Annotated in this window: 100 protein-coding genes, 1 pseudogene and 2 riboswitches (1 of these 103 running past the window's edge); of the genes and pseudogenes, 76 read left to right on the forward strand and 25 right to left on the reverse strand. The window is 38.0% G+C overall.

Annotation, left to right across the window (positions count from 1 at the left end; all coding sequences use genetic code 11):
* The first annotated feature begins 663 nt into the window (after nt 1–663).
* From VZD24_RS11530 to VZD24_RS11560, 7 genes are all read left to right on the forward strand, one after another.
* A complete protein-coding gene (locus VZD24_RS11530; protein WP_279449026.1) occupies nt 664–1,437 on the forward strand; it encodes a DUF1206 domain-containing protein in 774 nt (257 codons plus the stop codon).
* A gap of 182 nt (nt 1,438–1,619) precedes the next feature.
* Nucleotides 1,620–2,396, forward strand: a complete 777-nt coding sequence (locus tag VZD24_RS11535) for a DUF1206 domain-containing protein (RefSeq protein ID WP_342687697.1) — start codon at nt 1,620–1,622, stop codon at nt 2,394–2,396.
* Between the two features lie 286 nt (nt 2,397–2,682).
* Nucleotides 2,683–4,761 carry a hypothetical protein gene (locus tag VZD24_RS11540; RefSeq protein ID WP_342687698.1) on the forward strand — a complete coding sequence of 693 codons (2,079 nt, stop codon included), beginning with the start codon at nt 2,683–2,685 and terminating at the stop codon, nt 4,759–4,761.
* A gap of 852 nt (nt 4,762–5,613) precedes the next feature.
* Nucleotides 5,614–6,126 (forward strand): inorganic diphosphatase, encoded by a 513-nt coding sequence (locus VZD24_RS11545; RefSeq protein ID WP_279449021.1) that lies wholly within the window; start codon nt 5,614–5,616, stop codon nt 6,124–6,126.
* 181 nt (nt 6,127–6,307) lie between these two features.
* Nucleotides 6,308–8,842 (forward strand): sodium-translocating pyrophosphatase, encoded by a 2,535-nt coding sequence (locus VZD24_RS11550; RefSeq protein ID WP_342687699.1) that lies wholly within the window; start codon nt 6,308–6,310, stop codon nt 8,840–8,842.
* Nucleotides 8,843–9,039: 197 nt separating this feature from the next.
* Nucleotides 9,040–10,305 (forward strand): MgtC/SapB family protein, encoded by a 1,266-nt coding sequence (locus tag VZD24_RS11555; RefSeq protein ID WP_279449019.1) that lies wholly within the window; start codon nt 9,040–9,042, stop codon nt 10,303–10,305.
* 58 nt (nt 10,306–10,363) lie between these two features.
* Nucleotides 10,364–11,374, forward strand: a complete 1,011-nt coding sequence (locus tag VZD24_RS11560; protein ID WP_342687700.1) for an App1 family protein phosphatidate phosphatase — start codon at nt 10,364–10,366, stop codon at nt 11,372–11,374.
* Nucleotides 11,375–11,404: 30 nt separating this feature from the next.
* Here VZD24_RS11560 and ppk1 read toward each other — a convergent pair whose 3' ends face one another.
* From ppk1 to VZD24_RS11580, 4 genes are all read right to left on the reverse strand, one after another.
* A complete protein-coding gene (gene ppk1, locus VZD24_RS11565) occupies nt 11,405–13,456 on the reverse strand; it encodes a polyphosphate kinase 1 (protein WP_279449017.1) in 2,052 nt (683 codons plus the stop codon).
* Nucleotides 13,457–13,588: 132 nt separating this feature from the next.
* Nucleotides 13,589–14,113, reverse strand: coding sequence for a lipocalin family protein (locus VZD24_RS11570; RefSeq protein ID WP_279449016.1), 525 nt, complete (start codon nt 14,111–14,113; stop codon nt 13,589–13,591).
* 83 nt (nt 14,114–14,196) lie between these two features.
* Entirely contained in the window at nt 14,197–14,811 is a 615-nt protein-coding gene (locus tag VZD24_RS11575) for a deoxynucleoside kinase (RefSeq protein ID WP_279449015.1), read from the reverse strand.
* Nucleotides 14,812–14,816: 5 nt separating this feature from the next.
* A complete protein-coding gene (locus VZD24_RS11580) occupies nt 14,817–15,614 on the reverse strand; it encodes a hypothetical protein (protein ID WP_279449014.1) in 798 nt (265 codons plus the stop codon).
* A 146-nt stretch (nt 15,615–15,760) separates the two neighbouring features.
* Here VZD24_RS11580 and VZD24_RS11585 point away from each other — a divergent pair, with 146 nt between their 5' ends.
* The 3 genes from VZD24_RS11585 to VZD24_RS11595 all read left to right on the forward strand — a co-directional run bounded on the left by VZD24_RS11585 (nt 15,761) and on the right by VZD24_RS11595 (nt 21,311).
* Nucleotides 15,761–17,266 carry a C1 family peptidase gene (locus VZD24_RS11585; protein WP_279449013.1) on the forward strand — a complete coding sequence of 502 codons (1,506 nt, stop codon included), beginning with the start codon at nt 15,761–15,763 and terminating at the stop codon, nt 17,264–17,266.
* 1 nt (nt 17,267) lies between these two features.
* Nucleotides 17,268–20,549 (forward strand): caspase family protein, encoded by a 3,282-nt coding sequence (locus tag VZD24_RS11590; RefSeq protein WP_342687701.1) that lies wholly within the window; start codon nt 17,268–17,270, stop codon nt 20,547–20,549.
* A 147-nt stretch (nt 20,550–20,696) separates the two neighbouring features.
* On the forward strand, nt 20,697–21,311 hold the full coding sequence (locus VZD24_RS11595) for a DUF4230 domain-containing protein (protein WP_342687702.1): 615 nt from the start codon (nt 20,697–20,699) through the stop codon (nt 21,309–21,311).
* Here the strand turns inward: VZD24_RS11595 and VZD24_RS11600 are convergent.
* The 3 genes from VZD24_RS11600 to VZD24_RS11610 form a co-directional block, all read right to left on the reverse strand.
* Nucleotides 21,306–21,632, reverse strand: a complete 327-nt coding sequence (locus VZD24_RS11600) for a thermonuclease family protein (protein ID WP_342687703.1) — start codon at nt 21,630–21,632, stop codon at nt 21,306–21,308. The genes VZD24_RS11595 and VZD24_RS11600 overlap by 6 nt on opposite strands.
* A 118-nt stretch (nt 21,633–21,750) precedes the next feature.
* Nucleotides 21,751–22,056, reverse strand: a complete 306-nt coding sequence (locus VZD24_RS11605; protein WP_342687704.1) for a rhodanese-like domain-containing protein — start codon at nt 22,054–22,056, stop codon at nt 21,751–21,753.
* 54 nt (nt 22,057–22,110) lie between these two features.
* A complete protein-coding gene (locus VZD24_RS11610) occupies nt 22,111–23,943 on the reverse strand; it encodes an aromatic amino acid hydroxylase (protein ID WP_279449008.1) in 1,833 nt (610 codons plus the stop codon).
* A gap of 113 nt (nt 23,944–24,056) precedes the next feature.
* Here VZD24_RS11610 and VZD24_RS11615 point away from each other — a divergent pair, with 113 nt between their 5' ends.
* From VZD24_RS11615 to VZD24_RS11720, 22 genes are all read left to right on the forward strand, one after another.
* On the forward strand, nt 24,057–25,130 hold the full coding sequence (locus VZD24_RS11615; protein ID WP_342687705.1) for a 2Fe-2S iron-sulfur cluster-binding protein: 1,074 nt from the start codon (nt 24,057–24,059) through the stop codon (nt 25,128–25,130).
* A gap of 41 nt (nt 25,131–25,171) precedes the next feature.
* Nucleotides 25,172–26,128, forward strand: coding sequence for a 1,2-phenylacetyl-CoA epoxidase subunit PaaA (gene paaA, locus VZD24_RS11620; protein WP_342687706.1), 957 nt, complete (start codon nt 25,172–25,174; stop codon nt 26,126–26,128).
* Nucleotides 26,129–26,206: 78 nt separating this feature from the next.
* Nucleotides 26,207–26,497, forward strand: coding sequence for a 1,2-phenylacetyl-CoA epoxidase subunit PaaB (paaB, locus tag VZD24_RS11625; RefSeq protein ID WP_279449005.1), 291 nt, complete (start codon nt 26,207–26,209; stop codon nt 26,495–26,497).
* Between the two features lie 32 nt (nt 26,498–26,529).
* The gene (locus VZD24_RS11630; RefSeq protein ID WP_279449004.1) at nt 26,530–26,874 is read left to right on the forward strand and encodes a four helix bundle protein; all 345 of its coding nucleotides are present in this window, start codon (nt 26,530–26,532) and stop codon (nt 26,872–26,874) included.
* Nucleotides 26,875–26,923: 49 nt separating this feature from the next.
* On the forward strand, nt 26,924–27,673 hold the full coding sequence (paaC, locus tag VZD24_RS11635) for a 1,2-phenylacetyl-CoA epoxidase subunit PaaC (protein WP_279449003.1): 750 nt from the start codon (nt 26,924–26,926) through the stop codon (nt 27,671–27,673).
* 84 nt (nt 27,674–27,757) lie between these two features.
* Nucleotides 27,758–28,261, forward strand: coding sequence for a 1,2-phenylacetyl-CoA epoxidase subunit PaaD (gene paaD, locus VZD24_RS11640; protein ID WP_279449002.1), 504 nt, complete (start codon nt 27,758–27,760; stop codon nt 28,259–28,261).
* A 53-nt stretch (nt 28,262–28,314) separates the two neighbouring features.
* Complete coding sequence (locus VZD24_RS11645; RefSeq protein ID WP_279449001.1) at nt 28,315–29,097, forward strand: enoyl-CoA hydratase-related protein; 783 nt, start codon at nt 28,315–28,317, stop codon at nt 29,095–29,097.
* Nucleotides 29,098–29,177: 80 nt separating this feature from the next.
* Nucleotides 29,178–29,543 (forward strand): four helix bundle protein, encoded by a 366-nt coding sequence (locus VZD24_RS11650; protein WP_279449000.1) that lies wholly within the window; start codon nt 29,178–29,180, stop codon nt 29,541–29,543.
* 76 nt (nt 29,544–29,619) lie between these two features.
* Complete coding sequence (locus tag VZD24_RS11655) at nt 29,620–30,753, forward strand: 3-hydroxyacyl-CoA dehydrogenase NAD-binding domain-containing protein (RefSeq protein WP_373693826.1); 1,134 nt, start codon at nt 29,620–29,622, stop codon at nt 30,751–30,753.
* 101 nt (nt 30,754–30,854) lie between these two features.
* Nucleotides 30,855–31,259, forward strand: a complete 405-nt coding sequence (locus tag VZD24_RS11660; RefSeq protein WP_342687709.1) for a PaaI family thioesterase — start codon at nt 30,855–30,857, stop codon at nt 31,257–31,259.
* 34 nt (nt 31,260–31,293) lie between these two features.
* Nucleotides 31,294–32,151, forward strand: a complete 858-nt coding sequence (ypfJ, locus tag VZD24_RS11665; protein WP_279448997.1) for a KPN_02809 family neutral zinc metallopeptidase — start codon at nt 31,294–31,296, stop codon at nt 32,149–32,151.
* Between the two features lie 85 nt (nt 32,152–32,236).
* Nucleotides 32,237–33,445 carry a 3-oxoadipyl-CoA thiolase gene (gene pcaF, locus VZD24_RS11670; protein WP_279448996.1) on the forward strand — a complete coding sequence of 403 codons (1,209 nt, stop codon included), beginning with the start codon at nt 32,237–32,239 and terminating at the stop codon, nt 33,443–33,445.
* Nucleotides 33,446–33,509: 64 nt separating this feature from the next.
* The gene (locus tag VZD24_RS11675) at nt 33,510–33,755 is read left to right on the forward strand and encodes a ribbon-helix-helix protein, CopG family (protein WP_279448995.1); all 246 of its coding nucleotides are present in this window, start codon (nt 33,510–33,512) and stop codon (nt 33,753–33,755) included.
* On the forward strand, nt 33,752–34,084 hold the full coding sequence (locus tag VZD24_RS11680) for a type II toxin-antitoxin system PemK/MazF family toxin (protein WP_342687710.1): 333 nt from the start codon (nt 33,752–33,754) through the stop codon (nt 34,082–34,084). The genes VZD24_RS11675 and VZD24_RS11680 overlap by 4 nt, the downstream gene beginning before the upstream one ends.
* An 11-nt stretch (nt 34,085–34,095) precedes the next feature.
* Nucleotides 34,096–36,594: a phenylacetic acid degradation bifunctional protein PaaZ gene (gene paaZ / locus VZD24_RS11685; protein WP_342687711.1), complete on the forward strand. Its 2,499-nt coding sequence runs from the start codon at nt 34,096–34,098 to the stop codon at nt 36,592–36,594.
* A 79-nt stretch (nt 36,595–36,673) separates the two neighbouring features.
* Complete coding sequence (locus VZD24_RS11690; RefSeq protein ID WP_342687712.1) at nt 36,674–37,435, forward strand: enoyl-CoA hydratase/isomerase family protein; 762 nt, start codon at nt 36,674–36,676, stop codon at nt 37,433–37,435.
* A 77-nt stretch (nt 37,436–37,512) separates the two neighbouring features.
* On the forward strand, nt 37,513–37,872 hold the full coding sequence (locus VZD24_RS11695) for a four helix bundle protein (protein WP_279448990.1): 360 nt from the start codon (nt 37,513–37,515) through the stop codon (nt 37,870–37,872).
* A 55-nt stretch (nt 37,873–37,927) separates the two neighbouring features.
* On the forward strand, nt 37,928–38,533 hold the full coding sequence (locus VZD24_RS11700) for an acyltransferase (RefSeq protein WP_279448989.1): 606 nt from the start codon (nt 37,928–37,930) through the stop codon (nt 38,531–38,533).
* Nucleotides 38,534–38,660: 127 nt separating this feature from the next.
* Entirely contained in the window at nt 38,661–39,971 is a 1,311-nt protein-coding gene (locus tag VZD24_RS11705) for a dihydrolipoamide acetyltransferase family protein (protein ID WP_342687713.1), read from the forward strand.
* Between the two features lie 92 nt (nt 39,972–40,063).
* A complete protein-coding gene (locus VZD24_RS11710) occupies nt 40,064–40,429 on the forward strand; it encodes a four helix bundle protein (protein WP_342687714.1) in 366 nt (121 codons plus the stop codon).
* Nucleotides 40,430–40,570: 141 nt separating this feature from the next.
* A complete protein-coding gene (locus VZD24_RS11715) occupies nt 40,571–42,631 on the forward strand; it encodes an alpha-ketoacid dehydrogenase subunit alpha/beta (protein WP_342687715.1) in 2,061 nt (686 codons plus the stop codon).
* Between the two features lie 85 nt (nt 42,632–42,716).
* Nucleotides 42,717–44,327, forward strand: a complete 1,611-nt coding sequence (locus VZD24_RS11720; RefSeq protein ID WP_342687716.1) for a T9SS type A sorting domain-containing protein — start codon at nt 42,717–42,719, stop codon at nt 44,325–44,327.
* 54 nt (nt 44,328–44,381) lie between these two features.
* Here the strand turns inward: VZD24_RS11720 and VZD24_RS11725 are convergent, their stop codons facing one another.
* From VZD24_RS11725 to VZD24_RS11745, 5 genes are all read right to left on the reverse strand, one after another.
* Entirely contained in the window at nt 44,382–44,927 is a 546-nt protein-coding gene (locus VZD24_RS11725) for a hypothetical protein (protein WP_279448984.1), read from the reverse strand.
* A 209-nt stretch (nt 44,928–45,136) separates the two neighbouring features.
* Nucleotides 45,137–45,676 carry a DUF4136 domain-containing protein gene (locus VZD24_RS11730; RefSeq protein WP_279448983.1) on the reverse strand — a complete coding sequence of 180 codons (540 nt, stop codon included), beginning with the start codon at nt 45,674–45,676 and terminating at the stop codon, nt 45,137–45,139.
* 55 nt (nt 45,677–45,731) lie between these two features.
* On the reverse strand, nt 45,732–47,741 hold the full coding sequence (gene hutU / locus VZD24_RS11735; RefSeq protein WP_342687717.1) for a urocanate hydratase: 2,010 nt from the start codon (nt 47,739–47,741) through the stop codon (nt 45,732–45,734).
* Between the two features lie 15 nt (nt 47,742–47,756).
* Nucleotides 47,757–47,927 (reverse strand): C1orf53 family protein, encoded by a 171-nt coding sequence (locus VZD24_RS11740; protein WP_157881732.1) that lies wholly within the window; start codon nt 47,925–47,927, stop codon nt 47,757–47,759.
* Nucleotides 47,928–48,178: 251 nt separating this feature from the next.
* Nucleotides 48,179–49,804 (reverse strand): phage tail-like protein, encoded by a 1,626-nt coding sequence (locus VZD24_RS11745; protein WP_342687718.1) that lies wholly within the window; start codon nt 49,802–49,804, stop codon nt 48,179–48,181.
* Nucleotides 49,805–50,056: 252 nt separating this feature from the next.
* On the opposite strand from VZD24_RS11745, the gene era reads away from it, so the two are divergent.
* Nucleotides 50,057–50,944: a GTPase Era gene (gene era, locus VZD24_RS11750; RefSeq protein WP_342687719.1), complete on the forward strand. Its 888-nt coding sequence runs from the start codon at nt 50,057–50,059 to the stop codon at nt 50,942–50,944.
* A 77-nt stretch (nt 50,945–51,021) separates the two neighbouring features.
* Here era and VZD24_RS11755 read toward each other — a convergent pair whose 3' ends face one another.
* Nucleotides 51,022–51,510, reverse strand: a complete 489-nt coding sequence (locus VZD24_RS11755; RefSeq protein ID WP_279448978.1) for a GTP-binding protein — start codon at nt 51,508–51,510, stop codon at nt 51,022–51,024.
* Between the two features lie 81 nt (nt 51,511–51,591).
* On the opposite strand from VZD24_RS11755, the gene der reads away from it, so the two are divergent.
* The 3 genes from der (at nt 51,592) to VZD24_RS11770 (ending at nt 56,555) form a co-directional block, all read left to right on the forward strand.
* Nucleotides 51,592–52,899, forward strand: coding sequence for a ribosome biogenesis GTPase Der (der, locus tag VZD24_RS11760; protein WP_279450214.1), 1,308 nt, complete (start codon nt 51,592–51,594; stop codon nt 52,897–52,899).
* 270 nt (nt 52,900–53,169) lie between these two features.
* Entirely contained in the window at nt 53,170–53,550 is a 381-nt protein-coding gene (locus VZD24_RS11765; RefSeq protein WP_279448977.1) for a hypothetical protein, read from the forward strand.
* A gap of 242 nt (nt 53,551–53,792) precedes the next feature.
* On the forward strand, nt 53,793–56,555 hold the full coding sequence (locus VZD24_RS11770; protein WP_342687720.1) for an outer membrane beta-barrel protein: 2,763 nt from the start codon (nt 53,793–53,795) through the stop codon (nt 56,553–56,555).
* Between the two features lie 106 nt (nt 56,556–56,661).
* Here the strand turns inward: VZD24_RS11770 and VZD24_RS11775 are convergent, their stop codons facing one another.
* A complete protein-coding gene (locus tag VZD24_RS11775) occupies nt 56,662–57,333 on the reverse strand; it encodes a YczE/YyaS/YitT family protein (RefSeq protein ID WP_342687721.1) in 672 nt (223 codons plus the stop codon).
* A gap of 280 nt (nt 57,334–57,613) precedes the next feature.
* On the opposite strand from VZD24_RS11775, the gene VZD24_RS11780 reads away from it, so the two are divergent.
* Nucleotides 57,614–58,576: a YheT family hydrolase gene (locus VZD24_RS11780; RefSeq protein WP_342687722.1), complete on the forward strand. Its 963-nt coding sequence runs from the start codon at nt 57,614–57,616 to the stop codon at nt 58,574–58,576.
* Between the two features lie 58 nt (nt 58,577–58,634).
* Here the strand turns inward: VZD24_RS11780 and VZD24_RS11785 are convergent, their stop codons facing one another.
* The 5 genes from VZD24_RS11785 to VZD24_RS11805 all read right to left on the reverse strand — a co-directional run bounded on the left by VZD24_RS11785 (nt 58,635) and on the right by VZD24_RS11805 (nt 61,992).
* The gene (locus VZD24_RS11785; protein ID WP_342687723.1) at nt 58,635–59,429 is read right to left on the reverse strand and encodes a TPM domain-containing protein; all 795 of its coding nucleotides are present in this window, start codon (nt 59,427–59,429) and stop codon (nt 58,635–58,637) included.
* A 66-nt stretch (nt 59,430–59,495) separates the two neighbouring features.
* The gene (locus VZD24_RS11790; protein ID WP_342687725.1) at nt 59,496–59,957 is read right to left on the reverse strand and encodes a TPM domain-containing protein; all 462 of its coding nucleotides are present in this window, start codon (nt 59,955–59,957) and stop codon (nt 59,496–59,498) included.
* Nucleotides 59,958–60,023: 66 nt separating this feature from the next.
* Nucleotides 60,024–60,632: a LemA family protein gene (locus tag VZD24_RS11795; RefSeq protein ID WP_279448971.1), complete on the reverse strand. Its 609-nt coding sequence runs from the start codon at nt 60,630–60,632 to the stop codon at nt 60,024–60,026.
* Between the two features lie 13 nt (nt 60,633–60,645).
* On the reverse strand, nt 60,646–60,975 hold the full coding sequence (locus VZD24_RS11800) for a MerR family transcriptional regulator (protein WP_279448970.1): 330 nt from the start codon (nt 60,973–60,975) through the stop codon (nt 60,646–60,648).
* Nucleotides 60,976–61,014: 39 nt separating this feature from the next.
* On the reverse strand, nt 61,015–61,992 hold the full coding sequence (locus tag VZD24_RS11805) for a M23 family metallopeptidase (protein ID WP_279448969.1): 978 nt from the start codon (nt 61,990–61,992) through the stop codon (nt 61,015–61,017).
* A gap of 122 nt (nt 61,993–62,114) precedes the next feature.
* On the opposite strand from VZD24_RS11805, the gene alaS reads away from it, so the two are divergent.
* The 10 genes from alaS (at nt 62,115) to VZD24_RS11855 (ending at nt 76,040) form a co-directional block, all read left to right on the forward strand.
* On the forward strand, nt 62,115–64,727 hold the full coding sequence (alaS, locus tag VZD24_RS11810; RefSeq protein ID WP_279448968.1) for an alanine--tRNA ligase: 2,613 nt from the start codon (nt 62,115–62,117) through the stop codon (nt 64,725–64,727).
* Between the two features lie 59 nt (nt 64,728–64,786).
* Complete coding sequence (locus VZD24_RS11815) at nt 64,787–65,740, forward strand: GSCFA domain-containing protein (RefSeq protein ID WP_342687726.1); 954 nt, start codon at nt 64,787–64,789, stop codon at nt 65,738–65,740.
* Between the two features lie 146 nt (nt 65,741–65,886).
* Nucleotides 65,887–66,414: a Riean_0653 family protein gene (locus VZD24_RS11820; protein WP_342687727.1), complete on the forward strand. Its 528-nt coding sequence runs from the start codon at nt 65,887–65,889 to the stop codon at nt 66,412–66,414.
* A gap of 228 nt (nt 66,415–66,642) precedes the next feature.
* Complete coding sequence (locus tag VZD24_RS11825) at nt 66,643–68,511, forward strand: outer membrane protein assembly factor BamB family protein (RefSeq protein ID WP_279448965.1); 1,869 nt, start codon at nt 66,643–66,645, stop codon at nt 68,509–68,511.
* 144 nt (nt 68,512–68,655) lie between these two features.
* Complete coding sequence (locus tag VZD24_RS11830) at nt 68,656–69,381, forward strand: DUF6498-containing protein (RefSeq protein WP_279448964.1); 726 nt, start codon at nt 68,656–68,658, stop codon at nt 69,379–69,381.
* Nucleotides 69,382–69,476: 95 nt separating this feature from the next.
* Nucleotides 69,477–71,456 (forward strand): tetratricopeptide repeat-containing sensor histidine kinase, encoded by a 1,980-nt coding sequence (locus tag VZD24_RS11835; RefSeq protein WP_279448963.1) that lies wholly within the window; start codon nt 69,477–69,479, stop codon nt 71,454–71,456.
* A 104-nt stretch (nt 71,457–71,560) separates the two neighbouring features.
* On the forward strand, nt 71,561–71,803 hold the full coding sequence (locus VZD24_RS11840; RefSeq protein ID WP_279448962.1) for a hypothetical protein: 243 nt from the start codon (nt 71,561–71,563) through the stop codon (nt 71,801–71,803).
* Between the two features lie 3 nt (nt 71,804–71,806).
* Complete coding sequence (locus VZD24_RS11845) at nt 71,807–73,579, forward strand: tetratricopeptide repeat-containing sensor histidine kinase (protein ID WP_342687729.1); 1,773 nt, start codon at nt 71,807–71,809, stop codon at nt 73,577–73,579.
* 94 nt (nt 73,580–73,673) lie between these two features.
* The gene (locus tag VZD24_RS11850) at nt 73,674–74,321 is read left to right on the forward strand and encodes a response regulator (RefSeq protein WP_279448960.1); all 648 of its coding nucleotides are present in this window, start codon (nt 73,674–73,676) and stop codon (nt 74,319–74,321) included.
* Between the two features lie 174 nt (nt 74,322–74,495).
* The gene (locus tag VZD24_RS11855) at nt 74,496–76,040 is read left to right on the forward strand and encodes a M20/M25/M40 family metallo-hydrolase (RefSeq protein WP_342687731.1); all 1,545 of its coding nucleotides are present in this window, start codon (nt 74,496–74,498) and stop codon (nt 76,038–76,040) included.
* A 111-nt stretch (nt 76,041–76,151) separates the two neighbouring features.
* On the opposite strand, the gene metK is transcribed toward VZD24_RS11855, so the two are convergent.
* Nucleotides 76,152–77,408 (reverse strand): methionine adenosyltransferase, encoded by a 1,257-nt coding sequence (gene metK / locus VZD24_RS11860; RefSeq protein WP_342687732.1) that lies wholly within the window; start codon nt 77,406–77,408, stop codon nt 76,152–76,154.
* 400 nt (nt 77,409–77,808) lie between these two features.
* Nucleotides 77,809–77,950, forward strand: a riboswitch (SAM riboswitch).
* A gap of 126 nt (nt 77,951–78,076) precedes the next feature.
* On the opposite strand from metK, the gene VZD24_RS11865 reads away from it, so the two are divergent.
* The 10 genes and pseudogenes from VZD24_RS11865 to VZD24_RS11910 all read left to right on the forward strand — a co-directional run bounded on the left by VZD24_RS11865 (nt 78,077) and on the right by VZD24_RS11910 (nt 90,503).
* Nucleotides 78,077–79,372 (forward strand): O-acetylhomoserine aminocarboxypropyltransferase/cysteine synthase family protein, encoded by a 1,296-nt coding sequence (locus tag VZD24_RS11865; RefSeq protein ID WP_342687733.1) that lies wholly within the window; start codon nt 78,077–78,079, stop codon nt 79,370–79,372.
* 28 nt (nt 79,373–79,400) lie between these two features.
* On the forward strand, nt 79,401–80,408 hold the full coding sequence (locus VZD24_RS11870) for an alpha/beta fold hydrolase (RefSeq protein ID WP_342687735.1): 1,008 nt from the start codon (nt 79,401–79,403) through the stop codon (nt 80,406–80,408).
* A 40-nt stretch (nt 80,409–80,448) separates the two neighbouring features.
* Nucleotides 80,449–81,531 (forward strand): annotated as a pseudogene (locus tag VZD24_RS11875) (homoserine dehydrogenase family protein); the annotation flags it as partial.
* 180 nt (nt 81,532–81,711) lie between these two features.
* Entirely contained in the window at nt 81,712–82,134 is a 423-nt protein-coding gene (locus tag VZD24_RS11880; protein WP_279448956.1) for an OsmC family protein, read from the forward strand.
* 189 nt (nt 82,135–82,323) lie between these two features.
* Nucleotides 82,324–82,433, forward strand: a riboswitch (SAM riboswitch).
* Nucleotides 82,434–82,678: 245 nt separating this feature from the next.
* A complete protein-coding gene (locus VZD24_RS11885; RefSeq protein ID WP_342687737.1) occupies nt 82,679–83,692 on the forward strand; it encodes a homocysteine S-methyltransferase family protein in 1,014 nt (337 codons plus the stop codon).
* Entirely contained in the window at nt 83,689–84,630 is a 942-nt protein-coding gene (locus VZD24_RS11890; RefSeq protein WP_342687738.1) for a pyridoxal-phosphate dependent enzyme, read from the forward strand. Before VZD24_RS11885 ends, VZD24_RS11890 begins: the two co-directional genes overlap by 4 nt.
* Nucleotides 84,631–84,705: 75 nt before the next feature.
* Nucleotides 84,706–87,480, forward strand: a complete 2,775-nt coding sequence (metH, locus tag VZD24_RS11895; protein ID WP_342687739.1) for a methionine synthase — start codon at nt 84,706–84,708, stop codon at nt 87,478–87,480.
* Nucleotides 87,481–87,588: 108 nt separating this feature from the next.
* Nucleotides 87,589–88,545, forward strand: coding sequence for a methylenetetrahydrofolate reductase [NAD(P)H] (gene metF, locus VZD24_RS11900; RefSeq protein WP_342687740.1), 957 nt, complete (start codon nt 87,589–87,591; stop codon nt 88,543–88,545).
* 70 nt (nt 88,546–88,615) lie between these two features.
* Nucleotides 88,616–89,725, forward strand: a complete 1,110-nt coding sequence (locus VZD24_RS11905; protein ID WP_342687741.1) for an acyloxyacyl hydrolase — start codon at nt 88,616–88,618, stop codon at nt 89,723–89,725.
* Nucleotides 89,726–89,753: 28 nt separating this feature from the next.
* Nucleotides 89,754–90,503 (forward strand): head GIN domain-containing protein, encoded by a 750-nt coding sequence (locus VZD24_RS11910; protein ID WP_342687742.1) that lies wholly within the window; start codon nt 89,754–89,756, stop codon nt 90,501–90,503.
* Here the strand turns inward: VZD24_RS11910 and gldA are convergent.
* Nucleotides 90,490–91,389: a gliding motility-associated ABC transporter ATP-binding subunit GldA gene (gene gldA / locus VZD24_RS11915; protein ID WP_279448949.1), complete on the reverse strand. Its 900-nt coding sequence runs from the start codon at nt 91,387–91,389 to the stop codon at nt 90,490–90,492. The two genes, VZD24_RS11910 and gldA, sit on opposite strands and share 14 nt — an antisense overlap.
* 245 nt (nt 91,390–91,634) lie before the next feature.
* Between gldA and VZD24_RS11920 the strand changes: the two genes are divergently transcribed.
* The 12 genes from VZD24_RS11920 (at nt 91,635) to rlmN (ending at nt 105,094) form a co-directional block, all read left to right on the forward strand.
* Complete coding sequence (locus VZD24_RS11920; RefSeq protein WP_279448948.1) at nt 91,635–92,507, forward strand: prephenate dehydratase; 873 nt, start codon at nt 91,635–91,637, stop codon at nt 92,505–92,507.
* Entirely contained in the window at nt 92,497–93,579 is a 1,083-nt protein-coding gene (locus tag VZD24_RS11925) for a chorismate mutase (protein ID WP_279448947.1), read from the forward strand. Before VZD24_RS11920 ends, VZD24_RS11925 begins: the two co-directional genes overlap by 11 nt.
* 21 nt (nt 93,580–93,600) lie before the next feature.
* Nucleotides 93,601–94,548, forward strand: coding sequence for a ribosome small subunit-dependent GTPase A (rsgA, locus tag VZD24_RS11930; protein WP_279448946.1), 948 nt, complete (start codon nt 93,601–93,603; stop codon nt 94,546–94,548).
* A gap of 98 nt (nt 94,549–94,646) precedes the next feature.
* A complete protein-coding gene (dtd, locus tag VZD24_RS11935; RefSeq protein ID WP_279448945.1) occupies nt 94,647–95,099 on the forward strand; it encodes a D-aminoacyl-tRNA deacylase in 453 nt (150 codons plus the stop codon).
* Between the two features lie 147 nt (nt 95,100–95,246).
* Nucleotides 95,247–97,148 carry a DUF3858 domain-containing protein gene (locus VZD24_RS11940; protein ID WP_342687743.1) on the forward strand — a complete coding sequence of 634 codons (1,902 nt, stop codon included), beginning with the start codon at nt 95,247–95,249 and terminating at the stop codon, nt 97,146–97,148.
* Between the two features lie 13 nt (nt 97,149–97,161).
* Nucleotides 97,162–99,183 (forward strand): DUF3858 domain-containing protein, encoded by a 2,022-nt coding sequence (locus VZD24_RS11945; RefSeq protein WP_342687744.1) that lies wholly within the window; start codon nt 97,162–97,164, stop codon nt 99,181–99,183.
* Nucleotides 99,183–99,509 carry a nucleotide pyrophosphohydrolase gene (locus VZD24_RS11950; protein ID WP_279448942.1) on the forward strand — a complete coding sequence of 109 codons (327 nt, stop codon included), beginning with the start codon at nt 99,183–99,185 and terminating at the stop codon, nt 99,507–99,509. The genes VZD24_RS11945 and VZD24_RS11950 overlap by 1 nt, the downstream gene beginning before the upstream one ends.
* A 1-nt stretch (nt 99,510) precedes the next feature.
* Nucleotides 99,511–99,753: a hypothetical protein gene (locus VZD24_RS11955; RefSeq protein ID WP_342687745.1), complete on the forward strand. Its 243-nt coding sequence runs from the start codon at nt 99,511–99,513 to the stop codon at nt 99,751–99,753.
* Nucleotides 99,750–100,994 carry a 3-phosphoshikimate 1-carboxyvinyltransferase gene (locus tag VZD24_RS11960; RefSeq protein ID WP_342687746.1) on the forward strand — a complete coding sequence of 415 codons (1,245 nt, stop codon included), beginning with the start codon at nt 99,750–99,752 and terminating at the stop codon, nt 100,992–100,994. The genes VZD24_RS11955 and VZD24_RS11960 overlap by 4 nt, the downstream gene beginning before the upstream one ends.
* A gap of 135 nt (nt 100,995–101,129) precedes the next feature.
* Nucleotides 101,130–102,179, forward strand: coding sequence for a tRNA preQ1(34) S-adenosylmethionine ribosyltransferase-isomerase QueA (gene queA, locus VZD24_RS11965; RefSeq protein WP_279448939.1), 1,050 nt, complete (start codon nt 101,130–101,132; stop codon nt 102,177–102,179).
* Nucleotides 102,180–102,312: 133 nt separating this feature from the next.
* The gene (locus VZD24_RS11970; protein WP_342687747.1) at nt 102,313–103,971 is read left to right on the forward strand and encodes a T9SS type A sorting domain-containing protein; all 1,659 of its coding nucleotides are present in this window, start codon (nt 102,313–102,315) and stop codon (nt 103,969–103,971) included.
* A gap of 82 nt (nt 103,972–104,053) precedes the next feature.
* A complete protein-coding gene (gene rlmN / locus VZD24_RS11975) occupies nt 104,054–105,094 on the forward strand; it encodes a dual-specificity RNA methyltransferase RlmN (protein WP_342687748.1) in 1,041 nt (346 codons plus the stop codon).
* Between the two features lie 54 nt (nt 105,095–105,148).
* Here rlmN and VZD24_RS11980 read toward each other — a convergent pair whose 3' ends face one another.
* Nucleotides 105,149–106,033: a T9SS-dependent choice-of-anchor J family protein gene (locus VZD24_RS11980; protein WP_342687749.1), complete on the reverse strand. Its 885-nt coding sequence runs from the start codon at nt 106,031–106,033 to the stop codon at nt 105,149–105,151.
* Nucleotides 106,034–106,355: 322 nt separating this feature from the next.
* Here VZD24_RS11980 and VZD24_RS11985 point away from each other — a divergent pair, with 322 nt between their 5' ends.
* The 5 genes from VZD24_RS11985 to dnaG all read left to right on the forward strand — a co-directional run bounded on the left by VZD24_RS11985 (nt 106,356) and on the right by dnaG (nt 112,071).
* A complete protein-coding gene (locus tag VZD24_RS11985) occupies nt 106,356–107,333 on the forward strand; it encodes a polyprenyl synthetase family protein (RefSeq protein ID WP_342687750.1) in 978 nt (325 codons plus the stop codon).
* Between the two features lie 133 nt (nt 107,334–107,466).
* Entirely contained in the window at nt 107,467–108,033 is a 567-nt protein-coding gene (locus VZD24_RS11990; protein ID WP_279448934.1) for an RNA polymerase sigma factor, read from the forward strand.
* Nucleotides 108,020–108,835 carry a hypothetical protein gene (locus tag VZD24_RS11995; RefSeq protein WP_342687751.1) on the forward strand — a complete coding sequence of 272 codons (816 nt, stop codon included), beginning with the start codon at nt 108,020–108,022 and terminating at the stop codon, nt 108,833–108,835. Before VZD24_RS11990 ends, VZD24_RS11995 begins: the two co-directional genes overlap by 14 nt.
* 91 nt (nt 108,836–108,926) lie before the next feature.
* A complete protein-coding gene (locus VZD24_RS12000; protein WP_342687752.1) occupies nt 108,927–109,991 on the forward strand; it encodes a coiled-coil domain-containing protein in 1,065 nt (354 codons plus the stop codon).
* 121 nt (nt 109,992–110,112) lie between these two features.
* A complete protein-coding gene (gene dnaG, locus VZD24_RS12005) occupies nt 110,113–112,071 on the forward strand; it encodes a DNA primase (protein WP_342687753.1) in 1,959 nt (652 codons plus the stop codon).
* Here the strand turns inward: dnaG and VZD24_RS12010 are convergent.
* Both VZD24_RS12010 and nadE read right to left on the reverse strand, forming a co-directional pair.
* A complete protein-coding gene (locus tag VZD24_RS12010) occupies nt 112,068–112,700 on the reverse strand; it encodes a response regulator (protein ID WP_279448930.1) in 633 nt (210 codons plus the stop codon). The two genes, dnaG and VZD24_RS12010, sit on opposite strands and share 4 nt — an antisense overlap.
* 151 nt (nt 112,701–112,851) lie before the next feature.
* A complete protein-coding gene (nadE, locus tag VZD24_RS12015) occupies nt 112,852–113,643 on the reverse strand; it encodes an NAD(+) synthase (protein WP_342687754.1) in 792 nt (263 codons plus the stop codon).
* Nucleotides 113,644–113,748: 105 nt separating this feature from the next.
* On the opposite strand from nadE, the gene gldB reads away from it, so the two are divergent.
* Both gldB and gldC read left to right on the forward strand, forming a co-directional pair.
* Nucleotides 113,749–114,708 carry a gliding motility lipoprotein GldB gene (gene gldB / locus VZD24_RS12020; RefSeq protein WP_342687755.1) on the forward strand — a complete coding sequence of 320 codons (960 nt, stop codon included), beginning with the start codon at nt 113,749–113,751 and terminating at the stop codon, nt 114,706–114,708.
* Nucleotides 114,708–115,049 (forward strand): gliding motility protein GldC, encoded by a 342-nt coding sequence (gene gldC, locus VZD24_RS12025; RefSeq protein ID WP_279448927.1) that lies wholly within the window; start codon nt 114,708–114,710, stop codon nt 115,047–115,049. Before gldB ends, gldC begins: the two co-directional genes overlap by 1 nt.
* A gap of 3 nt (nt 115,050–115,052) precedes the next feature.
* Here gldC and yihA read toward each other — a convergent pair whose 3' ends face one another.
* Nucleotides 115,053–115,343, reverse strand: partial view of a ribosome biogenesis GTP-binding protein YihA/YsxC gene (gene yihA / locus VZD24_RS12030; protein WP_279448926.1) — the 3' end only. The gene runs 321 nt beyond the window's last position; 291 of the gene's 612 nt are visible here — the last part of the coding sequence; its start codon lies beyond the right edge, outside the window; the stop codon is at nt 115,053–115,055.

Consider the following 115,343-nt stretch of genomic DNA (forward strand, 5'->3'; position numbering starts at 1 on the left):
AGTAAATGCACAGACTAGATGGAATGGAACTATGTTTGCATGGACATCCGTGAGAAGAGACCTCGTAGATTATTTTGATAACAGATTTTTAACCGATGACACACTTTAATGAACACTCCCCCTAGGGAAATTCTCTAGGCGGTTTTTTAATATTCATTACTGCCATAAAACACTATCTCAATCCCCCACTGGTGCGAGATTACATCGTGTTCTTTCCTTGCACAATTTTTAATTAAATTCTCTAATTTTCCCATTCAACCATAATACCGATATACTACAATATCATCTAACAATCCCTTTTCTATTACATAATCCGAAGCACCGCCACAATCATAATCTTGCGCTCTATAAACCAAACCAGCCTCAGCAGAATTTTGTGAACATAACTAATTTTCTCCCAAATAGGCTTATTGCTTCACAACTCGATAGACTTATTACCGTGTCTCCAAAATTGATTCACTTTCATATTAGTTGATTTTGAAACAGCGCTATAAATTTCTCCATTAAAATTTTTTAAAGCGTTAAAGAAATTAAGCAATGATAATTTTAACCGAATTCTCATAAATTTTAACCAAAGATTTTGATCTTTAATATTTTAATAAATCTCACATTGTAGTTGTAACTTTACAAGCTCAGTAATACTACAAATAAGAAAAAAATCTATTGAAAAATTCTTTTAAAACTGCTGCTATTATCGGTTTCATTTCCAAAGGAATTATATACCTAGTTATTGGCGCATTATCTCTATTGGCAGCTTTAAATATGGGCGGTGAAAGTTCGGGGACCAATCAAGCACTTAGGTTTTTAAGGAAACAGCCTTTTGGCCAAGTATTATTAATGTTGATGGGTGTTGGGCTGTTGTGTTATTCGTATTGGATGTTTATTCAAACGTTTAAAGATCCCGAAAATATAGGCAGTAAATTGAAAGCGAAATTGCGCCGATTTGGACTCTTTACTACAGGCTTGGTTTACGTAGTAGTTGCTATTTTGTGTTTTTATCATTTAATAACGTATCCCACCTCTGATAGTGACAATTCGCAGTATTTAGATTTTATTGGCCCAGTAACGCTATCGTATATATTTGGTGGAATTGCAGTTATTTTGGCCTTTCAAGCGGTGGTGTTAATTGTGGGTGTAATTAAAGGTGGCCTGTTAGATCAGTTTAATTTAGAAGGTCATAGAGGCTCGGGGGTTATCAGAAAAATCGGGCAATTTGGATTTTATGCCAGAGCCTTTGTGGTAATAATAATAGCATATTTCTTTTTGCATGCTGCAATTTATACGGGTAACCATGATATTAAAGGCATTCAAGATGCATTTTCTTTTTTAGATCAGTCTCCGGTTGGTAGGGTTTTAATGGCGATTACTGCCGTAGGGTTTATCTCATATGGCGCATTTTATATACTGCTTACAAGGTTTCGGAGTTTTGAAGAGTGAAGAGGATGAAATTTCAAGTATTTTAAATTACTACTATATTTTATAAATACAAACCCTTCAGTATTCTTGGATATCTGTAAGAATTTGTTTGCTGTTTACGCTGTAAACCTGTTAACATCATCAAAAAACACAAATAGGATGACATGACAAGTTGTACTTTTATAAAATTCAAATTATAACTTGTGAAAAAATCGTTTAAAACAATTGCCTATATAGGGTTTGTCTCAAAAGGGCTTATTTATCTTGTAATTGGTACACTTTCGCTCTTAGCTGCTTTAAATATGGGTGGCGAAAGTACAGGGACCAATTCGGCATTGTCTTTTTTAAAGAAACAGCCTTTTGGGCAAGTACTATTAATGTTATTGGGTGTAGGGCTTATTTGTTATTCGGCTTGGATGTATGTACAAAGCATTAAAGACCCCGAAAATATAGGTTCGGATACCAAAGGCAAGCTAAAACGATTCATCTATTTTTTTAATGGTTTGGTATACACGGTAATCGCTGGATTGGCTTTTTATCATTTATTTGGCAGCACCGGCAGTAAAAAATCTGATACTGCATATCTCGATTTTCTGGGTCCAACCACGCTAACCATCCTGTTTATTGTGGTAGGAGTAGTGCTAACCGTGCAAGCTGTTGCATTAATTATTGGCGTAATTAAAGGGCATCTGCTCGACAGGTTTAATTTGGAGGGTGCTACATATTCACATCTTATAAAAATTCTGGGCAAGTTTGGATATTACGCGCGTGCCTTTGTAGTAGCAATTCTTGCCTATTTCTTTTTAAGAGCAGGAATTTATACCGATAATAATGAAATTAAAGGCATACAAGATGCTTTTTCGTTTTTACACACTTCTGGAATAGGCGGTATTTTAATGGCCATTACTGCCGTAGGGTTTATATCGTACGGTACATTTTATATCTTGCTAACGCGATTTCGGACTTTTGAAGATGGGTAAGTGCTGTGCCTTAAAATGGTTGATTCTGTAATTAGGAATTAGAATACTTCTGCCATCGCGATTTCAATATAGGTATAACTTCACCAAGATTGAATAGGCAAGGAGGAGAGAAGCTACAACCGAAATCCAATAACCTTGTTTTAAAAATAACAAATGATGGAATTTACAATCATTAAATTCTAGAATAAGCAATTATGTAGCATATGTTCGTCAATATAGGGCAAATGCCTTATACCATTTGCAATCTATCCACGGTATTTTAGTCGTTAATTCTAAGACTATTACTATGAAATTTAAAATACGCTTCTCTATTAGCTGGATTTTTCTTATTTCAATAACTGTAAATGCACAGAAAATAGATTGGGTGAAAGCGCCGTTAAATCCCATGGCATTTGAATATAAATTAGAACATTTTAATCTGCCAAAAGGTGTTTTTGCTTTTCAGGATAAAACCTTCAATAAAGATGGAAGTGTAAATACGGCTTTAAATTTTGATAGAGGTGTAAAGTACTTTTATGAAAATGGTGTTTTAAAAACTAATTCACTGCAAGAAAAATTTGAGTTTAACTATCAAGGTTATATAACCAAATTTAGCAGACCTGGTGCGGGCAACAGTGGAATTTGGACTTATACCTATAACAACAAAGGTTTGTTGGTAGAGCAACAAAACCAAGAGTTTAAAACTACTTATGCCTATGATAACGAAGACCGCATTATAAGCCAGTCTTATAAAGATGGGAAATTCACCAAGGATTATTCCTATAAAAAAGTAGGTGATATACTAGAGGTTGCTATAGTAGAAAACAATAATGGTAAAAAAACATCTCGTGTGGAAGCCTATAAAGATGGTTTTAAAGTATATACGATCACCAGCAACGGCGATCGTTTTGAAACAACGCCGCTTACGGCAAACGATTACTTCACTTTTTCTGAAATTGAAAACAAACAGAATAACATTCAAATAGAAAATACGCAATATGTTTCCAACACCATGGCGATGCCTTTGGCAGCTAATGATATTAAAGTATATGTGAACGGCAAACGCGCTTCTTTTATCCCCATCAATCTAATTGATAGAAAGCAAGTGGTGCTGTGGGATTTTTCACAAAAAAAATACCTAACCAACGTAGATGTAACCCAAGAAAGAAATAAAAAATTAAATTTAATACTCTATAACGTTACAGATAATGCAGCCTACGCCCAAATAGAAAAAAGTTATTCGGGCCTTATTCACGAAGGTAATACCTATACTCAAAGTGTATATGCTAGCGGAGTAAAAGACACCTATATAAACGAGGGATTTTGCTTTTTCTATATTGAAGCGCTTAACACTTCATTCAGTATAAAAACTGACTATCCTGGCTATTATAAAGCAATACCAATGACTGCTAACCAGCATCTGTTTTTTGTAAAACATAGTAACGGGAAGGAATTTAGCGTAGTTTATAAAGCTGTTAAATTGAATGCGGAATCAAAAAAAATAGCGCAGTCTGCTAAAAACACTACCTATGTGAGTTTGTATCATAGCGGATTTCCTAATAATGAAATAAAAGTGGTGCTGCCAGATTTTAATACAGCCAAACCGAATGAACTTTACGCTGCATATACCTTGGAAGATTTTGAAAACAATCCGAAATTAAATAAACTAACCACAAACTTACCGGGCGGCAATAACCTTCCTACAACAAATATTATTGCAAATGAAGAAACTGACGCGTGCATTTCAGGCAATTGTAAAGATGGTTATGGTGTAAAAAAAGTTGAAAACAATATCCAAAAAGGACTTTATCTTAAGGGTAAATTCAGTTCGTACGGCGAGAGATCGTATGGTGCAGACTATTACAAAGGTGAATTCCTGAATGGCGCTAGAGACGGTTTTGGCGTATATTATTGGAAAGACAGCAACCAATACTACTATGGATATTGGAGCAACGGAAATGTACACGGTTTCGGTTTTTTTGTACAAGACGGAAAACTGCTCCAAGCTGGCGAATATGAAAATGGCAAACAAAAGTATAATTATCTTCTCGAAAGAAAACAAGGCAACATAGCCGGCTGCGAAGGCGATTGCGAAAACGGATTTGGTAAATTTACCTATAGCAACGGCGATACTTACGAAGGCTTTTGGACAGCCGGCAAACAACAAAGAGTAGGACATTACTATTTTAAAAGCGTCAATTCCCACTATTATGGCAGTTACACCAACAATATTATGCAAGGCCCCGGTATGTACACCATGCCAAGTTTCACCTATATTGGAGATTTTGAAGCCAATCAATTAACAGGAAAGGGCATTAAATTTTACAGCAATAAAACTGTGGAAGCCGGAAGATGGGAAAAAGGTAACTTAGTTATAAAATATTAAATAGAAGTGTTTTGGCTTTTTGAATGTAATCTTTTTGAGCGTTTTGTAAGTTGTTTTATTTTGAAATGCTCGATGTAATAACTTACATGGCAATCATTTTAATATACAGACTGAATTTAGTGTAAATATTATAAGATGAGATTGGGGGTTGTTTGGAACTACAAGTTGCAAACGGTAGCCAGCGTGGGTTTTATACATATTTTTAATAAAGCAATATAAGTGGGAAGACCGCCTCTTTAAGAATCGATATTTAGAGTTTGCAAAACTATTTTGATTTTGAAAAGAGTTAAATTGATTTGAAATTCTAATAGCACCATTTATAGCTTCGGCACTCTGGTGCATAAATGATGAAAAATTCTTTTTGTAATAGTAATTTAGCATTAATTGAAAAGATTAATTTTTTTCAAGAAACCAAAAATCATTTATTTTTTTAAGCTAAAATTTAAAGGCTTATAATATCTCAAAACCCTCAAAACCAACATTGCTCAATACCAACTTAAAATTCGTTTTCCCGTAAAATCCCTATAACTACCCCCAGCATTTTTAAATCCAAAAACGTATAATATCTTCTCCAAAAACCCTCGCCCACGGATACCCCATAGCAAAGCCCTACCAAAGCCATAGATACTGTATTAAATTGTAAGAAAATGGCTCTTTTTTCCTACAAATTAGAAAATAGTAGAAAATGCGCAGAAATGAGCAATCAAAATACCGATTAAATATGGAAAATAATAACGGTATATCTACTAAAAATTCTAACCTCAATAACCATTACTAACTACTCACTACTAAAAAATACCAATAAAAAAGACTACTTTTGCACCCACCAAAAAATAATTCACAGAAAAGATTATGAAAAAGACATTCGACGTACTGATAGAAATCCCCAAAGGAAGCCGCAACAAATATGAATACGATTTTGAACTAAAGAAAATTCGTTTTGACCGTATGCTCTTTAGCAGCATGATGTATCCTGCAGACTATGGTTTTATTCCCGAAACCTTAGCGCTGGATGGCGATCCGCTAGATGTACTGGTTTTAGGAGGCGAGCCAACTTTCCCTATGTGTGTTATGGAAGTGAAGCCAATTGGCGTTTTCCACATGGCAGACGAAAAAGGCCAAGATGAAAAAATTATCTGTGTTCCTATTTCAGATCCTATTTGGAGCACCTTAAATGATCTGTCAGATATAAACCCTCATTTGGTACGTGAAATTGAACATTTCTTTCAAGTTTATAAAGACCTAGAAAAGAAACGCGTAGATGTTGGTGGTTGGGGCGATGCCGCAGAAGCTACTGAAATTTACAATCAATGTATTAAGCGTTATGCCGATACTCCTGAAGTTCACGGACATTTTAGTATTTAAATAGTACAAATACCGGCATAAAACTTATTGTAGTCTTTCCAGCTATATAGCTATAACATAGAATGGTACAACGCTTTTTAAAAGGCCGTATTGTTCTATGTTATTTTACTGTTTCGTATCCCAATCCATTTCCCTATTTTTGCAATCGCATTTTTAACAACCAACTTTAATTTAAAATTATATGGAATCAATGATGATTTATGCGCCAATAGCGATGGCGATTGTAGGCTTGCTTTTTATGGCCGTTAAACGTTCTTGGGTATTAAAACAAAATTCAGGGGACGGTAAAATGAAAGAAATTAGCGACCACATCTACGAAGGTGCTTTAGCGTTTCTAAATGCCGAATACAGATTATTAGCGGTGTTTGTTCTTGTAGTGAGCGTTGCTTTGGCATTTGTATCATACGTGGTCCCCACAACACATATCTTAATTGTAATTGCTTTTATTTTCGGAGCATTTTTCTCGGCCTTAGCTGGAAATATGGGGATGAAAATAGCGACCAAAACAAATGTTCGTACAACACAAGCTGCGCGTACAAGCTTGCCAGAAGCACTAAAAATATCTTTTGGTGGTGGTACCGTAATGGGGTTGGGTGTTGCAGGTTTAGCCGTTTTAGGTCTTACCTTGTTTTTTATCATCTTCTTTCACGTTTTTATGAATGGGGTTTGGGAGCCAACTACTATAGATGGAGTTACCTTGGCGCCTCAGGAACTTATGACCATTGTTCTTGAAACATTAGCTGGCTTTTCACTTGGAGCAGAATCTATTGCACTATTTGCAAGAGTTGGTGGGGGTATTTATACGAAAGCTGCCGACGTAGGTGCCGACTTAGTAGGAAAAGTTGAAGCAGGAATTCCAGAAGACGATCCTCGTAACCCGGCAACTATCGCCGATAACGTTGGAGATAACGTAGGAGACGTTGCAGGAATGGGTGCCGATTTATTCGGTAGCTACGTAGCAACGGTATTGGCCGCTATGGTTTTAGGGAATTACGTAATTAAAGATATGGGCGGTGCAATAACCGATGCTTTTGGTGGTATTGGCCCAATATTATTGCCAATGGCCATTGCAGGAGTGGGTATTATTATTTCTGTAATAGGTACAACCTTGGTGAAAATAAAAAATAATGATGCAAAGGAAGCTCAAGTTATGGGCGCCTTAAATATTGGTAACTGGGTTTCAATTATATTGGTAGCTATTTCGTGTTTTGCGCTAGTAAAATGGATGCTTCCCGAAACTATGAATATGAGTTTCTTCGGTGAAGGGCTACAAGAAATTTCATCTATGAGAGTGTTTTATGCCACCTTGGTTGGCTTGGTAGTGGGCGCTGGAATTTCATCGGTTACCGAATATTACACGGGTCTAGGTAAAAAACCAATTCTTAAAATTGTACAACAATCTTCTACTGGAGCAGGAACAAACATTATTGCAGGTTTAGCTACTGGAATGATTTCTACCTTTCCTTCAGTAATACTTTTTGCAGGTGCTATTTGGGCTTCGTATGCACTGGCTGGTTTTTACGGAGTTGCGCTTGCAGCTTCTGCTATGATGGCTACAACAGCTATGCAACTTGCTATAGACGCGTTCGGACCAATTAGCGATAATGCAGGTGGAATTGCCGAAATGAGCGAACAAGACCCAATTGTACGTGAACGTACCGATATTTTAGATTCTGTAGGTAATACTACGGCTGCAACAGGTAAAGGCTTTGCCATTGCTTCGGCGGCATTAACATCATTGGCGCTTTTTGCTGCCTACGTAACTTTTACAGGAATTGACGGAATTAATATTTTTAAAGCTCCCGTACTGGCCATGCTTTTTGTAGGTGGGATGATTCCCGTTGTATTTTCGGCAATGGCAATGAATGCCGTAGGTAAAGCTGCCATGCAAATGGTTAATGAAGTAAGACGTCAGTTCCGTGAAATTCCTGGAATTATGGAAGGTACGGGCAAGCCAGAATACGATAAATGTGTGGCAATTTCAACGAAAGCATCGTTAAGAGAAATGTTGTTACCAGGTATTATGACAATTGGTTTTCCTATTGTTATCGCCTTTGTACCTATGATTTTTGGAATGAACAATATGGCTATCGCCGAAATGCTCGGAGGTTATATGGCAGGGGTAACCGTAAGTGGTGTACTTTGGGCTATTTTCCAAAATAACGCTGGTGGCGCTTGGGATAATGCTAAAAAATCTTTTGAAGCAGGTGTTATGATCGATGGCAAAATGACCTACAAAGGTAGTGATGCGCACAAGGCTGCTGTAACTGGCGATACCGTTGGTGATCCTTTTAAAGATACTTCTGGACCGTCTATGAATATCTTAATTAAACTTACCTGCCTAATCGGACTTGTTATTGCGCCTATTCTCGGTGGCCATACCAATACCGTAACGGCTGCGGAAACTACTACGGAGGAAGTTTACTTTATTGATGCCGAAGGAAACAAAACTGTTTTAACCGAAAAGCAAATTCAATATATTGAAACTGGAAGCACAATTGTTGAAGGTGAAAATCTTAAAGATAAAACTGAAACTGTAGTTGAAATGTTGAAAAACGATAACAACAATCAAGTAACCGCCAATGTAACCATCACAAAAACCGTTAATGGCGAAGAAACAGTTGAAACCAAAACCTTCACCGGTACCGAAGAAGAAGTTCGAGCCCAACTAAAGGATGTTGAAGGAATGAAAATAAAAATAAAGGATAAAGAATAACGATAAATTCGTATTTCTATTTAACTCAATCCCCAATGGTTTTCAAAACCGTTGGGGGTTTTTTTTAATATAAATTCCGCGCCCTTTATCACTCGGCCACCTGTCATCGGGCACCCATCCAGGGTCATTCAACAGCAGCACCATTTTACATTATATTGTAAAAAATTATTCACAATTTTTATTATCTTGGCACTGCTATGAACTACCACGATATTGTTACTTTGGCAATCGCCTTTGGTTTAGGGATGCTTGTGGGTCTGCAAAGACAAAAAAGCGACCATGAAATGGCGGGAGTCCGAACGTTTACCCTAATTTCTATTATGGGCGTAGTTTCGGCTTTTTTAGCACGCGACTTTAACAATCCTTTTATTCTTCCAGTCCTCGGTCTGTGTCTAACTGCTTTGCTGGTTACTGCCAATATTATAAAGCTGAAAAAACTAAACGAAACCGATATTGGTCAAACCACCGAGGTAGCCGCATTGCTTATGTTTGCCGTGGGAGCTTATTTGGTAATGGGCGATCGGGTTATTGCGGTTATTGTTGGAGGTTCTATGGCCATACTGCTTTATTTAAAGGAACACCTCCACAGTTTTATTGAAAAACTCAGCGAAAAAGACCTTGCGGCTATTATGACGTTTGCCGGAATATCTTTAATAATTCTTCCACTTTTGCCGGATAAAACTTACGGTCCACTGGATGTGCTAAACCCGCGGAATATTTGGTTAATGGTTACTTTAATAGTTGGTATTAGCGTGGTAGGCTACTTTATCTATAAATTTGTAGGTAAGAAAGTAGGCATTATTTCAAATGGAATTTTAGGTGGCCTCATCAGCAGTACGGCTACAACTGTAAGCTACGCCAGAAAGACCACAGATAACACTTCAATAAGTAAAATGGCTGCTTTTGTTATTACTGCTGCCTCTGCTGTAGCCTTGGTGCGAGTTTTAATTGAAGTTAGCGTAGTTATTCCCAGCAAACTGCCTGAGCTGCTATTACCGCTGCTTACTGTTTTGGTATTAATGGTATTGCTTTGTGTAGGTTTGTTTTATATAATCACCAAAAATGGAACGGATGATAAAATGCCCGAACCTGAAAATCCAGCTCAGTTTAAAAGCGCATTGATTTTCGGACTACTTTACGGCGCTATTTTATTGGCAGTTGCATTTACCAAACAAGAGTTCGGGAAAGAAGCACTGTATGTGGTCGCTATAATTAGCGGGCTTACCGATGTAGATGCAATTACCCTGTCTCTATCGCAAATGATGAAAGTTGAAGGCCTGAATACCGCTACAGGCTGGCGACTTATTTTGTTGGCATCGCTTTCCAATTTATTGTTTAAGGGAATTATGGCAGCCGTTCTCGGTACACGGCAATTGGCAAAATGGGTGGGAATTTCTTTTGGAATTACTATTGTTTTTGGATTATTGTTGATGATGCTCTGGCCCGAGAACTGGCATTTTTAAAGTGTAACCCACTTGCAAAGATTAGGTGTACGTTCAATGCCAATCACAAACTTTAACTATGTTCAAAAAAGACCCAATTCAAATTATCACTTTCCGGAGCTATGGTACGTCAAACCATTTGTATGTAAAAGGTCGGGCTATTGAAGATGAAAACATAGATCATTCCAAGACTGGCGTTTTTAATTTACTTTGGAATAGTTGGAAACGCTTTGAAACGGATAAAGTAACAAACACGAAACTTTTACTCACCCTTCCCGATGGAAGAAGCATTGAAACCACTACAGATTCGCAAGGTTATTTTTTAATAGATACCACAATTAAAAATTTACTTCCGCTTACCGATAAAGAGGGGTGGCTACATTATTCCATTTCGTTTGTCGATAAAAATTTAAGTCGAAAAATTCAACGTAAAAATAATTTTAAAGGCGAAGTATTAATCCCTTCAACGGAAGTGAAATACGGAATAATTAGCGATATAGACGACACAATTATGCACACCGGACTCACGTCTCGGTTAAAATGGCAGGTGGTTAAAAACACAATTTTTAAAAGAGCCGAAAAACGAATTCCACTAAAAGGAGCTGCAGCATTGTATGAAAAATTACACGATGGTAAATCGGGTAATGAGTGTAACCCAATATTTTATGTAAGCCACGGCCCGTGGAATCTATACAGTTATTTAGAAATATTCTTGCAAAAGAATAATTTTATAAAAGGACCAATATTGCTTCGCGATTTTGTAAATCCGTTCGTAAAACTATTCGCGCCAAAAGCTACAGATGGGGAAAAGCCGCAAAAGCAAAAGGAAATTATAAATATTCTAAAAACATATCCGCAATTGCCCTTTATTTTAATTGGCGATAGCGGCGAACACGACCCAGATATTTATATAGAAATTGCCGAAGACCACCCCGAACGCATTCTTGCAATCTACTTGCGAAATGTAAAACACAAACGCAAAATGCTTCGTGTAAAAGGCCTTTTTAAAACCTTTGAAACCGTACCAGTATTATTAGTTGAAGATAGCGAAGCCGCTATAGCCCATGCCAAAGAAAACAATTTTATTTAGAAAAGAAATTCGTGTGAAAAGATTCTTTTATCATTCTGATTCTTGAATACTTTTCTTTTTAAAATATCTATAAATTGCCAACTGCGACTGCACTTCAGGCTTAGAATTTCTTACATATTCATTCTTTTGATCGGCATCTACAATGCGGGCTTTTACGTTGTCTGCCAGTTCAATATTTAGTAAATCGCGAATGGTTTTTTTGTGGTCTTTATCCAAAATTGGTGTTACCACCTCAATTCTGTGCGTTAGGTTTCGCGTCATCCAATCTGCCGAGCCCACAAATATTTTTTCGTCTCCATCATTTCCGAATAAATATACCCGTCCGTGTTCAAGAAAACGATCTACAATGCTGGTAATATAAATGTTTTCGCTTTGGCCTTTAATTCCGGGTACCAGAGAACAAATACCCCTAATAAGCAATCTAACTTCTACGCCCGCATTGCTGGCTTTGTAAAGTTCTTTTATCATTCCTTTATCTTGCAGGCTGTTCATTTTTAAAACAATAAGTCCTTTTTTACCTGCATTTGCCAAGGCTATTTCTTTTTCTACCAGTGCAGTAAACCGTTCGCGCGTAGTAAATGGAGAGATGAGTAAATGTTTTGCTTTTGGTACTATTACATCGCGCTCCAAAACCATAAACACACGTTTTAAATCGTTGGTTATTTTTTTGTGACTAGTCATTAATCCAAAATCGGTGTAAAGTTTTGCCGTGTTTTCATTAAAATTTCCAGTGGCAATATATGCGTAGCGCTTTGTTTTTCCATCCAATTCCCGTTCAAAATATAAAATTTTTGAATGTACTTTAATATCAGGATAACTGTAAATAACCTTTGCCCCATTTTCCCTAAAAATTGCACCCCACTTTAAATTGTTATGTTCGTCAAAACGAGCTTTTACTTCAATAAAAATGGTAACATCCTTTCCGTTTTTGGCGGCTAAAGCAATGGCATCGTTTAAATCGGAATCGTCTGCTGCGCGGTAAATGGTCATCTTTATCGTTTTCACCAGCGGATCGATAGCAGCCTCCTGCATCAATTTTATTACTGGCTTAAAACTCTGATATGGATAATGCAGCAGTTGGTCTTTTTTATCAATTAAGTTAAAAATAGAATCGCAATTTGCTAAATCCGGATGCGGCAAGGGCGGCAATTTTTGGTTGCTAAAGTCTTTTTTCGTCGGATTTGGAAATTGCATAAAATCCTTAAAGTTATGATAGCGCCCGCCTAAAATTACGTCGGTGTGGTTTACATCAAGTGCTTTCTTTAAAATTTCCCGGAACTCCTGTGGCATCTCCGGGTCTATTAAAGCTCTTGTAGCTTGGCCGGTATCTCTTTTTGGAAGTGCGGCCTTTATTTTTTCCATCAAATTTCCTGAAAATTCATCTTCAATATACAATTCAGCATCGCGCGAAATTTTGATAGAATAAAAATCTAAGGCTTGTTCTTTTGTAAATTCCCTTTTTAAATTGAATTTTAAAATATCGTCTATAAAAGTGATATAAAACGCCGTTTTATCTTTGGACGGAAATACAAAAAATCGCGGTTCGGTATCGGGAATTTCTACCATTAAAAATTCGTCTTTGGTAGTCTGGGCGGCTAAATACAGCCTTTCATTCTTTACAAAAACCGATTGCGTTTGGGTACAAGGGTTACAGCTTATTTCGGTAATTTCCTTTAGCTGCTCTTCAAAATAGGCCGTAGCTATTTCTTTTTGTTCTTCTGAAAAGTTTTCATGGCGAATTAAATGAATTCCTTCCGAAGCCAATTGAGGAATAATTTCATTATTAAAAATGTGTCCGTATTGGTTTTGTTGAATATCTACCTGCGCTTTTATTTCCTTTAAAACCTTATTGGGTTTGGTTATAAGCTTTTTTCGGAGTGGTTTTTCTAAGTCTTTGATCTGCCGAATATCTGAAACGCGAACCCGAAAAAATTCGTCTAAATTAGACGAAAAAATCGCTAAGAATTTAATGCGTTCATAAAGCGGGTTTCGTTCGTCTTCCGCTTCCTGTAAAACTCGATGATTAAAGCGCAACCAAGAAAGATCGCGGTGATAAAATTTAGTGTTGTAGAGTGATGCCATAGTCTGTACGGCAAATTACTGGAATTAGTAATAGAATACTGTAAGGGAAACGTTAAAAGACATTTACAAATGGGCATAAAAAAACCCCGCCATAATTGACGAGGAATTTTTTAAAAACAAACAAGCTGAAAATTATAATTTAGAGAACTTTAAAGTTATATCTGTTGTCGATTCCATTTGAACGCCACCTTGTGAAAGTGTTTCTACTGATATGCCATTCAACACTAAGTTGCTGTCTGTTAATTCTACAATAGTCATAACGTCTGTATCGCCATTACTGGTTAATGAAAACTGATCGCCGTCTATACTCCAAGTGCTGGTCTCAAGAAAGTTGATATCTTCAAGATTTACAGTATTGGTTTGCCCGTCTATGGTAGTAACCAATTCTACTTTATAACTTCCCTCAGATGTTATATTATTTGGGTTGGCAGTAATGGTTATTGTGTAATCAAGATCGTAGCCTGTTCCTACAAATTCCATAGTCGTCGTTTCTCCATTCGCAACGCTAGTTTGTACGCCTGTATAATTTACTTCAGTGCCTTTCCAAACGCCAACGATGTTATCGTTATTAGCGGCAGATGAACTGTCGTCATCGCTTGAACAAGAAATAGTTAATGAAATAAATGCTGTAAATAAGAATAATTTAAAAATCTTCATTTGTGATGTTTTACGTGTTAATAAAAAGTTAAAGCGCGCAAGGTATAACTTTTATCAAACGTAGCAATGAAGTGTTTATATTTTTAAAATAGTCCGTGAAGTTCTGCATCAATTTTATTGATAACTTCTCCCAAATGCTCGGGATCGTCAACAAAATTAATATTGTCAACATCAAAAATTATCAGATTTCCTTTGTCGTACCCATGGATCCAAGCTTCGTAGCGCTCGTTCAATCGGCTGAGGTAATCAATGCTGATAGAGTTTTCGTAATCGCGCCCGCGTTTGTGTATTTGGTTTACCAAATTAGGAATACTGCTGCGCAAGTAAATGAGCAAATCCGGACCTTCGGTTACGCTTTCCATCAGTTCAAAAAGCGAACGGTAGTTTTCAAAATCACGATTCGTCATTAGCCCCATGGCATGTAAATTAGGTGCGAAAATATAGGCGTCTTCATAGATTGTTCTATCTTGGATTACCGACTTGCCTTTTTCACGAATATCGAGAATCTGACGGAAACGACTGTTCAAAAAATAAATTTGCAGGTTGAACGACCAACGCTCCATTTGGTTGTAAAAATCGTCCAAATACGGGTTGTCTTCCACGTCCTCATAATGGGCTTGCCATTTGTAATGTTTAGACAATAAACGAGTAAGGGTAGTTTTTCCAGAACCTATGTTTCCTGCAATTGCAACGTGCATAACTGTTATTTCTTTGGGATGGTTAGTTTAAAAGTGTGCAAATTTTCGCCGTCATAAATATACAGGAAATCATTGCTAAGCTGCAAGTCTTTAATGCTAATTTCGGGCAATTTCAACCTAACAGTGTTATGGGTAATTTCGTTGTTGCGCTTCGCAAAATCGGGGAGATAGTGCAGTTGGTTTTCTTTTAGGGCTATTACATTTTCATTCTGTTGAACTATACGTTCATAACCTTCTGAAGGTGCTTCATTTAAAATGCTTCCATAAATATTGAAGGCGCGTAATTTCTTTTCGGTTAATGTGAAACAATAATTAAAATTGCTGGCTTGCGAGAGTAATTTTCCCGGAAACGGTTGCGATACCACCGTCTGCAATTTTGATCCGTAATTGTAAAGTTCAAGCTGTTGGGTATCAACATTAAATAGCCAAAGACTGTTATTGCCAGCATTTGTAGCAGTACTCACATTTAAAAATTGCGGTAGGTTGTTGAAGTTGATACGCTGTATTTCACTTAATTTATTGTCCAATAAAACCACCGTATTGGTATCCTGAAAAAACACAACCACCTTCAACGGATTTATAATATCTACCGAAGTAATTCGCCCCAATTGTAAATCGTTAAATAGAAAATTTCCGTCCGGCCCTTGTTTATTAATTACACGATCTTTAATAAAATAGGTGTTCTTGTAATTGTCAATGCCAATAAACCTATCAGCCACAAGTGGCGCCTTGCTTTCGGGAGCGATGCTTTGCGCTACACCAATTTGAGCGATAATTAAAAATAGAAGAAGTAACGATTTCATACGTGTGGCAAGTTACAAAATGTGAGCCAACTCTTAAACGCAAACTTTGAACAGAGATTATTCACGCCAAATAATACGGCAACTGCCCTATTTAAAATTAAAAATAGTAGCTGTTATTTTATAATGTAAAAACTAAGTTCAACATTATGAAAAATCTAAGCTGCATTATTGCATTCCTTTTCACGAGTTTATTATTCGCGCAAAATCAATACAGTACCGGGATGGTATGGGACGAAGAATCCTATCGGAGTATTCCGTACAAAGTACAATTTACCGCAAGTACTTACGACGATTTGCCTAGCGCGTATTCCTTGGAAAAGTATGTGCCCATTCCCGGCGATCAGGGCCAATTTGGTACTTGTGTTGCCTATGCGGCGGCCTATGGCTTGCGTACTACAATGCTCGCAAAAGATTACAACATAACCGACAAACAAAAAATAACCCAGGCAGCTCTTTCCCCTTCTTTTGTGTATTACGCAATTAAAAGAGAAGAAGATGTAAATTGCCAAATGGGAACCAATCCAAAATTGGGAATGGAGGCTTTAAAAGTACTCGGGGTTCCTACCTTAAAAACAGTGCCTTACCAATGCAATCCCCGCATAAGCCAAGCGGCTCAAATGGAAGCTATAGACTATCGGATTAGAGACTATCAAACCTTGTTTTTTTATGATGAACAAGCACCGATGGTAAGGGTAAACGCCACTAAAAAAGCATTGTCTGAAGGCTATCCCGTATTAATAGGTATGAAATTACCTGAAAGTTTTTTTACATCTAAAAAAGTGTGGCGTACCGTACCTAGCGATGAAGGAACACAGGCTAAAAAACACGGCCAACACGCCATGGTAGCTGTTGGCTACGACGATAATTACGAAGGGGGCTGTTTTAGAGTACTAAACAGTTGGAGCACCCAATGGGGCGATGGCGGATTTATCTGGATTCCGTACGATGTGTACGATAAATGGTGCTTGGGCGCCTTGCAACCATATAGTTATTTTAAGAAAAAAGAAGATGACGTTAAACCAAAACCAGACCCTAAGCCAGAGCCTAAACCTGAACCCAAACCAGACCCAAACCCTATAGCTGCAAAACTACCTGAGGGCAGCCTTCGTTTTGAACAAAACAACGGACAGCCAATGCCGGTTACCCGTATTTCAACAAGAAACCTTGTAGTAGAAGACGATGTTGAAGGAGAAGATTTGGTTGCGTATAGAATGACGCAAGGGTATCCCAGCAACACGCGTTTCCGGTTTTATCTAAAAAATGTAAATGAAGGTTACATCTATGCTTTTGCAACAGATCTTTCACAAAAAATCAATAAAATTTTACCATTTAGCGACGGCATGTCGCCGCTCATTGGTGCTAATTCAGAATTTGCTTTTCCCAGTGAAAAGAAGGTGATAAAAATGGACAGCAATCCTGGAACCGATTATTTGCTAATACTTTTCAGCCAAGAAGAATTGAACCAAGCAGAATTACTTCAGAAAATGCAACAGACTAACGGCGGCCTTACTTCAAAAATAAAAGCAGCATTAGGCGATAAATTGATAGATAAACATATGGTTCAATACGCTTCTGGCGAACTAGGTTTTAAGGTTAAAGATGGTGCAAAAGGTTACGTAGTGCCGCTAATGGTAGAAATAACACATTTATAATATGAAAAAGCTATTTACAATATTTATCCTTCTTCTCATTGTGCTAAATCTGCAAGCACAGGATTCGCGCATCGCTATACAATCTGCTCACAGCGGTTATGTAACCAAAATGCTTTTTGACAATCCTCGAAACCTTGTTATTAGTTATGGAAGTTTTGACGATAAAACCTTAAAGTTTTGGGACAAAACAACGGGTATCTTACTAAAAACCATTGATATTCCTGAGCACGCGAGAGATTTAACTTTGGATGATATTTCAGGAAAAACATACGTGGCTACAAAAAATGAATTTATTGTTTACGACAATACAACTTTAAATGAAGTAAAACGATTTCCTTCAAAGGAAGAAATTCAAAACGTAGCATTTCGGAAGGCAGATAATTTGGTGTATTACCTAACAGGAGATTTTGATGATATTGCATTGAATACATTCAATCCAGTTACAGGCGCAATGCAAAAAACAGATGGCGCAACGTTTCCTAATCCACAAGCGGGTGGAATGGAATTTTTGGGTAACGACGAATATATCTGGTTTAAAAGCGGTACCCGAAATCATCAATTTTACGAAATAAATAGTAAGAGCTATGGCGAATTATACGTGCCGCCAAGTGCATTTTTTAAAAATCTGGATCAGATTTATACGGTTGTGGTTGATGAAACACATCTAAAAGTAATTCGATTTAGTGCCACTACTTCGCAACCGCTTTGGGAAAAAATAGTAGTGGTTGAAAAAAATACAAACCGTGCCCTTAAAAATTTTACGGGCAATATTGCAATTTCCGAAGAAAGCAATAGTCTTTGGGTTTCCTATTTAAAAACGCCTATCATTGAACTTAATGCGGCTACTGGAGAAGTAAAAGGTGTAATTTACAATAACCTGAACAAAGGAAAACTTATAGCGGATAAGGATTTTGTGTATGTTTATGAAAACGACGAATGGTTTGGTCAAGGAAATTATAAAAAATACAAACGCTATTCCAACAATCCGGTGGCGCATTTTGGGTCTGAAGTGCTAAATTCGCAGAACATTATTTTTTCAGAAACAGATAATGCCGTTAGTTTGTTTACTTCAGACATTAACGGAAAAATTCACTCTTTGTTAAGTAATAACGCCACCACTCAACTAACCAAATACGATCCTAATTACACTTCTAAATACTCGCTGTATGGCGACATATCGGTTAATAAAGAAGGCAATCTTGCATACTACATTACCCGAAATGATACCGAAGGAATTAAGCAATTTGTACCTGGAATAAAAGATAGTTTTACAACACTTACTACAGATTTTGATAAGAGTTCAAATACAGCACATTTCAACCCAAACAGTAAATTATTAGGATATGTAAAACAAAATACCTTGTATATTCTTGATGTTGAAAGTAAGCAGCAGCTAGCAGAAATTCCTTTCACAAATGTTCGAAAAGCCGAACAGGCGTATTTAGATATATCGCCCAACGGAAAGGGTGTAGCCGTTGGTTTAAGCGACGAAATTGTTTTTGATCATGAATATATAGATAGGCTGGATTACTTTAATCTGGAAACAAAAAAGCTTGCGTGGAGCAAACCCAATAGCTATCGGACTATGTATCATATAAAGGATGGCGAACAATTATTAGCAATAAACCTCAATACAAAAACCGCCGATATTTTTAATACTGCTACTGGTCAATTAGTAAAAAGTTTTCCAATTCCGCAGGCGGATTATAACGCAGAGTTTGCCATCAATCCCAGTAAAACCAAATTAATTTTTTTTAATAAGGAAATGGGCACCAAAATTTACAATATAACTACAGGTAAATTAGAAAACGAAAGTAAAAATTTTAAAGATCTTTATTATGCGGGTGTGGCGTTTGTAAACGATAATGTTTACGCCCAAGCATCTGATGGTTCTATTAAATTTTTCAACGTAAATAGCGCCAATGAAATATTAAGATTGATACTTTTTTTAGACGGAGAGTGGATTGCGCATACCCCCGAAGGATTGTTTGAAGGTTCACAAAACGCTTGGAATAGAGTTGCGTTTGTACGAGGTCGCGAAACTATTCCTCTAGACCAAGTGTTTGATAAATTTTATACACCAAGGCTTTTGTTTAGCACGCTGCAAGGTGAAAAAATTAACAAACCCACTATAGATATTGATAAAATTAAGAATCCGCCACTGGTTACGATAATGTATTCTGAAGGTGCACGGAACCTAACAGTTGAAGATGCAGTAGCAGTGGTAAAAACTGAAAATCCTTCGGCTAAAATTACGGTTGAAGGTTTTGCAAAAGGCGATAAAATTTCGGAGGTAAGATTGTATCACAACAATAAATTGGTTTCAAACAATACTCGAAATCTCACAGTTGAAGACGATGCTCCCGCAGAGACAAAAAAAGTTTTTAATCTTACTTTATTGGAAGGTGAAAACAGCTTCCGTGCCGTTGCTTTAAACAGTCAGAATACCGAAAGTGCCCCGCAGGAAATTTCGGTAGAATATATTCCAAAAAAGGAGGAAATTATAAAACCCGCCGGAATCCAACTGCATTTAATGGTTGTGGGAATTGACAATTACAAAAACCCAAAGTACAACCTAAATTATGCTGTTGCGGATGCCAATGGTTTTAAAAGTGCTGTGGACGCAGGAATGAAAACCATTACTAGCAACGTAAACAATTATTACATTAAAGACAGCGAAGCCAATAAAGATAAGATTTTGCAGACGTTTAAAGAAATTTCTTCAAAAGCAAATCCGCAAGACGTTTTCATTTTCTATTACGCCGGCCATGGAATGATGACAAGCGATGAAAATAAAACCTTTTATTTAGTCCCACACGACGTGACACAGATTTATGGAGCCGATGAATCTATTGCCCAAAAAGGAATTTCAGCAGAACTTTTAAAAGAACTTTCAGCGGCAATCCCTGCACAAAAACAACTTTATATTTTGGATGCTTGCCAAAGTGGCGGCGCATTAACTACAATTTCTTCAAGAGGGGCGGCAGAAGAAAAAGCAATTGCACAACTTGCGCGAAGTACCGGTACTCACTGGCTAACGGCAAGTGGCAGCGAACAATTTGCCACCGAATTTGATGAACTTGGCCACGGAGTATTTACATACGTTCTATTGCAGGCTTTAAGCGGAAAAGCAGATAGTGGCGATGGCAGAATAACTGTAAACGAATTGAAAGCATACTTAGAAAGTCAAGTGCCGGAAGTTTCGGGAAAGTATAGAGGTAGTGCACAATATCCTGCCAGTTTTGGCTTTGGGCAAGATTTTCCTGTTGGGGTTAAAAATTGATTTTGAATGAAATAGACGAGATTCCCAAAGGTTTTAAAAAATCTTTGGGATTTTTGCGATTCAAAATATTGTATTTTTGATAAAATTATTCATATCGAAATAATCGTACTATCACAAATCTCACGTCTCAAATCTCACATCTAAAAAATGAGAAATATTTTCCTCGGAATTATAATTGCCTTCGTTATCGTTTTCGGCCTTCGTTATTGTGAAAATAAAAAAGAAAACCGCGAAATTCTTGAAGCCAATACAGCGCTCATTCAAAAGGAATTAAAAAATGTGGGGAAACTGATTGTTACAGAAGGAAGCTACGCACAAGTTTTTAGTTATCGAGACAGCAAGGATTTGTTTTACGGACTTACCTATGCCAATAAACGGGCTTTGGTTGTGGTTAATGCAAAAGCTACGATTGCGTATGATTTAAGTAAAGTTAAAACGGAAATAGATGAAACCGCAAAAACCGTAACCATTACAAGCATTCCCAAGCCCGAGCTCTTCATAAACCCAAATATTCAATATTACGATGTTACGCAGGATTATTTAAACCAGTTCACCGCATCAGATTATAATAAAATTAAAAGTCGGATTGAAAAATCGCTTCGCAAAAAAATTGAAGCTTCAGAATTGCGAACGAATGCTGAAAATAGATTGATTTCCGAACTTCAGAAAATTTATATATTAACCAACTCGATGGGCTGGACGTTAAAATACAATTCCACAGTAGTGGAAACCGAAGCCGAACTTCAAAAGCTGAAACTATAGCATATATTCTTTTGCATGCCCGTTATCTACCAACCACTTATTTAAATCTATATCGCCAATAATAATATTGGCAAGGTAGCGGCCGTATTTTTCCTGCTTATCTTTATACGAATTAATTATAACCTCTTTATCCAGAATCATTGAACGAACAATGTCGCGCACAACTAAACCACGCTCTCTTTCTTCACCGCGCAATTCGGGAGTGTCTATTCCGTAAAGCCTAAATTTCATTTGCTGAAAGTGGTAAAATCCTAAATCCACCATAGCAGTTACGGTGTCGCCGTCGTAAACTTTAATGATTTTTGCTTTGTATTGATACATAATTTCAATTTTTTGATTAGTATTTATAAAGCTACAAAAAACTGAAATTCAACCATTTAAAAATAATTGTTTTTTATGAAAATAATTCCCCTCCCTTTGGGAGGGGTTAGGGGTGGGTCTATAATTTCTTGCTCAAACTAAACCATCCGCCGCCGTTCATCGCCTCTAACCCGTTGCTCTTTAAAATGCCAGCGGCACTAGCACTGCGCATGCCACTAGCGCAGCAACAAATTACGGGTTTGTTCCACTTTTTAATTTCTTTCATTTTTGAAGAAATGCTTGGTAAAGGAATGTTTTTGGAACCCGGAATTGCACCGCTATCGTATTCTCCTTTACTGCGTACGTCAACAATAATGGCGCCTCTACTTTTAAATTCTTGTATTTTTCGTTTTTTGTTTCCGAATAAAAAATCAAATAGTCCCATAATATTTTTACTGCTCAGGCAGAATTTTTTAATTAATTTATTGTCGATGCGGATTTATTCCGCAACTGCTTTAATCTTTACACTTTTTATATCAATAAGTTCTAACCCACCTTCAATTAAATGCGCAACTTTTGGTCTTTCTATTTTCAAATTCAAAAGATAATTCAGTACTTCTTTTGAAAAATCTGAGTTGTTAGCCGCTACCAATTCATAAATTTCGAGTGGCAACAGCCAATCCGTTGTATGAAAATCTTCTAAAACTTTAAAGACTTGCTGAAGTTTTGTCGAATCAATTTCTTCAGCATTACGTATTCCCCGAACCTCTTTATAGAGAGAGTTTAATTCTTTTTCTCTTTCAGAAAGTTGTGGTCGGATGGTCTCGCTTTTGGCAGTGTGCGTTACCAAATTAAACGAATTATAATCTGCCGCCCCAGCAAATGCCGAAACTATTTCCTTGCCCACGGCCATATCAAAATCGCCCATATCTGGAGAAAACAATACTTCATCTTTATAGGTAACCGTGCAATCCGTAAATTGAATCAACATCAATTCGCCTCGTAGATTTCGCATTCCGGTAACATTCAAGCCTTTTACGGTTATTCCACTTTCAAATTCAAATTCAATGGGTTTTCCGTCGTAAAAATTATACGCTTGCAAATCGCGCGGGCCCATATTTTCAATGGCGAGATTTATTCCTTTCAATTTCCCCAAAGGCGAACGGAAGCCGTTGGTATGACGGCTTATGCCGTGGCCAATCACTTCTTTTTCACGGTAAGAGAGTGCTGTTTCGCCTTCGGTTTCAAAATAAACAACCTCGTTATCCTCGTTTTTTATCATTCGTGAAAAATGACCGCTAATTTGAAGTCCGGTACTAATTTCAATAGTCCCGAGCTGTTTCGATTTTATCAACTTTTTCAACCCACGCCAACCGCCTTTCCGAACGGCCATGGTGTTTGCGAATTCTTCCAAAACCTCCTGCAAATACGCAAAATCTGGCGTTACATACAATTGCGGCTGCGGTTTTGTGATGTCGAAATCTTGGTAGGCAGCGTCAATGGAGTACGGAATTTTCTTCACCTCATCCTGCATGCACCAAACGCTTTCGCCAATGGAAGAAAGCAATCCGGCGCCATAAATCTTCGGATTTTCAACCGTGCCCACCAAACCGTATTCCACGGTCCACCAATGTAGATTTCGAATCAGAGAAATTTCTGATGGTTTCACTTTTTTATTTTGAAGTACTTCAACTCGTGCTTCCGCGGCTTCAATTTTTTGCCAATGTTTTTTTTGTGAATCCGTTATGGCTCCCCCTCCCTTAGGGAGGTGGCTGGGGGGTGGGACAGGGCTTTCCTTTAAAATGGAAAGCTCGCGAACGGCTTCATACATATCAATATCGTGTGCGCTAGAAATTGCTTTTGCGCCAATTTCCCCAAAGCGGCGAAGATATTCGGCATAGTCCGGACTTGCAATAATAGGAGCGTGTCCCGCCCCTTCGTGAATAATATCGGGCGCTGGGGTGTATTCTATGTTTTCAAGTTGGCGGATATCGCTGGCAATCACAAGCACTTTATAAGCCTGAAATTCCATAAAAGCATTCGGCGGTATAAACCCGTCAACCGCAACTGCGGCCCAGCCAATTTCTTTTAAAATACGGTTCATCCCGTACATAGAGGGAATTTCATCTATGGAAATACCGGTTTTTTTTAAACCTTCAACATAACTTTCGTGCGCAACTTTGGTAAGATAATCTACGTTTTTTCGCATTACATAACGCCATACAGCTTGATTAATGGGCGTGTATTGCTCATAGTTTTGTGGTTTTATATATTGTTTTAAATGCGGTGGTAAACGGTCCAACAATTCGTTGGTTTCAATTTTGTATTCCATTGTTCAAAAATAGGTTAGACTCGGCAGGTTTCCAAAACGATAAAGAGCTAATTTTTGTATCTTGCCGATAAAAGCAAAAAACGTAGTTTTGTTTACCATTTTAAACTCATTTTGTGGCAAAATTTCATAGAATAAAAGTAAAGGACATTTATAAAGAAACTGACGATTGTTCGGTTATAACCTTTGATGTGCCGGATAAATTGGTTGAAGAATTCCACTTCCGCCAAGGGCAGCATTTAACCTTAAAAGCAGATATTAATGGCGAAGATACCCGCCGTTCGTACAGTTTGTGTTCCAGCCCCATTGATAAGGAATGGAAGGTTGCCGTGAAAACAATTCCGGAAGGCAGATTTTCAACGTTTGTAAATTCAACCTTAAAAGCTGGCGATACTTTGGAATTAATGGAGCCCAGCGGAATGTTTGGTGTGGAAATTGAACCGGAAAAAGCTAAAAACTATTTGTTTTTCGCCGCCGGAAGTGGAATTACGCCCGTACTTTCTATGATTAAAACACATTTGGCACTGGAGCCCAACGCAACTTGCAAACTGTTTTATGTGAATAGGACAGCAAAATCCATTATCTTTAAAGAAGCTTTGGAGCAGTTGCGGAACCAGTACTTTGGAAGATTGGAAATTTATTATTTTCTCACCAAAGAGCGTCGCGATATAGATCTTTTCAACGGCAGATTTGATGACGAAAAAATGCAGGTTTTAACCAAAACGTTTATCGACATTCCCGATACCAGCGAAGTGTTTTTGTGCGGACCCGAAGAAATGGTGAGCTACGTAAGCAATTATTTAATTGAAGCAGGTTTGCCGAAAAAATTGATTCATTTTGAATTATTTGTAACTGGTCTAACCGAAGAAGATAAAAAACGTGCCGAACGTTTGGCGCAACAAAATGTAGAAGGGGTTGAAGTAACCATTGTAGATGCCGGAAAGGAATTTCAATTTACAATGACAAAAGATTTTGACAATATACTCGATGCGGCTTTGGCCGCGGGTGCAGATTTACCATTTGCCTGTAAGGGCGGAGTTTGCAGCACCTGTAAATGCCAGATTTTGGAAGGCGAAGTAGAGATGAAAATAAATTACGCATTGGAAGAAAAGGAGGTAGCGCAAAATTATGTTTTAAGTTGCCAGGCCGTTCCTACTTCCGAAAAAGTAAAAGTAGATTTTGATGTATAACTAGCTTACTCCATACAGCATTAAGCTTAAAGCATAAAGTTATGAGTGAAAAAGAATTAATGAATTTAGAAGAAATTTTCGAAGCCCGCATTGCACGCGATGAAAAGATAGAGCCAAAAGATTGGATGCCGGAGAAATACCGCCAAACACATATTCGGCAAATAAGCCAGCACGCACATTCAGAAATAGTTGGGATGCTGCCCGAAGGAAATTGGATAACCCGCGCCCCAACTCTTAGACGAAAAGCTGCTTTGCTTGCAAAAGTTCAAGATGAAGCTGGCCACGGATTGTATCTGTATTCCGCTTGCGAAACCTTGGGGATTTCACGCGAGGAAATGTACGAGCAATTGCACTCCGGAAAGGCTAAATATTCTTCCATTTTCAACTATCCCACAATTACTTGGGCAGATATGGGTGCCATTGGTTGGTTGGTTGACGGTGCTGCAATTATAAATCAGGTGCCGCTTTGCAACACTTCATTTGGACCGTACGCTAGAGCAATGGTTCGCGTTTGTAAAGAAGAAAGTTTCCACCAGCGCCAAGGATATGAAATTATGCTCACCCTTTGCCGCGGCACTGAAGAGCAAAAAGCAATGGCGCAAGATGCGCTCAACCGTTGGTGGTGGCCAAGTTTAATGATGTTAGGCCCGACAGATGCAGAATCAGTACATACAGAGCAATCCATGAAATGGAAGCTGAAACGCAAAAGTAATGACGAATTGCGCCAACAGTTTATAGACCAAACGGTACCGCAAGCCGATATTCTCGGAATTACCATTCCCGATCCCGATTTAAAATGGAACAAAGAAACTGGCCATTACGACTTTGGTGAAATTGATTGGGATGAATTCTGGCAAGTTGTAAAAGGCCACGGACCCTGCAATAAAGAAAGAATGAGCGCCAGAGTGAATGCTTGGAACAATGGCGAATGGGTGCGCGACGCCGCAATGGCACACGCCGAAAAAAAAGAAAAAAGAAAAATAGCAAAAGCAAGTTGAAATAGATGTGAGACGTGAGATATTAGACGTGAGAAAAGTGTCTAAATCTCACATCTCACATCTCAAATCTAATATCTCATGTCTGAAAAGAAAAACTGGCCCCTTTGGGAAATATTTGTCCGCAGTAAAAACGGACTGGAGCACCGTCACTTCGGAAGCCTTCACGCTGCCGACGCCGAAATGGCTCTGGAAAACGCCCGCGATGTTTACACACGTAGAAATGAAGGTGTAAGTATTTGGGTGGTGGAAAGCAAAAACATTACCGCTTCCAATCCAGATCACAATGGCGAAATGTTTGAGCCCGCACAGGATAAAATTTACCGCCATCCCACCTTTTATGATTTGCCGGATGAGGTGAAGCATATGTAGAGGGAAATCGAAATCTAAACTGAAATCGAAAAATGAAAAGTTATAATTTAGACAATCGGTTTGAAGATTTCGCCGCTTCGATTGTTGTAATTTTTAAGATGCCACCAAAATCCTATGCTGCCGATTATCTCGCTAAACAACTTATAAGATCTGCCTGTTCATCTGCTTTAAATTTCGGAGAATTTGAAGGCGCAGGTTCGGATAAAGATAGAGCTAATAAATTAAGGATTACATTAAAAGAATTACGAGAGTCACTGAGAAATATTAATATTCAAATTAAAGCGATTCTCATTAATTCTAATAATATTGCAGCAATAAGAAATGAAAATGACGAACTTATAAGAATTGTTGTTTCACTTCTCAAAAAATATAGCTAATGTTTTCGATTTCGATTTGAGTTTCGATTTCGATTTTTATAAATACTAAATGAAAGATTTATACTATTACATCCTAACAATAGCCGACAATTCCCTAATCCTCGCACAGCGATTGGGCGAACTTTGCGGTCACGGCCCAAGTTTGGAAACCGATATTGCACTTACTAATATTTCGTTGGATTTATTGGGGCAAACGCGAAGTTATTATCAATATGCGGCAAAGCTAACTGGCGACGGAAAAACAGAAGATGATATCGCTTTTCTTCGAATTGAACGCGAATACAAAAATTGTTTGCTCGTTGAACAGCCCAATACACATTTTGGATATGTAATTGGGCGCCAATTCCTGTTTGATGTTTACCATTTTATGTTATTGGAAAAGCTTCAGAATAGCCCAGACGAAACTTTGGCCGCAATTGCTAAAAAAAGTATTAAAGAAGTAAGTTACCACAAACGATTTTCATCAGATTGGGTAAAACGTTTAGGCGACGGAACTGAAGAGAGCAATCAAAAGATGCAGGAAGCAATTGACGATCTGTGGCGATTTACGGATGAACTTTTTTTTATGACAGAAGCAGAAACCGAAATGGCGAAGAAAGGAGTTGGCGTAGATGTTTCCACTTTTAAAGAAAAATATTACGAAGAAGTTTCTGAAGTTTTAAAAGAAGCAACACTGGCAATTCCCGAAAATAAATATTTCACCAAAGGCGGAAAAGAAGGCGTTCACACGGAGCACATGGGCTATATTTTGGCCGATTTGCAATATATGCAGCGCACATATCCAAATATGCAATGGTAAAAGATTTACGATTTTTGATTGCCGATTTCAGAAGTAAAAAAGTTCAAAAATCAAAAATCGTTAATCAGCAATCGTTAATAAATTATGACACTTACAGAAGAACCAAACATACAAGAAAATTTAATTTCAGTTCTGAAAACCGTTTCAGACCCTGAGATTCCTGTGCTTTCGGTTTTGGATTTGGGTGTAATTCGCGAAGCTGTTGAAGTGAATGGAAACGTTCAAATAAAACTTACACCCACCTATTCCGGGTGCCCAGCAATGGATGTTATTGCAGACGATTTAAAAGCTGCTTTTTCTAAAATAGGAAAAAAGACAGAAGTTGAATTGGTGCTTTCCCCAGCGTGGTCCACGGATTGGATTAGTGAAGAAGGGCTTCAGAAAATGGAGGAATACGGTATTGCGCGTCCGCTTTCAGAGTCGCACGATAAAGATGTTTTGTTGGGCGATAAAAAATTGGTAAAATGCCCGCAATGCGGAAGTACAAGCACACATTTAGTGAGTCAATTTGGTTCAACAGCCTGTAAAGCACTGTTTAAATGTGACGATTGCCACGAACCGTTTGATTATTTTAAATGTTTGAAATAAATTTCTAAATGTCACCCTGAGCGCAGTCGAAGGGTTTATTAAACCTATAAAAAGTGAATAAAAGCATAACCACCCAAATAGAAAATAAAGTAGCTACATTAACCCTTAATCGCCCCGAAGTTTTTAACAGCTTCAATCGCGAAATGGCGCTGTTGCTTCAAGATGAATTGGACAATTGTGAAAAAAATCCAGAAGTCCGCGCTATAATTATCATCGGCAGCGGAAAAGCGTTTTGTGCAGGGCAGGATTTAAAGGAAGTAACTTCCCCCGAATTAAATCCAGGTTTTAAAAAAATTCTCGAAGAACATTACAATCCAATTATTCAAAGAATTCGGAATATTGAAAAGCCAATTATTGGCGCAATCAATGGAGTTGCGGCTGGAGCAGGTGCAAATATTGCCTTAGCTTGCGATGTGGTAATTGCTTCCGAAAATGCAAGTTTTATTCAGGCATTCAGTAAAATCGGTTTGGTGCCGGACAGCGCGGGAACCTTCTTTTTACCGCGATTGATCGGTTTTCAAAAGGCTTCGGCGTTAATGATGCTGGGCGACAAAGTTTCTGCCCAAGATGCTGAAAAGCTTGGAATGGTTTACAAAGTTGTCTCCTCAGAGAACTTTTCAGAAGAAGTAAAAATCATTGCAAATACGATGGCGAATATGCCAACAAAAGCATTGGGGTTAACGAAGCGTTTGTTAAATAATTCCATGCAAAATAATTTAGAAGAACAGTTGAATTTGGAAAGCAAACTTCAAATTGAAGCCGCCCAAAGCGAAGATTATGCAGAAGGAGTTGATGCGTTTGTGAATAAAAGAAAACCGAATTTCAGAGGAAAGTGATTAACGATTTAAGATTAACGATTGTTGAGTGCAGATTTTTAAAATTTTAAATATGGTGGTGTTAACCCAAATTATAGAATATGGTTCCAAATCAACTTGAAGATAGATTAATCAAATTTGCCGTTGAAGTTATTTTAATGTGCAAACATATTAACGGTTCATTTGCTGCGGAGCATCTTACAAAACAACTTATCCGTTCCAGCACATCTGTTGCGTTGAATTATGGCGAAGCAAGAAGTGCCGAATCTTCAAGAGATTTTCTACATAAAATGAAAATTTCTTTAAAAGAATTGAGAGAGTCATTCGTTAATATGAAAATTCAAAGGGGCGCGAATTTGATAACAAATGTTCAAATAATAGATAGGCTACTGATTGAAAATAATGAATTAATCTCAATTTTTGTAGCTAGTATAAAAACGGCATCACAAAAAAATAATATTCAATAACTTGGAAAATCAAAAATCAAAAATCGTTAATCAAAAATCATCAATTAAATTTGTTGGAATAATAGGAGCAGGAACAATGGGCGCAGGTATTGCACAAGTAGCTGCTACGGCAGGTTGCTCAGTGAAATTATACGATACAAAAACGGAAGCTTTGGAAAAAGCCGAAGCAGATTTAAATAAAATTATGGATCGGTTGGTTGAAAAAGGAAAAATCAATTCCAAAGAAAAACAGCGAATTCAAACTAATATAAAATACGTTAATTCGCTAAAGGAATTAAAAGATTCCGATTTAACCATTGAAGCGATTGTTGAAAACCTGGACATCAAAAAAAATGTGTTTTCAACACTTGAAAAGTTTGTAAGCGACGATTGTATAATTGCCTCGAACACATCGTCGCTTTCCATTGCATCAATTGCTTCATCACTTCAAAAACCGGAGCGCTGCATCGGGATACACTTTTTTAATCCCGCGCCATTGATGAAATTGGTCGAGGTAATTCCATCTATTCAAACTTCGGTAGAAACACTGAAAATTTCAGTTGAAACTATTAAAGATTGGGGAAAAACCGTTGCCGTAGCGAAAGATACACCCGGATTTATAGTAAATAGGGTTGCACGACCATTTTATGGGGAAGCACTTCGTATTTATGAAGAAGGAATTGCTTCGTTTTCTGAAATAGATAAAGCAATGAAAGAAATCGGTGGCTTCAGAATGGGCCCTTTTGAATTGATGGATTTCATCGGAAATGATGTGAACTATACGGTAACCGAAACTGTCTTTAAAGCGTTCTATTTCGATCCACGCTACAAACCCTCTTTCACCCAAAAGCGTTTTGCTGAAGCTGGATACTTGGGAAGAAAAAGCGGAAAAGGGTATTATGATTATTCGAAAAATGTCACCCCAAGGGCTGTCGAAGGGTCTTTATCTTCTGAAAAATCAATACAAATTTTTGATCGTATTCTGGTAATGCTAATAAACGAAGCTGCTGACGCTCTTTTTTGGAACATCGCATCCGCAGAAGATATTGACAACGCGATGACAAAAGGCGTAAACTATCCGAAAGGATTATTGAGCTGGGCAGATGAAAAAGGAATTGATTGGTGCGTTAAAAAAATGGACGAACTTTACAATGAATACCACGAAGACCGCTATCGTTGTTCACCTTTGTTGCGGAAAATGAAAAATTCAGGTAGTAGTTTTTTTGACTAAACAATGGAGAAATACGGGAGATTTCCTGCAAGGTATTGCCGCAGGTTACCTTGTAGATTTTCAATAAGAAATTGATACTGGTCAACAACACATATAAAAATATGGAAGGAAAGAAAATACCACACAAAATGTTAAGTCAAGATGCGTTTAGCAGTTGGTTGGGAATAGAGATTCTAGAATGTGAGGTTGGAAGGGTAAAAGTTGGATTGACGATCCGAAAGGAAATGCTCAACAGCATGAACAAAGCCCACGGTGGGATTGCATATTCATTAGCTGACACTGCCTTCGGCTTTGCAGCAAATACCCACGGAAAATACGCGGTATCTATTGAAACATCCATCAATCATATTGAAGCGTTGAATGAGGGTGATTATCTAACAGCCCAATCCGTAATTGAGAAAGTAGGGAATAAATTAGGGTTTAATATTGTTGAAGTAAAACGCGGCGATAAGCTAGTGGCACTTTTCAAAGGTGTTGTTTATAGAACCAGTAAGGCTTGGGAATAGATTAAGCAGTATATTTAACTAATCAGAAAAAATTATGAAATGGAAAGGTAGAAGAAAAAGCGGTAATTTAGACGACCGCCGTGGAATGAGCGGCAAAGGAAAACTAGTTGCCGGTGGTGGTGTGGTTGCACTCATTGTGATCGCACTGCAGATTTTTGGAGGTGAAACAGGCCAACAACTAGCCCCCTTGGTTGAACAAATAGGAGGCAGTCAATCGTTGCAGCAAACTGAGCAAAGAGAACTTACTGCACAAGAAAAGGAAATGGGCGATTTTATGGCTACGGTATTAGCTGACACTGAAAATGTTTGGAACCAGATCTTTAGCCAAAACAATATCGGCGATTATAAAGAACCTACAATGGTTTTGTTTACAGATGCCGTAAGCACTGCCTGCGGAAATGCAAGTTCTGCCTCGGGACCGTTTTACTGCCCCGCAGATCAAAAAGTGTATATGGATTTGGCGTTTTTTGATGAATTAAAAACCCGATTTGGTGCTAAAGGTGGCGACTTTGCGATTGCTTATGTAACCGCTCATGAAATTGGCCATCATGTACAAACTTTGGTGGGCACTTCACAAAAAGTACGGCAATTGCAACAACAAAATAGAAACGCCGCCAACCAACTTTCAGTTGCGTTAGAACTTCAAGCAGATTTTTACGCAGGCCTTTGGGCACATCACAATCAAGAATATTTGGAAGAAGGTGATATTGAAGAAGCATTAAGCGCCGCAAATGCTGTTGGTGATGATGCCATTCAAAAAAGAACACAGGGCGATGTGGTGCCAGATAGTTTTACCCACGGAAGCTCCGAACAACGCATGAAATGGTTTATGAAAGGTTATAAAACGGGCGATATAAATCAAGGCGATACCTTTTCGGAACTATTGAATTAATAATTAACGATTTCAGATTAACGATTTTTGATTTCCGAATTATTTTTCACGTCAAAAATTATCAATCAAAAATAAAAAGTCATTTATGGAAGCATATATAATTGATGGAATAAGAACGCCAATAGGCAGTTATCAAGGAACGCTAAGTGCTGTTAGAACAGATGATTTGGCGGCTTTGGTAATTGCCGAAATTGTAAAACGCAATCCAAACATCCCAAAAGAAGCATATGACGATGTAATTCTCGGTTGCGCAAACCAAGCGGGGGAAGATAACCGAAACGTGGCCCGAATGGCGTCACTTTTGGCAGGTTTGCCGGTAACCGTTCCCGGTGAAACGGTAAATAGACTCTGCAGCAGCGGCCTTTCAGCAATTATTCACGCCAACCGTGCGATAAAAGCTGGCGATGGCGACCTTTTTATCTCGGGTGGCGTTGAAAATATGACTCGTGGCCCATATGTAGTTGCTAAACCTTCAAAAGCTTTCGGAACCGATGCAAAAATGTACGACTCCAGTTTTGGCTGGCGTTTCGTAAATCCTAAAATGGCCGAAATGTACGGTACGGACGGGATGGGAAATACAGCTGAAAATTTGGTTGAAAAGCATAATATTTCTCGGGAAGACCAAGATGCTTTCGCCTTTAATTCGCAAATGAAGGCTGCAAAGGCGCAACAAAATGGGCGTTTGGCAAAGGAAATTGTTCCAGTTGAAATTCCGCAGCGAAAAAAAGACCCAATAATTTTTAAGGATGACGAGTTTATTCGCCCAGACTCCACAAAAGAGATTTTGGCCAAATTGCGTCCAGCCTTTAAAAAAGATGGGAGTGTTACCGCCGGAAATTCTTCAGGATTAAATGATGGTGCAGCGGCAACGATTATCGCTTCGGAAGAGGCAGTAAAAAAATACAATTTAAAACCGATTGCTAGAATTGTTTCTTCCGCCGTTGTTGGAGTCGAACCGCGAATTATGGGCATTGGTCCCGTGGAAGCTTCCAACAAAGCTTTGGAAAAAGCAGGTTTAAAAATGGAAGACATGGACGTGATTGAGCTGAACGAGGCTTTTGCTTCCCAAGCGTTAGCATGCATTCGCGAATGGGGGTTGAAAGATGATGACCCACGTATTAATCCTAATGGCGGTTCCATCGCCATCGGGCACCCACTCGGTGTTACGGGAGCGCGACTTGCATATTCGGCAGCGTTGGAACTTCAACTTCAAAATAAAAAATACGCTTTAATTACAATGTGTGTAGGTGTGGGGCAAGGTTATGCTGCCATTATTGAAAATGTAAACCTATAAGTTTTCGATTTTCAATTTTTTTTGAATTGAAATATGTTTTATATTTACGTTTTATAAATATATTATGGCAACATTCACATCATCTTTACCGGACGATCTTCTCGAAAATCTTTCGAAAATGGCCAAAGAACTTAAAATGCCGAAGAATAGAATTATCGAAAAGGCTTTACAGCTATACCTCGATGAGCTTAATAAAGCTCAATATATTAAGTCTTTTAAACGTGCTTCGCAGGATAAAGAGGTAATGGCAATGGCAGAGGAAGGAATTGCAGACTATTTCAGGATGCTTCAGGAATATGACGAAAAATGAGACAGGGAGAAATCTGGAATGTATATTTTGACCCTGTAAAAGGTAGCGAGCAAGCTGGCAACAGACCCGCCGTAATTATTAGTGGAAATGCACTAAATATGCATCTCGATGTCTTAATTGTTTGTCCGTTATCCTCGTCTGTACATCATTTTAAAGGCAACCCAATCTTAAGGCCTAACCCCGAAAATGGACTCACTTCAATTTCGGAAGTAATGGTTTTTCATGTTCGGACAATCTCAAAGGAGCGTTTCAAAAAGAAGGTTGGTTATATTGACAAAGCTTATATTTCTGAAATTAAAAACACTCTAAACGATTTATTAAAATATTAGTTTTCAATTATATGAAATTACAAAACTACATACTCGGAACTTGGGTTACTGGCACAGGCGAAGGCGTACCGATGCACGATGCCATTACTGGTGAAATCATTGCACTTTCGGATACCGAGGGTCTCGATTTTGCCGAAATCCTGCAATATGGAAGAACAAAAGGAGGAGAGGTACTTCGGAAAATGACGTTTCAGGAGCGCGGAAATATGTTAAAATCCTTAGCGCTGCATTTGGTGAAAAAGAAAGCCGATTTTTATGAAATAAGCTACCGAACCGGCGCCACAAAAGTTGATAGTTGGATCGATATTGAAGGCGGTTTCGGCAACCTTTTTGCCAACGCTTCCCTTCGGAAATTATTTCCGAACCAATCCTACCACGTTGAAGGCGATCCTATAGATTTGTCAAGAGGCGGTCGTTTTATGGCGCATCATATAATGGTGCCAAAACGCGGGGTTGCCATTCATATAAATGCGTTTAATTTCCCGGTTTGGGGAATGTTGGAAAAATGTGCGGTAAACTGGATGGCGGGTGTGCCAGCGGTGGTAAAACCAGCTACAAATACTTCCTTTTTAACTGAAGCCGTAGTTCGTGAAATAATTGCTTCCAAAATTTTGCCCGAAGGCGCCTTGCAATTGATTACAGGTTCGGCTAGAACTATTTTAGACAGTGTTGAATCACAGGATGTGGTTACATTTACAGGTTCTGCAACTACGGGAAGATTGCTAAAATCGCATAAAAGAATTATTGAAGAAGCCGTACCATTTACAATGGAAGCCGATAGTTTAAACGCTTCGGTTTTAGGTGAAGATGCTAAACCCGGAACCCCCGAATTTGATCTCTTTATAAAAGAAGTCCGAAATGAAATGACGGTAAAATGCGGCCAAAAATGTACCGCCATCCGTCGTGTAATCGTTCCTGAAAACTTAGTTGAAGATGTGCAAATTGCCCTTGGGAGGGCCCTTTCAAAAGTAACCATTGGCGATCCGCGTTTAAAGGAAGTGCGAATGGGCTCTTTGGTAAGTTTAGATCAAGTAAAAGAAGTCCGTGAGCGCGTGCAGGAATTGTCAAAAACTGCAAATATCGTTTATGGCGATTTAGATAAAATAGAAGTAATTGGCGCCGATGCAAAAAAAGGTGCTTTCTTGGCTCCTATTCTACTTCGTGAGGATAATCCGTTTAAGAATTTGTCTGTTCACGAAACTGAAGCATTTGGACCGGTGAGCACAATTATGCCGTACAAAAATTTAGATGAAGCCATTACTTTGGCGCAAATGGGGAAAGGTTCATTAGTTTCTTCCATAGCAACCAACGACGACAATATTGCTAAGGAATATGTAATTAATGCAGCTTCGCATCACGGCCGTATTTTGGTGTTAAACCGCGAAAGTGCCAAGGAAAGTACAGGCCACGGTTCGCCATTGCCAAGTTTGGTCCATGGCGGTCCGGGACGTGCGGGTGGCGGTGAGGAAATGGGCGGAATGCGCGGAATAAAGCATTATTTGCAACGAACTGCAATTCAAGGTTCGCCAACTACCTTAACCGAAATCACCGGAATTTATCAAGCAAATGCCAAATATAAAGAGGCAGAACAGCACCCCTTTAAATATCACTGGGAAGATATAAAACCCGGAATGTCGCTAAAAACACACAAGCGCACGTTAACGGATTCAGATATTATAAGTTTTGCAAATCTTACGTGGGATCATTTTTATGCACATACGGATATCACCTCGCTCGACGGAAGTATTTTTGAAAAGCGCACTGCTCACGGATATTTTATCATCGCGGCGGCAGCGGGACTTTTCGTTTATCCGAACAAAGGGCCGGTTGCAGCAAATTACGGCTTGGAAGACTGTCGTTTTTTGCGCCCGCTATATCATAACGATACAATTTATGTACGGTTAACGTGCAAGCAAAAAGTAGATCGCGACGTAGCTTCGGCTGAACACCCCAGCGGAATCGTAAAATGGTTTGTGGAGGTTTTTGATGCTGAAGATGAATTGGTTGCTTTGGCTACAATTCTCACCATGGTTCAAAAGAAGCAAGAAACCTTTGTTGAAATGACCGATGAAAAAATTCAGGAATCGTTGAATAAATTATCCGAAGATTCCAAGCCCAAGTGGGGCATTATGACGCCCCAACATATGTTGGAACATTTGGAATATACCTATAAAATTGCTTCGGGAAAAATTCAGGATTTTGAAGTTGCGACGCCAGAAAAGATTTTGGAAAAAGTACACGCGAGCCTTTACAATTACGATAAATTTCCGCGAAACTCGAATTTTCCGCAATTGGAAAAAGATACTTTAGATAAACTGAAACATCCCGATTTAGCAACGGCGAAAGAGAAATTTCTGGAAGAACGGGAAGCATATAAAAACTATTTCAAAGAAAATCCCGATGCCAAATTGAACAATCTGGTTTTTGGCGAAATGAATCGCTACGAGTGGTATTTACTGGAGCGAAAACATTTGAACCATCATTTTGAACAGTTTAATTTATTGACATAAGACGGTAAGACTTAAGACGTAGGACAAAAGTCTTATGTCTTACGTCTTTTGGTCCTACGTCATTTTATTTAAAAAAAATATGAATAACGAACCATACGTAAAACAGGAAATAAAAAACAACATTGCAACCACCGAATTCTTCCATCCAGCACACAATAGTTTGCCGGGAGATTTGTTGGCGAAACTCGCAAATACAATAACTGAAGCTGGTAACAATGACGAAGTAAAAGTTATCATCCTGAAAAGTGGCGGCGACAGAACTTTTTGTGCCGGTGCAAGCTTTAATGAACTTATAAGTATTAATGATGCCGAAACCGGAAAGGTTTTTTTCAGTGGATTCGCAAACGTCATAAACGCAATGCGAAAATGCCCAAAATTCATCATCGGAAGAATACAAGGGAAAACCGTTGGCGGGGGCGTAGGCGTTGCTTCGGCTACAGATTATTGTATGGCCACAAAATTTGCCGCAATTAAATTAAGCGAATTAAATGTGGGAATTGGCCCATTTGTGGTTGGTCCTGCCGTTGAACGCAAATTGGGAACAAGCGGTTTCAGCCAAATTGCAATTGATGCAAATTCCTTTTACGACGCCGAATGGGCCCGCCAAAAAGGATTGTACAATCAGGTTTTTGATTCTTTGGAGGAATTGGATGAAGCGGTTCAAAAATTTGCTGAAAATCTTTGCAATTATAATCCAGAAGCGATGGCGGAAATGAAAAAAGTATTTTGGAGCGGCACAGAAAATTGGGATGAATTACTTGCGGAACGTGCCGTGATTTCCGGAAGATTGGTGCTTTCGGAATTTACGAAACATACATTAAAGAAGTTTGGTGAAAGTTAGATAGAAACCCCAAGAATCAAATGATAAAAGACGAAAGGATAAAATGACGAAAGGATAAAAGGATAATAAAACCTAAAATGGCATTAAAGAATAATTTTAGAAAATTGGCAATATGGCAGAATGCTAGGAAGCTTGTGAGTGAAACCTATATTTTTACTTCCAAATTTCCTAAATCTGAAATTTATGGTCTTTCTAATCAATTACAGCGTTGTTCAATTTCTATCGCCTCAAATATTGCGGAGGGTTCTGCCAGAAATTCTGATAAACATTTCATTCAGTATTTAGAATCTGCATTGGGTTCTTCATTTGAATGGGAAACTCAATTAATTTGTGCGTATGATTTGCAATATATTGACAATATTACATTTGAAGAAAATTTACAAACAATACAAAAATTGCAGGCAATGATTTCAAATTTTAAAAATACATTGAACTAATAACTGTCATTTAATCTTTTTGTCCATTTATCTTTTTGTCATATAATTTAAAAAAATGATCTACAGTTTCAAAGGCCATATTCCAGTAATCCACGAATCCAGTTTCGTCCATCCCTTGGCGGCGGTAACGGGCAATGTGATTATTGGAAAAAACTGCTACATCGGTCCCGGCGCGGCCATTCGTGGCGATTGGGGCGAGATTATTCTCAAAGATGGCGTGAATGTGCAAGAAAATTGTACCATTCATATGTTTCCCGGAAAAAGTATTGTGTTGAAGGAAAGCGCGCACGTGGGCCACGGTGCCATAATTCACGGAGCAAATTTGGGCAGAAACTGCTTGATTGGAATGAATAGCGTAATTATGGACGATGCCGAAATTGGAGATGAATGTATTGTTGGTGCCATGAGTTTTGTAAAAGCGGAAACAAAATTTCCAAAACGGAAATTAATAGTTGGTAATCCTGCAAAAGCTATAAAGGATATTTCAGATGAAATGATTGCATGGAAAACAGCTGGAACAAGATTGTACCAACAATTACCCAATGATTGCCACGAAAGTTTGCGGGAAGTGGAACCGTTACGGGAAATTCCGAAGAACCGACCCGTTCAGGAAGATTTTTATAAAACTTTGGAAGAATTTAGAATCAAGAACCAAGAGTAATGACGAATGTCTCCCCGAGCGCAGTCGAGGGGTCATAGTCAAGATAAATTTTGATTAGTACACAAAAGCACTTAGACAGCCTTCGACTGCGCTCAGGATAGACTGCTCAGTGTGATATTTATAAAAAATGCAAAAAACAGAATTAAAAATGCCCAAAATGGGCGAGAGCATAACCGAAGGAACCATCATAAATTGGATGGTTAAGGAGGGCGATTCTTTTGAGGAAGGCGATATTCTTTTGGAGGTTGCAACCGATAAAGTAGATAATGAAGTACCTGCTACTGCTGCCGGAAAAATGCTGGAACATAAATTTAAGGCGCAGGATGTTGTTCCCGTTGGCGAAGTGATTGCTGTTTTGGAGCTTTCAGAAAACGTGAAATCTAAAAAAAGCATTTCAAATTCTGAAAAAATAGCACCTGTTTCTCCCCCCACGGGGGAGATGCCCGCAGGGCAGAGGGGGACTTTAACTTCAAAACCAATTCCATCGGCATCTTCAAATTCTTTTAAAGTAAACGAAAATGTTTTCATTTCTCCTTTGGTTGATAGTATTGCCAGAAAAAACCATATTAGTTATGAAGAATTGGCCCGAATTTCAGGTACTGGAAAAGATGGCCGATTACGAAAAAGTGATGTTTCAAATTATTTGGAAAATGGACGCCCGTTTCAATTTGCGCAAGCTGTTCCGGAAGTTTCAGGATTTCAGGTTCCAGATTTAAAATTCGACAAAGGAAAAGGCAAAATCGTAGAGATGGACCGTATGCGCCAAATGATTTCGGATCATATGGTTTTTTCGAAACATACATCGCCGCACGTTACAGCTTATGTGGAAGCTGATTTAACCGAAATGGTTCAGTGGCGAAATGAAAATAAAGTCGCATTTCAAAAAAAATACAACGAAAAACTAACATTTACCCCGCTTTTTATTGAATGTGTTGCGAAGGCAATCCAGGATTTTCCAATGATTAATTCTACCTTGGACGGAAGAAACATTATTGTAAAAGACGAAATAAATATTGGGATGGCAACTGCACTTCCATCGGGAAACTTAATCGTGCCCGTTGTTAAAAACGCCGATAAAATGAATTTAAATGAATTGGCTGCTGCGACAAATGAATTGGTTGGAAAAGCCCGTGATAATAAATTAAAGGCCGATGAAACAAAAGGCAGCACCTTTACAATTAGCAATGTGGGAACTTTTGGCAGTTTAATGGGTACACCCATAATCAACCAACCCGAAGCCGCAATTTTGGCAACGGGAATCATTAAAAAACGCGCCGAAGTAATGGAAAGAGAAGAAGGCGATACGATTGAAATCCGCCAAATGATGTATCTTTCACTTTCCTTTGACCACCGAATAGTAGATGGCTATCTGGCAGGTTCTTTTTTACGAAGAATTGCCGATTATATGGAACAGTTTGATGTGAAAAAGACGTTTTGAACCACGATCGTTCGCTGTGCTCACTGCACGAATCACGAGTTTTAAAAATTGTGAATCAAACAGTCGTAGGGCGTGTTTCAAAAAATTAATATATGAGAAGACATAATTTTAAGAAATTGCAAATATGGTTACTGGCAATGGAGTTAATTGATAAAAATTATTTACTCACGGCAACTTTACCAGATTATGAAAGATACGGTTTGCGAACACAAATGAATCGTTGTTCGGTTTCCATTGCTTCAAACATTTCTGAAGGTTCGAGCAAAAGAACAGATAGACATTTTTTGAATTTTCTTGAAAACAGCCTTGGTTCAGCTTTTGAATGGGAAACACAGTTGATGGTTTGCGCTCGTCAAAATTTTATTTCGAAAGAATTATTTTTGAGATTGGAAGATAAGGTACAAGCATTACAAAGTAAAATATCAAATTTTATAGATACATTAGATCCGAATAATTAAATGAAAAGGACGTTTTGAACCACAATCGTTCACTTGGCATACTGCACGAAAAACGACGTTTAAAAGTTGTGATTCCAACCGTCGTGGTTCGTATAACGAGCGAAGCAAGTGGTCGTGATTCAAAAACGTCAAAATCTAAAGATGAAAATTAAAAAAGATATATTAAAAAAAGCCTTTAAAAACCTCGTCACCGCAAAAGCGATGACAGAGATTTATGAGGAAAATTTTAAAACCGTTTCAAAATACGTGCACGCAACTTCGCGGGGTCATGAGGTAATTCAAATAGCCCTGGGAATGCAGCTGTTGCCGCAGGATTACGCTTTTCCGTATTATCGTGATGATTCTATGTTGCTTTCCATTGGAATGAAACCGTATGAGCTTATGCTCCAGGTTTTGGCAAAAAAAGACGATCCCTTTTCGGGCGGAAGAACCTATTATAGTCATCCAAGTTTGAAAGATGATGATAAACCAAAAATTCCACATCAAAGTTCTGCAACGGGAATGCAGGCCATTCCAGCTACGGGTGTTGCGATGGGGTTTTGGTATAAGGAATCAATGAATTCAGAATTCGGAATTCAGAATTCAGAATTGCCCATTGTGGTTTGTAGTTTAGGTGATGCCTCGGTTACAGAAGGCGAAGTTGCTGAAGCCTTTCAAATGGCAGTTTTAAAGATGCTGCCCATTCTTTATTTAGTACAGGACAACGAGTGGGATATTTCGGCTAATGCTGCGGAAACAAGAGCCCAGAATGCCGCAGAATACGCAAAGGGATTTCACGGATTAGAAGCAATTTCAATTGATGGGGCTGATTTTGAGGAAAGTTATAATACAATTCAGAATGTAATTTCAAAAATTCGGGAAGAGCGCAGACCATTTTTGGTTCACGCAAAAGTTCCGCTATTGAACCATCATACTTCTGGCGTTCGGATGGAGTTTTATCGCGATGATTTGGAGGAAGCGCGAAGTCGTGATCCGTATCCAAAATTGAAAAAATTGTTATTGGATAATGGTTTTAATGACAAAGAACTTTCAGAAATAGAAGCCGACATCAAAATCGAAATCAAAGAATCTTTGGAAAGGGCGTTAAATGCTGAAGATCCAAAACCCGAAGATCTTTTTACGCACGATTTTGCTCCAACGGAAATTACCGAAGAAAAGGGTGAACGATCCCCTAAAGGAGGCGAAAAAGTGGTGATGGTAGATTGTGCACTTTTTGCCATTGAGGAATTGATGCGGAAACACAAGGAATGTTTATTGTATGGTCAGGATGTGGGCGCACGTTTGGGTGGCGTGTTTCGCGAAGCGGCTACTTTGGCACAAAAATTTGGCGACAATCGTGTTTTTAATACGCCAATTCAAGAGGCATTTATCGTAGGTTCAACCGTGGGAATGAGCGCTGTTGGCTTAAAACCAATTGTAGAAGTTCAGTTTGCGGATTATATTTGGCCAGGGCTCAATCAACTTTTTACTGAAGTTTCCCGAAGCTGTTATCTTTCAAACGGAAAATGGCCGGTTTCAATGATTTTACGTGTGCCTATTGGCGCTTACGGCAGTGGTGGCCCGTACCATTCCTCTTCCGTGGAAAGTGTGGTGACTAATATTCGTGGATTAAAAATTGCGTATCCGAGTAACGGTGCCGATTTAAAAGGTCTGCTAAAAGCGGCCTATTACGACCCAAACCCGGTTGTGATTTTTGAACATAAAGGCTTGTATTGGAGTAAGGTGAAGGGAACAAAGGGCGCAACGTCTATAATGCCTGCAGAAGATTATGTTTTGCCTTTTGGAAAAGCTTGGGTTTTGCAGGAAATCTGGAAACAGGAAGAAGAGGAAACACTTTCTATAATAACCTACGGAATGGGCGTGCACTGGGCAATGAACGCTTCCGAAGAACTTGGAATGCAGGATAAAATTGAAGTTGTTGACCTTAGAACACTGCATCCTTTGGATTATGAAACGGTTTTTAAATCGGTTAAGAAATGCGGAAAATGTTTGGTTGTAACCGAAGAACCTTCCGACAACGGATTTTCACGCGGTTTGCAGGGAAGAATTCAAGAAGAATGTTTTCAGCAATTGGATGCGCCCGTTATGTTGATAGGCTCCGAAAATATGCCTGCAATTCCACTTAATTCCACATTGGAGGAAACGATGATACCTTCCATCGAAAAAGTGAAGAAGAAGATACTTGAAATACTAAAATATTGATTTCAATTAACTAATTTCACAAGATGACAACCTCACTCAGTAAACCTCGTTTAATATGGCTTAATTTTAATCAAAAACCTATATTATGAAAACTATTATTACGTTTCTTGCATTATTTGGGGTAACGATTTTACACGCCCAATGGACTGCCGACACCGATGCGAATACACTTGTAGCAGAATCTGGAGAACTAGATGTACAGACGCGTGGCACTTCTGATGGGCAAACTTATGTAGTGTTTTGGAAAAATGTTGGACCACCAACAAATATTGAACTTCGCTTGCAAATTATGGATGCCGATGGCAACCAAACACTTGGTAGCGATGGTATGTTGGTTAGCGACCAAATTCCTATGAGTACTTCAACCGTAATTATGAATACAATCGTAGATGCCAATGACAATCTTTATATTGGTGCTACAGGAACAGCGGGCGGAGACCCTGCTTTTGTGTTTAAAATGGATACCGATGGCAATCATTTATGGGGTGCAAATGGAGTTCAAGTTGGTAGTGGGAATGTGGTAACAGTGCTACCGCTTTCAACAGGGGGAGCAATTGTTAGTTGGCTCTCTGGAAGTGGTGCAGTTATGCAAAAATACGACGATAACGGACTTGCCGTTTGGCCGTCAACTCAGCCGCTAACAACGGGTTCTGGAACTTCGTCTCCAGGAAACTTTTTTGAGATTGCAGGCGGCGAATATATAGCTGTTTTCCATAAATTATTAACGGGAATTAACTCTTTTCTATATGCGCAACGTTACGATGCAGATGGTAATCCGGTCTGGGGAAGTGCTGTTCAAATTTCTGACAGAGCTACTGCTTTTATTCGTTCGTACAAAGGCGTTCAGGATGGCGATGTAGTTTATATGGGTTATTATGCTTCAGCAGGAACACGTTTTGATTCGTATTTGCAGCGTATAAATCCTGACGGAACTTTACCTTGGGGTATAAATGGTTCTGATTTTGATACTGGCGAAACCGATTATGAAATGGAAACCGAAATAGCTTTTAAAAACGGCTCGCAATACGTTTGGTCAATTTCTACCTATAGAAATGAAACACAAAGCGAACGTGGCGAATACGTCCAAAAATTTAATAAAGATTCTGGCGCACGTGAATTAACCGATAACGCAAAAGTTGTTTTTCCAATAGGAAATGATAAATCGCACGCAGGTTCACTTCGCCTCAGAAACGACAATCCATTATTTTTGATGGAAGAAGGAGAAAACAATGGCGCCACGCCTACCACATTACATAGCGTTTATTTAAATGAAAACGGTGATTTTGCGTGGCCCGAAGAAACCCGTCCCGTAGCTACTTTTGCTGCAGCCAAAACAAGAGTGAATTTTACAAAAGAAGGAAATTCGCAGAACGTAGCAGTTTTTGTGGAAGACAAGGGCGACGGCCTAAAAATCTATGCGCAAAATGTAGTGGATGATACAGCAGGTGTTGAAGAATTTTCAGACACTTCAATATCTTTTGTAAATCCGGTAAAAGCTGAAATGATTATTAATAGCAATTCGCCAATTGAAGCAATTTCAATTTATAATGTTTTAGGGCAGCAGTTATTTTCAGCGAAATACAATTTGGAGACTTCGGTAAACGTAGATACGCAAAGTTGGAAATCAGGTATTTATTTTATGAAAATTTCTACTCACAAAGGGAATGTAAAAGGCATAAAACTGGTTAAACAATAAACTTTTAATTATCCCCAATTATTTAAAGCCTTCCTTTTTTTGAGGAGGGCTTTTTTATTCATTCTCTTCTTCTATATTATCCTCCTGAAAAACGAGCGGATGATCCTCGTCGCCAAGTCCCACAATTTTAATCATATTGATAACAGTGTTGTAAAGCATTAAAATAACCGAAACCATCCCACCGCTGAGCAGTGAGGAAAGAAAGAGCGTAGCCCAATAAATAGTGGAATACCAGGTCGTGGGCAATTCTTCAGATTCGGTGATGGGGATATTAAATATCTGAAAGAGTATAATAGCTATTACAAAAAGGATTGTGTCCAGTTTTGCAATTGCCATTACTTGGGTATAATGGGCTTGCTTTAATTTTGATTTGGAGCCAGAACTTATACCTAAAAGCGTAAGTAAAAGTGCCAAGATTGTTGCCGAAGCAAGCACAATGGTATTACAAAGCATGTTGATTCCCGGTAGGGAAGAGGTTATCAGTTTTTTTGCTTCATAACCTGAAATATTTCCCAGAAGAAAAACTCCCGTTCCGGTAATGACGGCAGCAATTAACCCCCCATATAATGATCGCCGATTGTATTTTGAAAGTTTTATCATCCGCTTTGTTGAGTTTCTTATTTTATTAGTGATCGTGCTTCTTTTGTAATTCTTTATAAAGTTTAAACAGCCTGTTTATATTTTAAAATGTGATTTCTTACAAATAAATTAGGCCGTCTTTTTTTTGCCAAGATGAAAATAAGTGAGCATTTTGATTTTAAAGATAAAAAAAAGGCTTTTATACAAATTGCATAAAAGCCTTTTTTTAACTACTTTTTCAGAGCTCCTGGCGGATACTCTGCTAATATTTTGGAGACTATTTCGCGAATTCGCTCCTCTTTGCGTTCCATATTTCCGGTTACTAAATCTGCACTCCCCATACCCTGCCAAACTAAATTGTTCGTTTTAGCATCTATTAAATCTATGTAAAGCGTGCCTTCAGCAGTTCGAGAAACATTTGTACCGCCATGATAGCTGCCATAATACCAAGGACTCCAACCCCATCCGTATCCAAAATTGCTATTGTATACATCAACGCGTTCACGCTCTTTTGTAAAAATACTAACGAGTAAATCTGGAGTCTCAGATTTTGCCATTCCTTTCATTATTAAATTTCCTTCAATGGCACGAAGAATACGTTTTTTATCTAAATCGCTAATTTCGGCTTTATCAATCCCTGGCTTAAAAAAAGCAAAGGAATTGTACTGATTAAAATTTGCTTTTTTGTCGAAATCCGATGCTACGCGAACGGTGGAGCAGGAAGTGAATGCAAAAAGCAGTAATAGGGGTAAAAATTTAAGTGCTTTCATCTTTTTCTTTTTTTTAGCCACAAATGCACAATTTAGTGAATTCGTGGTCGAATTTTTATGTGAATAATTTGTCATCAACAAAATTTGGAAGCGTTACCTTCAACTGCGGATTGTTTTCCATTGCACGTTTTATTGCAAATACAGCTTCGTCATTTCGTGCCCAACTACGTCTTGCAATTCCATTATTAACATCCCAGAAAAGCATATTTTCTAAGCGTCGTTGCGCATCTGTACTACCATCAAGAACCATTCCGAAACCACCATTAATCACCTCACCCCAGCCTACGCCACCGCCATTGTGGATGCTTACCCAGGTAGCGCCACGGAAGCTATCGCCAATAACGTTCTGAATTGCCATGTCTGCAGTAAACCGGCTACCGTCGTAAATATTGGATGTTTCACGATAGGGCGAATCGGTTCCTGAAACATCGTGATGGTCGCGACCTAAAACAACGTGTCCGATTTTACCTTCGGAAATAGCTTTGTTGAAAGCCGAAGCAATCTGCACGCGACCGTCAGAATCTGCATAAAGAATACGTGCCTGCGAACCGACTACCAATTTATTTTCCTGCGCTCCTTTAATCCAAGTTATGTTGTCCTGCATTTGCTGCTGAATTTCTTTAGGCGAATTTTTCATCAATTCTTCTAAAACTTCACACGCAATTTCATCGGTTTTTTGAAGATCTTCGGGTTTACCAGAAGCACAAACCCAACGAAATGGTCCAAAACCGTAATCGAAACACATTGGGCCCATTATATCTTGCACGTAAGATGGATATTTGAACTCCGATTGAGGTCTCGACTGCGCTCGACCTGACACCTTTTTATCATTCATAACATCTGCGCCCGCACGAGATGCTTCCAAAAGAAAAGCATTTCCGTAATCGAAGAAATAGGTTCCCTTTGCAGTGTGTTTATTGATTGCTTCCACTTGGCGGCGTAAACTTTTCTGAACTTCCTTTTTAAATTGCTCCGGATTGTTTGCCATCATTTCGTTGGCTTCTTCATAAGCTAATCCAACGGGATAATAGCCGCCCGCCCACGGATTGTGAAGCGAGGTTTGGTCGCTTCCCAAATCAATTTTTATGTTTTCCTCTGCAAATTTCTCCCAGACTTCCACCACGTTTCCGTCGTAAGCGATGGAAACAGTTTCTTTATTTGAAGTTGCTTCTTTTACACGTTTTGAAAGTTCGTCTAAATCTGAAATTACTTCATCTACCCAACCTTGACTATGTCTGGTTTCAGTGGCTTTTTTATTTACTTCGGCGCAAACCGTTACGCAACCTGCTATGTTTCCTGCTTTGGGTTGCGCGCCGCTCATTCCGCCCAAACCAGAAGTTACAAATAACCCGCCTTTCCGCTCTTTTTTAATTTTTCTGAAACCATTTAACACCGTAATCGTGGTTCCGTGAACAATTCCCTGTGGGCCAATGTACATATAGCTTCCCGCCGTCATTTGCCCGTATTGCGTTACTCCCAAAGCATTGAATTTTTCCCAATCGTCGGGTTTTGAATAATTCGGAATCATCATTCCGTTGGTAACAACAACTCTCGGCGCGTCTCTGTGCGATGGGAATAAACCCATTGGATGCCCTGAATACACTGCCAAGGTTTGCTCATCGGTCATTTCGGAAAGGTATTTCATTACCAAAAGATACTGCGCCCAGTTTTGGAAAACTGCGCCGTTGCCACCATAAGTAATTAGCTCGTGTGGGTGCTGCGCCACAGCGTAATCCAAGTTGTTTTGAATCATCAACATTATAGCTTTTGCTTGCTGAGATTTGCCAGGATATTCGTCAATTGGGCGTGCGTAAATTTTATAATCTGGACGGAATCGATACATATAGATACGCCCGTATTTTTCCAATTCCTCACGAAACTCGGGTAGGAGCATAGCGTGATGTTTTGGTTCAAAATAACGAAGGGCATTGCGCAACGCTAAATCTTTTTCTTCTTTTGAAAGAATTTCTTTTCGCTTTGGCGCGTGATTTATTGAAGCATCATATGCTTTCTTTTCAGGTAAAACTGATGGAATGCCTTGTTGTATTTGTTCTTTAAAAGTCATTATTAAAATTTATTTTTATTGATGTTTCCCTGTTTTTTTGTCGAATCCATACGGACAATGGCGACAACCGCTTTCGCAACAATATCCGCGTTTTAAGTGGTATTGTTCCGTAAAGCATTTGTAACCTTCGGGCGTTAAATAATAATCACCTTCTTCGAGTTCTATTTTTTTCTTTGGGAAAAGCATTGCGTAAAAATACGAAATTCAATGCTCAGTAGTAAGGGTAGTCTGCGCAGTTTTTAAAATTGAAATTTGGCACCTCAAATTTTTGAATTATGAATAGACATATAGTTTCTTTTAAATGAAATAAATCGAAACCTCCACTAGTCTCTTAATAGTAAAGAAAAGGTAATGGCTGTAAATAAAGGGAATTTAAAGAGAAAAAGGATATTGAGTCGTTTAGAAAATTCCCAAATTCTTTTTAAGAAATTAGATATCTACTTTACTTTTTTAATTGTGAAGTTGCTGCCACCCGCAACTCTCATAGTTACCGTTCCGCTATTAGCTTCTCGTTGAACTTCTATAACAAGTGTATCGCCGGCGTCTAGTTCAATAGATTCATTTAAGTGCAAGGAGCTATGATCATGATTAGCTGCATTTCTCATATACCCTGTAGCGGCTGTTGAGCCTGGATACCGCGTTGAACCTATAATAGGGTAAACTACAAACTCTGCATCTATATTGGTTCTGGCATTTGGTGAAGTTATGGCTATGTTGGCAGTTACCTGGTAACGCCCATCTTCTTGTATAACTATTTCATCTGAATTAGGTCCGGTAACAACTTCATAAAGTGATGGATCGTCATTCCATTGTTCATACCCAAAAATAGGAAGACTTGCCACTGCTTGGTTTAAATTAAAGGTTGTATTGCTATTAACGAATCTGGCTGAACGATTATCTGGACTTTGGGGAATCCATCTAGATTGAGCGGCATTCCAATAGTAAAACCCTGGTCTAACATCATCTTCATAACCTGCAGGTGAAAAATTGGTCGCTGTGTTAAACACAAGTAATCCATTTGCAGGATTCGAAATAGGCGAGGCATTATTTGCTGCGGTTAGGGTAACACGATTAACCAATAAGCCGCGATCGTTTGCGCCGAAATCTATTGATGAGCTACCATCGGGTACTACATTTGCTACTCCTATAGAACCCGTTGCGGCTAAATTTATATTGTCGATACCTTGCGGGTAGCCTGTGGGCGTATCGTTTTGAACCCCAATTTCTAAAAGACTACTTTCTACCCCAGACCCATTGCCGGAACCATTGTCGGAATAACTAATATAGCCATAATCGCTAGTACTGTTTACGTGACTTCTAAAAACGATGGAAGAAATCCCTCCGTCATCGCCATGTTCAAGTATTACTGTGCCGTCAGAGTTCGACGGAGCTGTGCCGGTTTCTTCAAAAATATGTAGAGGAGCATTTGGAGATATAATATTTATACCTACCTCACCATTGGTATAAATGTTATCATTAATACTATTGGGTGGACTGGTAGTTGATTCCTCAAACCAATCGGAATTAGCGAGAGTAAAAGCCGTATTGGTATTTAGACTAATTACTTGGCCAGTACTATTTACTCCTAAAAGGTTTAAAGGATTTCCTGCAAAGGTAGTTCCTCCATATCCTCCAAAGGTAAGGCGACGATTGTTGTCAATTTGTAATGCCACATTATTACCCGAATTAAAATTTAATGAATAACCGTTGAGCCCTACAGTTCTGGCGCCAATTAAATTATCGTCGGCCGCGTAAATACTTTTGTCGTCATTAGAAGCCTGAATTCGTATCCAGTTTGTGCCACTCCAATAATAAAACCCTTTTCCCGTGGTGATATTGGTGTTATATACCAATAAACTTTCTTCTATAGTTGTTGTGGTAATAGGAGCTTGGGTGTTTAAATCTGCAATATCTACTCTCGGGATTAAAATCCCTTTATCGTTATTTGAATCGTTAATATCTAGTAGTGATGATTCGGCAGGATCAGTATTTCCGATACCAACTTGTGAAAAGCTTTCAATGGATGCAATTAGCGCCACAAGTAAAATAATAGTTTTAGTCATCGTAAATTTCTATTAAAAGGATATAATTGTGCTAATTTATATTATTTATAACTTTATAATGAGATTAAAGTGAAAGAATTTCTGTAAAGTTTCTTGTTTCAATACTACACGCTATTAACAAAAACCTAAAAATATAGCCTTCTAACTAGATTAATAATCTATCTATAAAGCAGAATTTGTGGCCTGGATAGCTACTTATTTTTGACGGTTCGCCTAAAATAAATGTAAATTTGTAGAACCAATTCCAAAGAAATGACAAAACACAAAGCTGGATTCGTTAATATAATCGGAAATCCAAACGTGGGCAAAAGCACCTTGATGAACGCTTTTGTGGGCGAGCGGCTGTCCATAATAACTTCCAAGGCCCAAACCACACGCCACCGTATTTTGGGAATCGTAAACGGTGATGATTTTCAAGTGCTATTGAGCGATACCCCCGGAATTATAAAACCTGCCTACCAGCTGCAGGAGAGTATGATGGATTTTGTGAAATCTGCTTTTGAAGACGCCGATATTCTGCTGTACTTGGTGGAATTGGGTGAGAAGGAATTGAAGGATGAAGCCTTTTTCAATAAAATAACAAATTCAAAAATTCCAGTTTTACTTCTTATTAATAAAATTGACAAAGGCAATGAAGAGTTACTTTCCGAAGCAGTAAAAATGTGGAAGGAAAAAGTTCCGAATGCTGAAATATTTGCTATTTCGGCGCTTCAAAATTTTGGGGTCCCCGAAGTTTTTAATCGGATAATTGAATTGCTTCCAGAGTCGCCCCCATTTTATCCAAAAGATCAATTAACCGATAAACCCGAACGTTTTTTCGTAAACGAAGCCATTCGCGAAAAAATATTGATGCACTACAAAAAGGAAATTCCCTATTCAGTTGAAATAGACACTGAGGAGTTTTTTGAAGACGAAAACATTATCCGTATCCGAAGTATAATCATGGTAGAGCGCGAAACCCAAAAGGGAATCATTATCGGGCACAAGGGTTCGGCATTAAAAAGGGTTGGTATTGAAGCTAGAAAGGATTTGGAAAAATTCTTCGGAAAGCAAATACATTTAGAACTGTATGTGAAGGTTAATAAGGATTGGCGTAGTAATGAAAAGCAACTCCGTAGGTTTGGATACAATCAAAAGTAAATTTTAAAAATCACAAATCACAAATTCCAAATCCCAACATAGTATTCTTTGGAATTTGGGATTTGTGATTTGGAATTTTACCCTATGGTTTCTGTCATAAACTCATAGAGTTCCCGCATTCCGGGTTTTCCTTTTTTCTTGCCAAGTCTTCCTGCAACGTAGAGTACAATCCAGGTGAGAATTAAAATTACCGAAATTGAAATTTGAAGTCCGATGGAATTTCCCAAATTATAATTTGAGTAAAGCCAAGTTAAATTCACCATAAAAAGGATTCCCACCGCAACGTGAAAAAACATAAACATAGTCCAAACGGTTGGGTTTGGTCCAAAAAAACCGTGTAAGGAACAGGATTCTTCGTCTTTTTCAATTATTTCCAAATGCAACTGGGGCGACCAAAAGTGTTGTTGTTTTTTTGGTAATTTGAGAAAAATATGGTCATCTACGCAAGAAATGGTAAACTTGCTTTGGCACTTTTTTGCTTCCGAAAACTTTGTAAGTATCTGCGTGCAGGGTTGCTCCAGTTCTATTTGGAAACGTGGGCGTAAAACTATTTCATTCGAAAGCATTCTTAACTTATTTGAGTTTAAAGCGGTTAAAATAATATTTTTTCTGCCAACTAAAAGCTATTTTTGCACCCTAAACCAGAGATTATGAGCATTGTTGCCGTTGTAGGACGACCAAACGTAGGGAAATCTACTTTTTTTAATAGGCTAATTCAGCGTAGAGAAGCCATTGTTGACGCAGTGAGTGGCGTTACGCGCGATCGTCATTATGGTAAAAGTGATTGGAACGGAAAAGAATTTTCGTTGATAGATACAGGAGGTTATGTAAAAGGAAGCGACGATATTTTTGAAGCTGAAATAGACAAACAGGTTGAATTGGCCATTGACGAAGCCGATGCCATTATTTTTATGGTTGATGTGGAAAGCGGCGTTACAGGAATGGATCAAGAGGTTGCAAAACTGCTTCGTCGTTCAAAAAAACCAATTTTTTTAGCAATTAATAAAGTAGATTCCGCATCGCGCGTAAATGATGCTTTGGAGTTTTATTCGCTGGGTTTTGAAAACCAATACAATCTTTCTAGTATCAACGGGAGTGGCACCGGCGATTTACTCGATGATCTGGTAAAAGCATTGCCGGATAGAGAGGAACCGGATGATAGCGAGCTTCCACGATTTGCAGTTGTGGGCCGTCCCAATGCGGGGAAATCTTCATTTATAAATGCGCTCATCGGAAAAGACAGATATATTGTTACAGACATCGCGGGAACAACACGCGATAGCATAGACACGAAATACAATCGTTTTGGTTTTGAGTTTAACCTTGTTGATACTGCGGGAATTCGCAAAAAAAGCAAGGTAAAGGAAGATTTGGAATTTTATTCCGTGATGCGAAGCGTTCGAGCTATTGAGCATTGCGACGTAATTATTCTTGTTTTTGATGCCACTCGAGGCTTTGACGGACAGGTAGAAAATATTTTTTGGCTAGCACAACGTAATAATAAAGGAATCGTAATACTTGCAAACAAGTGGGATTTGGTGGAAGACAAGGAAAGTAGTAGCGTGAAGGATTACGAAAAATATATCCGTCAGCAAATTGAACCCTTTGTAGATGTGCCAATTGTTTTTGTTTCGGTTCTTACCAAACAACGAATTTACAAAGCAATTGAAACCGCGGTTGAGGTATACCAAAACCGAAGTAAAAAGGTAAAAACGAGCGAATTGAATGAAGTCATGCTTCCAATAATTCAAGCTTATCCGCCGCCAGCATATAAAGCTAAATATGTAAAAATAAAATTCTGCACGCAGCTGCCAACACCCTATCCAAGCTTTGCATTTTTCTGCAACTTACCGCAATATGTAAAAGATCCGTACAAGCGCTTTATTGAAAATAAACTTCGGGAAAATTTCGATTTTACCGGGGTGCCTATTACAGTTTATTTTAGGAAAAAATAAGTCATGCTTCGTTTGCGATTTTTTACAACTTCGCTTTTGCTGGAGTGTATTGTTTAAATAGGTAATTCGAGGTACGTGCTAGCTTTTCTGGTATAAGACGCAACCCATTATTCAACAAAAATACATACAGCAGCTTAATTATTGGCACCCGATTGCCGAAATTGAAAATTCTGAAAAATAAACTTCTCATAAAATAACGAATTAATATAAGTGCTGTTTTTTTATGAAAGGCAGCCTTTTTTATTAATTTAGCTATAAAGGAATATTATTATGAAAAATATTATTAAGTTTTTATTTCTTGCTTTTACGATGGTAAGCCTAGCTTCGTGCAGTTCGTCTAAAGCCAATACCTCCAGACCTAATAATAGAGGGAATAGTCAAGTTGCGGCGCCGGTTGTTCAAGAATACAAAGGTATTATTGTACATTCTACCGCGGAGGGCGATTGCGAATATGTAATTGCACTGGAAGATGATAGAACCGTTATGTTCGATCCCGTAAATTTGCTAGGTAATTTTAAAACGCACGGAATGCGTGTGTGGTTTACGTTCAGATCGTTAAAAATGCCTAATAGATGCGATAAAGCCAATCCTATTAGTATAACAGATATACGTGAACGAAAGGTGAAAGTAAAGAAACCTTCGGGCGAGTAATTGCAAGGTTACATTTACTAAAAGAGCTACTAATAAAATTTTAGTAGCTTTTTTAATTTATAATTTTAAAGAAAAGTATTGTATTATTCACTTACTCCTTGGCGTACAATCCTATTTGTTTATTTACAGGCATTTATGTTTTTTATAAAAAAATGATACCGTTTTATTTTTAAAATTTGGAAGTGGTTTTAAATATATAGCTATATATTCGACAATAAAATCAATAAACCAGTACGTTTTATATGCAAAAATTTCTTTTTGGATTTTTCTTCTTGTTTGTTTCTTTAAGCTTTTCACAGGATGTACAAGTTTCGGGTGTTTTAATTGATGGTGAATCTCAAGACCCATTGGAAGCTGCCACTGTTTTTATGGAAACGGTAGCGGACAGTACTTTAATTACTTACACGATAACAGATAAAAACGGCAAATTTATTTTGGAAGGAAAGACTTCAGCAAAAAATGTACGGATAAATTTTAGCTATGTAGGTTATCAAAATTTTCAGAAGACGGTGAATTTAGATACGCCCGTGCAGGATTTGGGGAGTATTCCTATTTCAGTTTCGGTGGCAAATTTAGATGAAGTTGTTGTAAAATCGCGTGCCCCGATTACCATTAAAAAGGACACTTTAGAATTTAATGTGACTTCATTTAAAACAAAAAAGAACGCCACTGTTGAAGATTTATTGAAGGAACTTCCGGGCGTTGAAGTAGATGCACAAGGAAATATAACCGTTAATGGGAAACCAGTGAACAAAATTTTGGTAAATGGAAAACCATTTTTTGGGGACGATCCCACCATTGCAACCAGAAACCTAACCAAAGAAATAGTTGAAAAAATACAGGTAACCGATACCAAAACAGATTCTGAAGCATTTACAGGTGAAAAAGGGGATGAAAATAATAAAACTATAAACATTAAAATTGACGAAGAAAAAAATAAAGGCATTTTCGGCAGGGTAGCGGCTGGAGGCGGAACCGATGAACGTTTTGAATATGCTGGACTTATAAATTATTTTGACAATGATTTGCGAATTAGCGCCTTGGGAGGCGGAAATAATACTAACTCCCCAGGATTTAGTTTTGGTGAAATAGAAAAAATGTTCGGCAGTGGCAGACAACTTAATTTTAATAGTAATGGCTCCTTTAATTATAACGGAATGGCGTTTGGCGGAGGTGATGGCATCACAAATTCTAGAACTGCCGGAGCCAATTTTGCCAAGGACTTTGGAAAAAAAACAGATATTAGCACAGATTATTTTTATTCCTCCGCAAACACGTTTAATGAAGAATTGCGAAATCGTGAAAACATTTTACCCGAAAATAGGTATCTCTCTAACGTAAATACTACTTCAGAAACCGACAGCTATACTCATACGGCCAACCTAAAATTTAATACACAGATAGATTCCACATTTTTAATAGCAATTCGCCCACAGCTATCATTTAATAAAGTAATATCAAACTTTACTAAGAACGAGACGAGCAAAAATGCAAATGAGGAGCTTATTAACCAATCTGTTAACGATAACCACAGCGAAAGAGACGGAAATAATTTTAATAATAGGCTCTCGGTAACCAAAAAATATGGTGGCAATGGAGGCTTTTTTAGAATTATAGCCACAAACAAAATTAATGCGATCGCCAACCAAGATTACATATTTAGCGAAACACAAATTTTTGGTGAAGACCCAAATACCCTTTTAAGAAACCAGCGAACCAATGGCAAGAAAAGTGCATCAGGATTTTCCGTAACCCCGCAGTGGCGTCTACCCATTATTGCCGATACACTCTTTTTAAATTTAGAATATAATTTTGAAAACGAGAAACGAAAGGACCGAAAGGATGTTTTTGATTTTGACGAATTTTCAGAAGATTATACCACTTTCAACACAGCTCAGAGTACCGATTTTACCAATACAAATCAACAGTCAAGTCCAGAAATGGGCGTAACTTATACTACTGGAAAAATCTATGCTCGCGTAAATGCTGCTTATGTTTTTAGAACGTTGGAAAGCGATGATGCGCTAAGAGATATACATTTCAAAAATGATTTTAATGCGTTGGAGATGAGTGTTAATTTTCGATATAAATTCAGTAAAACATTCAGTGCCTTTTCAGGATATTATTTACAGAATACTGCGCCAGACATAGACCAACTTTCACCTTTTGTTGATATTTCGGATCCTTTGAATATTACTCGCGGAAATCCAGATTTGAAACCTTCAAACGAACATCGTTTCTATTTGGGAGGAAATAATTACGATTTTAAAAACCAAACAGGATTTTATTCATATTTAAATTTCGAATTCAGTAACGACCGTGTCGTGCCCAAAACCACAGTAGATGAAAATCTCGTAAAAACCACCACCTTTACAAATGTAAACGGCACGTATAGTTTGTCTGGAAATATTGGTTTCAATAAAAGTTTTAAAATAGACAGTTTACGCACTATTAAATACGGAGCTTTTCTATATGCTACCGGAAATAGCAATGTAAATTTTAATAATAACGTGCAGTACAATAGTACCACGATTAATTATACCCCGTCAATAAACGCTACGTTTACTTGGAAAGATTTGTTTGAGCTAAGCCCCAGATATAGCTATAATTACAGCACAAATAGCATTGATGTTAGTACATTTGAAAATAGCAATTACACACGACACGAATTTAATTTGCGGACCACAACTTTCGTCCCAAAATCTTTGGAATGGCGCAACGATTTTATATATGTTTATAATGCAGATGTTACCGAGGGTTTTAACAGAAGCTATGTTTTTTGGAACAGTTCGCTAACCTATTCATTCCTAAAAGACAGCGGTAGTGCGACTCTAAAAGTTTACGATTTGCTGAACCAAAACAGTAATGTTCGTCGTACCTCAAACCAAAATTATATTCAAGACGTTCAGAGTACGGTTTTAAAGCAATATTTTATGCTTACGCTGAGTTATAAATTTAATACGCTCGGTAAAAAAGGAGAGATAAAGGATAATCCGTGGGATTGATTTAGTGCTAAATTTCAGTAATGCATCAACTATTACGGATTTCTTTAAAATAATTTAAAATTCAAGAACCATAATATTCGGAATTTTTTTTTGCGCATCGAGGGTGTTAAAATTTATTTCTCACCATATCTGGCTGGTCATTAACTCCATCTAATTTAGATCTAAGCCGGGTAAAAAATTTCAGAGAAAATTGAAAAATCGGGCTCAGGATAAAAGTATAAATAAATGTTACCCAAAACACAGGGCCTCCCAATAAAAACCCGATAACCAGCACTATGCTCTCCACTAAAATTCGGGCTTTACTCACAGATAATCTTGTTCGTTCTGATATGGAAAGCATAAATCCATCTCTTGGGCCAGCGCCTACGCCTCCCGAAACGTATAGACCTCCGCCCAAACCTATGAGCACGATTCCCACCAGTAGTATTAAATAGTCTGTCCAATTGTAACTTGCATCTGGCAAAATATCTATCCAAAGAAAGAAATCCATGATTGGTCCAATGAGCAATGCATTGAGAAATGTACCAATATTAATATACTTTTTACTCACCAATAGTGAAATGCCTATTAGCAACAAACCAACCACGATACTCCAAGTGCCAATACTAAAACCAAAATGTTCAAACAAGGCCACGTTTAGAACATCCCAAGGATGTAAGCCTAGATGTTTTACCTTAACGGAAACCGCCACGCCCAGTCCAAAAAAAATAAGACCAAGAAAAAAAAATGCATAACGAATACTGTTGTGCCGCCAAACTTTTGATGCTTGTGTTTTCATGAATTAGCTTCGGAAAATTAAAGCTGCAAACTACGAAAATTGAAAGGTAATTGGGGGTGATTTTTTTTAAAAATGGTGAATGTTTCAGAATATACAATCAATAAATACTAACCGAAATAAAGTTAGTCACTGCTATCTTTACTCTTCTCTATTTAGCTTTGAAAATACTCCTACAAAGTGAAGAATTGTAAAGGGGCGATCCAGTTTTTACAGATTTCAATTTTATGTAGCGTAAAAGAATCTTACCTTTAGGCTAAGCGCATAAATCAAGGAGTAAAATATGCCCTATATAAACAATTCATCTTACGAAACCGACTTCATTTTTCAAAATGGACATATTTCTACAATTTACGAAGGCATTATTCGCAAATTGAATGCGCCTAACTATAAACGAAAGCGATTGCTATTGCCCGATGGAGATTTTCTGCTATTAGATTATATTGTAAATAGTTCTAAAAAAGCTATTATATTGTGTCACGGATTAGAAGGCGATTCGCGAAAAAACTACAACAATGCTTGTGCGAACTTTTTTATCGCTAAAGGGTATTCGGTTTTTGCTTGGAACAACCGCAGTTGTGGTGGTGAAATGAACTTGCTGCCATATCTGTACCATCACGGTTCCATCACAGATTTAGAATTTGTAATTGAACACGTAATTGCGAGCGGATTTGAAGAAGTTTTCCCAATTGGGTTTTCTTTGGGTGGGGATCAAATTTTAAATTATCTGGGTAGAAATAAAATTTCTGATAAAGTAAAAGCAGCGGTGGCTATTTCGGCACCAATTCAATTAAAATCCAGTGCCGAAAAAATTCAAAGTGGAATTAGTAAAATATATTTAAGTCGTTTTATCCGGAAGATTAGGGCAAAGATTCAATATAAATCACAACAATTTCCAGATATAATTTCCCAAGAAACCTCAAAACAAATTAAAACATTTGAGGATGTAATTCTCCGGTTTATAGTTCCTGTTCACGGGGATTATTTAGATCTTGAAGATTATTATTTAAAAGCCTCTCCAAAATATTCCATCGACGGTATTAAAACGCCAGTTTTGGTCATGAATGCTTGGGACGATCCTATTTTGGGGAAAGATGACCATCCTATTGCGCTGGCTGAACATCACAAGTATTTATTTTTGGAAACGCCTCACCATGGGGGGCATTGTGCATTTCCGTTGAAAATATCTAAACACCCCTACTCCGTAGTGCGTGCTTTTGAATTCTTTGAAGAAATTGCGAAGTAAAGCAGCTATAATTTAGCTGAAATTCACGGTTCTGTAATTACTCATTCGTAAATACAGTTTACCATCCACCGCTAGCACCGCCGCCTCCAAAACCGCCACCACCGAAACCACCGCCAAAACCGCCGCCTCCACCAAAACTTCCTCCGCCGCCAAAGCTACCGCCGCCACCGCCAAAACCACCGCGGCCCAGGCTGCTGAGTACAATTATATCAAGCAAGCTACTACCGCCACCTTTACCGCCTCTACCACCTTTGTTTATTAAGGCAATAATGATAATGATAAAAATGAATATGATAAAAAATGGAATGGGCGTTCCGTCTTTTTTGCTGAAATCCCTATCTTCTTTAAATTCACCTTTTAAAGCTGCAAATATGGCATCGCTGCCTTTATCGAACCCGGCATAATAATTTCCTGATTTAAATTCAGGAATCATAATGCGGTTTATAATTCGCTCGGACATCAAATCGGTTATTCTGTACTCAATGCCGTAGCCGGTATTTATATCTACTTGGCGGTCGTCTTTGGCCAGTGTAATTACAATTCCGTTGTCTTCACCTTTTTGGCCAATACCCCATTTTTGACCCCATTCTGCACCTAAAATTGAAATATCCTCACCCTGGGTAGAGCCAATAATTATACATACAATCTGCGTTGATGTAGAATCTGCATAGCGTACCAACTTACTTTCCAAAGCCGTTTTTTGCGAGGGCGTAAGCAAATTTATGTAATCGTATAACGAAGTTTGCTTTTCGGGCTTGGGTGGAATTTCGTATTGTGCTACTACATTTTGAAAACAAAATGTAATAGCTAATAATGTAAGTATAAATTTATATTTCTGAAGAAATGTTCTCATTGCATTTTTTTTCAATCAACTTAATAGTTGCTGAATAAAGTTGAAGTATTTAGGCACACGTAAAAACTACCCTACCGAAATATCATCCGGGAGTTCGTTTTTATCATTTTTTTGGTATGGGAAATGTTTCTTTAACTGTTCGCCTGCTTTTAAAATTCCTTCTACCAAGCCTTGTTTCATGTGGCCATTTTTAAAATGGTTAATAATAATATCTTTGGTACTTTCCCAAAAGTTTTGCCCTACTATATCATTAATGCCCTTATCGCCCATAATTACTAACGTCCGATCGTTTACGGCTACGTATATTAATACCCCATTGCGCGCTTTTGTGTTAGCCATATTTAACATATCAAACACTTCTGCAGCGCGATCAAAAGCGTCTATCGGTTTATTTGGTTCTTCCGCAGAAACCGAACTGGGTTCTATATGAACACGTATCTCGCCCGAGGTGTTTTTCTCAGATTTGCGAATGGCTTCAATTATAGCTGCTTCTTCTTCCTTTGTAAGAAAATCTTCAACTTTAGACATGGTTCTTCTTTTTATTTTCAAAAATGGTTTTCAATCGAAATTTTACCGTACTCGAATAGCACTTGCTTATTTCGTATCTTTTCCGAAGTCGAAATCTACTTTTGGTGCATTTTCGCTACCGGCATCAGCTTTAAAGTATGCTTTTTCGTGGAAACCAAGAATTCCTGCGAAGAGTTTTGTAGGAAATTGATTTAGCTTAGTATTTAACATACGAGCAGTTTCGTTAAACCTATTTCGTTCAACATTTATACGGTTTTCGGTACGCTCTAGTTCGTTTATTAATTCTTTAAAATTTTCATTAGCCTTTAAATCCGGATATCTTTCAAAAACTGCTAAAAGACGCGATAGGGCAGAACTAACGCCAGCCTGCGCTTGTTGAAATTGTGCCAATTGCTCTGGGGTAATATTTGTAGGATCTACATTAATTGATGTGGCCTTGCTACGGGCTTCGGTAACGGCAATAAGGGTTTCCTGCTCAAATTCTGCATAGCCTTTTGCGGTACTTACAATATTCGGAATTAAGTCTGCACGACGTTGGTAGGAGCTTTCAACATTAGCCCATTGTGCGGTGGCCTTTTGGTCTAAGACTACCAATTTATTGTTGAGGCTGGCCAAGTAGCCTCCGATAATTAAAATAACGCCAACAATTATAATAAGAGGTAACCATTTTTTCATAATAGGATTGATTTTAGAGTTGTTCTTTAATTTTTAATAGTTCTGCTTTTACCGATTCCAATTTGCGAATAATCTCAAATTGATTTAGTGTTTTTTGTTTGTTTTCCTTTAAGTGAATTTTAGCGCCTTCGAGTGTAAATCCGCGTTCTTTCACTAAATGATAAATTAATTCGAGGTTTTTTATGTCCTGAGGGGTAAACTTACGGTTGCCCTTGGCATTCTTCTTTGGTTTTAATACATCAAATTCCTTTTCCCAAAAACGTATTAGCGATGTATTTACGCTAAAAGCTTCGGCTACTTCGCCAATGCTGTAATACAATTTTTCGGGTAGGTCAATGTGCATTTTTTTTAATTATAAATTTATAATTCAAAAAATTCTAAATTAATCCAGCGATTGGTTTTCTTCCTGCGACTTTCTTAAAATATCTGCAAATTCTTCTGCAGTTAAGCTTCCGTAGTAAAAGTTAATTGGGTTAATACGCTCATTGTCTTTAAAAACTTCGTAATGGCAATGCGGTGCTTCACTTCTTCCGGTGCTACCAACAAACCCAATGATATCGCCGCGTTGTACCTTTTGCCCTACACGAACATTGTATTTATACAAATGTGCGTATAAACTTTCGTAACCATAGCCGTGGTTTATTACCACGTGGTTTCCGTAGCCAGTTGCAGTATTATCGGCACGAGTAACTTTACCGTCGCCCGTTGCGTATACCGGTGTTCCTCGAGGTGCGGTAAAATCCATTCCGTAGTGAAACTTGCGCGCTTTTGTAAAAGGATCTGTGCGGTAACCGTAACCAGAGGCCATGCGGGTAAGGTCTTCATTTTTTACTGGCTGTATGGCTGGAATAGCTGCCAAAAGTTTCTCTTTTTCTTCTGCGAGTTTTGCTATTTCGTCCAAAGATTTAGATTGGATTACAATCTGTTTGGTCAATACATCTAAATTGCGGGTGGTATTTATTATTAATTTTGAATTGTTGAAACCCTCTAAATCCTTGTATCGGTTTATTCCTCCAAAACCAGCGCGTCGCTGTTCTTCGGGAATAGGGTTCGATTCAAAATACACGCGATACAAATTGTTGTCTCTTTCCTCAACTTCGGCAAGTACGGCCTGTGCCTGATCAATCTTTTTGTTTAAAAGTTCAAACTGGAGTTCCATATTGTTTAACTCGCGTTGAAGCGCCAATTCTTTGGGGGTTTGTACTTGTGGGAGATTTATATAAACTAGGAACCATAAAAAACCACTCAGTGCCATACCCAGAAAACTCAGGATAAAGATTTTTAACTTTCTCCCTTTTTTTCTTTCTATTTTTCGGTACGAGAGCGTTTCGCTATCGTAGTAATATTTAACCTTAGACATGCGTTAAAAAATTGCTATTTTTGCGCGTTGCTTATTCGCGCGAGGTAAAGGTAACGTTTTTACAAAGATAGAAATTGTTTACTTCTGCGCCCAAGCATTAATTTAGCATAATTTTATAACAAATGAAGTCTCAGGAAATACGTTCCCAATTTTTAGAATTTTTTAAATCGAAACAACATACCATTGTACCTTCTGCACCAATGGTAGTAAAAAACGACCCAACCCTAATGTTTATAAACAGTGGGATGGCGCCGTTTAAAGAGTATTTCTTAGGGAATGGCACCCCAAAAAGCAATCGGATAGCCGATACTCAAAAATGTCTTCGCGTTAGCGGAAAGCACAACGATTTGGAAGAAGTGGGCATGGATACCTACCACCACACCATGTTTGAAATGTTAGGCAATTGGAGCTTTGGCGATTATTTTAAAAAGGAAGCCATTGAATGGGCGTGGGAACTGTTAACCGAAGTTTATAAAATTGATAAAGATAGCCTCTACGTTACCATTTTTGAAGGCGACGAAAGTGAAAGTTTAGAACGCGATACCGAAGCATACAATCTTTGGAAACAATTTGTGCCCGAAGACCGAATTTTAAACGGAAATAAAAAAGACAATTTCTGGGAAATGGGCGACCAAGGTCCTTGTGGTCCGTGTAGCGAAATACATATTGATATTCGTTCTGCTGCAGAAAAAGCTAAAATTTCCGGGAAGGACTTGGTAAACCAAGACCATCCGCAAGTTGTGGAAGTTTGGAATTTGGTTTTTATGCAGTTTAACCGGAAAGCTAACGGAAGCTTAGAAAAATTGGCTTCACAACACGTAGATACCGGAATGGGTTTTGAACGTTTGTGTATGGCACTTCAAAACAAACAAAGTAATTACGACACCGATGTTTTTACACCGCTAATTCGTGAAATTGAAGCGATAACAAATTCAAAATACGGAAAAGACGAAAAGAAAGATATTGCAACTCGCGTTATTGCAGACCATATACGTGCCGTAGCTTTTTCAATTGCAGATGGTCAATTGCCAAGCAATACAGGTGCTGGCTACGTAATTAGAAGAATTTTACGAAGAGCAATTCGCTACGGATTTACATTTTTGGATAAAAAGGAACCGTTTATTTATAAACTCGTGGCAACTTTAAGCGCACAAATGGGCGAAGCTTTTCCAGAACTTATTACCGAAAAAAATTTGATAACAAACGTAATTCGCGAAGAGGAGCAGTCGTTTCTTCGTACGCTCGATCAAGGTTTGGTATTGCTCGAAAACGTTATTGAAACTGCAGATTCCAAAGAAATTTCTGGAAAAAAAGCTTTTGAATTGTACGATACCTTCGGTTTCCCGATAGATTTAACAGCATTGATTCTCCGCGAACGCGGCTATTCTTTAAACGAAAAGGAATTTGATGCCGAGCTGCAACAACAAAAAAATCGTTCTCGTGCTGCAACAAAAGTGGAAACGGGAGATTGGGAGGTTTTGGAAAAGGACGATGTTGAAGAATTTGTAGGGTACGACACTCTGGAAACACAAGTAAGAATTACCCGTTACCGAAAGGTGGAAAGTAAAAAAGATGGCGAAATGTACCAACTTGTTTTTAACCTGACCCCTTTTTATCCCGAGGGTGGAGGCCAAGTGGGCGATAAGGGTTATCTAAAGGCGGCAGACGGCGGCGTTACATATATTGTAGATACAAAAAAGGAAAATAATTTAATTATTCACTTTACAAAAACGCTTCCGCGAAATTTAGATGCTACTTTTACAGCTGTGGTAGATCAACTTCAACGAAGCCGAACTGCTTCAAACCATACTGCCACACACTTACTTCACCAAGCTTTGCGAAATATTTTAGGCGAACATGTTGCTCAAAAAGGAAGTATGGTACACAGCCGAAATTTGCGTTTTGACTTTTCACATTTTGCAAAAGTTACCGATGAACAATTAAAACAAGTTGAAGACTTTGTAAATGCGCGAATCCGTGAGGGAATCGCTTTAGAAGAAAAACGTAACATTCCGTACCAACAAGCTATTGACCAAGGTGCAATTGCGTTATTTGGCGAAAAATACGGCGATGCGGTTCGGGCCATAAAATTCGGCAAATCAATAGAACTGTGCGGCGGTACGCATGTGCCGAATACTAACGATATTTGGCATTTTATAATTACTTCGGAAGGGGCTGTTGCATCTGGAATCCGGCGGATTGAAGCCATAACGGGCGATGCTGCAAAACAGTATTTTATTGACAGAAGCGAATCTTTTGCCTCACTTCAAAAAGCGCTGAACAATGCGCAAGACCCAGTAAAGGCAGTGGAAAGTTTGCAAGAAGAAAACAGCATATTGCAAAAACAGATTCAACAGTTGTTAAAAGACAAAGCAAAAAATTTAAAAGGCGATCTAAAGGCTGAAATAGAAAATATAAACGGAATAAACTTTCTTGCGAAAAGGATAGATTTAGACGCCGGTGGTATGAAAGATTTAGCTTTTGAAATGGGCGGCGAAACCGAAAATCTATTTCTGGTATTTGGAACTGAAAAAGATGGAAAGGCACTTTTGGCGTGTTATATTTCAAAAGAATTGGCTTCGGAAAAAAACCTCGATGCCGGAAAAATTATTCGCGAACTCGGAAAATACATTCAAGGCGGCGGCGGCGGACAAGCATTCTTTGCAACTGCGGGAGGCAAAAACCCTGCAGGAATTGAAGAAGCTTTATCAAAAGCAAAGGAATTTATAAAGTAGCAGTTTGCAGTTTCAGTATTCAGTACTGCCAACTGCTACTGCCAACTGAATACTGAATTATGAAACTTCAAACGGAAATACCGCTGAGCGCAGAAGAAAATCAGATAGATTACACTTCCAAAGTGCTTTTAATGGGAAGCTGTTTTTCGGAAAATATTGGGGCTAAGTTTAACTATTTCAAATTTAAAAATCTACAAAATCCGTTTGGGGTTATTTTCAATCCAGTATCTATTGAAAAACTTGTAGTTCGAGCAATCGAAAACAAATTATTTTCCGAAGCAGATATTTTTGAGCACAACGGAATCTGGAAATGTTTTGAAGCGCATTCTGAGCTGGCGGCTTTAGATAAAAATGAATTTCTAGCCAATCTGAATTTGGCATTAAAAAACCTTCGGGAAGCGTTATTCACTTCAACACATATTATATTCACGTTCGGAACTTCTTGGGTTTACAGACACTTGGAAAATAATGAAATAGTTGCGAATTGCCACAAACTTTCGCAGCAGTATTTCCAAAAGGAGTTACTTTCTATTGAAGCTATTTTAAGCAGTATTCAGAATATTTCAGAAAAAATTAATACTGTAAATAAAGGGGCTCAACTTATTTTTACGGTATCCCCAGTTCGGCATCTTAAAGATGGTTTCACTGAAAATTCGCTCAGTAAGGCACATCTTATTTCCGCAATCCAGCAATCATTGTCACTTCGAGCGCAGTCGAGAAGTTTCTATTTTCCATCGTATGAAATTATGATGGACGAGTTGCGCGATTACCGTTTTTACGCCGAAGATTTGCTTCACCCTAACAAAACGGCTATCGAAATTATTTGGAATAAATTTTCAAAAGCGTGGATTTCTTCGGAAACGGAAACTCTTCAGAAAGAAATAGCTTCAATTCAAAGTGGTTTGCGTCACAAATCTTTCAACCCTAAAAGTGCGGAACATCTTCAATTCTTGGATAAACTTGAACGGAAAATTGCAACTCTTCAACAACGATTTCCGCATATCCAATTTTAAAACTGGTTTTAATTCTACCCTCTTCGGTCTGCCGATTTCAATAGAATACGTCAATTGCCCTATTGTGAAGTATCTGTAATTGAGGCAACTTTGTATCAAAATAGTAATCACGTATCCGCCACGGCGGAGAACTAAAACCAAACATTATGAAAACTTTCAACAAAACAATTTTAGTATTAATGGCTGTACTAGCAGTTAGTTTAACGTCTTGTAAAAAGGATGATGACGGTGGCGACGATCCACAGGGTGGCACAGGAACATTCTCGGCAAAAGTAGATGGTAACAGCTTTACGGGGATGCAGGGAACTGTGGCAGCACAGTTATCCAATTCTGGCTCTTCGCAAGTTTTAGCTATAAGTGGCGGAACTGAGCAATCTGAAAACCTGCAAATGATGATTCTAAACTTTGATGGTGAAGGCACTTACGACCTTAATTTTATGAATTTAGGTACGTACAGCTACCTTCCAGATCCAGGAAATCCAGATCCAAACACAGTTGTAATTTATACAACTTTAGGAACGGGACAGGGAAATAATGGTACACTGAGCATTTCTAGCTTTGATGGCAATACTGTAAAAGGAACATTCAGATTTACAGGGTTTAATTTAGATGACAACAACGACACAGTTGAGGTGACTGAAGGCCAGTTCAACATTGAGGTTACTAATAACTAATTATTAAAAAGAAAACACAAATTAGAATCTCAGATGTTGAGGTTTTTACGTGGGCCGGGGACAAAACGCAAGTTTTTTCTCCGGTTTTTTTATGCCCAATCTCTCCAAAGAGAGAAAGTTTGGTCCAGATTCTTCTTCATAATTTGAAGCTAAATACGGCAACTGCCCTATTGATTATCCCTTCATTTCGGGGCACCTTTGAATATCAACATTTAAAAAACCACGATTATGAAAACTTCAATTTGTTTTTACGTTTTTCTTTGTTTAGCATTTTGCACTGAAAACGTACTGTTAGCCCAAAGAGCGGAGGAACCAGATTTTCGCTACGATACTGGAGCCAAAATTAATGAAATGCAACTTACCCAAGGAGGTACAATGGTAGTTGCTACCAATGATGGTTTAGTGGGGATTAAGCCAGGTAGCAACCAACTGTTGTTTAATTTTACCGAATACGGACGAGTAAAACCAGAAGAACTCACCTTTGTGTCAAATGCGCCGTACGTTGTAATTTTTCAAGGAGGCTTTGCTAATTTGAATTCAAAAAAAACCGTTATCGATTATATTTCCGGTAAAACTCTTTTTAGTACCGAAAGTAATGGTTGGAAAGATGTTATAACCCTAAATGTTATGATGCCCCAAAACAAATTAGTAGTAAGCGGTAATAGAACTTCAAAAGAACAATATGCACAACAAGTAGCGGTGTACGATCTTAATACAGGAAAAGAAGATTACAGGTTTGATATTGGCGAACCCGGTCGTGTAGGGATAGCAAAAACCTATATGGTAACCGGTACGCCTCTATTATTAAAAAACAGTTTAGTGGTGCCTACGTCGCAAGGAGTTTTTAATATGAAAGCCCAAACGGGAGAACTTATTTGGAAAAACGATATGAAAAATATGAATGCGCTTGTTGCCGATGCTTCAGAAACTGAAATATATGCTTTTGAATCGGTAAACCAAGGAAAAAATACCCGCATTCACAAATTAGGAATAAATGGCGCAGAGCTTTGGAAAGATGATCATAAAGTAAAAGGGCAAATAGCTAATTTTCAAATTTTACCAAATGGAATTGCGGTAGTGAGTAACCAGAGTGATGGTGGTAGTAACAGCGTTTTTGCAGCAAAAAATGAATCGAACATTGCATTTTTAAGCGCAACTAACGGTGAAGATCTTTGGGATAAAGCCCCAAAAACCAAAGGGTATGTACAACATTTTTACGTGATGGAAGACGGTATTCTCTTCGGGATTTATGAAGGTGGAATTAATAAAATTTCTTTTGATGGTCAAACGCTTTTCAAAAAACCACTAAAAACTGGTGAAAATATTTTAACAATGGCGCATACGCCACAGGGGTTAATTTATATTACTTCGGAAGATGCTAATATTGTAAATCTCAGCAACGGAGAACAAGTTTGGAAAAAACCCTTAAAATATAAAAGAGCTGGCGCGGTAAGCTCTACTTTCGATAAAAAGAACAATCGCTACTTAATTAGTGCAGATGAAACTTTGTATGCCGTAGATGCAAATTCCGGTGAAGTAAGCACATTAGCCGAATCTAAATTTGATGGCAAGGAAGATCCCTCGCACGTAGAAATTCGCGATGGAGGAATTTTACTTACGAGCGATCAAAATATGCAATTAATAGATTGGAATGGTGGCAAGCAATGGCACGAATATTATCGCGCTCCAGGGAAAAGTGCAATGGGAGCTATTTTGGCAGGTGTTGCAGCGGTTGCCGCAGCAACAACGGCAGTGGCTGCAGCTAACTCATCTGTACAAAACAGACTTGCAGGCTATGATGACAGAGCCGATCGCGAAGCAGATTTAGCGGGAGGAATGGCTGCTGCTAGTGGTGCATCTATAGCCGAAATGCTCAAGCGTTTTAAAGCTACAGCAGCAACTAAAAACGACCAATTTATACTTACAAAATTGGATGATGGCGTTGGGTTAGTAAAGATTAACAAAGACTCCGGAAACAAGGAAAAAGAAATTGTTCTAAAAGATAAAAAGCCAGAATATGTTGTAGACGAAATAGGTGGCATACTATATTACAAAGCAGATAATAATTCCATTTTTGCTTACGATCTTAAAAAGTAAACTAACTACTAACCGGGTTACTTTTCAAAACCACAAGTGAAGTGAGGAGCATTTGAGGTTGCCAAAACCCCATATTAACCTATGGGGTTTTATTTTTTTATTTCTAAAATTCAACAAATTATACTTTAGATTAACCAAATAACTATGTGGAAAGCAATTTTATTACCAACCAAATCCAACTTCGTTTTATGGGCAAATGCGCTCTTTCTGTTATTGCTTTTAGCCTTTAAATTAGCCGATCCGTTAACCATTGTTTTTGCCTATTTTTTAGAAACTATCGTTATTGGAATTATCCATTTGGCAAAATTAGCTCTGGTAAGCAAATACGGAAAAAAATCTACCGATCCAAATGCGCAACTTACAGGAATTCCGTTAATGCTCTTTTTTACTGTGCATTACGGTATGTTTGTAGCTATTCAATCTATTTTTGCCTTTACACTTTTTCAAGGCTCAGTTCCCGGGATTAAGGATGGTTTTTATTTACTTCACAACTACACCTATTTACTGAGTAGCGCAGGAATGCCTTTAATTTTGGCTTCTATTTTCATAAATAACTTAAGCTACTTTTACACAAATTTTATTAAAAATGAAAAGTATAAAGAGTACGCGCCAGATAACATTATGATGAAACCCTACGTACGTATATTTATACAACAATTTGTAGTGATTTTAGCATTCTTCTTTTTTATGCTTTCCAATGACGGTTACGTTGCCGCAATACTTTTAATACTGTTTAGGCTTTTTATAGATTTGGTATTGTTCTCTATAAAAAAAGACGGAAGGATGTTGGAGCTGCTCTCAAAAAAAATAGCAAAATCGCCAGAAGAATATTCAAAAATAGAAAAGCAGCTACAGGAATATAGCGAATAACCAAGGGGTCGTGGTGTTTTCAGATTCAAAAATCCACCCTTCAATCTTGCCATTTGTTTTTTTTCAGTACTTTAGGTAGCTGAACAAAAGCACTTATGAAAAAACTTTCGTGTATTGCACTTTTTCTAATATTCGGGATTTCCTCACTTTTTTCTCAGTCTGCACAAAAAAAAATAGACAGTTTAATGGTGGTTGCCGAAAGCTCAAACGACTCGGTGAGGCTCAGGATTTTTAATCGCGTTAGTTTTTACTACATTTTTAATGAACCGGTACGAGCGAAAAAATTATTGTTAAAAGGCATAAAAGCTTCACAGCAAAAAAACAATCCGTTTTCTGAGGCAGAACTTACTAATACGTACGGAATTTACTACGATGTTTCGGGAAATTCAGATTCGGCAAAATATTATTTTGAAAAAGCATTAGATATAAGCCAAGCCCACAATTATAAAACAATTACCATTATGGTAATTAATAACTTGGGCATGTTTCATTGGAATAAAGGCAATTATCAAGAAGCGTTATATTACTTTTTTCAAGCCTTAGAGATGAATAAAAGCGAAATTTCCAGTTCGTCTGCAGATACATATTATAGCAATATAGGGCTAATTTACCAGGAAATGGGCCTTCCGGACAAAGCCTTGGAATATCACAACCAAGCGCTAGAACTACGGCGTGCGATAGGAGATAAAAAGAATATTGCCATTTCGTTAAACAATATTGGAATTTCCCTGTCGCAGAAAAACAAGTATAACGAAGCTGAAAAAGCATTTAATGAAGCTGTAAAAGCAGCCGAAGAAGCAAACGAATACGGAGTGCTTTACAATACTTTAAACGGATTGGCCAATTTGCACATTGCAACGGGAGCTTACACCAAGGCAATTCCTATTTTACAAAAATCTATTTCGGAAAGAAACCGTTTGAATATTGAAAGACGGGCAAATCTTTCGGCAATTGCCAATATTATTTCGGCATATTTAGGCTCCGGGCAAATAAATAAGGCTAAAGATTATATTGAAACCGGAAATAACTTTTTAGTTGAATTTCCCGACCTTTTGGTTTCGGCCGTAGATTTTTACGGGGCCGCTTCCCAAGTGTATTTTATGGAGAACAACTATACTGAAGGAATGCGTTATTTTGAAAAGGCCCTTGCCGCAAAAGACAGTATTTTTTCTACTGAAAATGCCGAAAAAACCGCAAACTTAGAAACAAAATTTAAAGTTTCCGAAAGGGAAAGAGATCTTGCCGAAACACGTGCCAATCTTGCAGAAAGCGAACTAAAAGTTGAGCAAAAAAACACTTTTATTTTCGGGATGACGGCCTTGGTTTTAATACTTGGGCTTTTAGGATATTTATTGTACAATCAACAAAAATTAAAAAATAGACAGCTTAAAAAGGAAGGCGAATTAAAAACCGCCCTTGCAAAAATTGAAACCCAAAATCAATTGCAGGAACAGCGGTTGCGTATTTCGCGCGACTTGCACGACAATATTGGTTCGCAGCTCACTTTTATTATCTCTTCAATAGATAACTTGCAATACGGATTTTCAGAAAAAAATGAAAAACTGAACGAGAAATTAAATAGCATCAGCAAATTTACCGGGCAAACCATTTTTGAGTTGCGAGACACTATTTGGGCGATGAACAAAACAGATATTTCAATTGGCGATCTGCAGGCTCGCATTGCTAATTTTATTGAAAAGGCGGGTATAGCGAGCAATGTTAATTTTCAGTTTCACTTAGATAATTCTATAGAAAAGGAAATAGTTTATAATTCTATTCAAGGGATGAATATTTACAGAATAATTCAGGAAGCCGTTAACAACGCCTTAAAATATTCTGAAGCAACGGCTATAACCGTTCACTTTTCCAAAATGCTTCACACTGCTAAAACGAAAGGCAAAACTGAGTTTATTTATAAAATTGAAATAATAGACAATGGCAAAGGTTTTAATCCCGAAAAAATCACTTTTGGTAACGGTATTGCGAATATGAAAAAACGCACAGAAGACTTACGGGGAAAACTGGAAATAATTTCAGAAAAAGAAACGGGAACTACAATCGTTCTTAAATTTTAAGAAATTTATATTTTTAGTAATGCTGGAAGAGTAAATAGGGCAATTGCCCTATGGGCTATCACGTCGCGAATCTGTATTTTTATGTTTTAAAACCAGGTAAAACTATGTACTTGCAAATCGCCATATTATCGGTTTTATTGCTTTCCGTTATTGGGATTGTATTTTGGTTTTTACAGATGAAAAAAACAGAAATACAGACTCATAATCAAAAAATGGCGAACTTAGAAAATGCTATTTTTAAAAATTATAGTCAACTAAATTTTAGATCGCTTAATCTAAATAAATACGATTTTTTAAAGTACAATTTAGACGAGGCTTTGATTAAACAGCCAGACATAGCACTATAAATTATGGTTAGATTTCTACTTCTCTTCGCACTTTTCTACTGTTCTGGCAGCCTTTATTCACAACAAAAACAATCAATTGATTCCATTAATAAATTATATGTGCAAGGACTAAATATTCCTCAAGATTCTATAGTAGCCCTGTTTCAAAATAATGCCGAAAACGCCAGAAAAATTTCATATAAGCTCGGGATAGCAGATGCCTATTTTCAACTTTCTTTGGTATATGGTTACCAAGGCAATTATGAAGAAAGCACCAAAAATTCAATCGAGGCCATAAAAATTTATGAAAACGAGAACAAATTGGATAGACTCGCAGATTATTATGGCGAATTGGGCTATAGCTTAAAATACAGCGATCTGCCAAAAGCTTTGCAGTATATGCAAAAAGGAAAAGCCATTGCCGAAACCAATAACTTTGAAAACGAGCTCAAGGATATTTACAATAATTACGGCGTTTTAAAGGAAATTAATAATGAGTTGGACAGCGCGTTATTTTACTTCAATAAAGGTTTAGAAATTAAATTAAAACTAAACGATACCATTGGCGTTCCTTACAGCTGGAGTAATATTGCCGGTGTTTATGGGTTACAAGAAAATTTCCCAAAATCAAGGGAGTATTTTAACAAATCGTTGCAGCAGCGATTACTTTGGGCAGATTCACTGGGCATTGCCGAAAATTACACCCAGCTTGGAGAGGTGTTTTTAGCCGAACAAAAATGGCGCGATGCTATTCCGTTGATGCATAAATCGCTGCCAATTTCTTTAAAAAAGCAGTATCAGAACCTAACGCTGTACAATTATCAAAAACTGACTGATATTTATAAAAAGTTGAACAATGCAGATTCGGCCTTGTTTTATTTTGAAAAATATGCTACCCTAAAAGACAGTATTCACGGTTTAAAAATCCAGGAGCGTATTTCGGCATTAAATATTGAGTTTGAAACCGAAAAAAAGGAAAACCAAATCTTACAACAACGCGCACAATTGGCCGAAAAAGATTTGGAAGTGAGACGTAAAAATAGTTTTATTTTCGGAAGTTTGGGTTTGGCGCTAATTCTCGGTTTGCTCGGCTATTTATTTTACAATCAACAGAAACTGAAAAATAGGCAACTTCAAAAAGAAGGCGAGTTAAAATCGGCTTTGGCAAAAATTGAAACCCAAAATAAACTGCAGGAGCAACGGCTACGCATATCGCGCGATCTGCACGACAATATCGGGGCACAGCTCACTTTTATTATTTCCAGCATAGATAACTTAAAGTTCGGATTTACAGACATCAGCGAAAAACTGAACCAGAAACTCGGAGGCATTAGCAGTTTTACACAACAAACCATTTACGAGCTGCGCGACACTATTTGGGCGATGAACAAAGAAAATATAACTTTTGAAGACCTGCAGACCCGCATCGCTAACTTTATTGAAAATGCCAAAAACGCATCAGAAAAGACTGATTTTTCGTTTAATATTGAAGAAAATGTAGATGAAACCCACATTTTTACTTCGGTAGAAGGAATGAATATTTACAGGATTATTCAAGAAGCCGTAAACAATGCACTAAAATACGCTTCGGCAGATGAAATTGAAGTTAACATTTCTGAAAAAGAAACCGCCTACAATATTGAAATCACAGATACCGGAATGGGCTTCGATCCGGAAAGCACACCGCTCGGCAATGGTTTGAACAATATGAAAAAACGCACACGGGAAATAGGGGGCACACTTCAAGTTAAATCCTCCAAAAAGGGAACTTCCATTTTATTGAACCTACCGAAATAATTTTCAAGATTGAATTTATACGGCAATTGCCTTATTTTTAATCAATTTTGAAATGTCTATTTTTAGTATCTTTAAAACAACTAATCTGCCAAAGATGCTGAAAATTTCAATTGTTGACGACAATTCCTTCCTCATCCACGCCATAAAGGAAAAACTCTCCTTTTTTGAAGACGTTGTTGTAAAGCACACCTCGCTAAATGGGAGCGAGCTGCTTACAAAGTTGGGCGAAGATCACAACCTCGATCTTATTTTAATGGATATTGAAATGCCCGTGCTCAACGGCATTGAAACTACCCAAATGGTCAAGCAGAAATATCCACATATAAAAATAATTATGCTTACCGCTTTTGATAATGACGAGCATATCTTCAACGCTATAAAAGCGGGTGCCGATGGTTATTTGTTAAAAGAAATCAATCCGAAAGATTTATACGATGGAATCTTAGAAACCTTAAACGGCGGTGCGGCAATGAACCCTTCCATTGCGATGAAAACGTTGAAGTTGTTACGAAACCCTATAGATATTCAAAATTTAAAGGACAAGGAAGAAATTTCGCTTTCCATCCGTGAAGTCGAGGTTTTGGAACAACTCAGTAAAGGGTTAAGCTATACTGTAATTGCAGAACATCTTTATCTCTCGCCCAGCACCGTGCGCAAGCACATAGAAAACATCTACAAAAAATTACAAGTACACAGTAAAATAGAGGCAGTTCAAAAGGCAAAAAATCATAATATTATTTAATACTCCTGTCCCCAAAACTTTATAAAACTTTTGGCTATTTATTTTTGTACCGCAAAGGTCTTTAATAATCTGTTGGAAGAGAAAAACTTTGGGGTCTTTACATGCATTAAAAGGAAAATCTTAAAATAAATTGTAGTTTTAGGAATTTATTTTTAACCTGAAATTATACCAAAAATGAAAAAGATTTTTACTTCAGTTTTTCTACTATTATTTGCCTTCCCCATCTTTTCACAGACGCAAAGTGAGGTTGTGGAAGCCATCCAAAAAGAAGCGTACGAAAATTCACAGCTCGATATCCTTGCCCATGAATTGCTGGACGATATTGGCCCGCGCTTAGTGGGAACCCCTCAAATGCAACAAGCGCACGATTGGGCGGTTAACAAATATAAAGGGTGGGGTATTTCCGCAGAAAACCAACAATGGGGCGAGTGGAAAGGTTGGGAACGAGGGATAACCCATATAGACATGGTCTATCCGCGCGTTCAAACTTTAAACGGGATGCAACTGGCGTGGAGTCCCGGAACTTCATCAAAAGGTGTAACAGCCGAATTGATAGTACTTCCCGAGATAAAAGATTCAATTTCATTCAGAAAATGGCTGCCAACCGTCAAAGGAAAATTTGTAATGATTGCAATGAAGCAACCCACCGGAAGGCCGGACGATAATTGGAAAGAATGGGCCACACCCGAATCTTTTGAAAAAATGAAGACGGAAAGAGAAGAAATGACCAAAGAGTGGAACCAAAACATAAAACGCAGTGGCTACGACAGAAGAAGCATTATTCCTGCGTTGGAAAGTGCTGGTGCAGTCGGAATTATAGATTCATACTGGTCTAGAGGCTTTGGGGTAAATAAAATTTTTGGCGCGCGTACTAAAAAGATACCAAGCGTTGACATTCAGTTGGAAGATTACAGTATGCTTTACAGAATGGTGGAACACGGCGATAAGCCTAAAATTCATGTGGTTGCAGAGTCTAAAGATCTTGGTGTAGTGCCAACATTTAATACAATTGCCCAAATAAAAGGAACCGAAAAACCTGACGAATACGTAATTCTTTCAGCACATTTTGATTCTTGGGATGGCGGAACGGGAGCAACTGATAACGGCACAGGCACATTGGTAATGATGGAAGCCATGCGCATCCTTAAAAAAGTATATCCAAATCCAAAACGCACTATTTTAGTGGGCCATTGGGGTAGTGAGGAGCAGGGATTAAACGGCTCTTCCTCGTTTGTTGCAGATCATCCGGAAATTGTAAATAATGTTCAGGCGGTCTTTAATCAAGACAACGGAACGGGTAGAGCAGTGAGTATTAATGGCGCAGGATTTTTACAATCTTACGAATATATTTCACGTTGGTTAAAGGCAGTTCCAGATACTATTAGCAAGCATATAGAAACTACATTTCCGGGCAGACCATCCTCTGGCGGATCAGACAATGCGAGTTTTGTGGCTGCAGGCGCGCCCGCATTTAATTTAAGCTCATTGAGCTGGGATTACTGGAATTACACTTGGCACACAAACCTAGACACCTACGATAAGATTGTTTTTGACGATGTGCAAAGCAATGTAATTTTAGCTGCAATTATGGCTTATATGGCTTCGGAAGACGATTCAAAAACTTCGCGAGAGCAGATTATTTTACCAATAAATGATAGAACTGGCGAACAGCAAACTTGGCCAACGCCAAGAGTTCCGGAACGGAAAGGAGGACTGTAACTTTTTCAAATCTCAAAAAATTAAATCCCAAATTCCAAAAACTAACTTTTGGAATTTGGGATTTGATTTTTAGAATTTATTTATTCTAATCAGTTCGAGCGCAGTCGAGAATTATTTAAGTTGGAAGGCTTCTTTTACTTCATCAACATAGTCCAACTTTTCCCAAGTAAAGAGCTCCACTTCTTTTTCCATTTTGCCATTGTACGGGCTTTCAAAAGTTTTTGTAATAATTTGAGGTTCCCTTCCCATATGGCCGTAAGAAGCCGTTTCGGAATAAATAGGATTTCTCAATTTCAATCTTTTTTCAATTGCCGCCGGGCGCATATTGAAAATTTCAGCAACCTTTTTCGCAATTTCACCATCAGAAAGGTTTACATTTTTAGAATTGTAGGTATTTACTAAAATTGAAGTTGGCTCTACAACCCCAATTGCATAACTTACTTGAACTAAAATTTCATCCGCAACACCTGCAGCAACTAGGTTTTTCGCAATATGTCGTGCAGCATACGCAGCACTTCTATCTACTTTACTCGGGTCTTTTCCGCTAAAAGCACCGCCGCCGTGGGCACCTTTTCCACCGTAGGTATCAACGATAATCTTTCTACCCGTTAGCCCGGTATCGCCGTGTGGTCCACCGATTACAAATTTTCCTGTAGGGTTTATGTGATAAACTATTTCATCATTGAACAATTTTTGAACGTATTCGGGTAGCAATTTCTTTACTCTCGGCATTAAAATTTCCGTGATGTCTTTTTTGATTTTAGCAAGCATTTTTTCATCTTCATCAAACTCATCGTGCTGGGTAGAAACTACAATTGCAACAATTTTCTGCGGAATATTATCATCGCTATACTCAATTGTAACCTGGCTTTTCGCATCGGGACGAAGATATTTTATTTCAGAATTTTCGCGACGAAGCGCAGCCAATTCAATTAAAATTTTATGCGAAATATCTAACGCTAAGGGCATATAATTTTCGGTTTCCTTTGTGGCATAACCGAACATCATTCCTTGGTCGCCAGCGCCTTGTTCTTCTTTATTTGCACGATCAACACCTTGGTTAATATCTTGTGATTGCTCGTGAATTAGCGAAATTACGCCGCATGAATCGCCACTGAATTTATACTCGCCCTTTGTATAACCAATTTTGTTTATCACATCGCGCGCAATATTTTGTACATCAAGGTACGTGTTACTTTTTACTTCCCCGGCTAAAACAACTTGCCCGGTGGTAACCAATGTTTCACAAGCAACTTTACTCTCTGGATCAAAAGCCAAAAAGTTATCTAAAAGCGCATCGCTAACTTGATCCGCAACTTTGTCTGGGTGTCCTTCAGAAACACTTTCTGAAGTAAATAAATAGGCCATAATTTGTATTTAAAATTTTATAAAAAATTAAAACGACGTTGGACAAAATGACGTAAGATGTAAGACTAAAATTAATTGTTTAATTGATCTGAACATCCTAGTCTTAAGTCCTATATCCAAAAGTCTTATGTCATTTTCAAAAGATTTGACGAGCGCGCCAAAGGGAAGTTTTCACTGCCTTTAGCATTTTTAACCCCACATTTGTCGTTGGGTTTCAAACTTGAAAAGTCCAAGCTTGAAGAGGTTGCAATCAGTCAAATCTTTCCTCTTAAATTATCTTGGGCAAAAGTAGAAAAATTAAATGAAGTAGAATTTTATTTAAAGATTTTTGGCGAAATATTTGGGTATTAAATTTTTCCGACGCTATATTTGCACTCACAAAGTTCAAACCTTTATTGAAATGTTATCAAGAAAGGCCGAGGGAATAGACCCTATGACGCCTTAGCAACCCTTAAATTCCCGCGCAGGCGGGAATCTCATTTAAGAAGGTGCTACATTCTACAACAATTTTGAATTTTTTCTGAATTGGCGATAGATAACGACAAGACAATTTCTTTTCTGAAATTGCTTTTCATTTTTTCTTTTTAACATTTTTCTATTGAAGTTCGTCGTAAGGCGTATTTTGGCTTTTGTTTTAATTTTTTTATTAACTCAAAAAAACTAGAAAAATGAGTACACAAAACAATTTCGCAACAAACTTGTTGCACGCAGGACACGATGTAACCGCCAACGGAGGAACCAGAGCGGTGCCAATTTACCAGACTTCCAGCTACGTTTTTAAAAATAGCGACCACGCTGCAAACTTGTTCAATCTTTCTGAACCCGGATTTATTTATTCGCGCCTTAACAATCCAACTTGCGATATTTTGGAAAAACGTTTGGCGGCTTTGGAAGGAGGCATTGGAGCCGTTACTACTGCATCGGGTGCATCTGCCATTTCAACTGCATTATTAACGCTGCTTCGCGCTGGCGACCATATTGTGGCGTCCAGCAGTTTGTACGGCGGCACGTTCAATTTATTGAACGTTACTTTGCCCCGATTGGGAATTACAACCACTTTTGTGGATGGCGCTAACCCAGAAGATTTTGGAAATGCCGTAAAAGAAAATACTCGCGCAATTTTTATTGAATCGCTCGGAAACCCAAAGTTGGACGTTTTAGATATTGAAGCAATTGCAGCGGAGGCGAAAGCGAATAAAATTCCGCTAATCGTAGATAATACAGTCGCTTCCCCAGCTTTGTTGAACCCAATTGCGCATGGTGCAAATATTGTAATCCATTCGCTTACCAAATATATAAATGGTAACGGTACAACCTTGGGTGGCGCAATTATAGACGCCGGAAATTTTGATTGGACCAACGGAAAATTCCCTGAATTCACGGAACCATCTGCTGGATATCACGGCTTGATTTATTCCGAAGTTTTAAAGGAAGCTGCTTTTATCGGAAAAGTACGGCTCGAAGGGCTTCGCGATTTCGGTGCCGCGCTGAGTCCGTTTAGTGCTTTTCAAATTATCCAAGGGCTGGAAACTTTGGAAATTCGACTTAAAAAACACAGTGAAAACGCACTGGAATTTGCAAAGTGGCTGCAAAGTTGCGAAGAAGTAGCATGGGTAAATTATCCTGGTTTGGAGGATAATCCGTATTTCCAACTTGCCCAAAAATACCTGCCAAAGGGGCAAAGTGGCTTGGTTACATTCGGGGTAAATGGTGGTTTTGAAGCTGCTAAAAAAGTAGTTGATAACGTAAAGTTATTTTCTCTTTTGGCGAATATTGGCGATACAAAATCGTTGATAATTCATCCCGCAAGCACTACGCACCAACAGCTCAGCGAAGTAGATCAAGATTCGTCGGGTGTAAGCTCAGATTTAATTAGACTTTCAGTGGGTCTGGAAAATATTGAAGATTTAAAAGCCGATTTACAACAAGCCTTTAAAGCTATTTGTAAAGAGGAATTGGTATAACTATTCCCCATTTTAACTCTGAAATCAAATGGCTAATCTTTCAAATTTAGAAATTGAGGAATACACAACCCATAGCGGGTTTACAGTCAAGAACCTTTCATTAACATATCAAGTTTTTGGAAGGCAATTGGGTACGGCACCCGTAGTTTTGGTAACGCATGCCCTTACTGGAAACAGTAATGTTTGTGGCAAAAATGGTTGGTGGAAACGGTTAATTGGTGCTGAAAAATGTATCGATATTAACGCATATACCATTCTATCATTCAATATTCCGGGCAATGGTTTTGACGGTTTTTTAATTGAAAATTATGAAAACATCACCATTAACGATATAGCGCAATGGTTTTTAATAGGATTGGAACAACTTAAAATATCAAAAATTTTTGCTGGTATCGGGGGTTCCTTGGGCGGAAGTATTCTGTGGCAAATGGCAGTTTTACAACCAAAATTGTTTCAGAATATAATTCCCATTGCAACCGATTGGAAAGCCACAGATTGGGTAATCGCACAGTGTAGAGTGCAAAAACAGATTTTAAATAATTCTGAAAATCCTGTTCACGATGCCCGCGTTCACGCGATGACATTCTATAGATCACCGCAATCTTTTAAGCAGAAATTTAATAGAAGTTTTAGTGAAACCACTCCCATTTTTAATATTGAAAGTTGGCTGCTGCATCACGGCAAATCCTTAAAAAATCGTTTTCAATTGCAAGCCTACAAAATGATGAATCATTTATTAACGACATCAAATTTTGAATCCGAAGAAATTTTCAGAGAAGTGGCTTCAAAAATTGAAGGAAACATTTATTTGGTTGGAATTGATAGCGACGGATTTTATTTAAACGAAGAAATAAAAGAAACATATTCTTTATTAAAACCGATAAAAAATAACGTGCATTTTGCCGAAATAAATTCCATTCACGGACACGATGCATTTTTAATTGAATACAATCAATTGGCGGGAATTCTGAACCCCATTTTTAACACAGAAGCAATTACAAAAACAATAAATTATGAGCACGCAAGTATTGGATAACCCAGTTATAAACCGAATTGATCTAAACACCATAAAAAAGAAAAAGATAAACATTGCCATTTTCGGCCACGGAAATGTGGGTAGCCATTTGGTGAACCAAATAATCTCCTCGAAAGAAGAAATTTCCCGAAGACGCGATTTGGAACTGAATATTTTTGCAATCGCAAATTCAAAAACGGTATTACTTCAACAAGATGGATTAACCAAAAACTGGATTGACGAAAAAATTGAATCTGGTAAAGAATACAATCCCGAAGAAGTTATTTCCTTCGCGAAAACCAACAACCTTCAAAACCTGATTTTAGTTGATAATACTGCCGATGCAAGTTTTGTTCGAAATTATTCAAATTTTGTTGAAAACGGTTTCCATTTGGTTTCTTCAAACAAAATTGCTAACACATTGGATTTGAATTTTTACAAAGACCTTCGCCAAAAACTGACTTCAAAAAAACGTCAATATTTATACGAAACAAATGTGGGCGCAGGACTTCCGTTGATTGATACCATTAAATTGTTACACCTTTCGGGTGAAAATATCACACGAATTCGCGGTGTATTTTCAGGTTCGTTAAGTTATATTTTCAATACTTTTTCTGAAGAAGACAAACCGTTCAGCGCCGTCTTAAATTCAGCAATCCACAAAGGATTTACAGAGCCAGATCCGCGCGAAGACCTTTGTGGCAATGACGTTGGCAGGAAATTACTTATCTTAGCGAGAGAATTGGATTTGCACAATGAGTTTGAAGATATTTCCATTCAAAACCTGATTCCAAAGGATTTGCGAAAGGTTTCAAAAGAAGATTTTTTAAATCGAATACAGGAATTGGATGTCCCGTTTCAAATTAAAAAGAAAAACCAATCGAAATATTTTGTTTTCCGTTACGTTGCAGATTTGCACGGCGATTTGTCAAAGGAAACGGGGGCGCTGTTGGATGTGAGTTTGGTATCGGTTCCCAAAAATAGTATGTTGGGAGCGCTAAAAGGAAGCGATTCAATTTTTGAAATTTATACCGAAAGTTACGGCGACAACCCAATCGTTATCCAAGGCGCCGGCGCGGGAGCAGCGGTTACGGCTCGAGGTGTTTTCGGAGATATTTTGCGGATAAGTGATAAAGAAAATTAAACTTCCTGCAATGTTTTAAAAACCTTGTAGGTCTAATGAAAAATTCGATGAAAATAAATTTAGAAAGAAAAAACAACAACTATCTTTTTGGAGCGCTGCGATGCGAGATAAAAGACTAAACCTCCTGCAAGGTGTTCCTCGCTTTTTCAGCGAGACTCCTTGTAGGTCTAAAGAAAAATAATGAAAGTTAACTTAGAAAGAAAAAACGACAATTACCTATTTGAAGCAAAAGGCGCTTCGGGCGTTCCTGTATTCATAGACAATAAAACCGACGAACCATCCAAAGGCGCAAGCCCAATGGAGCTTTTGCTGATGGGCGTTGGCGGTTGCAGCGCGATAGACGTTATCATGATTTTGAAAAAACAGCGACAGGAAATTACTTCTTATAAAATGGAAGTAGAAGGCCAGCGAAAGGAAGTGCGCGATGCAAAACCTTTTGAGGCAATCCACGTAAAATTGTATTTGGAAGGCAAAATTGACGAAGCAAAAGCCATCCGGGCGGCGCAGCTCAGTTTTGAAAAATACTGTTCGGTTTCCATCACCATGGAGGCTTCGGTAAAGATTTCGTACAGCATCGTTCTCAATGGGAATGTTATAAAATGACGAAAAGACGAAATGATGAAAAGAGGAAAAGAGGAAAAGAGGAAAAAACGAATTCTTTTATGTCCTTTCATCCTTTAGCGAAGCAGTCCTTTCATCTTTCAGCGAAGCGGTCTTAAGTCTTTTCCAAAACTAAATTTTGTATTGTAGACTTTATAATGTTACTTTGCATCAGTTCATATTCATAGTTAAAAGTTATCAAGAAAGGCCGAGGGAATAGACCCTTTGACGCCTTAGCAACCTCCCGAACTTTCGGGGAAGGTGCTACATTCTACTTCTGCCGTAGCGGGGATAGATAACAAAAAATAGGTTTTTCCTTCACCTTTTCTTGATATAATTTTTTTAAAGGCGTGCCCCGTGAAAAACGGGTCGGGCTCTCGGCACTCGCTTTTATTTTTATTTTCAAAAAAATAAAGAGCTCAAACAAAGCCTCCATCCCTCACGCAAATCAGAAGACCTACAAGGTAGCCTGCGGCAATACCTTGCAGGATTTACGCAACTTCCTGCATGGTTTCCAAAACCTTGTAGGTTTATAAAAAAGGAAATAATGAATAAAATACAACAAGCACTAAAAAACCGAATTCTCATCCTCGATGGCGCCATGGGCACGATGCTGCAGCGCTATAAATTTTCCGAAGAAGATTTTCGCAGTGAACGGTTTGCAGATTTTCATAAATCGGTAAAAGGAAACAATGATTTGCTTTCCATCACGCAGCCGCAGGCAATTGCAGAAATCCATTCAAAATATTTCGCGGCAGGCGCAGATATTGTGGAAACAAACACATTTTCCAGCACCACCATCGCGATGGCAGATTACGATATGCAGGATTTGGTTTATGAACTTAATTACGAATCGGCCAAAATCGCAAAAAAAGTAGCTGAGGAATTTACCGCAAAAGAGCCACACAAACCCCGTTTTGTGGCTGGAGCAATGGGTCCGACAAACAAAACCGCGAGTATGAGCCCCGATGTAAACGATCCCGGTTTTCGGGCAATTTCATTTGAAGAACTGCGTGTAGCCTACAAACAACAAGCCGAAGCCTTGATTGACGGAGGCGTGGATATCCTTTTGGTAGAAACTATTTTTGATACATTAAATGCCAAAGCAGCCCTTTTTGCAATTGATGAAATTAAGGAAGAACGAAATATTGAAATCCCCATAATGATTAGCGGAACAATTACCGATGCTTCCGGGCGAACGCTATCCGGCCAAACTGCAGAGGCATTTTTGATTTCAATTTCGCATATTCCACTTTTGAGCGTTGGCTTCAATTGTGCTTTGGGCGCCAAACAACTCACGCCCCATTTGGAAGTAATTGCAAACCGCACCAATCTTGCCGTGAGTGCCTACCCAAATGCAGGCTTGCCAAACGCGTTTGGTGAATACGATGAAAGTCCTTCGCAGATGGCAGAACAAGTAAAAGAATATTTAGACAAGCAGTTGGTAAACATCATCGGTGGTTGCTGTGGAACTACGCCAGAACACATTAATGCCATTACTGAAATTGCTTCCCATTACAAACCGCGACCCGTTTTTCAATCTGAAAACATTGCTATATGATTCCCACAAAACAAGAGGTAGAAGAAGCATGTGATCGTGTAAAGCCATACGTTCACAACACCCCTGTGCTAAAATCTTCTTTTATAAATGAATTGGTTGGCGCCGAAGTTTTCTTTAAATGTGAGAATTTTCAAAAGATGGGCGCTTTTAAAATGCGGGGTGCAACCAATGCCATTTTGCAACTTTCCGAAACGCAGAAAAAAGCGGGCGTCGTAACACATTCCTCCGGTAATTTTGCGCAAGCACTGTCTTTGGCGGCGAAAAATTTGGACGTAAAAGCATATATCGTTATGCCTGAAAATGCGCCACAAGTGAAAAAGGAAGCGGTAAAAGGTTACGGCGGAATAATCACGGAATCTGAATCTACTCCAATCGCCCGTGAAACCGAAGCCGAACGGATTCAAAAAGAAACTGGCGCTACATTTATTCACCCTTCAAACAACAGAAATGTAATTCTTGGCAATGCAACTTCGGCGGCTGAATTGCTGCAATCACACCCCGATTTGGATTGTATTTTCACGCCCGTTGGTGGTGGTGGATTGATTGCCGGCACTTCACTTGCAGTAAACTATTTCGGAAAAGACTGTAAAACAATCGGTGGCGAACCTTTTGAAGTTGACGATGCTTTTCGAAGTCTTCAAAGTGGAAAAATAGAATTCAACGAAACCACAAATACAATCGCCGACGGACTTAAAACCTTTCTGGGCGATATCAATTTTCCAATTATACAGGAATTTGTTTCAGAAATAATTCGTGTTGAAGAAGCCGAAATCATTTCCGCAATGAAACTTATTTGGGAACGTATGAAAATAATCATTGAGCCAAGCAGTGCAGTTGCTTTTGCAGCCTTGCTTCGCGAAAAAGATAGATTTAAAAACAAAAAAGTTGGAATTATAATTTCTGGCGGAAATGTGGATTTAAAGAATTTGCCATTCTAAAACCTTGGCGTCTTTGCGCCTTTGCGAGAAAAAATGCACGCAAAGTCGCAAAGACGCTAAGCAAATAAAGTTGAAATGAAAGATAAAAGATATTTAAAATTATCAGGCTTAGACCCTTTAATCATCACCCCTGAAAGCAATTTCATAAATGTGGGAGAACGCACCAATGTGGCAGGTTCAAAGAAATTTCTTCGACTTATAAAAGAACGGAATTTTGAGGAAGCACTTTCCGTTGCCCGTGAACAAGTTGAAAATGGCGCACAAATCATCGACATCAATATGGATGATGGTTTAATTGATGGCAAAGAGGCGATGGTGAAATTTTTAAATCTCGTAATCGCCGAACCCGATATTTCGCGTGTTCCCATTATGATTGATAGCAGCAAGTGGGAAATTATTGAAGCCGGTTTGCAGGTGGTTCAGGGTAAATGTGTGGTGAATTCCATCAGTTTAAAGGAGGGCGAAGCTGAATTCATCCACCACGCAAAACTGATTAAACGCTACGGCGCCGCGTTAATCGTGATGGCTTTTGATGAAACTGGTCAAGCCGATAATTACGAGAGACGAATAGAAATCGCCAAACGCTCCTATGATATTTTGGTGAATCAAGTAAAGTTCGCACCCGAGGATATTATTTTCGATTTAAACATTTTTCCCGTCGCAACGGGAATGGACGAACACCGAAGAAATGCAGTCGATTTTATTGAAGCCACGCGTTGGGTTCGTGAAAATCTGCCACACGTGAGTGTAAGTGGTGGGGTGAGCAATGTTTCATTCAGTTTCCGCGGAAATGATCCCGTACGGGAAGCGATGCATTCCGTGTTTTTGTATCACGCCATTCAAGCCGGGATGAATATGGGGATTGTAAACCCATCATTGCTGGAGGTGTATGATAATATTCCAAAGGATTTATTGGAGCGCGTTGAAGACGTTATGTTAGACCGTCGTGAGGACGCCACGGAACGTTTGCTCGATTTTGCCGAAACCGTAAAAGGAAGTGCAAAGGAAAGTAAAATCGATCTCTCTTGGCGAGAAGAACCTTTGCAAAACCGAATTACGAGAGCGTTGGTAAAAGGAATTGATGAATTTATTATTGAAGATATTGAAGAAGCACGAATTAGCGTTTCAAAACCCATTGAGGTAATCGAAGGTCATTTAATGACAGGAATGAATGTTGTTGGCGACCTTTTCGGCAGCGGAAAAATGTTTTTGCCGCAAGTGGTGAAGAGTGCGCGGGTTATGAAAAAAGCGGTGGCGTACTTGCTCCCATATATTGAAAAAGCTAAAAAGGATTTGGCTGAAAAGTCCCCCCAACCCCCTAAGGGGGCTTTACAGGATTCCGAAACTTCGGTTCCCCCTTTGGGGGATAGGGGGACAGACTCAGCAGGCCGCATACTGATGGCAACTGTGAAAGGCGATGTACACGACATCGGGAAAAACATTGTCGGCGTTGTTTTGGCGTGCAATAATTATGAAATTATAGATTTGGGCGTAATGGTGCCGCCTGAAAAAATAATAGCGACTGCAAAGGAGGAAAATGTGGATGCCATCGGCTTGAGTGGATTAATTACGCCTTCGTTGGACGAAATGGTTTTTTTGGCGAAGGAAATGCAACGGCAAAATTTCAAAGTACCGCTATTAATTGGCGGTGCAACTACAAGTAGAGCGCATACTGCGGTAAAAATTGATCCGCAGTACGAATGTGCGGTTGTTCATATAAATGACGCTTCCCGTGCCGTTACCGTGGTTGGTGATTTGTTGAAAAAAGAAACTTCAACTTCCTATAAAGAAAATATAAAGCAGGAATATGATACTTTCAGAAAGGATTTTTTGAAACGCCAAAAGGTAAAAACCTATTTGCCCATTTCAGAAGCGCGAAAAAATAAATTTCAAATTGATTGGAAAACTTCTGAAATAGTTAAACCGAATCAGTTGGGGGTTCACGTACTAAAAGACTTCGATTTAAATCTATTGTTGGATTATTTAGATTGGACGCCTTTTTTTAGAAGTTGGGAGCTTCACGGAAGATATCCCAATATTTTAACCGATGAAGTTGTGGGTGAACAAGCGTCGGAATTATTTAAAGATGCACAACAAATGCTCAACAAAATAATTTCAGAAAAACTATTGGAGGCACGGGCGGTATTTGGAATTTTTGAGGCGAATACTATTAATGACGACGATATTGAATTGCAGAATGTCAGTTCGAGCGCAGTCGAGAACCTTTCCACAAAAGGAAAATTTAACTTTAGAACCCTACGCCAACAATCCAAAAAAGCAAAAGGAAAACCGAACATTGCTTTGGCAGATTTTATTGCGCCAAAAGAAACTGGAATTCAGGATTACATTGGTTGTTTCTGCGTTAGCGCAGGTTTTGGAACTGCAGAACTTGCCGCCAAATATGTTGCAGACCATGACGATTACAACGCAATTATGGTAAAAGCATTGGCAGACCGTCTGGCGGAAGCTTTTGCGGAATATTTACACAAAGAGGTGCGCACCAATTATTGGGGGTATGCTTCGGAAGAAAATCTTAGTAACGAAGATTTAATTTCAGAAAAATATAAAGGAATTCGTCCCGCGCCGGGCTATCCCGCCTGTCCCGACCATTTGGAAAAGCGTACCATTTGGAAACTTTTGAACGTGAAGGAGAATATAGATGTAGAACTTACAGAACATATGGCAATGTGGCCAGCGGCCTCAGTTTCTGGCTATTATTTTGCCAATCCCGAAGCGCGCTATTTCGGTCTCGGAAAAATAAAGATAGACCAAGTGGAAGATTTCGCAACCCGAAAAAATATGAATTTAGACGAAGCCACGAATTGGCTTCGTCCCAATCTCGCTGACTAACCTGCAAGGTATTCCCCGACGCAGGAGGGGTTCCTTGTAGGTCTTTAAATAAATAATAAGATACCCGCCAAAGTTTATATTGAGCGGAGACGAAATACGGATAATTACATGAAAGTAACCGAACACATAAAAAACGGCAACGGAAAAACACAATTTTCGTTTGAGATTTTACCGCCTTTAAAGGGTGAAAACATACATTCCATTTTTGAAAATATTGATCCGTTAATGGAATTTAAACCACCGTATATCAATGTTACCTATCATCGTGAGGAATACGTTTTTAAGGAATTAAAAAACGGTTTAATTGAAAAAAAAGTTGTTCGCAAGCGGCCCGGAACAGTTGGCATTTGTGCCGCAATCCAAAATAAATATGAGGTTGATGCCGTCCCGCACATACTTTGCGGCGGATTTACAAAGGAAGAAACCGAGAATTTTTTAATAGATCTTCAGTTTTTGGGGATTGACAATGTAATGGCGCTTCGGGGCGATGCCGTGAAAAGCGAAACCTATTTCACCCCCAATAAAAATGGACATAAATACGCTTGCGACTTGGTGTCGCAGATACATTTAATGAATCACGGTAAATATTTGGATGAAGAACTTCAACATACGTTTCCGACGGATTTCTGCGTGGGCGTTGCCGGTTATCCCGAAAAACATATGGAGGCACCCAGTAGTGAAAGTGATATCCACTTTCTGAAAAAGAAAATTAAAAATGGCGCAGAGTACATTGTTACGCAAATGTTTTTCGATAATGAAAAGTACTTCCAATTTGTAGAAAAATGTAGAGCAGAAGGAATTACCGTGCCTATTATTCCGGGATTAAAACCCATTGCTGTTAAATCGCATCTCAATTTAATTCCGCATAGATTTAAAGTAGATTTGCCGGATTCCTTAGTAAAGGAGGTGGTTAAAGCAAAGGATAACAAGTCTGTACGGCAAATTGGGATAGATTGGTGCGTAAAGCAGAGCAAGGAACTTGTTAAGGCTGGCGTACCGTTTCTTCACTATTATTCCATGGGAAAAAGTAGTAATATAAAAATAATTGCTTCGCAGGTGTTTTAACTGAAAAAGAAAATAAATGCTTTCCCTCAATGTTTGAAGATTAGTTTATCTTTACGACCGTTGAAAAAATATGAAGCACCTACTTTCATCATTTGTTGCGATACTTTTTTGTTTCCCGCTTTTTTCGCAAGAAAAGGAATCGAAACCAATATCCCTAGAAGCTGAAGTTTTCTACGGGTCAATTTTAGAACACAATCCCGATATACAACATTTAATTACAGGTCATCCCACAGGTTTAATTTTTGCATTAAATAGAAAAACCTTCGGTTTTAAAGAGTGGGAACGACGCTATAATTATCCTGATTGGGGTTTTACCGTTGCCTATCAAAATTTGCACAATGAGTTTTTAGGAAATGCTTTTAGTGCATACGGCCATCTTAATTTCTACTTTTTAAAGCGTAATTTAATGATCCGGGTAGGGCAAGGGGTTGCTTTTGCTACAAACCCTTTTGATCCAAGTACCAATTTTAGAAACAATGCCTACGGCACGCATTTTTTGAGCAGCACGCTGTTAAAGGCTAGTTTTATACGCGAAAATATCTGGAAAGGCTTGGGGTTTCAAACTGGAGTTACCATAATACATTACAGTAATGCCAATTTAAAGGCTCCCAACAATAGCACTAATACTTTGGCGGTAAATGCGGGTGTAAGCTATCAATTAGATTACAAAGAACTTCCGGTATATATAGTAAAGGAAGATTCGCTCAGTAGGACGCACAGCGAACGTTTTAAATATAATTTTGCCATCAGATCTGGCTTAAACGAGAGCGATGTTGTGGGGCTGGGCCAAGAGCCGTTTGTTGTTCTTTCAGCTTTTGTGGATAAGCGCATTAATTATAAAAGCTCTTTTACCGCCGGAATAGATGTTTTCTACGCTGTTTTTTTAAAGGAATTAATTAAGTATCGCTCCATTGCTTATCACGAAGATAATATTACCGGAGATGAAGATTATAAACGTGTTGGAGTATTTGCGGGGCACGAGTGGCGCTTCAACAAAGTGGCTTTCGTTTCGCAGTTGGGATATTACATTTACTATCCATACGAGTTTGAAAACCGCGTATATAACAGATTGGGTTTAAAAAGATATTTCTTTGATGATACCGTTTTTGCAGCTGTTACCGTACACGCCCATTGGGCTAAAGCCGAAGCTGTGGAATTTGGTATTGGCTACCGTTTATAAAATAAAAGATTTTTCAGAAACAGAGGTTATGAAAAAATTAGTTTATATAGCATTATTGCTTCTTTTTGTTGGCTGCGACTCAGAGAAGGGCTGGGACTGTATTCAGGCTTCTGGAAATATTGTTGCCAAAGAAGTAAGTGTTCCGCCTTTTACAAAAATTATTGTTTGGGATCGTATTAAACTTTATATTCAGCAGGGAGAAGAACAAAATGTACGCATTGAAACGGGCGAGAATATTATCTCTAATATTGAAGTCTTTGTTAAAAATGGAAAATTGGAAATTCAAAATAATTACGGCTGTAACTTGGTACGCGATTACGGAGAAACAAAAGTATATATAACTGCTCCCGATATTACTGAAATAAGAAGTAGCACCGGTTATACTATTGAAAGTATAGGGGTGCTTAAATATCCATCGCTAACACTTTTATCTGAAGATCAGCAAAATGAAGATTTGTATCAGATTGATGGCGATTTTAAACTTGAATTGGAAGTTCAAAATTTGAATATTGTAGCCAATGGGCTTTCAACATTTTATCTTTCAGGCGCTGCAGAATTTGCGAGTTTTGGATTATATGCTGGAAATTCACGAATATTTTCTAAAGATTTAATTGTACAAACTCTGTACGTTCATCACAGAAGCACGGCCGAAATGGTTGTAAATCCGCAATTGGCCATTCGCGGAAAAATCTTGAGTTTGGGCAACGTAATTTCTAAAAACAGACCGCCGATTATTGAAGTTGAAGAACTCTATCGGGGTCGTCTTATTTTTCAGTAGTTAATTCGGTAAATAATTTTTCTAAAGTGGTGTTTTTTTGATGAAGTTGAAGAATTTTTAATCCGTTATCATGCGCAAAATCAAATACTTTGGCCCGCATGTCCTGTTCTGTTTTAAAATATAGCTGATAGACAAAACCTACAGAATTTTCAACCTTTTCAATCATTGGAAGTTTTTGTAACGCTACTTCTTCCACACGATAATCAAACTCTACTTCAATAATTTGCTGTTTATTGTTTTTTAAATCTTTTAGCTTTTTATCAAGTACAATTTCACCTTTATTAATAATTATCACGCGATCGCAAATGGCTTCTACTTCCTGCATAATATGTGTAGAAAGCAATACCGTTTTTTCTTCCCCAACGTTTTTTATAAGTTCGCGGATTTCAATTAATTGGTTGGGGTCTAAACCAGTAGTTGGCTCGTCGAGTATTAATACATCCGGGTTGTGCAACAGTGCATTTGCGAGCCCTACGCGTTGGCGATATCCTTTTGAAAGCGCTCCAATTTTTTTATTGGCTTCTGGCGTTAATCCTGTTTTTGTGATTATAATTTCTACTTCTGTTTTCGGGATATTGTAAATTCCCGCATTAAAAAGAAGGTATTCCCGAACATACATATCTAAATAAAGCGGATTGTGCTCTGGAAGATAACCAACACTTTTTTTAACGGCATTTGCATCTTTAGTGATTTCAAAACCATTAACAAATGCAACCCCTTCCGAAGCGGGAAGGTAGGTTGTTAAAACCTTCATCATTGTAGATTTGCCAGCACCATTGGGTCCTAAAAAACCAACTATTTCGCCTTTTTCAATGGTAAATGAAACTTGGTTCAACGCTTTTTGGTCGCCGTACGTTTTGGTAATATTTTCTACGTGTATAGACATATTTATAAAAGTTGAACAAAGTTAAGCAAATAAAAAATCGAAAAAAGTGTTTTATCTTTTTAAGAATTGTTTACATTAGCAATCTATTAAAGAGCAATGAGCACAATTTTTACTTTCAACAATTTTTGGTTTTTCTATTTTAAAGATAGAACCGGGATTGTTGTATAGTTACCTAAACCATAAAACACATTTAGTCCCGGAAATTTTTTCCGGGACTTTTTTTTTAACCTAAAACCAGTTTTAGTATGAGTATTAAAATAGCCATTCAAGGAATAGAAAGCTCCTTTCATCATCTTGCCGTTCAAAAACTTTTTCCGAACAACAACGTAACGTTAATGCCGTGTGACAGTTTTAATAAAGTAACAGGAACAATTGCAAACCTGAGTGCAGATTTTGGCGTAATTGCAATTGAAAACTCCATCGCCGGATCAATTTTACCAAATTACACTTTAATTGATCGCGAAAATTTGCAAATTCTCGATGAGGTTTTTTTAAATATAGATATGTATTTAATGGCTTTGGAAGGTGAAACACTGCATACTATAAACGAAATACATTCGCATCCCGTGGCATTACAACAATGTAAAGATTACTTAATGCGCGTTCAACCACATTGTAAAATTGTAGAGGGAAAAGATACGGCTTCTGAAGCTAAAAAAATACGAGACGGAAATTTAAAAGGCGTGGCAGCTATCGCCGGTAAACAGGTAGCCGAACGGTACGGATTACAGATATTAGACAGCCACTTGCAGAGTATTAAAGTAGATAAAACCAGGTTTGTAGTGCTTGGCAGATCTACCGAAGCCTCGCCAATAGCAGCCAATAAAGCTTCGCTTAAATTTATTTTGGACCACGAGGTAGGTAGTCTTTCAAATGTTTTGCAGTTGCTTCAAACCTTTAAAATAAATCTTACAAAAATTCAATCCTTGCCAATTCCAGAAAAACCGTGGCAATATGCTTTCTTTGTAGATGTTTTATTTGAAGACCGTACATTTTTTTCAGAAGTAATTACCATACTTAAAAAAACGGTGGAAGAATTAAAAGTATTGGGCATTTACAAACAGAATCTTGAAAATACACCTAGCAATCTTGCAAAACATATAGTGCATGGAGAATAATAAAGAATTACGCAATTGGTTAGCCGCAATGAAACTTTCGCACCCCTTGGTTATTGCAGGGCCTTGCAGTGCAGAAACCGAAGAACAAGTTTTAAAAATAGCGCATCAATTAAAAAAAACGGACACTACTGTTTTACGCGCGGGAATATGGAAACCCCGTACGCGTCCTGGAAATTTTGAGGGCGTGGGCGCTTTGGGACTAAAATGGTTGCAAAAAGCCAAACAGGAAACAGGGTTAATGATAACCACCGAAGTTGCAAATGCCAACCACGTAGATTTGGCTTTAAAACACGATGTAGATATACTTTGGATTGGCGCGCGAACAACAGTTTCGCCTTTTATTGTTCAGGAAATTGCCGATGCCGTAAAAGGAACCGATAAAATTGTTTTAGTAAAAAATCCTGTAAACCCCGATTTAGCTTTATGGCTCGGAGCCGTAGAGCGATTTTACGCTGCAGGAATAACTAAATTGGGCGTTATTCACCGTGGTTTTTCTACTTACGAAAAAACGCGCTACCGCAACAATCCCGAATGGCAAATACCAATAGATCTGCAAAACGAATTCCCCGATTTGCCGCTTATTTTAGATCCATCGCACATCGCGGGACGCAGAGATATAATTTTTGATCTATGCCAAACGGCACTTGATTTAAATTACGACGGATTAATGATAGAAACACATCACGATCCCGATAACGCTTGGAGCGATGCCGCACAACAAATTACGCCAAAGGCTTTGGAGCAAATGACCGTAGATCTAAAAATTAGAAAACAAGAAGGCGATGCAGTAGAGTTTAAAAACAAACTGAATACCTTACGTACCCAAATTGATGTTTTGGATCATCAATTATTAGACTCTTTGGGAAAACGTATGAAAATAGCCGATGATATTGGTTTGCTTAAAAAGAAAAACAACGTTGCCATTCTTCAAACAAAAAGATGGAACGAAATTTTAGGGAGAATGATCTTGGAAGGCGAAGAGAATAAATTAAGTGAAGAGTTTATTTTGCGAATTTTTAAAGCCATTCATCAAGAATCAATTAACCATCAAAAAAAGGTGATAAATGATTGAAAAGTTTTGCAACTTTGTCAAATGAAAGGCCTTGTTTATAAATCTACTGGCAGCTGGTATTCTGTAAAGGCAGAAAACGGAACTTTTTACAATTGCCGTATAAAAGGTAAATTCCGTATTGGGGGTATTAAAAGCACAAACCCCGTAGCAGTGGGCGACCACGTTAATTTTGATATTGAAACCAAGGGCGACGAAACCGTTGGGGTTATTAAACATATTGAGGAGCGCGATAATTATATTATTCGCAAATCGGTAAATCTTTCAAAACAAACCCACATTATTGCTGCCAATATAGATATTGCTTTTTTAGTGATAACGCTAAATAACCCACCCACCTTTACCACATTTATAGATCGTTTTTTGGTTACCGCCGAAGCGTACGATATTAAAGCTGTGCTTCTTTTTAATAAAATTGATCTCTATGACGAAGATGAATTGCTAGAAATAAAGATACTCGCGGCCCTCTATAGAAAAATAGGATATGAATGTATAGGAATTTCGGCCATAACGGGTAAAAATATAGACAAGGTAAAACTGCTGATGCAAGATAAAGTTACAATGTTTTCGGGGCATAGCGGGGTTGGAAAATCTACTTTAATCAATTCTATTGAGCCGGGTTTGTCATTAAAAACATCAAAAATTTCTGAACAACATTTACAGGGCCAGCACACAACTACTTTTGCCGAAATGTTCGATCTTTCCTTTGGCGGACAAATTATAGATACGCCCGGAATTAAAGGTTTTGGAGTTGTTGAAATTGATAAAGAAGAGTTGGGCGATTACTTCCCTGAATTTTTTGAATTAAAGGAACATTGCAAATTTAATAACTGTCTTCATATTGAAGAACCCCAATGTGCAATAAAAAACGCCCTGGAAAGCGAAGAATTAGCCTGGTCGCGCTATAAAAGCTATTTGCAAATTATAGAAGGTGATGAAGAGCATTTTAGAAAAGATATTTATACACCCTAGCCCGATAGCGTGCAAAGGATGTAGAGAACTTTTACGAATTTTATAAATTCAAAAACTAAAAATATTGGTATTTCCCTTGGGAAAGCAAGCTAAATTATATGCGAGCACTAATTCAAAGAGTAAAAAAAGCATCGGTAATTATTGACGATGAAATCTATTCTGAAATCAATCAGGGGTTGCTTATTTTTTTAGGAATTGAAGCCAAAGACACTCAAGAAGATATAAACTGGTTGGCAGGAAAAATTGCACGTTTACGGATTTTTTCAGATAAAAGTAATGCCATGAATCTTTCGGTTCAAGATGTAAATGGCGACTGTTTGGTCGTGAGCCAATTTACACTACACGCAAATACTAAAAAAGGCAACAGACCTTCATTTATAAACGCAGCCAAGCCGGAAATTGCAGTTCCCTGTTACGAAAAATTTGTGCTTCAACTTGAAAATCAAATTAATAGAAAAGTAAAAACCGGAAGTTTTGGAGCTATGATGGATGTAGCATTAATAAACGACGGTCCGGTGACAATCTGGATAGATTCAAAAAGAAGAGAATAATCTCTTTAACTTTTCTTTAACCATTCATAAATTTTATATATTGCCAAACAATAAACGATTTTGTGAAATATACAGCTTCGCTTTTTGCAGTACTTAAAAAGATTGGTTTGGATATTTCAGCTCCCTGTTTTACAAAATTTATTACAGATGAAAAATATTTTTTGCTTGGCGATTGTTCTTTGCTCGGCCTATATTTATGCACAACCTCGATATAATGTAGCATCTATTCCTATTGAACTTATGCAAAACGCCAATAGCGTGTTGTTAGATGAGTTAGTTGAAGTAGATGTAACCAATTTTGGAAAGAAGAAAGAAAAGACCCATCGGGTAATTGCTGTACTTAACAAACTTGGCAACGGCGATACGCGTTTGTATGCCTTTTACGATGAAAACTCTAAAGTAAAAAATATTGAAGCTGAAATTTACAATGCTTCCGGGGCAAGAATAGCACATTTTAAAAAGAAAGACTTTATGGATGTGAGCCGTACCGGTAGCAGTATTTATAGCGACGACCGGATGCTGGGCTTAAACTACACTCCCACAACCTACCCTTATATTGTGGTCTTTAACAAGGAAACAGAATCTGGCGATACCGCATTTTTAAGTCCGTGGGCGCCCTTAAACGGATATGCCGAAAGCACCAAAAGCAGTGTGCTAAAAATTAAATTTGAACCTTTAAATAAACCAAAAATCAAACCTCAAAATCTGGATGGTTACAATATTTCCATTACCGAAAGTGAGGATGAAATAACCTTTACCGCCACTAACCTCAAAACAATTAGATACGAAGAACACAGCCTGTCGCCCAGTAAAATCTTTCCAATTGTATATATGGCACTCAATAATTTTAGCTTAAAGGGAACTGCAGGATCGGGCAATGATTGGCAAGAATTTGGAAGCTGGATGTACAAAAGTTTGCTTTCGGACGTAAAGGAGTTGCCCGCCGGTACTATAGCCAAAGTAAAAAATCTTGTTGCCAATGATACTACAAACGAAGAAAAGGCACGTAAAATCTATCAATTTGTACAGGATAAAGTTCGCTATGTAAGTATTCAAATAGGTATTGGAGGCTGGAAACCTATGCTCGCTTCAGAAGTAGATAAACTTAGTTACGGCGATTGTAAGGCATTAACAAATTACACCAAAGCACTGTTAGATGCAGTGGGTGTACCATCGTATTATACCGTTGTTTATGGCGATAGCATGGAACGTGACATTATGGAAGATTTTGCATCTATTCAAGGAAATCACGTAATTTTAGGAATTCCAGACAACGATAAAATTACATGGCTGGAATGTACTAGTCAAGAAACACCCTACGGTTATATTGGCGATTTTACAGACGATCGCGATGTACTTATAATTACACCTTATGGCGGCAAAATTGTACATACAACAGTTTATAAAACCGAAGAAAACACCCGGGAAAATAATGGAACGGTTAACATTGATGCCAACGGCAATGTAACGGCAGCTTTTAAAAGTGTTTCCAAAGGATTGCAATACGACGATAGGTATATGCTTCCAAAGCAAAAAGCAGAAGATTTAGATAAATACTATAAAGAGAAATGGGGTTATATTAACGGATTTACCATAGCCAATGTAAACCTTGAAAATGATAAGCAAAACGTAGTTTTTACTGAAGAACTAACGCTCAATATTCCCAATTACGCCAATCCGGTTGGAGACGATTTTCTTTTTAGCGCCAATATTTTTAATCAGCATAAATATATACCGCCACGAATAGCAGATCGAAAGCAAAATCTGTATATAGGCAACGGATATGTACACACGGATACCGTTGAGGTTATATTGCCCGATAATTTTGTGGTAGATGGTTTACCAGAAGAAACTATTTTGGAGACCAAATTTGGGAAATATCAAATGGGCTTTAGCGAAACTTCAGATAAGAAATTAATATTCTACCGAAACATGCGCATTAATAAAGGCGAATATCCTCCTTCGGAATATGATAATTACCGTGCATTTCTTCGTTCCATTGCACGACTTGATAAAACAAAAATTCTTTTAAAACAAAATGTACAATAAATATTTATTACCTATGAAATCCAATTTCCTCACCATACTTGCAGTGTTATGCTTTGTAAACACTTCAATTTCGCAAAATTATAAATTCGGAAAAGTTTCAAAAGAAGAATTGCTTCAAAAGGAACACCCCACAGATCCTACCGCAGATGCTGCTATATTGTATAGAGAAATTCACACTGAATTTCAATATACAAATAACGACGGTTTCTATATGGTTACCGATGTTTTTGAACGTGTTAAAATTTACAATAAAGAAGGGTTTGATTGGGCATCAAAGGAAGTAGATCTTTACCAAAGCACTTCAAGCTCTAAAGATGAAATAATTGGTCTAAAAGCTTATACCTATTATTTAGATGGCAATAATAAAATAGAAGAAGTAAAGCTTAAAAACGATGGCGTTTTTGAAGAAAAAACCACCAAATACATTCACAAAACAAAATTTACAATGCCCGACGTTCGCGAAGGTTGCGTTATTGAATACAAATACAGTATTAAATCTCCATTTATAAGCAATATAGACGAGTTTCGATTACAGGAAACCATACCCGTAGAAAAAATAGAAATACGTTTTGCATCTCCGGAATATTTCGTCTTTAAAACGCATCAAAAAGGTTGGGTACCTTATAAAGTTGAATCTACTAGCAGAGATCGAACCATCGCCTTGGCAAATTCACGCTCCGAATACGACCGTTATGGAAATATGACAAATAGAGGAGGCGCAAGGGACTTTAAATTTAAGGAAGATATTTATACAATTGATCTAACCGATGTGCCGGCAATGAAGGAGGAGTCATACGCAGGTAATATTGATAACTATTCTACAGGACTAAAATTTGAATTGAGTTACGTAGATTTTCCCGGAAGCTCCATGAAAACTTATTCCACTACGTGGGAAGATGTTTCTAAGGGCATTTACAAAGTAGATTCCTTTGGTAATGAATTGGATAAAGACAACTATTTTGAAGACGATTTAAACAGCCTTTTAAATGGCGTGAGCTCTCAGGAAGAAAAAGTTAACAAGATTTTTTCATTTGTTCTCAATAAGATGACTTGGAACCGCTATACAGGCTATTACACAAACGAAGGGGTAAAGGAAGCTTATAAAAAAGGTTCGGGTAATGTGGCCGATATAAACCTAATGTTAATTGCCATGTTGCGCAAAGCAAATATAAATGCCAATCCTGTTTTGGTGAGCACAAAAGATAATGGTATGCCATTGTTTCCTACGCGCAACGGGTTTAATTACGTTATCGCTGCCGTAGAATTACCACAGGGAATGGTGTTATTAGACGCCACAAACAAAGAGGCCGAAGTTGGTGTTTTAAAACCGAGCATAATGAACTGGCAAGGACGCTTAATTTTAAAAGATGGCACGTCTAGCTGGGTGCCATTAAGCCCACAGACCCACGCGGTTAAAAGTTCGATGGTGAACGTTGCCATAAAACCGGATATGACGGTTACCGGAGTTGCTAAAAATAGATTTACAGGAAATTACGCGTTAAAATACAGAGCAAAATATAAGAGTTTAAATGCCGACGCTACCCGAAAAGCTTTAGAAAAAGATGCAAACCAAGCCGAGCTTTCGGAAGTAAATTTTGAAAATTTAAATACGCTCGGAGAGCCGGTTGCCTTAGATTATGAATTTGAAACTTTTGGAGCTGTAGAAGACGTTGCCGGGAAACTATATTTATCGCCAATGGTTTTTATGGCTACCAAAGAGAGTCCATTTAAGCCCGAGACGCGTTTGTATCCTATAGATTTTGGGTACCCGATGAAAGATCGCTACATTTTTAATATTGCGCTTCCTGAGGGATATAAAGTTGAATCACTACCAGAGAATGCCGTGTATAATCTCGGTACGAATATGGGGAGTTACCGTTATTTAATTTCGCAGGCAGGCAATAATATTCAACTTTCTGTGGAATTCTCAATCAATACATCGTATATCGCTGCAGAGGAATACGGCAATCTTAAAAAATTCTTTGAACTTTTAATCGCGAAAGAAAACGAAAAAGTTGTACTTTCAAAGGCATAATGGATATTAAAAACGCACAAAAAGCCGTAGATACTTGGATAAAAGAACACGGCGTTCGCTACTTTAATGAGCTTACTAATATGGCACAGCTCACCGAAGAGGTAGGTGAAGTGGCCCGAATTATTGCCCGCAGATACGGCGAACAAAGTGAAAAAGAAAGCGACAAAGATAAAGATTTGGGCGAAGAGCTTGCAGATGTTATTTTTGTGGTGTTATGTCTCGCAAATCAAACGGGTGTAGATATTGAAGAAGCTTTTCAAAAAAAATTAGATTTAAAAACCAAACGCGATCACGACAGGCATCACGGTAATAAAAAACTAAAATAACATGTTTAAAAGAGTTCTAAGCACCAAGGGGTTTTGGAAATCGGTATTCTCGCTAGCAATCGCTTTTGCACTAATTTTTGCAATCATAAAGTGGGCAATAGAAGGTTTTGATTTTGGCTTTTTTACGGAGAGAGATCCGTTGCTGTTTTTTCTCACCCTTATTGTTGCTGCCTTTGCCTACGGTTTTCTGGTTACTTTCGGTAAATTTCGGGCAAAGTTGAAGGAAAACGATGCGGGAAAATGAAAGCCAAACTAAAAAGAGGAAAATTTCCATTAGAACATGTAAAAATTAATATTGGCGGTTCTAAAAGTGAATCAAATCGTTTGTTGATTTTACAGGCGCAGTTTCCGAATATTACCATCCAGAACCTTTCGGAAAGCGATGATACTATTGCGCTTAAAAAAGGTCTAAAAATTAAAAACGGCACTGTAGATGTTCATCATGCCGGAACGGCTATGCGCTTTTTAACGGCGTACTATTCAGCGTGTCAGAATTATAAAATAACACTTACCGGAAGTACGCGAATGCGCGAAAGACCTATAGGAATACTGGTTGAGGCTTTACAATTCATGGGAGCGAATATTGCGTATTGTAAACAGAAGGGGTTTCCACCATTAATGATTGAAGGTAAAAACCTCACTACAAACCAAGTTACCTTAAAAGCCAATGTTAGCAGTCAATATATTTCTGCATTAATGCTGGTAGCTCCAATGTTTCCCGATGGTTTACAAATTTATTTGGAAGGAAAAGTAACTTCGGTGCCGTATATTGAAATGACGCTTTCACTTTTAAAAAGTATAGGTGTTAAAAGTAGTTTTACCGAAAATACAATCGTTATTTCTGCTGCGAAAGATGTTGAAAATAATACAATAGTCGTAGAATCCGATTGGAGTTCGGCATCGTATTTTTACAGTTTAGTGGCACTGTCCGAAAATTGTCAAATTACGCTTGGCAGTTTTATTGAAGATAGTTTGCAGGGCGATAAGGCATTGGTTCAAATTTATGAGGCATTGGGCGTAAAGACAGTTTTTAATGCTTTTGAGCGAACTATTTCACTTTCAAAAACCAATACTAAGCTTCCTGAATCTATTCAATTTAATCTTTCAAATACACCCGATATTGCGCAAACTATTGCTGTTACTTGTTTTGGTCTGGGAATTGGCTGTAAATTAACGGGACTACATACGCTAAAAATTAAGGAAACAGACAGACTGCAGGCCTTAAAAACCGAATTGGAAAAATTAGGGGCAACACTTCAAATAGATGACAGTTCACTAGTGCTCGAAAAAGCAGCTCGCATAAATACGAATGTACTTATTGAAACTTATCAGGACCATAGAATGGCCATGGCCTTTGCGCCACTTGCTGTAAAAACTCCGCTTGAAATAAACAACCCAGAAGTGGTTTCAAAATCATATCCCAATTTTTGGAAGGATTTAAAATTAGCCGGAATTAACTGTTTTTTAAGTGATTTTTCCGAATAATCAAGTTGTAAATCCTCGACAATTGCGCTACACCACACATTTGCAAATAATAAACCAGTATTTACTTGACAACGCCTATTTGGAGGTTGTATATTTGCAGCCTTTTAAAATATAAAGACACAACGCATTATGGGAATGAAACTTTCAAATTTTGGCTTTACGCTTCCAGAAGAATTATTAGCTGAGTATCCAGCGCCAAACCGTGACGAATCGCGACTTATGGTGCTAAACAGAAAAACCAAAACTATTGAACACAAAATGTTCAAGGATATTATCGATTATTTTGAAGAAGATGATGTTTTAATCACCAATAATACCAAGGTTTTTCCGGCACGATTATTCGGAAATAAGGAAAAAACCGGAGCGCGAATTGAAGTTTTTCTATTAAGAGAATTAAATTCAGAAACGCGACTTTGGGATGTACTGGTAGATCCTGCCCGAAAAATTAGAATTGGCAACAAATTATATTTTGGTGAAGACGAAACACTTGTGGCCGAAGTTATAGATAATACAACTTCTCGCGGAAGAACACTCCGATTTCTCTTTGACGGCTCGTACGAGGAATTCCGAAATAAATTAACCGAATTGGGCGAAACGCCGCTCCCAAAATACATTAAGAGAGAAGTAGAGCCCGAAGACGCAGAGCGTTACCAAACCATTTTCGCTAAAAACGAAGGGGCGGTAGCAGCACCAACGGCCGGTTTGCATTTTTCAAAACACCTTTTAAAACGTCTTGAAATTAAAGGGGTAAATATTGCCGAAGTTACATTACACGTAGGACTGGGGACTTTTAGCTCTGTTGAGGTTGAAGATCTTTCAAAACATAAAATGGATTCTGAAGAAATGGAAATTAAGCCAGAAGCCGTTGATGTAATTAATACGGGCATTCAAAGAAAAAAACGTATCTGTGCAGTGGGAACTACTGCAATGCGCGCGTTGGAAAGTTCGGTTTCTACAAACCATTCGTTAAATGCATACAAAGGGTGGACTAATAAATTTATTTTTCCACCGTACGATTTTAGTATCGCGAATGCTATGATCACTAATTTTCATACGCCAAAATCTACTTTATTAATGATGGTTTCGGCATTTGCTGGACACGATTTTATAAAAGAAGCCTACGCTGAAGCTATTAAGGAAAAATATAAATTTTATACCTATGGAGATGCTATGTTGATTATCTAATATGCAACACTGCGTACACTCTTTAAATCCCGATGCGAATCGGGATTTTTTATTTTATAAGCGTTTGATTTTCAAATGTGGAAATAAAAATATACCTTAGTATTCCTTTATTAAAAACTAACCAGCTGTCTAGATGAAAAAAACTACGTTTTTCTTCATTATTTATTTGTACACACTAATTGCCTTTTCGCAAGGCAATGGCGGTGAATTGCCCGAAAGCTGGGATCTTGATCTAACAGAACAACCCGAGGTTATACGGCTTCCGCCCTTAGATTTAGAGCTTATTTTACAGCAAGACAGTATAAACGATTTAGATAAAAGCATGCCTTGGCGCTACGGTATTGAAATACCTGTAAATCTAAATATGCAACAAAATGGGCTATGGACCACACTGTCCAATGGCGGGAAAATTTGGCGCACGACCATACAATCGCACAGAGCGCTAAATTTAAGTATTAATTTTGATGACTTTTATTTGCCCTCCGGTGCTAGACTTCAACTTTACAATCAAGATAGAACAGATGTTACCCGAACTTATAATAATGCGCAAAACCGAATAAATGGTCAATTGGGAACCTGGTTTGTAGAGGGCGATATTATTTGGATTGAATACTACCAACCTCCCCATACACGGGAAACACCGCGACTTCAAATTAACAGTGTTATTCACGGCTACAGAATGGGAAGTGTAAATGCGCTAATAGACGGTGTTCGCGGCATTAACGATTCTGGTGAATGTAATTACGATGTAAATTGCCCGATTGGAAGTGATTTTGATGCCAAAAAAGATTTAGTGAAAAAAGCAGTTGCACTCCTAAACCTCGGAAATGGTTATTTGTGTTCGGCCGTATTGGTTAATAATACTCAGAGCGATAAAACACCTTATCTTTTAACTGCCAATCACTGTTTGGAAAACAGCAGCCCGGCGCTTTGGTCTATTCGGTTTAATTGGGTAAGCCCAACGCCAGTGTGCGGAACCGGAGAGGACAGCGGAGATCTGCAAACTAATTTTACCATTAGCGGTGCCGAATTAAAAGCTAACAATAACGTAAGTGATTTTGCCTTAGTAGAACTTTTTGAACGAATTCCCAATTCGTGGGACGTTGCTTTTGCCGGATGGGATAACTCAGATACCGATCCATTGTTTGAAGTTGGCATACATCATCCGAACGGAGATATAATGAAAATTTGCAGAGATAATTCTGGCGCTACAAAAGTAGATGCCAATGGCACACAAGTTTGGTTAATTGGTGGCGGCACACACGGAAGTGGCAATGGCTGGGAGATAGGTACAACAGAAAGCGGCTCTTCAGGATCTCCACTTTTTGATGAAAATGGCCGGATTATCGGTCAGTTATATGCAGGGCAGTCGGCTTGCAACGGATTAACAAACAACGGTGAATACGATATTTACGGTAGGTTTGGTATTTCTTGGAATACTGGAAATACGGCACAATCGCGATTAATGGATTGGTTAGACCCAATTAGTTCTGGGCAAACTACGGTGGAAACAATTCAAAATCTTTTGAACATTCCGGATTTTGAACAAATTGGCGAAATTAAAATTTATCCCAACCCCGCCAGTACTACCATTACGGTAATGAACAATAGATTTCCGCATTTATCCTTTCAATTTCTGAATGTAGTGGGGCAGCGTATCCACGCGGGTTCCCTGTCTAACACAATGAATACAATCAATGTTGCCAACCTCGCTGATGGCGTATACTTTCTCTATTTGTTAGATGAAGACAGCAAGAACTCAATAACGAAAAAAATAATTATTAATAAATAAATATATAATTTTTTAAAGTTGAAATGCCTCTATTCTGAAACGGAAAGAGGCTTTTTACTTTTAATTACAGTAATTTTGCAAGATGATTTCAGAAAAAAGAGATATACGAGCACTTACTAAAGAAGAACTTAGAGATTTTTTTGAAAGTATTGGCGATAAGGCTTTCCGTGGCACACAGGTTTATGATTGGCTGTGGAACAAGGGAATACACAGCTTTGACGATATGACCAATCTTTCCAAGGAAACCCGAGCACATTTAAACAACAACTTTGTTATTAATCATATTAAAGTAGATCACATTCAAAAAAGTAATGACGGCACAATTAAAAACGCGGTTAAACTTCACGACGATTTGGTGGTGGAATCAGTCTTAATTCCTACTAAAAGTAGAACTACGGCTTGTGTTTCTTCGCAGGTTGGGTGTAGTTTAGATTGCAGGTTTTGTGCGACCGCAAAACTTAAAAGAATGCGGAATTTAAACCCAGATGAAATTTACGACCAAGTTGTGGCCATAGATAAAGAAAGTAGGCTGTACCATAACAAACCACTCTCTAACATAGTTTTTATGGGAATGGGCGAACCGCTTATGAATTATAAAAATGTATTGGAGTCTATAGAAAAAATAACTTCGGACGAAGGCTTGGGGATGTCGCCAAAACGAATTACTGTTTCTACCTCTGGTGTGCCAAAAATGATAAAGAAATTGGCAGATGATGAGGTAAAATTTCATTTGGCAGTATCATTACATTCCGCAATTCAGGAAACAAGGGAGCAGATTATGCCTTTTGCAAAAGCATTTACATTAACAGATCTTCGCGAAGCTTTAGAATATTGGTACAGTAAAACGAATCGGAAAATTACGTACGAATATATTGTTTGGAAAGATATAAACGATACTTGGGAAGCTATTGAAGCACTTGTTACTTTTTGTAAATACGTACCTTGCAAAGTGAATATTATTGAATACAATCCAATAGACGATGGCCATTTTCAGCAAGCTTCATCTACCATAATTGATGATTACATTCAGGCCTTGGAACACAACAGAATTCCTGTAACGGTTCGCAGAAGTCGCGGAAAGGATATAGATGCGGCCTGTGGGCAATTAGCAAACAAACAATAAAAAAAGAGCGGCTTTTGGCCGCTCTTTTCAATTCAATTCAAAACCGAATGTAAATTAGTTTTTTACAATTCTGAAAGTTTTGCTAGCTCCTTCAATAGAAACAGTAGCAATGTAAACACCAGACTGAAGTCCAGAAATAGTTACAGATTCATTAGTGTTAGCTAGTTTTTGAGAAACTACCTCTTGACCTAGCATATTGTAAATAGCCACACGCTCCATAGAAGTAGTAGCAGAAAGGTTTAATTGGTTGTTTGCAACAAAGTATTTGAAACCTTGGAAAACTTGATCGTTAACACCTAAAACATCAGCGGTAACTTTAAAGTCATCAACTTGGAAACCAAATTGGTCAGAAGCAACGTGGTTTATAGCGATGTAAACATCTTGTCCAGCGTAAAAATCAAGATCAACAGTGAATTCTTCCCAGTCAATTGCTTGAGGAACTAAACCTGTTTCAAGTGGTGAAAAGTTAGTTGGGTCGTTATCTACTATAGATACTAAGATGTTAAAAGTCTCATTCGAGTATAATGCGTCAGCAGCTTTTGCCCAGAAAGAAAGTAGGTTTCCAGATGTTCCTAATGTAATTTGTGGAGAAATAAGCCAATCGTTGTTCGCATTCGTTGTTCCGTCTGGAACAGCAGCAAAAGAAGTCATTGCCTTTTCACCGCTTCTAGCAGTCCAATCAGAATCGGCAGTTGGATCTAATGGAGGGTTTGTTGTAGTTGAGTTGAAAACAATAAATGCCCCCGTGTAACCAGAGTTGTCAAAAGTAACACCTGAAAATCCGTAAGTAGGTAGCATGTCTTGATCAACTAGAGTCCAATCTCCAACATTGTCAATAATGAAGTCGTCATAAGCTTCAAAATCGTCTTCAAAAATTGTTGTTTGTGCGCTCATCGCAAAGCCAGCAAATAATGCTGCCAATAAAGTAATTTTTTTCATTTTAAATATTAATTAAGGAGTTAAAAATAATTTCCCCCAAAAATAGGGCTTGAGCCTTTGTCAATAGGGGTTTTATGTCACTTTAACACCTTTTGAGTATTTCGCATTTTTGAAGATTAACTCAATGTCTGTCGCACATTTATTAACGCACATCTTGCATTTTTATAACTTTTAAGATTGAAATAATGAATATTTAATTTTGAATGCGAAAATCAATCTTTAAAAGTTTTGTTAAAATGCACCGTACTTTTTTTAAATCTGTTGCGTTTACTTGATGGCACCGTGAAAACCGTCGTTCAATTTTAACTATCTTTGAGCTTTTATGAAGATAGTTTCGCGCATAAAACTTCCCATTGAAAAAGAGATGGAGCTTTTTGAAAAAAAGTTCTCAGACTCTATGTCTTCCAAAGTTTCACTGCTAAATAAAATTACCCACTATGTTGTAAACCGGAAGGGAAAACAAATGCGGCCCATGTTCGTTTTTCTAATTGCAAAAATGACCAATCAAGGTCAAGTGAATGAACGTACCTATCGCGGCGCATCGGTTATTGAGCTTATACACACTGCTACTTTGGTACACGACGATGTGGTAGACGACAGCGACCGTCGCCGTGGGTTTTTCTCCTTAAATGCACTTTGGAAAAACAAAATTGCCGTGCTCGTTGGCGATTATCTGCTTTCTAAAGGGTTGCTGCTTTCTATAGATAATGACGATTTCGATTTATTAAAAATAATCTCTGTGGCCGTGCGCGAAATGAGCGAGGGCGAACTCTTACAAATTGAAAAGGCGCGAAAGTTAGATATTACTGAAGATATTTATTTTGAAATAATTCGCCAAAAAACAGCAACATTAATTGCAGCTTGTTGTGCAATGGGCGCACGCTCGGTAATGGCATCGGATGAAGAAGTTGAAAAAATGCGCAAGTTTGGCGAACTCATCGGCACCGCTTTTCAGATAAAAGACGACCTTTTTGATTATGGTAACGAGCACATCGGCAAACCTACCGGCATTGATATTAAGGAGCAAAAAATGACTCTTCCCTTAATATACGCACTAAATAATGCTTCTTCTGAAGATAAAAAATGGTTAATTAATTCGGTTAAGAATTATAACAAAGACAAAAAGCGCGTAAAGGAAGTTATCGCTTTTGTAAAAGATAATGGCGGTCTGGATTATGCCGTATCAAAAATGAAGGAGTACCAACAGCAAGCACTTCAGCTTTTGGAAACCTATCCCGCTTCGCCCTACAAAGAATCGCTCGAGTTGATGGTAAATTACGTTATTGACAGGAAAAAGTAGCAGTTTGCAGAGGCAGTATGCGGAGGCAAACGGAATACTGCGACAGTATATTGAAAACTTTTTTTACTCCCAGGCAACTATTCTGCAAAAACCTGCGTCTATTAAATAGAAGCCTTTTAAAGCGAAGCGTATTTTGAAAATAATACCCTTACATAAAAATTATTCAAAGCTAATTAGCAAATCGTCTAATGGCGATCGCCGAGCGCAGCAAAAATTGTTTGAGCATTTTGCACCCAAAATGTTGGGAGTTTGCCGGCAGTATGTAAAAAGCAACGATTTGGCCGAAGAAGTAATGCTAAACGGGTTTTTTAAAATGTTTTCAAATTTAAACAATTTTAAAAACGAAGGAAGTTTTGAAGGTTGGGTTCGCAGGATAATGGTAAACGAAAGTATTACACAACTTCGAAAAGATAAAAAACTACATTTTACATCCGAAGCCGAAATTGAAAATTCTGCAGTGCATTCCACATTTATTGAAACCGAATTGGAAACGGACGAAATTCAAAAAATGATAGACAGTTTGCCGGTTGGTTATAAAACGGTTTTTGTGCTTTATGCAATTGAAGGATACAAACACAGTGAAATTGCAGAACAATTGCAGATAAGCGAAAATACTTCAAAATCACAACTGTTTAAAGCACGCAAAATGCTTCAGAATATGGTAAAACAACAAAATAATATTAGCTATGGCACCTTATAAATTAGAAGACAACATGCGCGATAAGCTGGAAGCGAGAGAGCTAAAACCCTCCGCGAACGCTTGGAAAAAACTAGAAGCAAGGTTAGATGCCGAGCAACCCAAAACAAAGCCGATCTTATGGTATTACGCCGCTGCGAGCATTGTGGGTATTTTAATTTTGGTTTCAATTTTCTATAGTAGAAATAATTTTGAAGGCAACAATACTATTGTAAACGAGAATATACATCCGCCTAACCCGGAAACAAATTCTGAAATAATTCCAATAAATGTTGAATCCCAAAAAATAGCGTCAGAGCTACCCGTAACTTCGGAGGAAGAATATAATGTAAATAAAGATAATACAAAATCCTCTGGAAGGGAAGCAAACGAAACGGCACGAGAAAAATCAATACAGTTAAAAAATCCTTCACCTAAAAAATCTGAAATTGACAAAAAAATTCAGCAATATGAACGAGTTGCCCAGACAAAGAACGAAAATGTAAAACCTAATAAAGAAGAGAAGGCAATTATTTCAGAAGATGAAAAACATATAAATCTTAAAATAGACGAAGTAGTTGCTTCAGTAAAAAAACTACAAGAAGATAATGCAGATGTAACTGCTGCCGAAGTAGAAGCGCTGTTAGATAACGCTCGCCGCGAAATTCAATCGCAACGTATTTTAAACAATCCAAAAGTAGATGCAACTGCGCTCTTGCAAGACGTAGAGTGGGAGCTCGAAAAAAGTTTTCGCGACAAGGTTTTTGACGCTCTTGGCGAAGGTTTTAATAAAATAAGGACTGCTGTTTCTGAGCGAAACGACTGACCAATTGTTGCCTCGAGCGCAAACGAAAGATTTAAAATAGGTAACAAAATTATTCATCAATTCATCATCAATAATCAAAAATCGAACAGTTATGAAATCAATTATCGCAATTACCACGGCACTCACCATTTGTTTACTCACTAGCGGTTATGTGCAGGCACAAGTAGCAACCAACAAAAATTCTATTGAACACTTAAGCAGTTTAAAAGAAAAAATAATTCAAGAGGAAAAAGACGCGCTAAAAACAGAAGTTGAAAGAATTAATTCGTTATTAAACAGCGATGGTGTTACCGAAGCCGAGGCCGAAAGTTTAAAACAAAACGCCGCCGAAAAGCACGCATTAAACATTGAAAATAGATTGGCAATTATTGATAATAAAATAGCATTGCTAAAACGAAACGATACCGTAGTAAACGAAGATGATGATACAGGAATGGTCATTAGAATAGGTACTAGCGATAGTGAAAATGAAAATGTGCTTTACATTGGTCCTAAAAATAAAAAACGTAAATACGACCGCCGAACCACCTCCGATTTCGTATTTGCATTTGGTTTAAACAACGCAATTACTGAAGGCGAATCCTTGCAGGATTCAGATTTTAAAGTAGCAGGTAGCCGCTTTGCCGAACTTGGCTGGGCGTGGAAAACACGGGTTTTCGATAATTCAAATTGGCTCCGAATTAAATACGGACTGTCTTTTCAATTTAACGGATTAAAACCTACGGACAATAGATTTTTTGTAGATACTGGAGAACAAACCGAGCTGCAAACGTATCCGTTAAATCTCGAAAAGTCTAAATTTAGAATGGACAATCTAGTGGTGCCTATTCATTTGGAATTCGGACCGTCTAAAAAAACTGAATACGACGATTATTTCCGTTATTCTACCAAAAATCAACTTACGGTTGGCTTGGGCGGCTATGTAGGAATAAATTTAAGTACCCGCCAAAAGTTAAAATTTGAAGAGGATGGGGAAGATCAAAAATTAAAACTAAAAGCAGATTACAACACAAATAATTTTGTTTACGGCCTCAGTAGTTATATAGCTTGGCAAGGAATTGCGCTATACGCCAAGTACGATCTTAACACAATTTTTAAGAATAACCCTATTGTCCAGCGCAATGTATCTTTGGGTTTGCGCTTTGATGTAGATTAGCCACATCTATTAATTTTGTTTAATTATTAACCTACAAGGTTTTTAAAACCTTGTAGGTTTCTTTTTTATATATTGCTATTTTTACCGACCGCAATATCCAATTAACGTATTAACAATTTCCTTGATAAGCAGAACCACCATAGACAATGTTTTTGAAACCGCTCGTGTTGAAGAGGTAATTGGCGACTTTGTGCAATTAAAAAAATCCGGGAGCAACTTTAAAGGGCTTAGCCCATTTACAGATGAACGCTCTCCGAGTTTTATGGTGAGTCCCGTAAAGCAAATTTGGAAAGATTTTAGTAGCGGAAAAGGAGGAAATGTGGTTTCCTTTTTAATGGAACACGAACATTTCACCTATCCCGAAGCAATTAAATTTTTAGCCAAAAAGTACGGGATTGAAATTGAGGAAACCGAGCAAACGCCCGAAGACAAAATACAGGCCAACGAGCGTGAAAGCTTGTATTTGGTAAGCGAATTCGCAAAGGAATATTTCCATAATACATTATTAAAAACCGAAGAAGGCAAAGCCATTGGACTTTCGTATTTTAAGGAAAGAGGTTTTACCGATGAAACTATAAAAACATTTAAGTTAGGTTATTCCCCAGATTCTTGGGATGCCTTTACCAGCCACGCAATTAAAAAAGGCTATAAGCTAGAATTTCTGGAAAAAACGGGTTTATCTATCGTAAAGGAAGAAAAGCAATTCGATCGTTTTAAGGGTCGCGTTATGTTTCCGATTTTAAGTATGAGCGGTCGTACGCTGGGTTTCGGGGGGCGAATATTAACTTCAGATAAAAAGGCGGCAAAATATTTAAACTCGCCCGAGAGCGATATTTACCACAAAAGCAAAGTGCTTTATGGCATATTTAACGCCAAACAAAGCATCGCAAAAGAGGATAATTGCTACTTGGTTGAGGGTTATACAGATGTTATTCAGTTTTACCAAACAGGTATTCACAACGTGGTTTCCTCCTCTGGAACGGCTTTAACTTCGGAACAAATCCGGCTTATAAACCGCCTTACCAAAAACATTACCGTTCTTTTTGATGGAGATGCTGCGGGCCTTAGAGCATCGCTTCGCGGAATAGATTTAATCTTGGAACAAGGTATGAATGTAAAAATTTGCACCTTTCCCCAAGGCGAAGATCCAGATAGCTTTTCGCGGAAAAATTCGTTCGAAGATGTAACACTTTACTTAGAAGAAAACGCAAAAGACTTTATCACTTTTAAAGCGTCACTGCTTGCAAATGAAGCCAAGAACGATCCGATAAAAAAATCGGAAACCATTCACGATATGGTCAATAGCATTGCCAAAATTCCCGATGTAATAAAGCGCGAAGTTTATATAAAGGAATGTTCGCGTATAATGGATATTTCGGAACAAGTGCTTTTTAATACGCTGGCGCAAATTTTTCAAAAAGACAAAAAGGAGGCTGCTAAAAAAACAAAGGTGCAGCAGGAGTCTTTTGAGGTTATTCCAACCGAAAAAAAGATTCAAAAAATAGACGTTCAATTGCAATTGGAGCAAAAAATAATTGAACTATTATTACTCTACGGCAATGTGGAAGAAGATTTCGAAGACTTAATACTGGATGTAGATGAAAAAGGCGAAATTTCGTTGAAACCTGAAATTCACAAAGCGCGCGTATTCGAAAAAATTTATCTCGATTTGCAGGACGATGAAATTGAGTTTACAAATCCGGAATTCAAAAGCTTGTATTTTGAAGTTGTAAACAGATTTAATCAAGATCCCGAAGCAAAAGCTGAAACTTTTATAAACGATTTAAAACCCGAAATGGCCACCGCCGTAACGCATATTTTAATGGAAGAAGAACGATACACGCTGAGTAACTGGGAACGAAAGGAAATTTATGTAAAAGAAAAAGATAAAACCATAGCCCAAATGGTGAGCGAAACAATACTTAATTTACGCCGGCATTTGGTTTCCCAAAAAATAAACGAACTTTCTGAAGAAATGAAAGAGGGCAAAATTGCCGAAGTAGATTCTGGACTTCAGGAAATAGTAGATTATATTAGTCTTAAAAAGGTGCTTTCCAATAAACTTAACCGGGTGCTTTAACTTAACTGTAGCATCCGTACTTGGGTAATTAACTCTGCCAAACTGTTTACTTCCAGTTTTTTTAAAAGCCTCGTTTTATAGGTGCTCACCGTTTTTTCATTAATTTCCAGAAGGGATGCAATATCCTTATTGCGCTTTCCGTCTGAAAGCAAATTTAAAACTTCCAATTCTCTCGCCGAAAGCTTTTTGTATTTCCCAATAACGCTAGTATCGTTATTATTACGATTGTTATACGCCGCAATTAGCGCATCGTTTAAAAATATACCCCCTAAATTTACATGGTTAAGAGCTTCTAAAAATTCTGCGGGTGAAGCAGTTTTTGGAATATACCCAGAAGCCCCAGATTTTATGGTGCGAAGCGCGTAGACTACTTCGGGATATGAAGAAAAAATTACAATTTTAATTTTTGGGAATGTTTCGTGAATGTGGCGAAGTGTATTAAAACCCTTAATTTCCGGAATATTCAATTCTAAAATTAAAATATCGGGCTTTGTTTTTTCAATACATTCAATTAATTCGGTCCCACGACTAACATTGCCAACTACTGTATATTTATGCGTAGTTTTCAAAAAAACCGAAATGCCTTCCCTAATCATAGCATGATGGTCTGCAATTACAACTCTTTTCATCTTTGAAAATTTACAAATTTGGAAAAATATAAACTTGAGAAATGGGGAAAGTTTAATTTGTAATATTAACAATACATTACGAAAGAATGAAACCTTTACCGAATGAATAGCAAAGGTTTCGTTCAAGTGTTAAATTATCCGACCAGTAGCGTTAATGCTTTAATTTTAATGGAATTTTACACACTGGAATGGGGAGCATTTTATGTTGATTCGCGCTATTGAGTTTACGGTAAATATCAAAAACCACTTGTTGTCTGCCTACAAAATCGCTGTTTTGCTTGCCTTTTTCCGCCATTTCCATTGCCCATTCCAGTTCGTCGTAGCTTGCTCCTAATTGATCTTCATCCGAGCGGCTATCGCCAAAAAGACCGTCTGTTGGTGCTGCATTTAGTATGGATTCCGGAACATTTAATGCCTTCGCAATTGTATAAACTTCGCTTTTTAGCAAATCGGCAATGGGGTTTAAATCTACTCCGCCATCACCATATTTAGTGTAAAAACCAACGCCAAAATCTTCAATTTTATTTCCAGTTCCCGCAACCAAATAACGATATATTCCAGCAAAATAATACAGTGTGGTCATTCGCAAACGAGCCCGGCTATTGGCTAATGAAAGATCTATTAAGGCTCGATTTGATGTTTGAGGGACTTCGGCCTTAAATTGTTCAAAAACCGAAGTAAGATTTACTTCCGTACTGCTAACATTTGGGAAGTTTTCTTTTAAAAACTGAATGTGTTCGCGGCCGCGGCTAACTTGGTTTGCAGCCTGATGAATGGGCATTTCTACACAAAGTGTACGTAAGCCTGTTTTTGCGCAGAGTGCCGAGGTTACTGCCGAATCTACTCCGCCACTTATGCCTACTACAAAACCCTCCATCTTTGCATTTTCGGCATAACTTTTAAGCCAGTTTACAATAAAATCTATAACTTTTTCGGTCTGCATTTTCCGTGTTTTTAATCTTTTATAATAATACCTTTGCACCGCAAAAGTGGTTAAAGATAAAATTAATAAAAAGGATTAACGTTAACCAAGAATAACATTTTTTATATGATAAAATATTTGATAGCGATATTTTTTGGAATTCTTTTTTTCTCGTGCAATTCTAAAAGTGAGGTTGAAAAGGAAATTGAAAAAATTCCGATGAATGTTGAGGTAATCCGTTTCGATAGGGCATTTGCGGCGGCATCTCCTGAGAATTTGCCAAAATTAAAAAAGGAGTTTCCCGCGTTTTTTCCTGAGAAATACCACGATAGTATCTGGGTTGAAAAGTTAACCGATACGCTACAAAATCAGTTGGAGCAGGAAGTGCTAAAACAATTTCCGAACGAGGGGGATTTAAAAGAAATTCTCGAGCCGCTTTTTCAGCACATAAAATATTATTTTCCAAAATTCACAACACCGGTAGTAGTTGCCGCCACATCTGACGTTGACTATAGAAACAAGGTAATTCTTGCAGACAGTATGTTGGTTATAGGATTGGACAATTACTTGGGAAGCGACCATAAATTTTACCAGGGCATAGACAAATATATTGCGAAAGAAATGAAACCGTCTCAAATAGGGCCCGATGTTGCTGAAATATACGCCAGACAACACATTAAAATACCGAATAAAAGAACATTTTTAGCGCAGATAGTTTACTTCGGAAAAGAATTATATTTAAAAGATCTTTGGCTTCCAAACACTTCCGATGCGGCAAAAATAGGCTATACCATAGAGGAGTACATTTGGGCTGAAGAAAATGAAGAATATATGTGGCGTTATTTTATAGAGAAGGAATTGCTCTATAGCACAGACCCAAAACTTGCAGCCAGATTTGTAAGCCCCGCACCGTTTTCAAAATTTTATTTAGAAATAGACAACGAATCTCCAGGTATGTTGGGAAAATATTTGGGCTGGAAAATTGTACGTGCCTATATGAAAAATAACGATACAAATGTTCAGCAATTAATGGTTACAAATGCTGATGAAATTTTTACAAATTCAAAATACAAACCTAAGAAATAATGGCAATTAAACACAATTCAGAAATACGATTAAACGTTGGTTTAGACGAAAATAAGATACCCGAAAAAATTCACTGGACAGCCGAAGATGGTGGGGTTACAAACGAAGAGACTAAAGCTGTAATGCTTTCGGTTTGGGACAATAAAAATAAGGAAAGCCTTAGAATAGACCTTTGGACAAAAGATATGCCCGTAGATGAAATGAAGATTTTTTTCCATCAAACTTTAAGTGCTATGGCAGATACTTTTCAGCGGGCTACAAACGATGAAAAAATGAGTGCTACCATGCGCGATTTTTGCGATTATTTTGCCGAAAAGTTAGAGTTAAAAAGAGGAGAGTAGCATTTAAAAATCTGGATTGCCAACAGTGGCATTTAGCTCGTCAATATAATTTAGTAATTCGTCTCTTCCGGTAAAATTACTGGCAGATGTAATAAAGTATTGGGGCATTGCTTCCCAAGTTTCGAGCATTTTTTGGATGTAAGCCTCAACGTTTCTATTTAAAGCGTTCGGCTTTAACTTGTCTGCTTTGGTAAAGATAATATTGAAAGGAATTCCGCTTTCGCCCATCCACTCCATAAATTCTAAATCTATGGGTTGTGGTTCTAAACGGCAGTCTATAAGCACAAAAGCCAA

It is taken from the genome of Aequorivita flava (assembly GCF_038742595.1).
In the GTDB taxonomy this organism is placed as follows: domain Bacteria; phylum Bacteroidota; class Bacteroidia; order Flavobacteriales; family Flavobacteriaceae; genus Aequorivita; species Aequorivita marisscotiae.

Coding starts and splice junctions, on each gene's coding strand:
- VZD24_RS11540 (WP_342687698.1), top strand. CDS start 2,683: ATGAAATTTAAAATACGCTTCTCTATTAGCTGGATTTTTCTTATTTCA.
- VZD24_RS11545 (WP_279449021.1), top strand. CDS start 5,614: ATGAAAAAGACATTCGACGTACTGATAGAAATCCCCAAAGGAAGCCGC.
- VZD24_RS11550 (WP_342687699.1), top strand. CDS start 6,308: ATGGAATCAATGATGATTTATGCGCCAATAGCGATGGCGATTGTAGGC.
- VZD24_RS11555 (WP_279449019.1), top strand. CDS start 9,040: ATGAACTACCACGATATTGTTACTTTGGCAATCGCCTTTGGTTTAGGG.
- VZD24_RS11560 (WP_342687700.1), top strand. CDS start 10,364: ATGTTCAAAAAAGACCCAATTCAAATTATCACTTTCCGGAGCTATGGT.
- ppk1 (WP_279449017.1), bottom strand. CDS start 13,456: ATGGCATCACTCTACAACACTAAATTTTATCACCGCGATCTTTCTTGG.
- VZD24_RS11570 (WP_279449016.1), bottom strand. CDS start 14,113: ATGAAGATTTTTAAATTATTCTTATTTACAGCATTTATTTCATTAACT.
- VZD24_RS11575 (WP_279449015.1), bottom strand. CDS start 14,811: ATGCACGTTGCAATTGCAGGAAACATAGGTTCTGGAAAAACTACCCTT.
- VZD24_RS11580 (WP_279449014.1), bottom strand. CDS start 15,614: ATGAAATCGTTACTTCTTCTATTTTTAATTATCGCTCAAATTGGTGTA.
- VZD24_RS11585 (WP_279449013.1), top strand. CDS start 15,761: ATGAAAAATCTAAGCTGCATTATTGCATTCCTTTTCACGAGTTTATTA.
- VZD24_RS11590 (WP_342687701.1), top strand. CDS start 17,268: ATGAAAAAGCTATTTACAATATTTATCCTTCTTCTCATTGTGCTAAAT.
- VZD24_RS11595 (WP_342687702.1), top strand. CDS start 20,697: ATGAGAAATATTTTCCTCGGAATTATAATTGCCTTCGTTATCGTTTTC.
- VZD24_RS11600 (WP_342687703.1), bottom strand. CDS start 21,632: ATGTATCAATACAAAGCAAAAATCATTAAAGTTTACGACGGCGACACC.
- VZD24_RS11605 (WP_342687704.1), bottom strand. CDS start 22,056: ATGGGACTATTTGATTTTTTATTCGGAAACAAAAAACGAAAAATACAA.
- VZD24_RS11610 (WP_279449008.1), bottom strand. CDS start 23,943: ATGGAATACAAAATTGAAACCAACGAATTGTTGGACCGTTTACCACCG.
- paaA (WP_342687706.1), top strand. CDS start 25,172: ATGAGTGAAAAAGAATTAATGAATTTAGAAGAAATTTTCGAAGCCCGC.
- paaB (WP_279449005.1), top strand. CDS start 26,207: ATGTCTGAAAAGAAAAACTGGCCCCTTTGGGAAATATTTGTCCGCAGT.
- VZD24_RS11630 (WP_279449004.1), top strand. CDS start 26,530: ATGAAAAGTTATAATTTAGACAATCGGTTTGAAGATTTCGCCGCTTCG.
- paaC (WP_279449003.1), top strand. CDS start 26,924: ATGAAAGATTTATACTATTACATCCTAACAATAGCCGACAATTCCCTA.
- paaD (WP_279449002.1), top strand. CDS start 27,758: ATGACACTTACAGAAGAACCAAACATACAAGAAAATTTAATTTCAGTT.
- VZD24_RS11650 (WP_279449000.1), top strand. CDS start 29,178: ATGGTTCCAAATCAACTTGAAGATAGATTAATCAAATTTGCCGTTGAA.
- VZD24_RS11655 (WP_373693826.1), top strand. CDS start 29,620: ATGGGCGCAGGTATTGCACAAGTAGCTGCTACGGCAGGTTGCTCAGTG.
- VZD24_RS11660 (WP_342687709.1), top strand. CDS start 30,855: ATGGAAGGAAAGAAAATACCACACAAAATGTTAAGTCAAGATGCGTTT.
- ypfJ (WP_279448997.1), top strand. CDS start 31,294: ATGAAATGGAAAGGTAGAAGAAAAAGCGGTAATTTAGACGACCGCCGT.
- pcaF (WP_279448996.1), top strand. CDS start 32,237: ATGGAAGCATATATAATTGATGGAATAAGAACGCCAATAGGCAGTTAT.
- VZD24_RS11675 (WP_279448995.1), top strand. CDS start 33,510: ATGGCAACATTCACATCATCTTTACCGGACGATCTTCTCGAAAATCTT.
- VZD24_RS11680 (WP_342687710.1), top strand. CDS start 33,752: ATGAGACAGGGAGAAATCTGGAATGTATATTTTGACCCTGTAAAAGGT.
- paaZ (WP_342687711.1), top strand. CDS start 34,096: ATGAAATTACAAAACTACATACTCGGAACTTGGGTTACTGGCACAGGC.
- VZD24_RS11690 (WP_342687712.1), top strand. CDS start 36,674: ATGAATAACGAACCATACGTAAAACAGGAAATAAAAAACAACATTGCA.
- VZD24_RS11695 (WP_279448990.1), top strand. CDS start 37,513: ATGGCATTAAAGAATAATTTTAGAAAATTGGCAATATGGCAGAATGCT.
- VZD24_RS11700 (WP_279448989.1), top strand. CDS start 37,928: ATGATCTACAGTTTCAAAGGCCATATTCCAGTAATCCACGAATCCAGT.
- VZD24_RS11705 (WP_342687713.1), top strand. CDS start 38,661: ATGCAAAAAACAGAATTAAAAATGCCCAAAATGGGCGAGAGCATAACC.
- VZD24_RS11710 (WP_342687714.1), top strand. CDS start 40,064: ATGAGAAGACATAATTTTAAGAAATTGCAAATATGGTTACTGGCAATG.
- VZD24_RS11715 (WP_342687715.1), top strand. CDS start 40,571: ATGAAAATTAAAAAAGATATATTAAAAAAAGCCTTTAAAAACCTCGTC.
- VZD24_RS11720 (WP_342687716.1), top strand. CDS start 42,717: ATGAAAACTATTATTACGTTTCTTGCATTATTTGGGGTAACGATTTTA.
- VZD24_RS11725 (WP_279448984.1), bottom strand. CDS start 44,927: ATGATAAAACTTTCAAAATACAATCGGCGATCATTATATGGGGGGTTA.
- VZD24_RS11730 (WP_279448983.1), bottom strand. CDS start 45,676: ATGAAAGCACTTAAATTTTTACCCCTATTACTGCTTTTTGCATTCACT.
- hutU (WP_342687717.1), bottom strand. CDS start 47,741: ATGACTTTTAAAGAACAAATACAACAAGGCATTCCATCAGTTTTACCT.
- VZD24_RS11740 (WP_157881732.1), bottom strand. CDS start 47,927: ATGCTTTTCCCAAAGAAAAAAATAGAACTCGAAGAAGGTGATTATTAT.
- VZD24_RS11745 (WP_342687718.1), bottom strand. CDS start 49,804: ATGACTAAAACTATTATTTTACTTGTGGCGCTAATTGCATCCATTGAA.
- era (WP_342687719.1), top strand. CDS start 50,057: ATGACAAAACACAAAGCTGGATTCGTTAATATAATCGGAAATCCAAAC.
- VZD24_RS11755 (WP_279448978.1), bottom strand. CDS start 51,510: ATGCTTTCGAATGAAATAGTTTTACGCCCACGTTTCCAAATAGAACTG.
- VZD24_RS11765 (WP_279448977.1), top strand. CDS start 53,170: ATGAAAAATATTATTAAGTTTTTATTTCTTGCTTTTACGATGGTAAGC.
- VZD24_RS11770 (WP_342687720.1), top strand. CDS start 53,793: ATGCAAAAATTTCTTTTTGGATTTTTCTTCTTGTTTGTTTCTTTAAGC.
- VZD24_RS11775 (WP_342687721.1), bottom strand. CDS start 57,333: ATGAAAACACAAGCATCAAAAGTTTGGCGGCACAACAGTATTCGTTAT.
- VZD24_RS11780 (WP_342687722.1), top strand. CDS start 57,614: ATGCCCTATATAAACAATTCATCTTACGAAACCGACTTCATTTTTCAA.
- VZD24_RS11785 (WP_342687723.1), bottom strand. CDS start 59,429: ATGAGAACATTTCTTCAGAAATATAAATTTATACTTACATTATTAGCT.
- VZD24_RS11790 (WP_342687725.1), bottom strand. CDS start 59,957: ATGTCTAAAGTTGAAGATTTTCTTACAAAGGAAGAAGAAGCAGCTATA.
- VZD24_RS11795 (WP_279448971.1), bottom strand. CDS start 60,632: ATGAAAAAATGGTTACCTCTTATTATAATTGTTGGCGTTATTTTAATT.
- VZD24_RS11800 (WP_279448970.1), bottom strand. CDS start 60,975: ATGCACATTGACCTACCCGAAAAATTGTATTACAGCATTGGCGAAGTA.
- VZD24_RS11805 (WP_279448969.1), bottom strand. CDS start 61,992: ATGTCTAAGGTTAAATATTACTACGATAGCGAAACGCTCTCGTACCGA.
- alaS (WP_279448968.1), top strand. CDS start 62,115: ATGAAGTCTCAGGAAATACGTTCCCAATTTTTAGAATTTTTTAAATCG.
- VZD24_RS11815 (WP_342687726.1), top strand. CDS start 64,787: ATGAAACTTCAAACGGAAATACCGCTGAGCGCAGAAGAAAATCAGATA.
- VZD24_RS11820 (WP_342687727.1), top strand. CDS start 65,887: ATGAAAACTTTCAACAAAACAATTTTAGTATTAATGGCTGTACTAGCA.
- VZD24_RS11825 (WP_279448965.1), top strand. CDS start 66,643: ATGAAAACTTCAATTTGTTTTTACGTTTTTCTTTGTTTAGCATTTTGC.
- VZD24_RS11830 (WP_279448964.1), top strand. CDS start 68,656: ATGTGGAAAGCAATTTTATTACCAACCAAATCCAACTTCGTTTTATGG.
- VZD24_RS11835 (WP_279448963.1), top strand. CDS start 69,477: ATGAAAAAACTTTCGTGTATTGCACTTTTTCTAATATTCGGGATTTCC.
- VZD24_RS11840 (WP_279448962.1), top strand. CDS start 71,561: ATGTACTTGCAAATCGCCATATTATCGGTTTTATTGCTTTCCGTTATT.
- VZD24_RS11845 (WP_342687729.1), top strand. CDS start 71,807: ATGGTTAGATTTCTACTTCTCTTCGCACTTTTCTACTGTTCTGGCAGC.
- VZD24_RS11850 (WP_279448960.1), top strand. CDS start 73,674: ATGCTGAAAATTTCAATTGTTGACGACAATTCCTTCCTCATCCACGCC.
- VZD24_RS11855 (WP_342687731.1), top strand. CDS start 74,496: ATGAAAAAGATTTTTACTTCAGTTTTTCTACTATTATTTGCCTTCCCC.
- metK (WP_342687732.1), bottom strand. CDS start 77,408: ATGGCCTATTTATTTACTTCAGAAAGTGTTTCTGAAGGACACCCAGAC.
- VZD24_RS11865 (WP_342687733.1), top strand. CDS start 78,077: ATGAGTACACAAAACAATTTCGCAACAAACTTGTTGCACGCAGGACAC.
- VZD24_RS11870 (WP_342687735.1), top strand. CDS start 79,401: ATGGCTAATCTTTCAAATTTAGAAATTGAGGAATACACAACCCATAGC.
- VZD24_RS11880 (WP_279448956.1), top strand. CDS start 81,712: ATGAAAGTTAACTTAGAAAGAAAAAACGACAATTACCTATTTGAAGCA.
- VZD24_RS11885 (WP_342687737.1), top strand. CDS start 82,679: ATGAATAAAATACAACAAGCACTAAAAAACCGAATTCTCATCCTCGAT.
- VZD24_RS11890 (WP_342687738.1), top strand. CDS start 83,689: ATGATTCCCACAAAACAAGAGGTAGAAGAAGCATGTGATCGTGTAAAG.
- metH (WP_342687739.1), top strand. CDS start 84,706: ATGAAAGATAAAAGATATTTAAAATTATCAGGCTTAGACCCTTTAATC.
- metF (WP_342687740.1), top strand. CDS start 87,589: ATGAAAGTAACCGAACACATAAAAAACGGCAACGGAAAAACACAATTT.
- VZD24_RS11905 (WP_342687741.1), top strand. CDS start 88,616: ATGAAGCACCTACTTTCATCATTTGTTGCGATACTTTTTTGTTTCCCG.
- VZD24_RS11910 (WP_342687742.1), top strand. CDS start 89,754: ATGAAAAAATTAGTTTATATAGCATTATTGCTTCTTTTTGTTGGCTGC.
- gldA (WP_279448949.1), bottom strand. CDS start 91,389: ATGTCTATACACGTAGAAAATATTACCAAAACGTACGGCGACCAAAAA.
- VZD24_RS11920 (WP_279448948.1), top strand. CDS start 91,635: ATGAGTATTAAAATAGCCATTCAAGGAATAGAAAGCTCCTTTCATCAT.
- VZD24_RS11925 (WP_279448947.1), top strand. CDS start 92,497: ATGGAGAATAATAAAGAATTACGCAATTGGTTAGCCGCAATGAAACTT.
- rsgA (WP_279448946.1), top strand. CDS start 93,601: ATGAAAGGCCTTGTTTATAAATCTACTGGCAGCTGGTATTCTGTAAAG.
- dtd (WP_279448945.1), top strand. CDS start 94,647: ATGCGAGCACTAATTCAAAGAGTAAAAAAAGCATCGGTAATTATTGAC.
- VZD24_RS11940 (WP_342687743.1), top strand. CDS start 95,247: ATGAAAAATATTTTTTGCTTGGCGATTGTTCTTTGCTCGGCCTATATT.
- VZD24_RS11945 (WP_342687744.1), top strand. CDS start 97,162: ATGAAATCCAATTTCCTCACCATACTTGCAGTGTTATGCTTTGTAAAC.
- VZD24_RS11950 (WP_279448942.1), top strand. CDS start 99,183: ATGGATATTAAAAACGCACAAAAAGCCGTAGATACTTGGATAAAAGAA.
- VZD24_RS11955 (WP_342687745.1), top strand. CDS start 99,511: ATGTTTAAAAGAGTTCTAAGCACCAAGGGGTTTTGGAAATCGGTATTC.
- VZD24_RS11960 (WP_342687746.1), top strand. CDS start 99,750: ATGAAAGCCAAACTAAAAAGAGGAAAATTTCCATTAGAACATGTAAAA.
- queA (WP_279448939.1), top strand. CDS start 101,130: ATGAAACTTTCAAATTTTGGCTTTACGCTTCCAGAAGAATTATTAGCT.
- VZD24_RS11970 (WP_342687747.1), top strand. CDS start 102,313: ATGAAAAAAACTACGTTTTTCTTCATTATTTATTTGTACACACTAATT.
- rlmN (WP_342687748.1), top strand. CDS start 104,054: ATGATTTCAGAAAAAAGAGATATACGAGCACTTACTAAAGAAGAACTT.
- VZD24_RS11980 (WP_342687749.1), bottom strand. CDS start 106,033: ATGAAAAAAATTACTTTATTGGCAGCATTATTTGCTGGCTTTGCGATG.
- VZD24_RS11985 (WP_342687750.1), top strand. CDS start 106,356: ATGAAGATAGTTTCGCGCATAAAACTTCCCATTGAAAAAGAGATGGAG.
- VZD24_RS11995 (WP_342687751.1), top strand. CDS start 108,020: ATGGCACCTTATAAATTAGAAGACAACATGCGCGATAAGCTGGAAGCG.
- VZD24_RS12000 (WP_342687752.1), top strand. CDS start 108,927: ATGAAATCAATTATCGCAATTACCACGGCACTCACCATTTGTTTACTC.
- VZD24_RS12010 (WP_279448930.1), bottom strand. CDS start 112,700: ATGAAAAGAGTTGTAATTGCAGACCATCATGCTATGATTAGGGAAGGC.
- nadE (WP_342687754.1), bottom strand. CDS start 113,643: ATGCAGACCGAAAAAGTTATAGATTTTATTGTAAACTGGCTTAAAAGT.
- gldB (WP_342687755.1), top strand. CDS start 113,749: ATGATAAAATATTTGATAGCGATATTTTTTGGAATTCTTTTTTTCTCG.
- gldC (WP_279448927.1), top strand. CDS start 114,708: ATGGCAATTAAACACAATTCAGAAATACGATTAAACGTTGGTTTAGAC.